Origin of the sequence: Streptomyces sp. NPDC021093 (assembly GCF_044333135.1) — a bacterium.
GTDB lineage: Bacteria > Actinomycetota > Actinomycetes > Streptomycetales > Streptomycetaceae > Streptomyces.
Window position 1 is genome coordinate 1 of record NZ_JBIRQJ010000003.1, and the last position, 111,929, is coordinate 111,929.

General features: G+C 71.9%; 101 protein-coding genes and 2 pseudogenes (1 of these 103 running past the window's edge). 58 read left to right on the forward strand and 45 right to left on the reverse strand.

What is annotated here, in order from left to right:
• Window positions 1-218 precede the first annotated feature (218 nt).
• Window positions 219-632: a hypothetical protein gene (locus tag ACH4SP_RS09030; protein WP_398412075.1), complete on the reverse strand. Its 414-nt coding sequence runs from the start codon at window positions 630-632 to the stop codon at window positions 219-221.
• A 286-nt stretch (window positions 633-918) separates the two neighbouring features.
• Between ACH4SP_RS09030 and ACH4SP_RS09035 the strand changes: the two genes are divergently transcribed.
• Entirely contained in the window at window positions 919-1,749 is an 831-nt protein-coding gene (locus ACH4SP_RS09035) for a hypothetical protein (RefSeq protein ID WP_398412078.1), read from the forward strand.
• Between the two features lie 27 nt (window positions 1,750-1,776).
• Here the strand turns inward: ACH4SP_RS09035 and ACH4SP_RS09040 are convergent, their stop codons facing one another.
• The gene (locus tag ACH4SP_RS09040; protein WP_398412080.1) at window positions 1,777-2,097 is read right to left on the reverse strand and encodes a DUF6401 family natural product biosynthesis protein; all 321 of its coding nucleotides are present in this window, start codon (window positions 2,095-2,097) and stop codon (window positions 1,777-1,779) included.
• Window positions 2,098-2,248: 151 nt separating this feature from the next.
• Between ACH4SP_RS09040 and ACH4SP_RS09045 the strand changes: the two genes are divergently transcribed.
• Entirely contained in the window at window positions 2,249-2,779 is a 531-nt protein-coding gene (locus ACH4SP_RS09045; protein WP_398412082.1) for a DUF1203 domain-containing protein, read from the forward strand.
• Window positions 2,780-2,787: 8 nt separating this feature from the next.
• Here ACH4SP_RS09045 and ACH4SP_RS09050 read toward each other — a convergent pair whose 3' ends face one another.
• From ACH4SP_RS09050 to ACH4SP_RS09065, 4 genes are all read right to left on the reverse strand, one after another.
• Complete coding sequence (locus ACH4SP_RS09050; protein ID WP_398412084.1) at window positions 2,788-3,438, reverse strand: histone deacetylase; 651 nt, start codon at window positions 3,436-3,438, stop codon at window positions 2,788-2,790.
• Between the two features lie 2 nt (window positions 3,439-3,440).
• Window positions 3,441-4,670 (reverse strand): GDSL-type esterase/lipase family protein, encoded by a 1,230-nt coding sequence (locus ACH4SP_RS09055; protein WP_398412086.1) that lies wholly within the window; start codon window positions 4,668-4,670, stop codon window positions 3,441-3,443.
• Window positions 4,667-5,254, reverse strand: coding sequence for a TetR/AcrR family transcriptional regulator (locus ACH4SP_RS09060; protein ID WP_398412089.1), 588 nt, complete (start codon window positions 5,252-5,254; stop codon window positions 4,667-4,669). Before ACH4SP_RS09060 ends, ACH4SP_RS09055 begins: the two co-directional genes overlap by 4 nt.
• 120 nt (window positions 5,255-5,374) lie before the next feature.
• On the reverse strand, window positions 5,375-6,331 hold the full coding sequence (locus ACH4SP_RS09065) for a helix-turn-helix transcriptional regulator (protein WP_398412091.1): 957 nt from the start codon (window positions 6,329-6,331) through the stop codon (window positions 5,375-5,377).
• Window positions 6,332-6,393: 62 nt separating this feature from the next.
• On the opposite strand from ACH4SP_RS09065, the gene ACH4SP_RS09070 reads away from it, so the two are divergent.
• The 5 genes from ACH4SP_RS09070 (at window position 6,394) to ACH4SP_RS09090 (ending at window position 13,788) form a co-directional block, all read left to right on the forward strand.
• The gene (locus ACH4SP_RS09070; RefSeq protein ID WP_398412093.1) at window positions 6,394-7,017 is read left to right on the forward strand and encodes a TIGR03086 family metal-binding protein; all 624 of its coding nucleotides are present in this window, start codon (window positions 6,394-6,396) and stop codon (window positions 7,015-7,017) included.
• A 141-nt stretch (window positions 7,018-7,158) separates the two neighbouring features.
• On the forward strand, window positions 7,159-8,460 hold the full coding sequence (locus tag ACH4SP_RS09075; protein WP_398412095.1) for a serine hydrolase domain-containing protein: 1,302 nt from the start codon (window positions 7,159-7,161) through the stop codon (window positions 8,458-8,460).
• 164 nt (window positions 8,461-8,624) lie between these two features.
• On the forward strand, window positions 8,625-11,480 hold the full coding sequence (locus ACH4SP_RS09080) for a M4 family metallopeptidase (RefSeq protein ID WP_398412096.1): 2,856 nt from the start codon (window positions 8,625-8,627) through the stop codon (window positions 11,478-11,480).
• Between the two features lie 93 nt (window positions 11,481-11,573).
• Window positions 11,574-12,581, forward strand: coding sequence for an SMP-30/gluconolactonase/LRE family protein (locus ACH4SP_RS09085; RefSeq protein ID WP_398412098.1), 1,008 nt, complete (start codon window positions 11,574-11,576; stop codon window positions 12,579-12,581).
• A 217-nt stretch (window positions 12,582-12,798) separates the two neighbouring features.
• Window positions 12,799-13,788, forward strand: a complete 990-nt coding sequence (locus tag ACH4SP_RS09090) for a GNAT family N-acetyltransferase (protein WP_398412101.1) — start codon at window positions 12,799-12,801, stop codon at window positions 13,786-13,788.
• A gap of 95 nt (window positions 13,789-13,883) precedes the next feature.
• On the opposite strand, the gene ACH4SP_RS09095 is transcribed toward ACH4SP_RS09090, so the two are convergent.
• Window positions 13,884-14,582, reverse strand: a complete 699-nt coding sequence (locus tag ACH4SP_RS09095; RefSeq protein WP_398412104.1) for a TNT domain-containing protein — start codon at window positions 14,580-14,582, stop codon at window positions 13,884-13,886.
• Window positions 14,583-14,954: 372 nt separating this feature from the next.
• On the opposite strand from ACH4SP_RS09095, the gene ACH4SP_RS09100 reads away from it, so the two are divergent.
• The 6 genes from ACH4SP_RS09100 to ACH4SP_RS09125 all read left to right on the forward strand — a co-directional run bounded on the left by ACH4SP_RS09100 (window position 14,955) and on the right by ACH4SP_RS09125 (window position 22,007).
• Complete coding sequence (locus tag ACH4SP_RS09100; RefSeq protein WP_398412107.1) at window positions 14,955-16,784, forward strand: GMC oxidoreductase; 1,830 nt, start codon at window positions 14,955-14,957, stop codon at window positions 16,782-16,784.
• Window positions 16,765-17,454, forward strand: coding sequence for a hypothetical protein (locus ACH4SP_RS09105; protein ID WP_398412109.1), 690 nt, complete (start codon window positions 16,765-16,767; stop codon window positions 17,452-17,454). Before ACH4SP_RS09100 ends, ACH4SP_RS09105 begins: the two co-directional genes overlap by 20 nt.
• On the forward strand, window positions 17,451-19,451 hold the full coding sequence (locus ACH4SP_RS09110; protein ID WP_398412111.1) for a GMC oxidoreductase: 2,001 nt from the start codon (window positions 17,451-17,453) through the stop codon (window positions 19,449-19,451). The genes ACH4SP_RS09105 and ACH4SP_RS09110 overlap by 4 nt, the downstream gene beginning before the upstream one ends.
• Window positions 19,448-20,695 (forward strand): ferritin-like protein, encoded by a 1,248-nt coding sequence (locus ACH4SP_RS09115; RefSeq protein ID WP_398412113.1) that lies wholly within the window; start codon window positions 19,448-19,450, stop codon window positions 20,693-20,695. The genes ACH4SP_RS09110 and ACH4SP_RS09115 overlap by 4 nt, the downstream gene beginning before the upstream one ends.
• Window positions 20,692-21,645 carry a hypothetical protein gene (locus ACH4SP_RS09120; protein ID WP_398412115.1) on the forward strand — a complete coding sequence of 318 codons (954 nt, stop codon included), beginning with the start codon at window positions 20,692-20,694 and terminating at the stop codon, window positions 21,643-21,645. Before ACH4SP_RS09115 ends, ACH4SP_RS09120 begins: the two co-directional genes overlap by 4 nt.
• A 98-nt stretch (window positions 21,646-21,743) precedes the next feature.
• A complete protein-coding gene (locus ACH4SP_RS09125) occupies window positions 21,744-22,007 on the forward strand; it encodes a DUF6479 family protein (protein ID WP_398412116.1) in 264 nt (87 codons plus the stop codon).
• Window positions 22,008-22,012: 5 nt separating this feature from the next.
• Here ACH4SP_RS09125 and ACH4SP_RS09130 read toward each other — a convergent pair whose 3' ends face one another.
• The 4 genes from ACH4SP_RS09130 to ACH4SP_RS09145 form a co-directional block, all read right to left on the reverse strand.
• Window positions 22,013-22,219 (reverse strand): cold shock domain-containing protein, encoded by a 207-nt coding sequence (locus ACH4SP_RS09130; RefSeq protein WP_398412118.1) that lies wholly within the window; start codon window positions 22,217-22,219, stop codon window positions 22,013-22,015.
• 178 nt (window positions 22,220-22,397) lie between these two features.
• Window positions 22,398-24,425, reverse strand: coding sequence for a bifunctional metallophosphatase/5'-nucleotidase (locus ACH4SP_RS09135; RefSeq protein WP_398412121.1), 2,028 nt, complete (start codon window positions 24,423-24,425; stop codon window positions 22,398-22,400).
• Between the two features lie 134 nt (window positions 24,426-24,559).
• On the reverse strand, window positions 24,560-25,174 hold the full coding sequence (locus ACH4SP_RS09140) for a dihydrofolate reductase family protein (protein ID WP_398412124.1): 615 nt from the start codon (window positions 25,172-25,174) through the stop codon (window positions 24,560-24,562).
• A gap of 142 nt (window positions 25,175-25,316) precedes the next feature.
• Window positions 25,317-25,661 (reverse strand): hypothetical protein, encoded by a 345-nt coding sequence (locus tag ACH4SP_RS09145; RefSeq protein ID WP_398412126.1) that lies wholly within the window; start codon window positions 25,659-25,661, stop codon window positions 25,317-25,319.
• A gap of 188 nt (window positions 25,662-25,849) precedes the next feature.
• Between ACH4SP_RS09145 and merB the strand changes: the two genes are divergently transcribed.
• The 3 genes from merB to ACH4SP_RS09160 all read left to right on the forward strand — a co-directional run bounded on the left by merB (window position 25,850) and on the right by ACH4SP_RS09160 (window position 27,901).
• Window positions 25,850-26,506, forward strand: a complete 657-nt coding sequence (gene merB, locus ACH4SP_RS09150) for an organomercurial lyase (RefSeq protein ID WP_398412127.1) — start codon at window positions 25,850-25,852, stop codon at window positions 26,504-26,506.
• 178 nt (window positions 26,507-26,684) lie between these two features.
• Complete coding sequence (locus ACH4SP_RS09155; protein WP_398412129.1) at window positions 26,685-27,470, forward strand: SDR family oxidoreductase; 786 nt, start codon at window positions 26,685-26,687, stop codon at window positions 27,468-27,470.
• Window positions 27,467-27,901: a hypothetical protein gene (locus ACH4SP_RS09160; protein WP_398412131.1), complete on the forward strand. Its 435-nt coding sequence runs from the start codon at window positions 27,467-27,469 to the stop codon at window positions 27,899-27,901. Before ACH4SP_RS09155 ends, ACH4SP_RS09160 begins: the two co-directional genes overlap by 4 nt.
• Window positions 27,902-27,919: 18 nt before the next feature.
• On the opposite strand, the gene ACH4SP_RS09165 is transcribed toward ACH4SP_RS09160, so the two are convergent.
• Together ACH4SP_RS09165 and ACH4SP_RS09170 are read right to left on the reverse strand one after the other, a co-directional pair.
• Window positions 27,920-29,101, reverse strand: a complete 1,182-nt coding sequence (locus tag ACH4SP_RS09165) for a serine hydrolase domain-containing protein (RefSeq protein ID WP_398412133.1) — start codon at window positions 29,099-29,101, stop codon at window positions 27,920-27,922.
• Window positions 29,102-29,290: 189 nt separating this feature from the next.
• Window positions 29,291-29,887 carry a cupin domain-containing protein gene (locus ACH4SP_RS09170; protein WP_398412135.1) on the reverse strand — a complete coding sequence of 199 codons (597 nt, stop codon included), beginning with the start codon at window positions 29,885-29,887 and terminating at the stop codon, window positions 29,291-29,293.
• 79 nt (window positions 29,888-29,966) lie between these two features.
• Here ACH4SP_RS09170 and ACH4SP_RS09175 point away from each other — a divergent pair, with 79 nt between their 5' ends.
• On the forward strand, window positions 29,967-30,818 hold the full coding sequence (locus ACH4SP_RS09175; protein ID WP_398412138.1) for a LysR substrate-binding domain-containing protein: 852 nt from the start codon (window positions 29,967-29,969) through the stop codon (window positions 30,816-30,818).
• Window positions 30,819-30,844: 26 nt separating this feature from the next.
• Here the strand turns inward: ACH4SP_RS09175 and ACH4SP_RS09180 are convergent, their stop codons facing one another.
• Window positions 30,845-31,768, reverse strand: a complete 924-nt coding sequence (locus ACH4SP_RS09180) for an alpha/beta fold hydrolase (RefSeq protein ID WP_398412141.1) — start codon at window positions 31,766-31,768, stop codon at window positions 30,845-30,847.
• A gap of 159 nt (window positions 31,769-31,927) precedes the next feature.
• Here ACH4SP_RS09180 and ACH4SP_RS09185 point away from each other — a divergent pair, with 159 nt between their 5' ends.
• The gene (locus ACH4SP_RS09185; protein WP_398413493.1) at window positions 31,928-32,626 is read left to right on the forward strand and encodes a TetR/AcrR family transcriptional regulator; all 699 of its coding nucleotides are present in this window, start codon (window positions 31,928-31,930) and stop codon (window positions 32,624-32,626) included.
• A gap of 86 nt (window positions 32,627-32,712) precedes the next feature.
• Here ACH4SP_RS09185 and ACH4SP_RS09190 read toward each other — a convergent pair whose 3' ends face one another.
• On the reverse strand, window positions 32,713-33,519 hold the full coding sequence (locus ACH4SP_RS09190) for a siderophore-interacting protein (RefSeq protein ID WP_398412143.1): 807 nt from the start codon (window positions 33,517-33,519) through the stop codon (window positions 32,713-32,715).
• A 109-nt stretch (window positions 33,520-33,628) separates the two neighbouring features.
• Here ACH4SP_RS09190 and ACH4SP_RS09195 point away from each other — a divergent pair, with 109 nt between their 5' ends.
• The 14 genes and pseudogenes from ACH4SP_RS09195 (at window position 33,629) to ACH4SP_RS09260 (ending at window position 52,160) form a co-directional block, all read left to right on the forward strand.
• Window positions 33,629-34,216, forward strand: a complete 588-nt coding sequence (locus ACH4SP_RS09195) for a GNAT family N-acetyltransferase (protein ID WP_398412146.1) — start codon at window positions 33,629-33,631, stop codon at window positions 34,214-34,216.
• Between the two features lie 120 nt (window positions 34,217-34,336).
• On the forward strand, window positions 34,337-35,530 hold the full coding sequence (locus ACH4SP_RS09200) for an aminotransferase class V-fold PLP-dependent enzyme (protein WP_398412148.1): 1,194 nt from the start codon (window positions 34,337-34,339) through the stop codon (window positions 35,528-35,530).
• A 256-nt stretch (window positions 35,531-35,786) separates the two neighbouring features.
• Window positions 35,787-37,259: a pyridoxal phosphate-dependent decarboxylase family protein gene (locus tag ACH4SP_RS09205; RefSeq protein ID WP_398412150.1), complete on the forward strand. Its 1,473-nt coding sequence runs from the start codon at window positions 35,787-35,789 to the stop codon at window positions 37,257-37,259.
• Window positions 37,260-37,299: 40 nt separating this feature from the next.
• Window positions 37,300-38,577, forward strand: a complete 1,278-nt coding sequence (locus ACH4SP_RS09210; protein WP_398413495.1) for a lysine N(6)-hydroxylase/L-ornithine N(5)-oxygenase family protein — start codon at window positions 37,300-37,302, stop codon at window positions 38,575-38,577.
• Window positions 38,574-40,076 carry a diaminobutyrate--2-oxoglutarate transaminase family protein gene (locus ACH4SP_RS09215; protein ID WP_398412153.1) on the forward strand — a complete coding sequence of 501 codons (1,503 nt, stop codon included), beginning with the start codon at window positions 38,574-38,576 and terminating at the stop codon, window positions 40,074-40,076. The genes ACH4SP_RS09210 and ACH4SP_RS09215 overlap by 4 nt, the downstream gene beginning before the upstream one ends.
• Window positions 40,073-41,662 (forward strand): annotated as a pseudogene (locus tag ACH4SP_RS09220) (pyridoxal phosphate-dependent decarboxylase family protein); the annotation flags it as partial. The gene ACH4SP_RS09215 and the pseudogene ACH4SP_RS09220, both read left to right, overlap by 4 nt.
• A 452-nt stretch (window positions 41,663-42,114) precedes the next feature.
• Window positions 42,115-43,482: pseudogene (locus tag ACH4SP_RS09225) on the forward strand (lysine N(6)-hydroxylase/L-ornithine N(5)-oxygenase family protein); the annotation flags it as partial.
• A 330-nt stretch (window positions 43,483-43,812) separates the two neighbouring features.
• Window positions 43,813-45,318 (forward strand): IucA/IucC family protein, encoded by a 1,506-nt coding sequence (locus ACH4SP_RS09230; protein ID WP_398413496.1) that lies wholly within the window; start codon window positions 43,813-43,815, stop codon window positions 45,316-45,318.
• On the forward strand, window positions 45,315-45,878 hold the full coding sequence (locus tag ACH4SP_RS09235) for a GNAT family N-acetyltransferase (RefSeq protein ID WP_398412155.1): 564 nt from the start codon (window positions 45,315-45,317) through the stop codon (window positions 45,876-45,878). The genes ACH4SP_RS09230 and ACH4SP_RS09235 overlap by 4 nt, the downstream gene beginning before the upstream one ends.
• A gap of 191 nt (window positions 45,879-46,069) precedes the next feature.
• Entirely contained in the window at window positions 46,070-47,869 is a 1,800-nt protein-coding gene (locus ACH4SP_RS09240) for an IucA/IucC family protein (protein ID WP_398412157.1), read from the forward strand.
• Between the two features lie 103 nt (window positions 47,870-47,972).
• Window positions 47,973-48,611: a LysE family translocator gene (locus ACH4SP_RS09245; protein WP_398412159.1), complete on the forward strand. Its 639-nt coding sequence runs from the start codon at window positions 47,973-47,975 to the stop codon at window positions 48,609-48,611.
• Window positions 48,612-48,744: 133 nt separating this feature from the next.
• Complete coding sequence (locus tag ACH4SP_RS09250) at window positions 48,745-49,500, forward strand: GntR family transcriptional regulator (protein ID WP_398412161.1); 756 nt, start codon at window positions 48,745-48,747, stop codon at window positions 49,498-49,500.
• 132 nt (window positions 49,501-49,632) lie between these two features.
• On the forward strand, window positions 49,633-50,931 hold the full coding sequence (locus ACH4SP_RS09255) for an amidohydrolase (protein ID WP_398412163.1): 1,299 nt from the start codon (window positions 49,633-49,635) through the stop codon (window positions 50,929-50,931).
• A gap of 119 nt (window positions 50,932-51,050) precedes the next feature.
• Window positions 51,051-52,160: an ABC transporter substrate-binding protein gene (locus ACH4SP_RS09260; RefSeq protein WP_398412165.1), complete on the forward strand. Its 1,110-nt coding sequence runs from the start codon at window positions 51,051-51,053 to the stop codon at window positions 52,158-52,160.
• An 88-nt stretch (window positions 52,161-52,248) separates the two neighbouring features.
• On the opposite strand, the gene ACH4SP_RS09265 is transcribed toward ACH4SP_RS09260, so the two are convergent.
• The 4 genes from ACH4SP_RS09265 to ACH4SP_RS09280 form a co-directional block, all read right to left on the reverse strand.
• Window positions 52,249-53,022: a MerR family transcriptional regulator gene (locus ACH4SP_RS09265; RefSeq protein ID WP_398412167.1), complete on the reverse strand. Its 774-nt coding sequence runs from the start codon at window positions 53,020-53,022 to the stop codon at window positions 52,249-52,251.
• Entirely contained in the window at window positions 53,003-53,749 is a 747-nt protein-coding gene (locus ACH4SP_RS09270; protein ID WP_398412169.1) for a DedA family protein, read from the reverse strand. The genes ACH4SP_RS09265 and ACH4SP_RS09270 overlap by 20 nt, the downstream gene beginning before the upstream one ends.
• Before the next feature lie 99 nt (window positions 53,750-53,848).
• The gene (locus ACH4SP_RS09275; RefSeq protein ID WP_398413498.1) at window positions 53,849-54,652 is read right to left on the reverse strand and encodes a class I SAM-dependent methyltransferase; all 804 of its coding nucleotides are present in this window, start codon (window positions 54,650-54,652) and stop codon (window positions 53,849-53,851) included.
• Window positions 54,649-55,461, reverse strand: coding sequence for an APH(3'') family aminoglycoside O-phosphotransferase (locus ACH4SP_RS09280; protein WP_398412171.1), 813 nt, complete (start codon window positions 55,459-55,461; stop codon window positions 54,649-54,651). Before ACH4SP_RS09280 ends, ACH4SP_RS09275 begins: the two co-directional genes overlap by 4 nt.
• Before the next feature lie 82 nt (window positions 55,462-55,543).
• On the opposite strand from ACH4SP_RS09280, the gene ACH4SP_RS09285 reads away from it, so the two are divergent.
• The 11 genes from ACH4SP_RS09285 to nadE all read left to right on the forward strand — a co-directional run bounded on the left by ACH4SP_RS09285 (window position 55,544) and on the right by nadE (window position 66,524).
• On the forward strand, window positions 55,544-55,879 hold the full coding sequence (locus tag ACH4SP_RS09285) for a thioredoxin family protein (RefSeq protein ID WP_398412174.1): 336 nt from the start codon (window positions 55,544-55,546) through the stop codon (window positions 55,877-55,879).
• Between the two features lie 246 nt (window positions 55,880-56,125).
• Window positions 56,126-56,251, forward strand: a complete 126-nt coding sequence (locus ACH4SP_RS09290) for a hypothetical protein (protein WP_398412176.1) — start codon at window positions 56,126-56,128, stop codon at window positions 56,249-56,251.
• Window positions 56,252-56,480: 229 nt separating this feature from the next.
• Entirely contained in the window at window positions 56,481-57,479 is a 999-nt protein-coding gene (locus tag ACH4SP_RS09295; protein WP_398412179.1) for an amino acid ABC transporter permease, read from the forward strand.
• Window positions 57,476-58,306 carry an amino acid ABC transporter ATP-binding protein gene (locus ACH4SP_RS09300; protein WP_398412182.1) on the forward strand — a complete coding sequence of 277 codons (831 nt, stop codon included), beginning with the start codon at window positions 57,476-57,478 and terminating at the stop codon, window positions 58,304-58,306. The genes ACH4SP_RS09295 and ACH4SP_RS09300 overlap by 4 nt, the downstream gene beginning before the upstream one ends.
• Window positions 58,307-58,380: 74 nt before the next feature.
• The gene (locus ACH4SP_RS09305) at window positions 58,381-59,430 is read left to right on the forward strand and encodes an ABC transporter substrate-binding protein (protein ID WP_398412183.1); all 1,050 of its coding nucleotides are present in this window, start codon (window positions 58,381-58,383) and stop codon (window positions 59,428-59,430) included.
• A 299-nt stretch (window positions 59,431-59,729) separates the two neighbouring features.
• Window positions 59,730-60,500 carry a GNAT family N-acetyltransferase gene (locus tag ACH4SP_RS09310; RefSeq protein WP_398412185.1) on the forward strand — a complete coding sequence of 257 codons (771 nt, stop codon included), beginning with the start codon at window positions 59,730-59,732 and terminating at the stop codon, window positions 60,498-60,500.
• A gap of 72 nt (window positions 60,501-60,572) precedes the next feature.
• Window positions 60,573-61,826 (forward strand): LLM class flavin-dependent oxidoreductase, encoded by a 1,254-nt coding sequence (locus ACH4SP_RS09315; protein ID WP_398412187.1) that lies wholly within the window; start codon window positions 60,573-60,575, stop codon window positions 61,824-61,826.
• Between the two features lie 44 nt (window positions 61,827-61,870).
• Window positions 61,871-63,262, forward strand: a complete 1,392-nt coding sequence (locus tag ACH4SP_RS09320) for an NtaA/DmoA family FMN-dependent monooxygenase (protein WP_398412190.1) — start codon at window positions 61,871-61,873, stop codon at window positions 63,260-63,262.
• Window positions 63,259-64,401 carry an LLM class flavin-dependent oxidoreductase gene (locus ACH4SP_RS09325; RefSeq protein WP_398412192.1) on the forward strand — a complete coding sequence of 381 codons (1,143 nt, stop codon included), beginning with the start codon at window positions 63,259-63,261 and terminating at the stop codon, window positions 64,399-64,401. Before ACH4SP_RS09320 ends, ACH4SP_RS09325 begins: the two co-directional genes overlap by 4 nt.
• Before the next feature lie 51 nt (window positions 64,402-64,452).
• Window positions 64,453-65,580, forward strand: coding sequence for an MsnO8 family LLM class oxidoreductase (locus tag ACH4SP_RS09330; RefSeq protein ID WP_398412193.1), 1,128 nt, complete (start codon window positions 64,453-64,455; stop codon window positions 65,578-65,580).
• Between the two features lie 113 nt (window positions 65,581-65,693).
• Entirely contained in the window at window positions 65,694-66,524 is an 831-nt protein-coding gene (gene nadE / locus ACH4SP_RS09335) for an ammonia-dependent NAD(+) synthetase (protein ID WP_398412197.1), read from the forward strand.
• On the opposite strand, the gene ACH4SP_RS09340 is transcribed toward nadE, so the two are convergent.
• Window positions 66,503-67,462 (reverse strand): LysR family transcriptional regulator, encoded by a 960-nt coding sequence (locus ACH4SP_RS09340; protein ID WP_398412200.1) that lies wholly within the window; start codon window positions 67,460-67,462, stop codon window positions 66,503-66,505. The two genes, nadE and ACH4SP_RS09340, sit on opposite strands and share 22 nt — an antisense overlap.
• 88 nt (window positions 67,463-67,550) lie before the next feature.
• Between ACH4SP_RS09340 and ACH4SP_RS09345 the strand changes: the two genes are divergently transcribed.
• Window positions 67,551-68,792: an MFS transporter gene (locus ACH4SP_RS09345; RefSeq protein ID WP_398412203.1), complete on the forward strand. Its 1,242-nt coding sequence runs from the start codon at window positions 67,551-67,553 to the stop codon at window positions 68,790-68,792.
• Between the two features lie 92 nt (window positions 68,793-68,884).
• Window positions 68,885-69,820, forward strand: coding sequence for a LysR family transcriptional regulator (locus ACH4SP_RS09350; RefSeq protein WP_398412205.1), 936 nt, complete (start codon window positions 68,885-68,887; stop codon window positions 69,818-69,820).
• A 48-nt stretch (window positions 69,821-69,868) separates the two neighbouring features.
• Here the strand turns inward: ACH4SP_RS09350 and ACH4SP_RS09355 are convergent, their stop codons facing one another.
• Entirely contained in the window at window positions 69,869-70,657 is a 789-nt protein-coding gene (locus tag ACH4SP_RS09355; protein WP_398412208.1) for an aminotransferase class IV, read from the reverse strand.
• A 72-nt stretch (window positions 70,658-70,729) separates the two neighbouring features.
• Complete coding sequence (locus tag ACH4SP_RS09360; RefSeq protein ID WP_398412210.1) at window positions 70,730-71,524, reverse strand: hypothetical protein; 795 nt, start codon at window positions 71,522-71,524, stop codon at window positions 70,730-70,732.
• Window positions 71,525-71,723: 199 nt separating this feature from the next.
• On the opposite strand from ACH4SP_RS09360, the gene ACH4SP_RS09365 reads away from it, so the two are divergent.
• On the forward strand, window positions 71,724-72,818 hold the full coding sequence (locus ACH4SP_RS09365) for a protein kinase family protein (protein ID WP_398412212.1): 1,095 nt from the start codon (window positions 71,724-71,726) through the stop codon (window positions 72,816-72,818).
• A 17-nt stretch (window positions 72,819-72,835) separates the two neighbouring features.
• On the opposite strand, the gene ACH4SP_RS09370 is transcribed toward ACH4SP_RS09365, so the two are convergent.
• From ACH4SP_RS09370 to ACH4SP_RS09385, 4 genes are read right to left on the reverse strand one after another with little or no spacing between them, the layout of a single operon-like run.
• Window positions 72,836-74,602 (reverse strand): sulfatase-like hydrolase/transferase, encoded by a 1,767-nt coding sequence (locus ACH4SP_RS09370; RefSeq protein ID WP_398412215.1) that lies wholly within the window; start codon window positions 74,600-74,602, stop codon window positions 72,836-72,838.
• Between the two features lie 43 nt (window positions 74,603-74,645).
• The gene (locus ACH4SP_RS09375; protein ID WP_398412218.1) at window positions 74,646-75,848 is read right to left on the reverse strand and encodes a glycoside hydrolase family 1 protein; all 1,203 of its coding nucleotides are present in this window, start codon (window positions 75,846-75,848) and stop codon (window positions 74,646-74,648) included.
• Between the two features lie 45 nt (window positions 75,849-75,893).
• Complete coding sequence (locus ACH4SP_RS09380; RefSeq protein WP_398412221.1) at window positions 75,894-77,255, reverse strand: MFS transporter; 1,362 nt, start codon at window positions 77,253-77,255, stop codon at window positions 75,894-75,896.
• Window positions 77,256-77,294: 39 nt separating this feature from the next.
• Window positions 77,295-77,867, reverse strand: a complete 573-nt coding sequence (locus ACH4SP_RS09385) for a PadR family transcriptional regulator (protein ID WP_398412223.1) — start codon at window positions 77,865-77,867, stop codon at window positions 77,295-77,297.
• Between the two features lie 55 nt (window positions 77,868-77,922).
• On the opposite strand from ACH4SP_RS09385, the gene ACH4SP_RS09390 reads away from it, so the two are divergent.
• From ACH4SP_RS09390 to ACH4SP_RS09400, 3 genes are all read left to right on the forward strand, one after another.
• Window positions 77,923-78,849 (forward strand): formylglycine-generating enzyme family protein, encoded by a 927-nt coding sequence (locus tag ACH4SP_RS09390; protein WP_398412225.1) that lies wholly within the window; start codon window positions 77,923-77,925, stop codon window positions 78,847-78,849.
• 190 nt (window positions 78,850-79,039) lie between these two features.
• Window positions 79,040-80,215 carry an RNA-guided endonuclease InsQ/TnpB family protein gene (locus tag ACH4SP_RS09395; RefSeq protein WP_398412227.1) on the forward strand — a complete coding sequence of 392 codons (1,176 nt, stop codon included), beginning with the start codon at window positions 79,040-79,042 and terminating at the stop codon, window positions 80,213-80,215.
• Between the two features lie 186 nt (window positions 80,216-80,401).
• Entirely contained in the window at window positions 80,402-83,230 is a 2,829-nt protein-coding gene (locus ACH4SP_RS09400; RefSeq protein ID WP_398413500.1) for an MFS transporter, read from the forward strand.
• Between the two features lie 9 nt (window positions 83,231-83,239).
• Here the strand turns inward: ACH4SP_RS09400 and ACH4SP_RS09405 are convergent, their stop codons facing one another.
• From ACH4SP_RS09405 to ACH4SP_RS09440, 8 genes are all read right to left on the reverse strand, one after another.
• On the reverse strand, window positions 83,240-83,509 hold the full coding sequence (locus tag ACH4SP_RS09405; protein WP_398412229.1) for a hypothetical protein: 270 nt from the start codon (window positions 83,507-83,509) through the stop codon (window positions 83,240-83,242).
• Entirely contained in the window at window positions 83,506-85,485 is a 1,980-nt protein-coding gene (locus tag ACH4SP_RS09410) for a peroxidase family protein (protein ID WP_398412231.1), read from the reverse strand. The genes ACH4SP_RS09405 and ACH4SP_RS09410 overlap by 4 nt, the downstream gene beginning before the upstream one ends.
• Before the next feature lie 9 nt (window positions 85,486-85,494).
• Window positions 85,495-86,907, reverse strand: a complete 1,413-nt coding sequence (locus ACH4SP_RS09415) for a hypothetical protein (protein WP_398412234.1) — start codon at window positions 86,905-86,907, stop codon at window positions 85,495-85,497.
• A gap of 46 nt (window positions 86,908-86,953) precedes the next feature.
• On the reverse strand, window positions 86,954-88,315 hold the full coding sequence (locus ACH4SP_RS09420) for a cytochrome P450 (RefSeq protein ID WP_398412237.1): 1,362 nt from the start codon (window positions 88,313-88,315) through the stop codon (window positions 86,954-86,956).
• Window positions 88,312-89,721, reverse strand: coding sequence for an FAD-binding oxidoreductase (locus tag ACH4SP_RS09425; protein ID WP_398412239.1), 1,410 nt, complete (start codon window positions 89,719-89,721; stop codon window positions 88,312-88,314). Before ACH4SP_RS09425 ends, ACH4SP_RS09420 begins: the two co-directional genes overlap by 4 nt.
• Window positions 89,722-89,783: 62 nt before the next feature.
• Window positions 89,784-91,400: a benzoylformate decarboxylase gene (mdlC, locus tag ACH4SP_RS09430; protein ID WP_398412241.1), complete on the reverse strand. Its 1,617-nt coding sequence runs from the start codon at window positions 91,398-91,400 to the stop codon at window positions 89,784-89,786.
• Between the two features lie 145 nt (window positions 91,401-91,545).
• Window positions 91,546-91,935 (reverse strand): hypothetical protein, encoded by a 390-nt coding sequence (locus ACH4SP_RS09435; RefSeq protein ID WP_398412242.1) that lies wholly within the window; start codon window positions 91,933-91,935, stop codon window positions 91,546-91,548.
• Between the two features lie 21 nt (window positions 91,936-91,956).
• Window positions 91,957-93,357: an MFS transporter gene (locus ACH4SP_RS09440; protein ID WP_398412245.1), complete on the reverse strand. Its 1,401-nt coding sequence runs from the start codon at window positions 93,355-93,357 to the stop codon at window positions 91,957-91,959.
• Window positions 93,358-93,453: 96 nt separating this feature from the next.
• Here ACH4SP_RS09440 and ACH4SP_RS09445 point away from each other — a divergent pair, with 96 nt between their 5' ends.
• Window positions 93,454-93,903 (forward strand): winged helix-turn-helix transcriptional regulator, encoded by a 450-nt coding sequence (locus tag ACH4SP_RS09445; RefSeq protein WP_398412247.1) that lies wholly within the window; start codon window positions 93,454-93,456, stop codon window positions 93,901-93,903.
• 99 nt (window positions 93,904-94,002) lie between these two features.
• Here ACH4SP_RS09445 and ACH4SP_RS09450 read toward each other — a convergent pair whose 3' ends face one another.
• From ACH4SP_RS09450 to ACH4SP_RS09460, 3 genes are all read right to left on the reverse strand, one after another.
• Window positions 94,003-94,248, reverse strand: a complete 246-nt coding sequence (locus tag ACH4SP_RS09450; RefSeq protein WP_398412248.1) for a hypothetical protein — start codon at window positions 94,246-94,248, stop codon at window positions 94,003-94,005.
• Between the two features lie 27 nt (window positions 94,249-94,275).
• Window positions 94,276-94,686 carry a VOC family protein gene (locus ACH4SP_RS09455; protein ID WP_398412250.1) on the reverse strand — a complete coding sequence of 137 codons (411 nt, stop codon included), beginning with the start codon at window positions 94,684-94,686 and terminating at the stop codon, window positions 94,276-94,278.
• An 86-nt stretch (window positions 94,687-94,772) separates the two neighbouring features.
• Window positions 94,773-95,633 (reverse strand): helix-turn-helix transcriptional regulator, encoded by an 861-nt coding sequence (locus ACH4SP_RS09460; RefSeq protein WP_398412252.1) that lies wholly within the window; start codon window positions 95,631-95,633, stop codon window positions 94,773-94,775.
• Window positions 95,634-95,791: 158 nt separating this feature from the next.
• Between ACH4SP_RS09460 and ACH4SP_RS09465 the strand changes: the two genes are divergently transcribed.
• On the forward strand, window positions 95,792-96,796 hold the full coding sequence (locus ACH4SP_RS09465) for an alcohol dehydrogenase catalytic domain-containing protein (protein WP_398412254.1): 1,005 nt from the start codon (window positions 95,792-95,794) through the stop codon (window positions 96,794-96,796).
• 117 nt (window positions 96,797-96,913) lie between these two features.
• Here the strand turns inward: ACH4SP_RS09465 and ACH4SP_RS09470 are convergent, their stop codons facing one another.
• Window positions 96,914-97,480: a DinB family protein gene (locus ACH4SP_RS09470; protein ID WP_398412256.1), complete on the reverse strand. Its 567-nt coding sequence runs from the start codon at window positions 97,478-97,480 to the stop codon at window positions 96,914-96,916.
• A 32-nt stretch (window positions 97,481-97,512) separates the two neighbouring features.
• Entirely contained in the window at window positions 97,513-99,129 is a 1,617-nt protein-coding gene (locus ACH4SP_RS09475; protein WP_398412258.1) for an ABC-F family ATP-binding cassette domain-containing protein, read from the reverse strand.
• Between the two features lie 129 nt (window positions 99,130-99,258).
• Between ACH4SP_RS09475 and ACH4SP_RS09480 the strand changes: the two genes are divergently transcribed.
• The 4 genes from ACH4SP_RS09480 (at window position 99,259) to ACH4SP_RS09495 (ending at window position 103,245) form a co-directional block, all read left to right on the forward strand.
• The gene (locus ACH4SP_RS09480) at window positions 99,259-100,005 is read left to right on the forward strand and encodes a TetR/AcrR family transcriptional regulator (RefSeq protein ID WP_398412260.1); all 747 of its coding nucleotides are present in this window, start codon (window positions 99,259-99,261) and stop codon (window positions 100,003-100,005) included.
• On the forward strand, window positions 100,002-102,050 hold the full coding sequence (gene ligA, locus ACH4SP_RS09485; protein ID WP_398412262.1) for an NAD-dependent DNA ligase LigA: 2,049 nt from the start codon (window positions 100,002-100,004) through the stop codon (window positions 102,048-102,050). The genes ACH4SP_RS09480 and ligA overlap by 4 nt, the downstream gene beginning before the upstream one ends.
• Before the next feature lie 61 nt (window positions 102,051-102,111).
• Window positions 102,112-102,564, forward strand: coding sequence for a hypothetical protein (locus ACH4SP_RS09490; RefSeq protein ID WP_398412264.1), 453 nt, complete (start codon window positions 102,112-102,114; stop codon window positions 102,562-102,564).
• A gap of 54 nt (window positions 102,565-102,618) precedes the next feature.
• A complete protein-coding gene (locus ACH4SP_RS09495) occupies window positions 102,619-103,245 on the forward strand; it encodes a hypothetical protein (protein ID WP_398412266.1) in 627 nt (208 codons plus the stop codon).
• A gap of 79 nt (window positions 103,246-103,324) precedes the next feature.
• Here ACH4SP_RS09495 and ACH4SP_RS09500 read toward each other — a convergent pair whose 3' ends face one another.
• Together ACH4SP_RS09500 and ACH4SP_RS09505 are read right to left on the reverse strand one after the other, a co-directional pair.
• Window positions 103,325-104,461 (reverse strand): aminotransferase class V-fold PLP-dependent enzyme, encoded by a 1,137-nt coding sequence (locus tag ACH4SP_RS09500; protein ID WP_398412267.1) that lies wholly within the window; start codon window positions 104,459-104,461, stop codon window positions 103,325-103,327.
• 10 nt (window positions 104,462-104,471) lie between these two features.
• On the reverse strand, window positions 104,472-105,803 hold the full coding sequence (locus tag ACH4SP_RS09505) for an MFS transporter (RefSeq protein WP_398412269.1): 1,332 nt from the start codon (window positions 105,801-105,803) through the stop codon (window positions 104,472-104,474).
• A gap of 134 nt (window positions 105,804-105,937) precedes the next feature.
• On the opposite strand from ACH4SP_RS09505, the gene ACH4SP_RS09510 reads away from it, so the two are divergent.
• The gene (locus ACH4SP_RS09510; RefSeq protein WP_398412271.1) at window positions 105,938-106,531 is read left to right on the forward strand and encodes a CGNR zinc finger domain-containing protein; all 594 of its coding nucleotides are present in this window, start codon (window positions 105,938-105,940) and stop codon (window positions 106,529-106,531) included.
• Window positions 106,532-106,558: 27 nt separating this feature from the next.
• Here ACH4SP_RS09510 and ACH4SP_RS09515 read toward each other — a convergent pair whose 3' ends face one another.
• Window positions 106,559-107,044, reverse strand: a complete 486-nt coding sequence (locus tag ACH4SP_RS09515; protein WP_398412273.1) for a carboxymuconolactone decarboxylase family protein — start codon at window positions 107,042-107,044, stop codon at window positions 106,559-106,561.
• Between the two features lie 193 nt (window positions 107,045-107,237).
• Between ACH4SP_RS09515 and sigJ the strand changes: the two genes are divergently transcribed.
• Complete coding sequence (gene sigJ, locus ACH4SP_RS09520; RefSeq protein WP_398412275.1) at window positions 107,238-108,182, forward strand: RNA polymerase sigma factor SigJ; 945 nt, start codon at window positions 107,238-107,240, stop codon at window positions 108,180-108,182.
• A 106-nt stretch (window positions 108,183-108,288) separates the two neighbouring features.
• A complete protein-coding gene (locus ACH4SP_RS09525) occupies window positions 108,289-109,350 on the forward strand; it encodes an FAD-dependent oxidoreductase (RefSeq protein ID WP_398412277.1) in 1,062 nt (353 codons plus the stop codon).
• Window positions 109,351-109,436: 86 nt separating this feature from the next.
• Here ACH4SP_RS09525 and ACH4SP_RS09530 read toward each other — a convergent pair whose 3' ends face one another.
• The 3 genes from ACH4SP_RS09530 to ACH4SP_RS09540 form a co-directional block, all read right to left on the reverse strand.
• Window positions 109,437-110,486 carry a PhlD gene (locus ACH4SP_RS09530; protein ID WP_398412279.1) on the reverse strand — a complete coding sequence of 350 codons (1,050 nt, stop codon included), beginning with the start codon at window positions 110,484-110,486 and terminating at the stop codon, window positions 109,437-109,439.
• 143 nt (window positions 110,487-110,629) lie between these two features.
• A complete protein-coding gene (locus ACH4SP_RS09535) occupies window positions 110,630-111,454 on the reverse strand; it encodes an XRE family transcriptional regulator (RefSeq protein ID WP_398412281.1) in 825 nt (274 codons plus the stop codon).
• A gap of 353 nt (window positions 111,455-111,807) precedes the next feature.
• Window positions 111,808-111,929: the end of a toxin Doc gene (locus ACH4SP_RS09540; RefSeq protein ID WP_398412283.1), read on the reverse strand. The gene runs 256 nt beyond the window's last position; the window shows 122 of its 378 coding nt (coding positions 257-378); the start codon falls outside the window, past its right edge; its stop codon occupies window positions 111,808-111,810.

A 111,929-nucleotide genomic window follows, 5' to 3' on the forward strand; every position in this document is an offset into this window, starting at 1 on the left:
TTTTATTCGGTCCACGGGCGGGCGGTGGCGGGCCGGGGGGGCGGGTGGGGCGGGTGAACCCGCGACCCGGCGGCGGGCCCCGCGGGGGGGGGGGTTGTGGGGGGGGGGGGGTGGGGGCGGGGGGGAGGGGGGGCGCCGCGCCGTGCACCTGCCCGGCGCACGGCGCGGACCGATCGTCAGCTCCGGACCGTCGGTTCCGGATGGTGAGCGCGGAACCGTCAGTTCCGGCCGGCCGCCGCACGGCGGCGCACCACCAGGACGGCGCCGACCGCACCCGCCGCGAGCAGCGCCGTGCCGCCCACGATCTCGGTGGTTCCGCCGCCGCCCTGGGAACCGCCCATTCCGGCCCGCACCGGCCCGGTGACCGCGGGGTCCGTGGAGTTGCAGAAGCGCTGGGCGGTGGACGCGGTCATGTTGGCCTCGTCCTCGGCGTTCTTCTTGTCCTCGGGCGACGCGTTCGGGTCCTTGCTCACCGTGTCGAAGTTCCGCTGCGCGATCTCCGCGTCGTCCAGCGCCTTCTGGCAGCTCGCCGACACGGCCTGCGCATGCGGCGCGGACAGGGTCAGCACGGCACCGGCGAGAGCGAGACCCGTGAGGGCGCGCAGGGAACGTATGGAACGCGTGGAACGCATGGCAAACCTCCGTCGAGCACGCGGCCTCGTTGCTCCGTTGCCCCGAGTGACTGCTCTGCGGGAACCGCGCCTCTATCACCACTAGTGCGACGTGCGGTGCGTCCCGTACCGCGAACACGCCGGAGTTCCCCCGACCGGCCCAGGAGGCCCGGAGGGGGGTCCGCCCCCTGGTCATCACCCGTTCGGCGGTGTCCTGGCGGTGGCCGCAGGCGCCCGCGGCGGGGCGCTGATAGGCACGGATCAGAGAAGTACGCGGAGAAGTAACGCGTCGAAGGAAGGTCTGATCGTGCTCTCAGCCCAGATTCCAGCCCAGCTCCCGCTCCCTGCGGACACCGCGCTCGCGGTGGAGTTCCAGCAGGGGCTCTCCGACGCCTGGTCCAAGGTCGCCCAGTTCGTGCCGAAGCTCGCCGGCTTCCTGGTGATCCTCGTGATCGGCTGGTTCGTCTCGAAGCTGATCGCCAGGGTGCTCGACCGGGTCCTGCGCAAGGTCGGTTTCGAGCGGCTCAGCGAACGGGCCGGGTCCGCCAAGATTTTCGACAACTCCAAGTACGACGCGACCTCACTGGTGTGCAAGGTCGTGTACTACGCGCTGCTGCTGGTCACCCTGCAGCTGGCGTTCGGCGTGTTCGGGCCCAACCCGGTCAGCGGGATGATCGACGGGATCGTCGCCTGGCTCCCGAGGGCACTGATCGCCCTCGTCCTGGTGGTGGTGGCGATGGCCATCGCCAACGCCGTGCGCGGCATCGTCTCCGGCGTGCTGTCGGCGGCCTCGTACGGGCCGATGGTGGCCAGGCTGGTGTGGGCGGTCATCGTCGCACTCGGCGTGATCGCGGCCCTCGGCCAGGTCGGCATCGCGACCACCGTGACCCAGCCCGTCCTGATCGCTGCGCTGGCCGCCGTCGCGGGCATCCTGATCGTGGGTGTCGGCGGGGCGATGATCCAGCCGATGCGCGGACGCATCGAGCGCTGGATGGACACGGCGGAGGCCGAGACCGGCCGGATGCGGGCCAAGGACCCCGCCGCCGACGCTTCCCACGAGGGCGCCTACCGGGCGGGCCGCGAGGACGCGGTGCGCAACCAGCCCGTCACGAACCCGGAGCGCGTCGACCCCATGTGACGTGCGACGTGCGGTGACGCGGCCGGGTCAGCCGCTGCGCGGACCGACGAAGTGGTGGCGCCGTACGAGCCAGGTCAGTGCGGTCAGCCGGCACACCGCGTAGTCGTACGCGACCGGCTCCCGCCACCCCGTCTCCGCCAGCCCGTCGGTGAACCCGAGGGCGTAGTCGACGAGCGCGGCCCGGTCAGGGGCGGGCGGCTCCAGTCCGGAGCTGCTCGCCCCGAGGCGTGCGCGGATCTCGGCCACGTGCTGGTCGACCGCGGCGGCGAAGCCGGGCTCGAAGGCGAACTCGGCGAAGCGCTGCTCGAAGCCGGAGCACACCTTGGTGAGGACACAGGACATGGACATGGTCCGTACGCTAAGGGGTCCACCGGGCGGCCTTGACCGGATCGCCCGGATTGCGGCACATCTCACGTGCGCCGCCCGCTGTTGCGCACGTGGCGAGCGCGGTGTCCGATTTCCGCCAGCGTGCCGGCTTCCGGCGGCCGACGCTGGGGACATGACCACCACCTACACACCGCTGCCCGTCCCCCCTGCCGCCCTCAAGGAACTGCGCGCCGTCGACGACGCGGGCCGCCCTCCGCAGCCGTTCACCGCGCGCGAGGACGGGGTGCCCCTGGACTGCGTGGGCAGCCCGCTGCGCTGCTGTCTGCGGGCCGTCGAGGCCGGTGAGCGGGTGGCCCTCGTGTCGTACGCTCCGCTGCGCCGCTGGGCGGCGGAGACGGGCGCCGAGCCCGGGGCCTACGAGGAGACGGGGCCCGTGTTCATCCACGCCGAACCGTGCGGGGAGCCGGGGGAGTCGCGGCATCTGCGGGAGTACCCCTTCGCGCGGCCCGGCGCGCTGCGCACGATCCGCCGGTACGACGCGGCGGGGCGCATCGTGGGCGGTCGCCTCTTCGAGATCCCCCAGGACGCGCGGGCCGGCTTCGACGGGGCCTTCGACGAGGCGTTCGCCGACCCGGCCGTGGCGCTGGTGCACGTGCGGGCGGTGGAGTACGGCTGCTTCCAGTACGAGGTCAGGCGGCCGTAGCCGACTCGTCAGGACTCGCGCAGGAGTTCCGCGACCTCCCGCACGCTCCATGCGCCGGCCGCTCCCGGGCACCCCGCCACGTAGGCGGCGAGGGTCTCCGCCGACCAGGCGCCGGTCTCCGTGAGCCCCGCGCAGATGTGCCGGAGGTACGCGGCGGACGGCCTGTTCCACGCCACGTCGTCGACGCCCCACGGCGCGGTGAAGGTGAGGAGCGGGTGGCCGCGCAGGGTCCCCGGGCAGACGAGCGTCTCGTACCTGCCGGGACCCAGCACGGCCCGGCCGTCGCGCACGGCGCCGGACAGATCGAGGTCGGGCCCGCCCGGCCGCCGGTACATCTCCTGCGCGGCGATGTCGCAGAACTGCTGCTCGGTCACGAGGTACGCCCGGGCCAGCACCCGCCCCGCGGCGGCCGGGTCGAAGAAGGCCCGGCCGCCGGTCCACAGCGCGGACTCGGTGGCGAAGTAGAGCACGCCGTCGAGCTCGACCGGCACCGATTCGGCGGGCGGCCGGGGGTCGCGGCAGCCAGGGTTGCTGAGGGCGGCCCCCGGCGGCCGCCCGCCCGCGAGGTAGTACGACAGCCGCCGCGCATGCGTGTTGGAGCCGTACGAGGTGTACCAGACGAGCCGGGGGGACCGGCCGTCACCGGCGGGCGGCCGCACGGCTACCGGACCGGCGTGCCGTCGGCCGCGACGTCGGCCGCCAACGCTCCGTCGGCCGCGCCCGCTCCGAACGCTCCGTCCGCGCCGAACGCCAGCTCGGCGAAGCGCGTGCCGATGCGCCGGTGGGCGGCGGCGTCCGGGTGGAGCTGGTCGGGCAGCGGCAGTTCGGCGAAGTCCTGCTTGCCGTAGAGCTCGCGGCCGTCGAGGTAGTACAGGTGCGGGTCGTCGGCGGCGCGCTGGGCGACGATGCGCGACAGCTCGGCCCGTACGACATTGAGCGTCAGCTTCCCGGCGGCCACCTCGGCAGGGTCACCCGCGGCCTTGAACCGGAGCAGACCCTCGCCGAGGGTACTGGGGTCGAGGGCGCTGGGGCCCGGGGTGTCCTCGTGGATGGGACAGCAGACCGGCGAGACGACCAGCAGCGGTGCGGTGGGGTGGCCCTCGCGGATCGTGTCGAGGAAGCCGTGCACCGCGGGGCCCAGCGCGCGCAGCCGCATCAGGTCGGAGTTGACCAGGTTGATGCCGAGCTTGACGCTGATCACGTCGGCGGGGGCGTCCCGGATGGCGCGCGCGGTGAACGGGTCGAGCAGCGCGCTGCCGCCGAAGCCGAGGTTGACCAGTTCCACGCCACCGGCGGAGGCGGCCAGCGCGGGCCAAGTGGTGCTGGGACTCGCGGAGTTGGAGCCGTGGCTGATCGAGCTGCCGTGGTGCAGCCACACCTTGCGGCTCTCCGGCACGACAGCGGGCTCGACGGCTGCGTCCGTGTGCAGCGCGACCAGTTCGGTGATCTCGTTGTACGGCAGCCAGATCTCGACGTCCTTGATCCGGTCGGGCAGGCCCTCGAAGCGCACGGTGCCGACCGGGCCCGGCAGGGTCTCGCTGGTTCCGGTGGCCATGTCCACCATCAGTACGTTGCCGCCGGTGGTGGCGGCCTGCCCGGCCAGCTCGCCGTCGACGAGCAGGTCGTACATGCCGTCCGGGCGGGGCGGGGCGCCCTGGTACGCGTTCTTGGTACGGAGGGTGTCCAGGGCGACGGCGGTGGCCCGGGTGCGGAAGGCCAGCCGGACGCCGGAGGGCTGGGCCTCGGCCATGGCGAGCTGGCCGTCCGGGATCTGCTTGCGCGCGCGGGCGGGCAGCCGGTGCGGCAGCACGCCGTGCTCGGTCTGCTCCAGGTCCAGTGCGCCGCGCAGGAGTTCGGCGGTTATGGGGGTGGTGAGGGAGGTGGTGATCACTGTTCTTGTTCCTGTTTCTCGGTCGGCCAGTTCCGCAGCAGCGCGTCCAGCGCGTCCAGGCTGCGCGTCCAGGACTCCTGTGAGTCCGGGGCGCTGTGGCTGAACCCGCCGGCCATCTCCAGGCTCACGTAGCCGTGGAAGACGCTGCCGATGAGGCGGACCGCATGGGTCTGGTCCGGTTCCGTCAGGTCGTAGCCGCGCAGGATCGCCCGTGTCATCTGCGAGTGCCGGACACCGGCGCTCGCGGCGGCCGTCTGCGGGTCGAGCCGGAACTGGGTCGCGGCGTAGCGGCCGGGGTGTTCCCGGGCGTAGTCGCGGTACACGTCGGCGAAGGCGGTCAGGGCGTCCTTGCCGGCCCGCCCGGCGAGCGCGGCGGCGCAGCGGTCGGCGAGTTCCTCCAGGGCGAGCAGGGCGATCCTGGTCCTGAGATCCTGGGAGTTCTTGAGGTGCGAGTACAGGCTCGCGACCTTGACCTCGAACCGCCTGGCGATCTCCGAGACGGTCACCTGCTCGAAGCCGACCTCGTCGGCCAGCTCGGCCCCCGCCTGGGTCAGGCGTTCCACGGTCAGTTTTTCGCGAGCCATAACCAACCTCCCTTTCGACTGCACCTATTATGCATTCGCCTAATACATTTAGGCAAATCTGTTCGGTCGGACGGAGTCAATCAGGCAGCCGGTCAGCCGGAGTCGGTCGGACGGTGCTGGTCAGGCGGAGTCCGGCGGTCCGTAGACACCGGCCAGCTCGACCGCCAGACGGGCCAGCCGCTCCCTCGCCTCCGGCGGGTCCAGCACCTCGACGCGCGCCCCCAGCACGGCAAGCTGCGCCGCGACGACCTCCGCCGTCGGCCCGGCGACCCGTACCTCCGTCCAGCCGTCGGGCCGCACGGAACCGAACCGCACCCGCCCGCCGAACAGCAGCTCAAGCCGCCCCACGGCGCCCGGCTCGACCCGGGCCCGTACGGTCGCCGCGTGCATCCGGTCCTCCATCCGCGCGGCCAGGGAACGCCAGACCGTGGGGAGGTCGAAGCCGTCCGGCCGTACGACGGGCTCGCCGGTCGCCACGACCGAGGTGACGCGGTCGAGCCGGAAGGTCCGCAGACCGCGCTCGGTGTCGGCGACGAGGTAGTCGTGACCGGCCTTGGCCGCGAGTCCGAGCGGATGGACCGTCCGTACGCCATCGGGCTTGCCTGGCGCCGCGTACCCGAGCCGCACCTGCGTCCCGTCCAGCACGGCCCGCCGGAGCGCGGCGAGCTGGGGCTCGGCGGCCGTGGCGTCGGCGCGCGACCAGTCCGTGCCGTCGACGAAGCCCGCCTGCGAAGCGGCCTCGGCGCCCGAGCGCAGCGGCGCGGGCAGGGCACGCACCAACTTCCGCAGTGCCGTGCGGAGTTCGGGCGTGGTCGACGAAGGGCCCGCGAACAGGAACAGCGCCCGGATCTCCTCGGCCGTGAGCCCGGTGAGGTCGGTACGGGCGCCGCCCACCAGTGACCAGCCGCCGCCGCGCCCGCGCTGCGAGTACACGGGGATGCCCGCGGCGGACAGGGACTCCAGGTCGCGGCGCGCGGTCCGCTCGGACACTTCGAGCTCGGCCGCGACCTCGGCCACGGTCACGCGGGTGCGGGTCTGGAGGAACAACAGGGTGGCCACCAGGCGATCGGCTCTCATGCGGATCATTCTCTTCGGGAAAGTGGCCAGAAGATGGCCTGTTTGGCTTCCAGGATGAGGTCATGACTCACACCGGGAACAACGCACAGTCCACTTCCGCCCTCGATGCCACCGCCGCCACCGACGACCCTCGCCAGGGTCTGCTGAAGGCGGTCGCCCTGGCCGGACGTACCGTCGCCGCGGTCCGGCCCGAGCAGCTCGACGGGCCCACGCCCTGCACCGAATTCACCGTCAGGCGGCTGGCCGGGCATCTCGTCGCCGTCCTGCGCCGGATCGCACTCGCCGGGCGCGGCGGCGACGTGGCGACCCTCCCCACGGTCGCCGAAGACATCGCGGACAGTGAGTGGCAGGAGGCGTGGGACGCCGCCGTGCGTGAGGTCGAGGCCGCGTGGGCGGATCCCGCGGTCCTGGGCCGGACGCTGAACCTGCCGTTCGGCAGCCTTCCCGGTGCCGCCGCGGCAGCGGTCTGGACCTCGGAATTCACCGTGCACACCTGGGACGTGGCCACCGCCACCGGTCAACTCCCGGACTGGGACCCCGAGATCGTGGCGATCTCGTACGCCGCCATGCGGCGCGGGCTGCCCGCAGGGCCGCGCGAGGGCGCGCCGTTCGGGGCCGCGGTGGACGTCGACGCGGACGCGCCGGCCATCGACCGGCTGGTGGCGTGGTGCGGACGCAAGCCGTAGCCCTCAAGTCGTAGGCCCCGGGCCGTAGTTCCGGCGATCGGTCCAGCGATCCATCCGAGGATCAACCCTCCCGCCCGTCTTCCGCGTCACTCGAAGCACAGGGGCAGGTTCCGCCCCACTCGGTGACCTGGAGGACATCCCATGACGCAGCGGGCCGCCCGTTCCGCCACCATCGGCCTGGCACTCGCCCTGGCCACGGCCCTGGGGGCGGCCACGCTCGCCCCGTCCGCCCACGCGGCACAGTCGGCGCAGTCGGCGCACGACGGACGGGGCGAGGGCCACGCGGCCACCCGGACCGCACTGCGCGATCTCGTCGAGAAGGGCGGGCTGCCCGGCGTCGCGGCAACCACCCTTGACAGGAAGGGGAGTTGGTTCGATTCGTACGGATACGCGGACACTGCCACGGGCCGCGACCGTACGGCCGACGACCGCTTCCGTGGCGCCAGCATCACCAAGACCCTCATCGCGACCGTCCTGCTCCAGCTGGAGGCGGAGGGGAGGCTGGACCTGGACGACACCGTCGAGACCTGGCTGCCAGGACTGGTCCGGGGCAACGGCTACGACGGCTCCACCATCACCCTCCGTCAACTCCTCAACCACACCAGCGGTCTCCCCAATCACACCGAGGACAAGGCCTTCATCCACAACGCCGCGGGGCCCGGCTTCCCGGAGCACAGATACGACACCCACACGCCGGAGGAGCTCGTCGCCGTTGCCCTGAAGCTGCCGCCGCCGCCCGACCCCAAGCAGACGCCGTACTACTCCAACACCAACTTCGTGATCGCCGGGATGGTGATCGAGAAGGCGACGGGCCGCTCGTACGCACAGGAGGTCACCCGGCGCGTCCTCGGGCCGCTGAAGCTGCGCGGCACGTCCTTCCCCGGTACGTCGCCGAAGATGCCGGACCCGCACCCCGTCGGCTACTCCCGGCTCCACCAGGAAGCCCCCGACGCCCCGATCCACGACGCCACCGAACAGAACATGACCTGGCTGGGTGCCTCGGGCGATGTCATTTCCACGACCGGTGACCTCAACCGGTTCCAACGCGCCCTGATGCGCGGCCAGTTGCTGCCCCGCGCGCAGATGAAGGAGCTGCTCGAAGAGGTCCCGGCGCCGGACGGGACCGGGTTCGGGCTCGGGGTCGAATTCGCCACGCTCTCGTGCGGCGTCAAGGTGGTGGGGAAGAGCGGCCGGGCCAACGGTTCCCTGTCGGGGATGGTCGGCACTCCGGACGGCAAGCACCAGCTGACGTTCAACGCCAACGGCGACTGGCTGCGGGACGGAATGCTCTACGTCAATGTGATCGAGGCGGAGTTCTGCGGCAAGATCCCGGCCCCGGCCACCTCCTCGGCCCCCGCCCCGACCCCCGCCACCTCCTCGGTCCCCGCCCAGACCGCGCCTTCGACGGCCGGAAGTCGACTCCTGGCACCCGCGCCCCATTGATGCGGCGGCGCATCACCGTTTCGATGTCCCCTGCCGACTGGTGAGCTGCCAACGGCACACCGAGTGAGGGGAGTTGGGAGACGATGCGTCACCCTGGAAGATCCGGAGACCGCAGCGGCGGTCGAAGAACGCGGAGCAACGGGATATCGGGTGCGGCGGCGCTGATGGGCGTCGCCGCACTCGTTCTGTCGGCGGTGCCCGCCTCCGCCGCTCCGGCGACGGGATTCGGTGGATCCGGTCCCGGTGAGGTGGTCCCGGGCCAGGACACCCGGACGCCCGCCCTGGTGCAGGGCATCCGTGAGGCCGTCCCCGCCACCGGCAGCGCGGCCGGAGCAGCCCGCACCCACCTGGCGGGGAAGCAGGACCGCTACCGGATCGCGAACGCCGAGCGGGACCTCGTACCGGCGGGAACGACCGCCGCGGGCGGTCAGGAGACCGTCCGGCTGCAGCAGCGGCACCGGGGGCTGCCCGTGCTCGGCGGGCAGTACGTCGTCCGCATGGAGCACAAGGGCGGGCAGCGGGTCGTCACCGGCACCTCGGGCAAGTACTTCACCGAACTGCGCACCGGAACGACCCCGCAGGTCGGTGAGGCGCTCGCCGTCGAGCGTGCCGTCGACGCGGTCCTCAGCGGACTCGAAGCACAGCACTTCACCGGCAGGACGGGCAAGGCGCAGCCGCCGCGAGAGACGGACGAGAGCGCGCCGCCGCTCACCGGCACCGCCCGCGGGCTCGTCGTCCTGCCCAACGGGCCGGGCGTCCTCACCCAGCATGTGACCGTGCGCGGCACCGATCCGGCCAGCGGCACACCCGTACTGCGCGAGGTCTACATCGACGCCGGGGCCGGATATCCGGTCTTCCAGTACAGCGGTATCAAGACGTTCGCCGGAGAGCGTACGGGCACTGGAGGACGTACGGGCACCGGAGGACGTACGGGCGCCGGAGAGCGTACGGACACCGGCGCCGAGCCCGCCCGCGCCGCCGCCGTCGCCGAGAAGGGCACCGGCAGCAGGCTCGACGGCAAGCCCGTCGCCCTCGATGTCGAACTCGACGAGGGCCGCGGCCGCCACGTGCTGCGCGACCGCACCCGCATCCCCCAGGACGAAGACGGAAACGTGCACTCCCTGTCCACCTGGGACGCACGCGGCAAGGGGGCGAGCGAGGTGTCCGGCCGCTGGCCCGACGACCTCCTGGAGTTCAGCTCACCGACCGCCGACTTCGGCCAGGAGGCCACCGACGCGGGCGCCGTCGACGCGCACTGGGGAGCCGCCCGGGTCCACGACTACTTCCGCGACAAGCACGGCCGCAACAGCCTCGACGGCCGCGGCATGACCATCAACTCCCTCGTGGGCGTCAACAGTTACGGCATGCCGTACGTCAACGCCTTCTGGGACGGCCAGAAGATGGTGTACGGAATCGGCGACGAGGAGTACCTCCCGCTCTCCGCCGGCCTCGACGTCGTCGGCCACGAGATGACGCACGCCGTGGTCGAGACTTCCGCGAACCTCGTCTACGCGGGCCAGTCCGGCGCCGTGAACGAGGCCGTCGCCGACTACTTCGGCAACGCGATCGAGACCGCAGCGCACGGCGTCCCGGACACCGACCCGGACTCGGGCCTGATCGGCGAGCGGCTCTGCCGCACCAAGACCCCGCGCGAGTGCGCGCTGCGCGACCTGGGCGACGGGCGGACCACGGCGGGCTCGTTCGTCGGCGTCGGCTTCGCGGGCGACAACGGCGGCGTCCACCTCAACTCGACCATCTTCGGCGGCGCCCTCTGGGACGCCCGCGGGGAACTGGGCGGCGCACTCACCGACAAGGTCGTCTACAAGGCGCTCACCCAGTACCTCACCCCGCTCGACGGCTTCACCGAGGGCCGGGCTGCGGTGCTCGCCGCCGCGAAGGACCTCAAGGTCGGGGCCGCCGCACAGCAGGCCCTCGCCCGCGCCTTCACCGCACACGGCATCGTCCCCGGCTGGGAACAGGCGCTCGGCCTGGACTCCGAGAAGCTCTTCGGCCGGATCAACACCACCGACACCAACCTCGGTGCGGGCGGCGGCTGGTGGGCCGCTGCCAAGTCCAACGAGGCGGGCTCGGAACCGTACTCGGTGTGGGCCGGACGCGCCGACGGCAAGGGCCAGACGCAGCTGATGAGCCCCAACGACGGCCGCTACCACGTGAATCCGGCCACCGACGGCAAGACCGTCGTGTGGCAGGCGGTCGGCCCTCTCCGTACGGAGATCCTGGCCAGGCCGCTCGCGGGCGGACCGGTCAGGAAGCTGTGGGAGGGCCGGGCCACGGGCAGCGGGATCGGCATCGACGGTGACGTCGTGACCTTCGCCTACTACAACCACGGCGGGCGCCAGGGCGTCGCCTACCTCAGCCTGAAGGACCCGACGAAGATCGTGCGGTTCGGCGGCGGCACGTACCACCGCGCCTACGCCCCTTCGGTGAGCCACGGCAAGGTCGCCTACCAGTCGAAGGAACGGGTGGCGCTGCGGGCCGGGGAACCGGTGAGCGCCGCCGTGTACGAGTGGACCACCCGGGTCGTCGACGTCGCGAGCGGTGAGAACAAGGCGATCCAGACGGCCCCCGACAGCACCCGCCTCGGCCCGACGGCGATCAACGGCACCCACGTCTTCTGGCTCCTCGACGAAGGCCTCGCGGAGGGGAAGACCGCGCTGCGCCGGGCCGCGCTCGACGGTTCTGGTGTGGTCGACCTCAGCCCGCAGACCGGTCCCGAGGCGCTCAACGCCTACGACCTGACGGTTTCCGAGGACACCGTGACGGTCGGCGGGTACGTCGCCGACACCGTGATCAGCAATGAATCGACCGCCAAACTCCACCAGTTCGCGGCGGGCGGCGACCCGCAGGCCCCGGCCACCCGCAAGGGCCGGGTCTCCTGCAACCGCGGCGAGCAGGCGTCGGCCGCCGCGGTGGCGGGCAGCCGGGTGGTCTGGCTGGACGCCACGACAGGCACCCCCGACGTGGTGACCCGCGCCCGCCCGAGAGGCCGCTGCGCCTGACCGTACGGAAGAACCGGCGGGGGCCGTCACACCGGCGGCCCCCGCCTCACCTCACCTCACCCCGTCACCCCCAACCGACCAGGACGGACACACATGAAGCCCAGGCTGTCCCGTACCTCGAAGCCCGCCCGTCCCTCTCGTCCCTCCCGCTCCTTCCGAGCGCGCAGCGTCCTGCCCGCAGCCGTACTGGCCGTCGCCGCCGGGCTGTTCGCGCCCGCCGCCGCCCACGCGGCACCGGCCTGCGAGGCCACGGATCCGGCACCGCCCCGCCAGGTCGCGCACCTGCCCGACTGGGTCGAGTCGATCGCCGTCGACGAGCGGGGCCGGATGTTCGCCACCGCCTACTTCTCCGGCCGCGTCTACCGCATCGACGCACCGGGCAGTGCGCCCGTCGCCCTCACCGGGAACATCGGGGCCAACGGCGGGGTCGTCGTCCGCCCCGACGGCCAACTCCTCGTCGGCACCGGCAACGACCTCGTGCACTCGACCACCGGGGGGCTGTTCCCGAGGTCGAAACTCCTGCAGGTGGACCCGGATTCCGGTCGGGTCAGCACGTACGCCTCGGGTCTCGGCGGGATCGACGGCGTCGCCCTCGCGCCCGACGGCACCGTCTACACCACGACCCTGGGCGGCCGGAACATAGGCCGCGTCACTCCGGACGGACGGGTCGACCCCGCCTGGGCCAAGGTGTCGCAGCCCAACGGCATAGCCGTGTCCTCGGACGGCAGACAGGTCTACGTCATCCAGACCACCGTCGCCCCCGGTCTGTACCGGATCCGCGCCGACGACCCGGCACACCCGCAGCGCTGGATCTCCACGCCCCTCGCGGACGTCCTCGCCCTGCCCGACGGACTCGTGCTCGACGGCCGGGGCCGCCCGCTGATCACCACGCACGCGGCGGGCCGGATCTGGCGGGTTGAAGGAGAGCGCCTCTGCACCGTGCAGTCGGGCCTGCCCCTCTCCACCCAGGTGACCTACGGCCGCGGGGAGCACGGCTTCTCGGCGGGCAGGCTCTACCGGTCGGGCGTGGACGGACGGATCTACGAGGTCCCCGCGGGTGCCGAAGGAAACCTGTTGCTCCTTGAACGGGTGATGTACTAGCTTCGCTCCCGCCGGCCGCGGGGCCGGTGGTCCCGCACGGACCCGTAGCAACTCCAACGCAGAAGGGAGGCCGCGATGTTCACCGCGAACCCGGCGCTTCAGATCGGCCGAACCACCCCCGTACGTACGCGGGTTGGCTGAACCACCCCCGTACCTACGCGGGTTGGCTGAGCCACTCCCGATCTGCTCGCGCCTCCTTCACCATCCTGGAGACGCCTTGATTCACCGTTCCATCGTCGAGTCCGATCTCGACCGCTTTCTGCCGCTCCTCGTGGCGGACCCGGCCAGCACGCTGACGGCCGACCTCTACCGGGCCAAGCTCGCCGACGGCCAGTACCGCCCCGAGTGGACCTGGATCGCCGAAGACCCGTCGGGTGTTCCCTCGGGCGGTGTGCCGCTCGCGGTCGCCGTCTGGTGGGGCAACCGGGGCGAGCCCACGCCCGGTGCGCTCGACGCCGTGTACGTCCACGAATCCGTCGGTTCCCCCGCTCAACGCACCGCGCTCGCAGCCGAGTTGCTCACCTCCGCACACGCGGCGTACGCACGGGACGGAGCTGCCGTCCCGCCGGCGTTCCACATCTTCCTGCCCGGGGACTGGCGCGAGCGGCCCGATGTGGTCGCGGCGCTGGAGTGGCGGCGGGAGGTCGCACGGCACGCCGGGCTCCCCAGGAGCCTGGAGCGGCTGCGTTACGAATGGACGCCGGCGGCCGGGGTCTCCGCGCCGACGTCGGGCCCGCCGCTGTCGGGGCGGTTGCGGTTCAGTGCCGAGCCCGATGACGAGGTCTTCGTCGACCTGTTCCGGCGGGTGCTGGAGGACACGCTCGACGCGACGACCCGGCGCGCGGCCGAGCAGGTCGGCACCGCCCAACAGGCCCGCGCGGACGTGGAGTTCTACCGGGACCACATGCTGGGCGACCGGTCCTGGTGGCGGGTCGCCAGGACGCCCGAGGGCGAGGCCGTCGGCTTCGGCCTGCCCTCGCGGAACAACGGCGGACCCGTGGTCGGCTACCTCGGCGTGCTCCCCGAGCACAGGGGCCGCGGCTACGTGGACGAGATCCTGGCCGAGATCACCAGGATCCTGGTCGCGGAGACCGACCCGGCACACATCCGCTCCGACACCGACCTGACGAACACCCCGACGGCCGCCGCCATGGAACGCGCCGGGTACCGCAACTTCGCCCGCCGACTGGTGCTGTCCGCCGACTAGGGCCCGTCCGGCGGGTCAGGTCGTACCGCGGAGTGACCTCCTCCTGGGGCTGTCCCACTGGACGGCCCCAGGAGGAGGGGCGTGTGGTGGTGCGGTCACCGGGTCGCGCAGGCCTTGGGATCCGCCTGCAGCGCCAGGTACTTGCTGTCCTTCGCGAGGTCCTCGACCCGGGTCCTGGCCGGGCGGGAGGGATCGGCCGGGTCGTACGCCAGGTGGTACTGGGCCGAACCGCCCGGCTGCTCGAACGCGGCGGCGACGGGCCCGTAGTCGGCGGTGAACCCCGAAGTCACCTTGTAGCAGTAGTAGTTGTGCGGCGGGCCGCCCTGTGGCGTGTTCAGTGCGTCCGGTGGCAGCGAGCGGGAGGCGAAGGAGCCGCCGGCCGGGCTGAGGTAGCGGCCGGAGGGCGGCCCGAAGCGGTCCAGGAACGTCCCGGGCTTCAGCACGCGCGGCTTCTTCAGCGGATAGTCCTCGCCGTTGACCCGGTGTACGAGGAACCCGTCGAAGGGCGGGTACTTCCAGCGGAACTTCGAACCCTGCAGGTACGAGTGGGCCTTGAGGAACGCCTTGTCCTTGAGCTTGGGACCCAGCGGGTCGTACCCCTTCACGAGCGCCGCGACGGGCCGGTCCTTCGGCAGTTCGGCGGGGCCCAGCCGGATGTTGTCGCAGAGGTACGGGGCGCCGGGCGGGGGAGCCGTCTCGCACTTCGCCGCCGGTCCCGCCACCGGAGCGGCGGCCGGCAGCGGAATGCTCATGGCGGTGGCACATGCCCACGACATCAGGACGTTCAGTTGCATTGGTGAACCTCTTCCCTGGGAGCACCGCCGGGCGGAAGAAGGGGGGTTGGCGCCTCGGCGCAGTCATGGCTGCTCGGTGCGTGGCGGGTCCATGCATCACGTACGGGGGAATGAGCGCTGTTCATCCGTCCGAAGATTCACCCTGTGTGGTGAATTTCCGGGCTCCTGGAGCCATTTCGCGCATGAGCGGAAAATCGTTCCATCGCGCTCCCCGGTGGGCAGGATCTGCATGTACACGTCTCAACCAAGCGTTTCCGCTTTGCTGCCCGGTGTTTGTGCATATGCCGATGTGTGGCAGACAGCCTCCACTCGGCATCCGTGGCAACTGCAGCAGCCGGGTACGCCCTTCGCCCACTTCGAGGAGGCATGCGCGTGACTGGAAGAGAGTCCGACGCGGATCCCGACCCGTGCACCGAGCCCGACGATCACGATTCCGGCTCCCAGGCGGACCAGGAGCCCCCGTCAGGACCCGTCGTCGCGGACGGCTCGACGATGCTCGACATCGACGACGCCCCCTTCGCGACGGGTCCGCCGCTCCCCGCCGACCGCGACCCGGTCGCCACGTACTACTGCAAGACGCTGAAGAAGGTCGCCCACAAGCCGTACGACGTCGTGATCGTCGGCGGCGGGGCCGTCGGAGCCGCCGTCCTCGACCGGCTGATGGAGAACAACCGGGGCGGGGCGCTCAAGGTGCTGCTCCTGGAGAAGGGCGGCTTCCTGCTGCCCGAGCACGTGCAGAACCTGCATCCGCGCTACCAGCGGCTGATGATGGACGCCGTGGCCAAGCCGTGGCGCGCGGAGAACACCGGAGGCCGCAGCTTCGACCTCGCCCCGCAGATCCCCTACCTCGGCGGGCGCGCACAGTTCTGGAGCACCTGGATCCCCAGGCCGACGCGGCTCCAGATGCCGGGCTGGCCCGCCGCGGTGGTGGACGGCCTGACGCCGTACTGGGAGCCGGCCAGGAAGTACCTCGGGGCGGTCCTGCCGCACGACATGGGTGTGCAGTTCGGCGGCCTCCAGCCGAAGCTGGTGGGGCGGCTCAGGAAGTGGCTCGACGCCAAGGTCTTCAACGACACGATCCAAGAGCCCGGATACGAGGTCGAGTTGGCGTCCCGGGCGACCACCTCCAGCCTCGGCTTCCGCAAGTTCAGCCCCGTACCGCTGCTGATCGAGGCCACCCAGCGGTATCCGCACCACGTCGACATCGTCACCGGGTGCGAGGTGCAGGAGATCCGGCACGTCAGCGAGACGCCCGGGGCCGGCGGCGGCGCCAAGCTGCACCGGGCCACCGAACTCTCCACCACCCAGGGCCTGTTGGCCCTCGGGAAGAACACCAAGGTCGTGCTGGCCAACGGAGTCGTCGAACCCACAGGACTCCTGCAGAACTCCTTCGCCGGAGTCCTCCCGGACTTCGCGGGCACCAACCTCGGCGGCCACGTCGCTTCCTGGTTCTCGGCACGGGTGCCGCGCGCGGCGTGGGCGGCGGACCTGGGGGGCGTCAGGGGACTCCAGATCGGCTGTCTCTATCTGCGCGGCGAGCTCACGGTGCAGCAGAAGAAGCGGGACTTCCACATCCATCTGATGGCCGCCTCCAACCCCGAGCCCGCCGAGTCCGTCCCCGACCTCTACCGGCTCATCCCGGACTCCTTCGACCAGGAGTTCCTGCAGCAGCTCGCCGACGCGGACCACATCGGCTTCATGGTCCACACCCTCGGCGAATGGCGCAGCGACCCCAAGGACATGAAGGGCAGCAGGGTGTACGTCGACCGTGACACGACCGTGCTCCGCTTCGCGCCCTCCCCGACCGACCTGGAGCTGCGGGCCGGTATGGACGCGGAGGCGCAGAAGGTCGTCACGGACATCCTCGGCAGGGAGTGCGAGGACATCGAGTACTGGCACCCGGCGGGCCCCGGCGGACCCGGCCACTGGGAGAAGAAGGTGCCGCCCGCGCGCATGAAGGACGCGCTGGTCCACGAGTCCGGCACGCTCTGGACCGGTACCGACCCCGCGAATTCGGTGACTGACCTGAACTGCCGGCTGCACACCGTCAGCAACGTGTACATCGGCGGTGCGGCCACCTTCCCCACCTCGGGGTCCTGGAATCCGACCCTGACCGCCGTCGCCCTCGCGCAGCGGCTGGCCGACCACCTGCTCCCGCCGCGACAGCAGAAGGGAGGCGCTGATGTCGACAAGCAAGCCTGAGGCGGCCGCGGTCGAGGCCCCGCTCACGCGCTTCGTACGGCTCTGCGTCCCGCTCACCGGCTTCGGTGCGTACGACCTGCACGGCACCGGCATGGCACAGCTCTACCTGGACACCGCGCGCCGTGAAGTCGGCGCCAAGCACTTCGCCGACTTCCTCGACGTGTGGGAGGAGTTGCTGCGGACCGGCCAAGGGCCTGTGCAACTCCCGGCACTGGAGCGGGAGTTGGGTCGTGCACTGGTGTACCTCTGGTACACCGGCGCCTGGCCCAGGCTCGCGCCCGCCGTCCACGCGGAACTGCGCCGCGAACGCCCCAACGCCGAATCCATGGCCTCGCCCACCAGCTATCCCGAGGGCCTGGTCTGGCGGTCCTTCGGCGGACACCCCGCCGGGGCGAAGCCGCCGGGCTTCGGGACGTGGGCGGACGACCCGCCGGTCCTGCCGGCCGAGGCGGAGATCGCCCGCGAGGTCCTGGCCTCCTCGGCCGCGTACGACCCGGCCGACTACGGGCCGTCCGACGCCGTCGCCCAGGAAGTGCCCGGACACCTGCTGCCGGGTGCCCGCACGTCGCGTTCCGTCCCTCCGTCGGCGGTGCCGTTCGCCGCCCCGCACCCCGAGCCCGTACGAGAAGAGCCCGTACGAGAAGAAGGAGAGCAGGTGAGCGACCGATGACCGTCAAGACCACCGGAGCCGCCGTCGACGGGCGGCGGTACGACGCCATCGTCGTCGGCAGCGGCTGGACGGGGAGTCTGCTCGCCCGGCACCTCGGCAAACAGAACTGGCGGGTGCTGGTCCTGGAGGCGGGCAACGGCGGCACCGACACCTGGGAGGGCTTCCAGGACACCGTCCGCACCTTCTCGGGCGCCGTCGCCAAGGTGCCCAACTCCGCCTACCGCCGCAACGTCGCCGCCCCCTTCCCCGACGTCCTCGACCTGAGCCCCGACCGGGAGACCGGCCGCTACCTGGCCACCGGGCACTTCAAGCAGACCGGCCCCTTCCCGTACGGCACGGACTACATCCGGGCGCTCGGCGGGGCCGCGATGCACTGGCTGGGCGCGGTGCCGCGGATGTTCCCCGAGGACTACGCGACGAAGAGCACGTACCACTACGGCCTCGACTGGCCGGTCACGGCGAAGGAACTGGAGGGCCACCTCCGCGAGGCGGAACGGCTCATCGGCACCGCGGGGAACGCCTGCGCACAGCACGAGCTCGGAGTCGTACCGGACGCCGACTACCAGTACCCGATGGAGGAGATCCCGCCGAGCTACCAGGACGAGCGGTTCCGGGGGCTCCTCGACGGCAAGGAGTACCGGGACAAGGTCGCCAAGGAGCAGGCGTACGAGCTGAAGGTCTACGGGCTGCCGCAGGGCCGCAACAGCACGCCCAACCCGCTGTACGACGACGGCAGCGGCAAGCCGTACCGGCCGCGCGGCGCCGTCGGCATCCCCAACTTCGGGGAGCGCTGCGTCGGCAACGCGAGCTGCACGCCCATCTGCCCCGTACAGGCCAAGTCCTCGCCGCTGCGCCTCCAGCAGGACTTCACCGACTCGGTGCACGTGGCGACGCGGTGCGTGGTCAGCCGGGTGCTGCCGGGGCGCGGCGACAGCGTACGAGGGGTGGAGTTCCGGGAGTACGGGGACCCGGCGACGCCCGCCAGCCAGGCTTACACGGTCGAGGCGGACATCGTCGTGCTGGCCGCGCACGCCGTCGAGAACGCGGTGCTGCTGCTCGCCTCCGGGCTCGCCAACAGCAGCGGCTACGTGGGCTGCCACCTGATGGACCACCCGACCCTGCTGTCCTGGGCGGAAATGCCCGCGAACGACCCGATCGGGGCCTTCCGCGGGCCCGGGCACACCTCGGGCCTGGAGTGCTTCAGGACCGGACCCGGCCGGCTCGCCCGCGCGCCGTTCCGCATCGAGATCAGCAACTGGGGGTGGGGCTGGGCCACCGGAGCCCCGCTCAGCAGCGTCGGCCGGATGCTCGGCCTCGGCGGCGACGCCAACGGCGAGGTCAGGCCCGACGGGTACTTCGGGCCGAAGCTGCGGCACTCCCTCGGCGACCAGATCAACCGGCAGGTGCAGCTCCAGATCGCCGTCGAGCAGCACGCGGTGGCCACCAACCGGGTGACCATCGACCCCCGTACGCACCGGGACGGCATGGGCAATCCGCGCCCCGTCATCCACTACGACCTCGACAAACGGGTCATGGACGGGCTGTACGCCGCCCGCCGGGCCGCCGAGCAGATCTTCAAGTGGCTCGGTGCGAAGGACCACACCGAGCTCGGGCCGCAGCAGGACGGCACGAAGCCCGTGGGCCACTTCAAGCACCGGCCGGACGAGACGTTCGAACCCCTGGACCTCGGCTACCACGGCGCGGGACACGGTGCGGGCACCCACGTCATGGGCGCCCGCAGGACGACCTCAGTGGTCGACGCCGACCAGCGCACCCACGACCACCCGAACCTCTTCGCCGTCGGCTGCGGAAGCATGCCGTCCATCGGCACCAGCAACCCCACCCTCACCATGGCCGCGCTCGCCCTGCGCAGCGCCGAACGCATCCACCGGGACCTGGCGGAGCTGCACCAGCCGGTGACCGTGGCAGGACCGCGCGGGCCTGCCACGGTCACCTCCGCGGCAGGCCTCCACAGCACGGACGAGGTGACGCCGTGAGCACCGTGTACGAGCTGGCGAAGACCGACTTCGCCCCGCCGAAGACCGTCGAAGAACTCCGCACCTATCTCCAAGCGGCCCTGGAGATCGAGCACTTGACGATCCCCGTGTACCTCACGGGCCTGTACTCGATTGTGCCGGGGACGAACGCGTACGGCTGCGAGGTGATCCGGGGCGTCGTCCTGGAGGAGATGCTCCACCTCACCCTGGCGGCCAACCTGCTCAACGCGGTGGGCGGCACCCCCGACCTCTCGCACGTCGTACGGAGCTACCCGGCGCGGCTGCCGTTCGCCGCCCCGAGCCTGCCGCTGATCAAGCTCAGGCACTACTCGCCCGAGGCCCTGAAGACCTTCATGCGCATCGAGCTGCCCCGCTCGCTGGTGCCGCCCGACCCGCACGCGCAGGACCGGACCTGGACCTCCATCGGGCAGTTCTACGCGGCCGTCCGCACCGGCCTGGACACCCTGGAGAAGGCGGCCCGCGAGCAGAACAGGACCATCTTCACCGGCCCGGCCGGCCACCAGCTCGGCCCGGCGGACTTCTACAACTCCGGCGGTGAGGTGTTCCCCGTCACCGGCCTGGGGAGCGCGCTGCTGGCCGTCGACGTCATCAGTGAACAGGGCGAGGGCAGCCAGGACACCATCTGGGACAGCGACGACAAGATCTTCGGCGAGGAGCGGCAGGTCGCCCACTACTTCCGCTTCAAGGAGATCCACGAGGGGCGGCGGTACGGCAAGCACGACCTGCCGCGCTCCGCACCGAGCGGACCGCTGCTCGACATCACCTGGGACGACGCGTACCCGATCGACCCGGAGGCGAAGCTGGCCGACTACGCGGGGAACCCCGAACTCCACCGGCAGGCGGCGAAGTTCAACAAGCGCTACGCCTTCATGATGGCCCTGCTGGAAGTCGCCTTCCACGGCAGCCCCAGGCTGATGCACGAGGCCGTACCGCAGATGCTCGCACTGCGCGACGAGTCGCAGCGGCTCTACCGCAACCCGCACCCCAAGGCCGACCTGGCGGCCAAGGGCCTGCACGCCGCACCGACGTACGAACTGGACGCGAAGCTCTTCGCGGAGGCGCGGGCCGAAGCGGCCCGACGGGTCCGGACGCAGGCGCAGTCGGCCACCGTCCCCGCCCAGTCCGCCCACTCCTCGTCCACTCACTCCTCCTCCGCCAAGGACTCTCCCAAGGATTCCGCCAAGGATTCCGCCAAGGACTCGCCCAAGGAGCAGCGCGCATGAGCAGCACCGTCAACGACGCCTCCCTGCCCGCCGCCGTCGAGGGCAGCAGCCTGCCGTTCTTCTACGGCACGTTCACCAACATCGGCTTCGACTACCTCCTGCCCGCGGACAAGGTCCAGGCCCTGCTCAGGGCGTCCAGCGGCGGCGAACAGCTGTCGGCGGGAATCTTCGAGGACGGCAAGGCACTGGTCTCCCTCAACTACCAGCAGTACTTCGCCCAGTTCGCGAGGGGGTCGGGCATCACGCAGGAGATCGAGCTGAACATCGTCGCCTTCCCGACGAAGGACGCCTCCCTCACCCCGAAGCTGACGTACCGCCAGTACGCGATGGGCGAGGACCAGACGCGCCGTCTCGGCTTCTGGCGCACCCACGTCGACTGCGACAACGACAACGCCATCAAGGCGGGAAAGGACCTGTTCGCCGAGCCCAAGCACAAGGCGGGCTTCGCGATCGTGCTGCCCGTGCCCAACGCGACGACCCCGGCGGCCGCCCCGCCGGACGAGGCGAAGCGGCGCGCGGATGCGGTGGACGTCTGGCACGTCGACTGCGGGGTCTTCGGCAGGGCGAACCCGGACGGCACGTACCCGGAGGCCGAGCGCTACTACACCGTCGACGCCAATCTGCGGGGGCTGACCGCGCAGCCGGTCAGCGCGGCCCCGTTCACCGAGTACGGATCCCGCAAGGTCAAGGTCAAGGAGGTGACGGTGGCGAAGCCGCTGGCCGCCCCGCTGAACGTCTTCTCGCCGTACACCTGGTACGACCTGAGCGGGGCCACCGGCAAGGTGAAGGTCACCCTCGGCAAGGCCCCCCATCAGGACGGCGCGCGCTCGAAGGAGTTCGTCGAGCTCCTCAAGGGCCGGGAACCGGTCGGCGCCTGGGTCCACCAGTCGCCGCCGGTGGCGGTGCAGAACCGCCCGTACTGGATGCACGCGGACCCCGCCCGGAGCTGACACCGGTAGGGTGCCCGATTTCACCCGGGTGCCCGTGAATGACTCCCCACGGACACCCCCGATTGCTGGGTGAGCACATCGGGGGTACCCAGGAACACATGAACTCTTCCGTGGTCCTGTCGGCCGAGCACACGGCTTCCCTGCTGCTCATCGTGCTGGGTGTCCTGCTGGTCCTCGTGCTGCTGGCGGCCTTCGTCTGGGGAAGCCGCCGCGCGTCGAGCAAGCGGCAGTCGCCCGGCGTGGACGAGAGCGAGCCGCACCCGACCGGCGGCAGCCAGCACGGCAAGACCTGGCAGACGCTCGACGACGACCCCGAGCAGGGCCACCCGCACCGCCCGGACCGGGACCACCCGGGCGGCTGAGAGCCCTACGGCCGTACCTCCTTCGCCTCGAACCCGCTGGATCCCAGGGTCAGGGCGAAGGTGACCTGCTGTTCGGGGGAGAGGCTCTTGCAGTCGCCCTCGATGTCGTCGCGCCGGACCGCTATCGGGTCCTGCCAGCCGAGCGGGACGATGTAGCCCCGCCCGGCTGTTCGGTCCCACCACTCGACGAATCCCGTGCACCGGTTGTCCATGCCAGCCCCATCTCCTCCGGGCGCGCCCCGGTCGACCGCGCTGTGTCTCTCCCCTCCCTCGACTCTCCCGGCATTCACGCGTACCGCCCACTCCGGAGGCACCGGAACTCGGCCGAACGGCTGAACGTGGCGGCTGAACCCGACTGCTGAACCCGACTGCCGAACCTGGCGGCGGACCTCAGCAGGGCGGCCGGTGCCCGCCGTGGAGCCGGGCGTGCGGTCCGCCCGCCGTGAGGATCGCGGCGACCGCCGCCGGCAGCGGGCTGCCGTCCTCCCGTACGGGCGTGGGCGGGTCCGTGATCCGCCCGGCAGCGGCGGCGGCACCCCGCAGCCCCGCGTTCTTCGCCGTGACGCGGTCCAGCGCGGACGGCTTCAGCATCCGCCGGTCGCGCACGTGGGCGATGAAGCTCTCGAAGTCGCGCGGGTGCCGGTAGGGCTCCCGGTACGTGCTGAGCGCCGGGAAACCGTCCATGCCGAGGAAGGTGTACGAGGCGGCGGCCACCCGGTAGTCCCGGTCGAGCCGCAGCGGGGCACCGTCGATGCGTACGTCCGACGGGTCGACGCGGTCACCGACGGCGCCGGCCGCGTCGAAGGCGTACCGCACGTTGCCTGACACCGCCAGGGGGGCGAACCGCAGCACGCCGTCGGGCCCGGTGGACCACTGCTGTTCCAGGGCGTCGTGGACCTGCTGCCCCGTCACCGTGGCGCAGACGGTCGGGCAGCCGTATCCGATCGCCCGCCACGCCTGCCCGAAGCTCACCGCGCCGTCGGAACCCGCCGCCGGAATCAGATCGCCGCGCACGAAGGACTGGCCGACCTTGGGCGCGATCGGTGCGAGGGCCAGGTCGGCGGGGGCGTACCGGTGGATGTTGGAGTCGTCGTACGACGGGACGGGCCTGCGCGCCGCCCACAGCAGCCAGTCGGCGGCCAGGTCGCCCATCGTGCTCTGGCCCAGCGCGTTGCGGGTCCGGGTGAGCGGCGCGCTCGTCCCGCCGATCCGGCTGCGCTCGCGCACGGCGGCCTGCCCGGCCCAGTAGTCGGCGACCGCCTTGAGGCCGGGGTGCGGGGTGACGTCGCGGGTGTTGGGGTGGCTGGTGGAGACGGTCAGCTCCCGGACGACCCTTCCGGTGCGGGGGTCGAGGCGGAGGTTGATCTCGTTGATGACCTGGCCGTGGAACCCGGCCTCGACGAAGGGTCTGGGCACGCCGTTCGGGTCGGGCAGCATCATGTTGAACCGGGTGTGCCAGTGCCCGGTGACGATGGCGTCGATGTCGGGGGAGACCTTGAGGGCCAGTTCGTAGGCGGGCCCGGACGGGTTGCTGCCGCTGTTGAAGTCGGCGCCCGCGACCGCGCCGTCGTGCATGCTGAGCACGATCGCGTTCACCCCGCGCCGCTTGAGCTCCTTCGCACACCGGTCGACGGTGCCGATGTCGTCGAGGGTCTTCAGCCCGGGGTGGAAGGAGTTCGGCATCAACTCCGCCCCGACGACGGTGAGATGGATGAACCCGATCGGTATGCGCCGCCCGTGCGGGCCCCGTACCCACTCGACGTGGTAGGGCGGCAGGACGGTCCGCCCGCCGCGGGTGCGGACCACGTTGGCGGAGTAGTACGGGAAGTCCGCACCCCGGAAGCGCCGCCCGGTGGAGTCGGGGAAACCGGTGTCCTGCCCGACGACCGGGAACGGCCGGCCGCGCTCCATGTGCTGGACCAGATGGGCGGGGGACTTGTCGAACTCGTGGTTGCCCGCGGTCGCGAAGTCCATGCCCAGCCTGTTGAGGGCCTCGATCGTCGGCTCGTCGGAGAACGCGGCGGCGTCGAACTCCCACCCGGAGAAGAGATCCCCCGGCGCGAAGAACAGCGAGTTGCGCCGCCCTTCGCGCAGCCGCTCCAGGTGCGTGCCCATGGCGGCGACGCCGCCCACCGTGTACGTCTTGCCGCCGTTGCCGCGGATGACGGAGTCGCTGCCGGTCGGACCCTGCAAGTACCCGTGCAGATCGGAGATGTTGAGCAACTGCACGTCGATGTACTCGGTGGCGGTGGCGGCGTCTCGGGCCGCCTCGGACGCGTAGGCCGGGACGCCGAGGGCGGTGGTGGTGGCCAGGGCTCCCAACGCGGTGAGGAAGGTCCGGCGGCCGGGTCCGGCCGGGGCCGAACTCGGCTGCGGGGCACGGGCGTTGTGCGGCGAGGTGCTACGTGGTGTCGTCACCCGTCGATGGTGGGGACAACAAGGTGAAGAGTCCAGGAATCACGCACATCGTGCGCATGGCTGCATCACGCCATCCCCATGAATCCTGCATGTCCGCAAGGGAGTTCACGGGTCTCCTGATTCTCTTGGGCGTCCTACTCGACGGACCCGTACTCGGGCTTCCCCGCCCGCTCGTAGGAGCAGTACTGCACGCCGGCGCCGGTGGTACGGGACTCGGTCAGCGTCCAGGCGGCAGGGGCGGCGCCCTCGTGGAAGAGCCGCTTTCCGGTGCCGAGGAGCACGGGGCTGATCAGCAGCCGGTACTCGTCGACGAGGTCGTGCTGCTGCAGGGTGCCGATGAGCTCGCTGCTGCCCTGCGTCATGATCACGCCGTCGACCTGCTGCTTGAGCCGCGCGACGGACTCGGCGGCCTCGCCCTTGAGGAGATGGGAGTTCTGCCAGTCCAGAGTGGACAGGGTGCGCGAAGTGACGTACTTCGGCATGGAGTTGAGCTTCCCGGCGATCTCTTCGTCAGGGGCGGCGACCCGCGGCCAGTAGCCGGCGAAGATGTCGTACGTCTTGCGGCCGAGCAGCAGATGGTCGGCGGACCGCTCGAAGATCCTCCCCATCAGCTCGCCGAAGCCCTCGTCGACGTACGGAGCCAGCCAGCCGCCGTGCTCGAAACCCGCGCTGTCGTCCTCACCGGGGCCGCCCGGCGCCTGCACGATCCCGTCCAGGGTGACGAACGCGGTGACGATCAGTGTGCTCATGATGCTCTGCCTGCCTTCCGGGTGCGGGATTCCTCGCGTGGAAACCTCTGCGTGGAATCCTCTGTGCGGAAATCTCCGTGCACCCGGTATGACTCCCCGGCCCGCGAAAACTCATCGCGCGGCCGCGTGAGCAGGGCAGACGTCAGGCCACGGTGAGGTGCAGCACCGCCGACACCCCGACCAGCTGCGTGCTGCGGTGCAGGTGGTAGGAGACGTTGACCTTGGCGGGGGCGGCGGGAAGGGTGTCGGCGGGGACCGAGAAGACGACGCTGCCCGCGGCGCCGACGGTGAGGCCCTCCACGTACTCCTTGCCGGAGCCGGTCAGCCACAGGTTCACCTTGTCGCCCTCCACGGCGGCGGGCCGGGCGTTGACCGTGACGTGCACGGCGTCGGTGGGCATCCGCCCGCGGGTCAGCTTCCCGTCGAGCGCCTCGGCGACGGCGGGGGCGGGCAGCAGGTCCTGGTCGTAGGTGGTGGCGTGGGTCATGCGGGGTCTCCTCGGGTGCGGACGTGCCGCCGCGCGGCACGTGGATCTTGCATTGCCTGCCCACAGCGGCCCGATTCACCCCTGGACCTTCCGGGACGTACGTCACACGGACCCGGCGTACCGCGGTTGCGGGGCCGGTCGCCCCGGCCGAGGCTGGGGTGACGAGGGACGACAGCGGAGGAAGAGCGATGGGCGCAGACCGTACGGACGGCTCCGGACGGGCGACCATGCCCGGGGTCGTCGAGGCACTGTTCGCCAAGTGGAGCACCGTGCAGGGCCAGGAGCTGATCCGGGAGGGTGCGAAGATCGTCCGGCATCTGACCGAACACGGCCCGCTGCCCATCGAGACCGCGGACGCGATGCTGCCGGACGCCGAACGGGCCAGGGGCATCGGGATGGTCCAGTACTTCAGGGACCGCGACTACGACCTGGAGATGGACGGGCGCGGCACCATCGTCGGCGCCGGTCTCTCGCTGGTCGGCAACTCCCGCCACACGGCGGTGATCCACGGGACTCTGTACCACCAGTGGTGCGTGGCGGACGCCCTGATGTTCCCGCTGATCCTCGGCGACCGTTCCCCGGTCACCACCGGCTGCCCGGCCACCGGCGAGCGGATCACGCTGACGGTGACGCCGACCGGCATCGAGGACCTCTCGCACCCGAACGCCTGGTTCACGCTCGCTCCGGGCACCGGCGGGTCGGCCCGGGTGCGGTTCTGCGACCGCGTCAACCTCTACGCGGACCGGGCGTCCGCCGAGGCGGCGGCCGCAGCGGACCCGGAGATCGCAGCCGCTCCGGCCGACCGGGCGTGGACAGTGGCCCGGGACCTCGCGGGGCTCTTCTAGGGCCTGTCCGGCGGGTCAGGTCGTCCGGGGGCCGGAGGGCCGGGGAGCCGGGGGCCGGGAGCGGGGGCCGGGGGCGGATGTCACATTCGGAAGGGCTCGATCCGTCGCAGTGGGTGAACCCGACAGCTGCGCGGGCCCGGTCGTCGCCGGGACCGCATTCCCACGGAGGTTGCCCCACGTGACGAACCCGATCCTGGTGACGGGCGGTACCGGCAGACTCGGCAGCGTGCTGGTGGACCGGCTCCTGGCCGCCGGACACACCGTCCGCGTACTGAGCCGCGGTCCACGGCCCGCAGGGCCCGCACAGCCGCCCGAGCACACGGTCGGCGATCTGCTGACCGCGCAGGGCCTGGACCGGGCCCTCGACGGAATCAGCACCGTCGTCCACTGCGCCACCGGCAACAACCGCACGGACGTGGACGCCACCCGCCACCTCGTGGCGGCGGCGTCGCGGGCCGGCCGGCCCCACCTGATCTACCCGTCCATCGTCGGCGTCGACCGGGTGCCCCTGCCCTACTACGGCGCGAAGCTGGCGTGCGAACGGCTCCTGGCGGATTCGGGGCTGCCCTGGACGGTCCTGCGCGCCACCCAGTTCCACGAGCTGATCGTCTGGATGTGCTCCGCCCAGCGGCTGCTGCCCGCGGTCCTGATGCCCGCCGGAGTCAGCTTCCAGCCCATCGGCACCGACGACGTGGCCGACCGCCTCGTCTCCCTCGCCGGTACGGAGCCGCAGGGCCGGGCGGACGACATGGGCGGGCCCGAGGTGCGCACCGCCACCGATCTGGCGCGGGCCTGGGCGAAGGCGTACGGCCGCCGCCGTCCGGTGCTGGCGGTGCCGGTGCCGGGCGCCGTCCTCCGCGCCTACCGGCGGGGGGACCACCTCACTCCCGGGCACGCTGTCGGCAGGACCACCTTCGCGCAGTACCTGGCGGCCACCCGCCAGGCCCCGGGGCGGCGCGGATGAGCGTGCGCGGTTGGCTCCGTGCGGGCCTGGCCTTCCTGGGGGCGGCGCAGTTCGCCGTCGGCTGCTGGGCGCTGCTGTCCCCGCGGACGTTCTTCGACATCCCCTGGGTGGGCATGCGGATGCCGTACAACGCCCATCTGATGATGGACTACGGCGCGATGAGCCTGGCCACCTCCGTGGCCCTCGGCGTCGGCGCGGTCACCATGCGGCAGGCCCTGATCCGCACGGGCCTCGCGGTGTACCTGGTCTTCGCCCTGCCGCACCTGGTGATCCACATCCGGCTGCTGCACCACCTCACGCCCGGCGAACGCGCGCCGCTGCTGGCCGCGTTGACGGCGGCGGCCGTGATCCCGCTCGTACTCCTGATGCTCACGGGCCGGGCACGGCGGGACCGCCCGGGGCCTGACCACGTGTCACCGGTCAGGTCCTAGGAGATCCCGCCGACTGCCTCAGCCCGTGGAAGGCGGACTGGGGCAGTACTCGGCGTCCAGGATGTCGGTCGGGGCTCCGACGCTCCAGTCCCCGTTGCGGTTGGATGCCAGCTGGTGGCGGCCGTCCTCGGTGCTCACGGCCAGGGAGACCGACCCGACCATGCCGCCGCCGTGGCCCCAGAGCGTGGTGCCGCAGCTCGTCCGGAACTTCGTGATGCCCAACCCGTAACCCATGCCGGGGAGGTCGGGGCTCGACACGGTGGTCTTCATGGCCTTGAGCTGCTTCGGCGGGAGCAGCCTGCCGCGCAGCAGGGCGTGGTAGAAGCGGTTCAGATCGCCGGTGGTGGAGATGATGTCGCCGTCGCCCCAGCCCTGCGACCCGTTCATCTCGGTGACGTCGTCGATGCGGTCGGGGGCCGACTCGAACAGTTTGGAGTAACTGCGGCTGCTGGGCCGGGGGATGTGGATGCTGTTGCCCGGGTTGGAGGTCTCCTTCAGACCCAGCGGTTTGATGATGCGGCTGCGGACCTCGGCCTCGTACGTCCGCCCACCGATCTTCTCGATGAGCAGCCCGGCCAGGATGTAGTTGGTGTTGGAGTAGGAGAACCGGTCGCCCGGCTGGAACAGCGGCGGGTGGGAGAGGGCCACCTTCACGTGCTTCTCGGGCGGCAGGGTGTCGTAGCGGTGCTTGAGGTAGCCCTCGCCCCTCATGTAGGTGTCGAGGTACTCCTCGTCGGCCAGGTAGTCGAACAAGCCGCTTGTGTGGCTGAGGAGTTGACGGACGGTGATCTTGCTGCCGTCGTTGCCGTTGCCCCGTACGAGGCCGGGGAGGTGATCCTCCACGGTGTCGTCGAGATCGAGTTTCCGCTCCGCCTCCATCTGGAGCAGGACGGTCGCCACGAACGACTTGGTGATGCTGCCGATCCGGAACCGGTCGTTCGCGTGGCGCGGTGTGCCGGTCCTCAGATTACCGACGCCCGATGTCGACTTCCAGACGCCTTGGGCGTCGCGTGCCTCGGTCGTGATGCCGGGTATGCCGGCCTTCACCTCCGCGTCCATCACGCGCTGGGTCGCCTCGTGCCGCGCCTTCGCGGGGGAGGCCTCGGGCGATGCCTGGGCGGGGGCAGTGAAGGCGGTTGCCGCCATCGCGGCCCCCGCGAGACCCACCGCGCCGATTCGTGCGGTCCTTCGTAACGTCATGCCGTGCTCCTCACCGTTTCCGTGCCGATTGCGGTCTCCGGCACTGAGTGGCACTTGTGCGGTTCCTGCGGAATCAGTGGCCGCTTTCACCACATGACCGCACATGGTCACCGGACGGTTGAGCGGATCTGGGAATTGGCCGATTCCGGCACGGCGCGGTCGGGGGCACGGTCGGTGGATGCTGCGTGGTCAGTGGCGGCCGGGCGGTGCTTTTGGCCGCTCGGCGAATTCGGTCGCGGGCTCGGTGGCGTAGCGGCTCATCGTCCGGAGGGTCACCTCCGGGGTCATGGGCCGACCGCCGGCGATCATGTCCTGCAGGTCCCGGAAGTACTGCACGTACAGGTCGGGGGTGAACGTGCTGAGCATGACGGCCGGTTGACCGGTGACATTGGCGAAGGTGTGCGGGGCTCCGGTCGGGACCATCACGAGCGTTCCCGCCGTCACGTCGTAGTCCTCCGTGCCGATCGTGAACCGCACCGCGCCGGAGATGACGTAGAAACCCTCGTCGTGCTGGGCGTGCCGGTGCTGCGGCGGTCCCGGCGTGTGCGGCGCGAGGACGGACTCGGCGATGCCGAGGCGGTGCCCGGTGTTGCTGCCGTCTTCGAGGACGCGCAGCCGGGTGGTGCCGAGAACGATCGTCTCGCCGTCCTCAGGGCCGACCACCGACACGGCGGGGTCGGCGGTCCTGGGCCCATGGGCCGTCCCGGTCGGCGGGCCGGTCTGCTGCAGTTCGTGCTTCTTCGGTTCGTGCTTCTTCGGTTCGTGGTTCTTCGGTTCGTCGGTCATGCTTCGATTCCACTGCCGGGCTTCGCGGCTGTCCAAGACCCTTTGCGGAGCGTCGATACCGTACGGGTATCGTCGCAGCATGGAGCTACGTACGCTGCGCTACTTCGTGGCCGTCGCCGAGGAACTCCACTTCGGCCGGGCCGCCACTCGGCTGCACATGAGCCAGCCGCCCCTGAGCCGGGCGATCAGACAGCTGGAGGCCGAGGTCGGTGCCACGCTGCTCGACCGGTCGTCCGCCGGTGTCGCGCTGACTCCGGTGGGGGCGGTACTGCTCGACGAGGCGCGCGCCCTGCTCGAAAGGGCCGACCGGGTGCGGGTACGGGTGGCCGCGGCGGCCGGAGCAGCGACCCTCACCGTCGGCGTCCTGGGCGACAGCACCGATCCGGGCGCCACCCGGCTGGCCGGAGCCTTCCGGCGGCGGCATCCGCGCGTCGAGGTCCGCGTCCGGGAGACCGACCTGACCGATCCCACCTGCGGGCTGCACGCCGGACTCGTCGACATCGCTCTGACCCGCAGGCCGTTCGACGAGACGGGCCTGTCGGTGCACGAGCTGCGCGCCGACCCGGTGGGGGCACTGCTGCGCGCCGACGACCCGCTGGCCGGCCGCGACCGCGTGACCCTCGCCGACCTGGCGGACCGCCGCTGGTTCGTGTTCCCTGAGGGGACCGACCCCGCCTGGCAGTCGTACTGGAACGGCGGAGAGCCCCGCGAGGGCCCGGTGGTGCGCGGCGTTCAGGAATGCCGGCAGGCCGTGCTCTGGAACGGCACCGTCGGCATGACGCTCCTGGCCCACCCACCGGCCCAGGGGCTCACCGTGGTGCCCCTGGGCGACATGCGGCCGAGCCGTGTGGTGGCGGCGTGGAACGCGGGCGACACGAACCCGCTGATCCGCTCGTTCGTCCGGACCGCGGTCGACGCCTACCGCAACTGACCGTCGTACGGCGGTACTTGAGCGCTCTACCGGTGTGCCCCTGACGTGGCGTCGGCCAGGCTGCGGATCGCGGCGGCGACGCTCTCCCAGGAGCGTTCGGGGAACTCGTGGCCGACCCGGGGCAGCAGCATCAGGCGTGCCCCGGGGATCCGGGAGGCGATCGCCCGGCTCGCCGCAGGTTTGATGAGCGGGTCGTCCGCACCGTGCAGGACCAGCGTGGGCCGGGTGACGGCACTGATCGGCGGGCCGTGCCACTGCGCGCCGATCTGGCGGCTCTGCGCCTGCTGGTCGTGCATGCCGCTGTCGACGTTGCGCGCGGCGGCTTCGCGGGCCGCCTCCTCGTCGAAGGGGTGGTTCGGCGAGGCGACCAGACGGGAGACGGCGAGGCCGGCCGCGACGGCTCCCTCGGGGGTGTCGGGGAACTTGAGACGGGCGAACTTCGCCAGGGTGCCCATCCGGATGAAGCGCATGGTCCGCAGCCCGGAGACGTCGCCGGGCACGGCGGCCATGGTGATGAGGGTCCGGACCCGGTCCGGGTGCCGCAGCGCCACCCGCTGGGCGACGGCGCCGCCCAGCGAGACGCCCAGCAGGTGTGCCGAGGACCACCCCAGGGCGTCCATGACCACTGCGGCGTCGTCCGCCATGTCCTCGGCCGTGTACGCCTCCCCGCGCTTGGCGAACAGTGCGGAGATGGGGTTCCGGGTGGCGGTGGGCGGGAGATGCGTGGAATCCCCGCCGTCGCGCTGGTCGTACCTGGCCACCGCGAAGCCGTGCGCGGCCAGCAGGTGGCAGAGCCCGTCCGGAATCCAGTGCCGGTTGGCGCCCAACCCCGTTGCCAGCAGCAGCGGTTCACCGTCCGATCCCTCGGTGAACCGGTCGTACGCCAGGCGCACGGCGCCGTTCTCGGCCCAGCGGACCGGGCCCCACGGGTGTATCGACGACGAGGACATGTGAACCTCCCACGGCTACGATTAACTGCGATCGGTGTTCGCAGTTTTAGAGTAGCGGATGAACCACCGGCAGCGGGAGAGCGGGGCGAGGGGCAAGTGGAGCGAAAAGCCGAGCGAGTGGGGCGGACGGGGCAGGCGGGGCGCGAGCCCGAGAAAGCCGTGACGGTCTGGGACCGGCCGGAACGGGGTACGCGCGGCCCCGCGGCCGTCCACACCCGCGCGGAGCTGGCCGCCGTCGCCGTCGAGCTCGCCGACCGCGGCGGCCTGCCGGCGGTGTCGATGCGCGCGGTGGCCCAGGCGCTGGGCACGGGCCAGGCGTCCCTCTACCGGTACGTCTCCGGCCGCGAGGACCTGCTCGACCTGATGGTGGACGCGGTGGCGGGAGAGATCGCCCTCGACGTCCCGCTCGGCGGCGACCCCGTCGAGGACCTCACCGCGCTCGCGTCCCGGGCGAAGGCCGTCCAGCTGCGGCACCCCTGGCAGGCCGACGTCCCGCCGGAGCCGCTCCGACTGGGCCCCAGGAGCCTGGACTTCGTGGAGTACGCGCTGCGGGCACTGGCCCCCGTCCGGCTGCCGGGCCGCGCCAAGATGGAGGTCGTGGCCCTCATGAGCGCCCTGGTCACGCAGTTCGCCCGGACGGAACTTCAGGGCGGCGGCGCGTACACCGGGGTCGACCGCCGTGCCGCGCAGGCCGGTTACCTGAGCCGGGCGGTGGCGCAGGGGGACCGCCCGCATCTCGCGGCCGCACTGGCCGGGTCCTCCGGGACGGACCCGGCGGCGGACCCGGCGGAGGACCCGCAGGTGATGTTCGAGCGGGCGGTGCGGAGGGTGCTCACCGGGCTCACCGCTTCTGGGTGACCCGGCGCGGCCCCGCCCGGCGCCGGTGATTCAGAGCTGGTGGTTCAGTGCAGGTGGTTCAGAGCCGGCGGTTCAGAGCCGGTGGTTCAGCGCCAGTAACCGGTGAAGGTCACCGCCTCCTTGCCGAACCCCCGGTCCGTGACGAGGTGTCGCCGCACCCCGGCGGCGAGCCGCTGGCCGCCGGCCGCCCACGCGTATCCGGGCCCGTCCGGCAGCGTCGCCGCGCGGACCGCCGCGAGCACCGAATCGCCGGGCGAGGCGCCGCCGTCCCTGGTCACCCAGTGGATGGTGGTGCCCTCGCGCGGTTCGACGGTCTGCGCGTCCTCCGGGTCCCCGACCTCTATGTACACCTCGGTCCTGACGGTGTCGGTGGTCGAGCCGATGATGCCCACGATGGCTGGCAGCGCGGTCTCGTCACCGACCAGCAGCCGCCACTGTGCGGCCTTGGGCGGCAGGAAGGTGATGCCCTCGTCGAAGATGCCGAGTTCGTCCCCCGGTGTGGCATCCCGCGCCCACTTGGCCGCGAGCCCCAGTTCGCCCTTCTCGTCCTCGTGCAGCACGAAGTCGATGTCGATCTCGGGGCCTTCGCCGTACGTTCCCTCCGTGCGGTGGTGGCGCACGGTGTAGTTGCGGCCGACGGGGCGGGTGTCCTTCGGCATCAGGAAGTACTCGGCCATCCACAGCCCACTGGTCCGCTTCGGCAGTCGCAGCCCTTTGTCGGTGGGCAGGAAGAGCCGGAACCACTGGTCGTACCCCATCGGCCGGAAGCCGCTCAGGGCCGGGCCGCCGATGGTGACCCGGACGAAGTTCGGGCTGATCTGCTTGCGCGCCAGCACCTGCGCGACGAGGAACTCCCGCCGCTCCGGCTTGCGGTACTTCCCGTCCTTGGCCATTGCCCCACCCTCCATGGTCCACTTAGGGTAGGCAAACCTAACAGAAGACGGGAGGGGGTGAGCCTCGTTCCACCGCATGTACCGCGCCTCGGCGTGCCACTGTGGTGCCATGACGATCGAAGTTCGCCCGGCCACGGACTTCGAGGGCGTACGCGCCGTCCTCGGTCCGAAGTCGCCTTCCGCCAACGTCTGTTGGTGTCTGAGCTACCGGATCCCGTCCAGGCTCAACAACGAGCTGCGCGGGCCCGCCCGCGGCGAGTACGTCGCCGAGCTGTGCCGCAGTCGGCCGCCGCCCGGCGTGCTCGCCCACGACGGGGACGAGCCGGTCGGCTGGGCCGCCGTGGCGCCGCGCGCGGACACCTCCTTCGCACGCAACCGCAAGATCCCGCACGTGGACGACCTGCCGGTCTGGTCGCTGTGGTGCGTCCGGGTGCGCCCCGGCCACCGGAAGCAGGGCATCTCGCACGCCCTCATCGCCGGTGCCGTCGAGTTCGCCCGCGCCCACGGTGCGCCGGTGGTCGAGGCGTACCCCTTGGACAACGGCGACGCGAAGGTCGACCTGACGATGGCCTACGCCGGGCTCCGGAAGAACTTCGAACGCGCCGGGTTCGTCCACGCCGCCGACACCACCTCGGTGCTGGCCGGCCACCCCCGGGTCCTCATGCGCCTCGACCTGCGCCGGCCCCGGGCCACCTGAATCGGCACAAGGAACGGCGCAAGGAACGGCACCAGGAACGGTGCCAGGAACGGAACAAGGTAACGACACAGGGAACAACGGAACCGCGACAGAAGGGCAGTCCCGCGCATGGACATGGGCATGGACATAGAGACGCTCCGCCGCGACACCCCGGGGTGCGCCCACCGGGCCCACCTCAACAACGCCGGTGCCGCACTGACGTCCCGTCATACCCTGCACGCGGTCACCTCGCACCTGGAACTCGAAGCCATGATCGGCGGCTACGAGGCCGCGGCGACCGCCGCCGAAAGCATCGAGCACACCTACGACGCGCTGGCCCGCCTGGTGGGTGCCGGCCGCGACGAGATCGCCGTGGTCGAGAACGCCACCCACGCCTGGGACATGGCCTTCTACTCCCTGTCCTTCCAGCCGGGCGACCGCATCCTGACCGCCCGCGCCGAGTACGTCAGCAACGCCATCGCCTTTCTGCAGACCGCCCGCCGGTACGGCGTGAGCGTCGAGGTGGTCCCCGACGACGAGAGCGGCCAGCTGGACGTCGACGCGCTGCGCGCCATGATGGACGAGCGGGTGAAGCTCATCTCGGTCACCCATGTGCCGACCGGGGGAGGCCTGGTCAACCCGGCCGCCGAGATCGGCAAGGTCGCGGCGGAGTTCGGCGTCACCTATCTGCTGGACGCCTGCCAGTCGGTCGGCCAGCTGCCGATCGACGTGGCCGAGATCGGCTGCGACCTGCTCAGCTCCACCGGCCGGAAGTATCTGCGCGGGCCGCGCGGCACCGGCTTCCTCTACTGCTCCCGGAACATGCTGGAACGGATGGACCGGGAGCGCATGGAGCCGCCGTTCCTGGACCTGCACTCCGCGACCTGGACGGGCCCCGACACCTACCGGGTGCGCGAGGACGCCCGCCGGTTCGAGAACTGGGAGACGTACTACGCGGGGAAGATCGGCCTCGGCGTCGCGGCGGACGCCGCCCTCGACCTCGGTCTCGACGCCATCGAGCAGCGCGTCACCCGGCTCGCGGGCACCCTCCGCCGGAGGCTGCGCGACCTGCCGGGCGTCGAGGTGCACGACCGGGGCCGGCGGCAGTGCGGGATCGTCACCTTCACCGTCGAAGGCCACGACCCCCGCCGGGTCGCCGACCTGCTGCGGTCCCGGGCGGTCAACGTCTCGGTCGCCGTCGCCGGTCACGCGCGCTGGGACTTCGTACCGCGCGGGCTGGAAACCGCCGTCCGGGCGTCGGTGCACTACTACAACACCGACGAGGAGCTGGACCGGCTGCTCGACGCACTGCCCGGGCCCGTGACCGGTCACTGAGCGGGGGTTTCCGGTCCGGCGGGGGAGAGGGCGAGGGTCTCCGTGAGGGGGCGGGGCCGGTTGCTGGCGCCAACTCGGCAGTGGCACGGGTGGTCTTGGAATGAGCCACGAGGGCCGTGTTGCCTTTTCGAGTGATGGTTAGGTTAGGCTTACCTCAGTTACTCGTTGTGCCGCTCCCTGCCCGCTGTGCTCACGTATTCACGTGCGCACCGTGCAGACGTGCGTGCCCACGTCCCCTATCTCCGGAGGACCGTTGATGAGTCCCCTCGCGCCCAGGTCCCACCTGCTCAACGACCTGAACGCGGAGGCCTACCGCCGCTCCGTCACCGCAGGCGTCGAGCGGGTGGCCGCCACACTCGCAGGCACCGTCCGCCCCCACACCGGGATCACCCCCGCCCAACTCGCACCCGTCGTCGACGCCGTCGACCTCGATCTGCCGCTCGGCGACCCCACCGCCGCCCTCGACGAACTGGAGGACGTCTACCTCCGCGACGCCGTCTACTTCCACCACCCGCGCTACCTCGGGCACCTCAACTGCCCCGTCGTCATACCCGCCGTGCTCGGCGAAGCCGTCCTCTCCGCGATCAACTCGTCCCTCGACACCTGGGACCAGTCCGCGGGCGGCACCCTCATCGAGCGCCGCCTCGTCGACTGGACCGCCCGCCGGGCGGGCCTGGGTCCGGCCGCCGACGGCATCTTCACCAGCGGGGGTACGCAGTCCAACCTGCAGGCCCTGCTGCTCGCCCGCGAGGAGACCAAGGGGGCCGACCCCGCGAAACTCCGCATACTGGCCTCCGCCTGCAGTCACTTCAGCGTGCAGAAGTCGGCCGGACTGCTCGGCCTCGGCCCCGAAGCGGTGATCGCCGTCCCGGTCGACCGGGACAAAAGACTGCAAACCGTCGCGCTCGCCCGCGAGCTGGAACGCTGCGTGGCCGAAGGGCTGGTCCCGATGGCGGTGGTCGCCACCGCGGGCACCACCGACTTCGGCTCCATCGACCCCCTCCCCGAGATCGCCGAGCTGTGCGCACGGCACGGGGTGTGGATGCACGTGGACGCCGCCTACGGCTGCGGGCTGCTGGCCTCACCCACCCGCAGACACCTCATCGAAGGCATCGAACGCGCCGACTCGGTCACCGTCGACTACCACAAGTCCTTCTTCCAGCCGGTGAGTTCATCGGCGCTGCTGGTACGGGACGGGGCGACGCTCCGGCACGCCACCTACCACGCGGACTACCTCAACCCGCGCCGCCCCGCGGCCGACCACCTCCCCCCGCAGGAACAGCTCCCCAACCAGGTCGACAAGTCGCTCCAGACGACCCGGCGGTTCGACGCGCTCAAGCTCTGGATGACGCTGCGGGTGATGGGCGCCGACGCGGTCGGCGGGCTCTTCGACGACGTCTGCGCGCTCGCCGCCGAAGGCTGGCGGCTCCTGGACCGCGACCCCCGCTTCGAGGTGGTGGTGCGGCCCCAGCTGTCCACCCTCGTCTTCCGGTACGTGGCGGACGGCGTCGCCCCGGAACTCGCCGACGGCGCCAACCTCCATGCCCGCAAAGCCCTGTTCGCCTCGGGGGAGGCGGTGGTCGCCGGAACCAAGAACGACGGGCGGCACTACCTCAAGTTCACCCTGCTGAACCCCGAGACCACCCCGGACGACATCGCCGCCGTACTCGACCTGATCGCCGGGCACGCCGAGCAGTACCTGGAGGATTCCCTTGTCCGCGCCTCGTGACCGGCCCGCGCCCGCTGAGAGCTTTGAGGGCCGCAGCCGGGTGTACGACCTCATCGGCATCGGGCTCGGCCCCTTCAACCTCGGCCTCGCCTGCCTGAGCGAGCCGGTCGATGAGCTCGACACCCTCTTCCTGGAGTCCAAACCGGACTTCGACTGGCACTCCGGGATGTTCCTCGACGGGGCCCACCTGCAGACGCCCTTCCTGGCCGACCTGGTCACCCTCGCCGACCCGACCTCGCCCTACTCCTTCGTCAACTACCTCAAGGAATCAGGGCGGTTGTACTCGTTCTACATCCGCGAGAACTTCTACCCGCTGCGCACGGAGTACAACGAGTACTGCCGCTGGGCGGCCGCCCGGCTGAGCAGCGTCCGGTTCGGCACGACCGTCGAGGACGTCACGTACGACCACGGCGACGGGCTGTACGTCGTCCGCGACACCACCGGCACCCGCTACCTGGCCCGCCACCTCGTACTCGGCACCGGCACCCCGCCGCACCTGCCCGAGGCGTGCGAGGGCCTCGGCGGGGACCTCATCCACAACTCCCGTTACCTGGAGCACAAGGCGGCCCTCCAGGAGAAGGAGTCGATCACCCTCGTCGGCTCAGGGCAGAGCGCCGCCGAGATCTACTACGACCTGCTGGGCGAGATCGACACCCGCGGCTACCGGCTCAACTGGATCACCCGCTCGCCGCGCTTCTTCCCGCTCGAATACACCAAGCTCACCCTGGAGATGACCTCCCCGGAGTACATCGACTACTTCCACGCCCTGCCGGAGCCGACCCGCTACCACCTCGAAAAGCAGCAGAAGAGCCTCTTCAAGGGCATCGACGGCGACCTCGTCGACGCGATCTTCGACCTGCTGTACGAGAAGAACGTCAAGGGCCCCGTGCCGACCCGGCTGTTCACCAACACCGCACTCAACAGCGCGAGTTACGACGCGCAGAGCGAGAGGTACACGCTCGGGCTGCGGCAGGAGGAGCAGGGCGAGGAGTTCGCGCTGCGCACCCACGGGCTGATCCTCGCCACCGGGTACCGTTACCGGATCCCCGGCTTCCTGAAGTCCGTCCGGGACCGGATACGCCTGGACGGCGCCGGGCGCTTCGACGTCGCCCGCAACTACAGCATCGACACCGGCGACCGCGGGATCTTCCTGCAGAACGCCGGTGTGCACACCCACTCACTCACCAGCCCCGACCTGGGCATGGGCGCCTACCGCAACGCGTACATCCTCGCCGAGGTGCTGGGGCGCGAGGTCTACCCGGTCGAGAAGTCCATCGCGTTCCAGGAGTTCGCGGCACCGAAAGGCACCGTCGTATGACGACCGTCGATCTGACCGACATCACCACCGCCGAAAGCGGAGCCGACAGCGGGGGCGCAGTGGGTGAACCCGCCCCGCTCTCACCCGAGTTCCGCCACGCGCTCGTCTCCCGTCAGGAGCGCCGCGAGTCGTCCGCCCGTACGTACGCCAGGACGCTCCCCGTCGCCCCCGTGCACGCCGCCGGCGCACGCGTCACCGGCGCCGACGGGCGCACCTACCTCGACTGCCTCTCCGGCGCGGGCACCCTCGCCCTCGGGCACAACCACCCCGCGGTCGTCGCCGCACTCCAGGCCGACCTCGCGTCCGGGGTCCCGCTGCACGCACTCGACATGATCACCCCTCAGAAGGACGCGTTCAGCGAGGAGTTGATGTCCCGGCTGCCCGGCGGACTGCGTTCCGACGCACGGCTGCACTTCTGCGGGCCCGCGGGCACCGACGCGGTGGAGGCGGCGCTCAAACTGGCGCAGCACGCCACCGGGCGGCGCGGAATCGTCGCGTTCACCGGCGCCTACCACGGGATGACGCTCGGTGCGTCGGCCGTGTCCGGGCCCGCGCGGATGCGGTCCATGGTGGGCGCGGACGCGGTGCCGGTGACGCGGGTGCCGTACCCGTACGCGTACCGCTGCCCGTTCGGCGTCGGCGCGCCGCAGTCGGGGGAGCTGTCCGCCCGGCTCCTTGAGAACCTGATCACCGACGGCAGCAGCGGGGTCGGCCTGCCCGCCGCCGTCATCCTCGAAGTCGTCCAGGGCGAGGGCGGCGTCGTCGAGGGCCCGGACGAGTGGCTGCGCGAGGTCCGCCGGATCACCGCGGCCCACGACATCGTGCTGATCGTCGACGAGGTGCAGACCGGCGTCGGCAGGACGGGCCACTTCTGGGCCTGCGAACGGGCCGGCGTCACCCCGGACGTCCTGGTGATGTCCAAGGCCGTCGGCGGCGGACTGCCGCTCGCCGTCCTCGCGTACCGGCCCGAACTGGACACCTGGCGGCCCGGCGACCACACCGGAACGTTCCGGGGCAACACCCTCGCCATGACGGCGGGCCGGATCACCCTGCGCACCGTCGCCGAGGAAGAACTGCCGGAACGGTCCGCACGGGTGGGGGAGCGGCTCCGCCGCGGGCTGCTCGAACTGGCCCTGGACCACGCCGAGTTCGGCGAAGTGCGCGGACGCGGACTGATGAACGGCGTCGAGCTCGTCGACCCCGACGGCACTCCCGACCGCATCGACTCCCTCCCCGCCCACCCCGCCTTCGCCCGCGCCCTGCGCGCCGCGTGCCTGGAGAAGGGCCTGATGCTCGAACTCGGCGGACGCGAGGACAGCGTGCTGCGCCTCCTGCCGCCGCTGGTCCTCACCGACTCGGAGGCGGACTCGGTCGTGGAACGCATCGGCGACGCGCTGCGTACGGTCGCGCGGACCCGGAGCACGGCCGCACTGAGCCTGGTGCCGGGCGGCAGGGCCGCACACGCCACGACGGCGCGTCCCGCCGGGGGTGCCTCATGACCGGGCCGAAGGGGTACGAGAACGGGGCCCCGGGCGGTCGGCCGGGCGCCGGTGTCCGCCACGGCGCGGCCGCCCGTGCCGCCGCCGTCGCAGGAGGCACCCAAGGGCCCGTGATCCTGCGGCAGTTGACGGGTGTCGTCCTCGACGCACTCGCCGAGGGCGCCGTCCTGCGCGGCGGTCCGCTCCCCGCCGGCGGGCCCGCCGCCGTCGCGGACGAGGCGCGGGCCGCCTGCTCGCCCGTACTGCCGGAGCGCGGTACGGGCGCGGAGGAGGCGCTCCGTACCGTCGTACGGGCCGTGGCGCGCGGCGCCGCCGACCCCGCGGACCCGCACTGCGTCGCCCATCTGCACTGCCCGCCGCTCGCCGTCGCGGCGGCCGCCGACCTGGCGGCGTCCGCCCTCAACCCCTCCATGGACTCCTGGGACCAGGCCCCGGTGGCCGGGGTCGTCGAGGACCGGGTCACCGACACCCTCGCCCGCCTCGTCTACCCGGAGCTCCTCGCGCCCGACGCCCTGATCACCAGCGGCGGCACCGAGTCCAACCTGGTCGCACTGCTGCTCGCCAGGGAACGGGCCCGCGCCGCCGGCGGATACACCGTGCAGGTCGTGTGCGGGGCCAACGCCCACCACAGCGTGGGCCGGGCCGCCTGGATGCTGGGGCTGCCCGCCCCGGCGGTGGTGGAGTGCAGGGGCGGCCGGATCCTGCCCGCCGCCCTCGACCGGGTGCTCGCCGAGTACACGGGGACGCCGCTGCTGGTGGTCGCCACCGCGGGGACCACCGACGAGGGGCTGATCGACCCGCTGCCCGAGATCGCCGAGGTGGCGCAGTGGCACGGCGCGGAACTGCACGTCGACGCCGCGTACGGCGGGCCACTGCTGTTCAGTGAGCGGCTCGCGCCCCGGCTGGCGGGGATCGAGCAGGCGGTGTCCGTCACCTTCGACCTGCACAAACTGGGCTGGCAGCCCGTCGCGGCCGGAGTGCTCGCCGTCGCCGACACCCGTGACCTGGCCCCCCTCGCCCATCAGGCCGACTACCTCAACGCGGACGACGACACCGAGGCCGGACTGCCCGATCTCCTAGGCAGGTCCATCCGTACGTCGCGGCGGCCCGACGCGCTCAAGATCGCGGTCACCCTGCGGGCGCTCGGACGCGAAGGGCTCGGCGCGCTCGTCGAACACTGCGTCGAGACGGCCGAGGGCTTCGCCGCCGCCGTACGGGCGCATCCGGAGCTGCGGCTGCGGGCCGGTGACCCGGGCATCAGCACCGTGCTCTTCCGCCCGCTCGCCGCCGACGCGCTGCCCGGCGAAGCCGGGGACGCGGTGGTCGCCGGGGTACGGAGACGGCTCCTGGAGGAGGGCCGGGCGGTGCTCGGCCGCGCGGTGGCCACGGACGAGGGCAACGGCGACGCGGCAGCCGGCGGCGGGCAACCACGCCTCTGGCTCAAGGCCACGCTGCTGCACCCGCAGACGCGGTCCGCCGACCTCGAAGGCCTGCTGAAACTGGTCGCCGAAGCGGCGGCGGTGGAAGCGGCCGGGACGGAGGACCGGGGTGGCCCGGGTGGTCCCGGTGACCCGGGTGACCCGGCCGCGACGGTGAAGCCGACTGATCCGGCGGAGCCTGTGGACTCGGCGGTCGACCACCTGAACCGGGACCGCACGGACCTGAACCGTACCGCTCCGGGCCGTACCGCTCCGGGGCTTGTGGCTTCGGGCTCTGCGGCTCCGGGGCTTGTGGCTTCGGGCTCTGTGACCGCGGACCGTACCGCCCCGGGCCTTGTGGCTCCGGGCTCTGTGACCGCGGACCGTACCGCCCCGGGCCTTGTGGCTCCGGGCTCTGCGGCCCCGGACCGTACCGCCCCGGACCGTGCGGCACCGGGCTCTGCGGCCCCGGACCGTACCGCCCCGGACCGTGCGGCACCGGGCTCTGCTGCTCCGGACCGTACCGCCCCCCACGACCCGACGGCTGACCATGCGGTCCCCGACCGGACCGCCCCCGACCGGACCGTCCAGAACCGAACCGGAGTGTCCCTGTGAGCCCCGTGCCCCCCACACATGAGCCCCTCGCCCCCCACGATCCCCTCGCCGGTGACGAGGAGGTCCTCGATCTGCTCGGCGTCGGCATCGGGCCGTTCAACCTGTCCCTTGCCGCACTCGCCGACGGCGTACCCGGACTGCGGACCGCCTTCCTGGAGCAGCGCGCCGGATTCCACTGGCACCCCGGCCTGCTCATCGAGGGCGCCACCCTCCAAGTCCCCTTCCTGGCCGACCTGGTGAGCCTCGTCGACCCGACGAGCCCCTGGACGTTCCTCAACTACGTCAGGTCCCGAGAGCGGCTCTTCCCGTTCTACTTCGCCGAGCGCTTCCACATCGAGCGGGCCGAGTACGACGCGTACTGCCGCTGGGTCAGCGAGAACCTGCCGTCCTGCCGGTTCGGCCACCAGGTCGACACGGTGCGCTGGGACCCGGCGCGCCGGGCCTTCGAGGTCGGGTTCACCCGGCTCGACGCGGCGGGCGCCGTGCAGGGCGGCGGCCGCTGCTACGCACGCCACCTCGCCCTCGGCGTCGGTACGGTGCCCACCGTGCCGGAGCCGCTGCGCGCGCTCGTGGCCGACGGGACCGTGCCCGTCTGGCACTCCGCCGACTACCTCGACCGCCGCGAAGAGCTGCTCGCCGCCGAACACCTCACGGTCGTCGGCTCGGGACAGTCCGGTGCGGAGGTCTTCCTCGACCTGCTGCGCCGCCGCCCCGAAGGGCGCGAGGCGCTCACCTGGCTGGCGCGCACGGACGCGTTCGCGCCGATGGAGTACAGCAAGCTCGGCCTGGAGCAGTTCACCCCCGACTACACGCGGTACTTCCACGGGCTCTCCGAACCCGCCCGCGACCGGCTGCTGCCCCAACAGTGGCAGCTGCACAAGGGGGTGAGCGCCGAGACGCTCGGCGAGATCCACGACGAGCTCTACCGGCGCACCCTCGCCGGCGGCTGGCCCGACGTCCTGCTCACCCCCGGCGTCGCCGTCCACTCGGCCCAACAGGTCGGCGAACGCATCGAGTTGGAGCTCACCCACGCCCAGCAGGAAGCCGGTACGCGACTGGTCACCGATGCCGTCGTCGCGGCCACCGGATACGCCGAACGCGCCGTCGACGGGCTGCTCGCGCCGCTGCTTCCGCACCTGGTGCGCGACGGGGCCGGCCGCCCCGAGGTCGACGCCAGTCAGCGGCTCGTGCTCGACCGGGAAGGAGAGATCGGCGGGTCGGTGTTCGTACAGAACGCGGAACGGCACACGCACGGAGTCGGCGCCCCGGACCTCGGTCTTGCCGCCTGGCGCTCCGCCGTCATCCTCAACTCCCTCACCGAGAACGGTGCTTACCCGCTGCCTGCCCGTACGGCCTTCACCTCGTTCGGACTTGACGGTCTGGCAGGTGCGGGCACGGGTACGGGTGCGGGGGGCACGGTCTCCGTGGCGCGGCGCCCGAGGAGTGCGCGGACGACTGCTTCCACGGCGGCCTCCACCGTCGCTCCCGCGCCCAGTACCGTCAGTGCGGCAGCCGCCTCCGTAGCCGATGCCGCAGCCACCGAGAACCTGCTCCGCTGCTGGGTGCGGGAGACGGGCGTGGTCCAACCCGCCGACGGCGTACTGAAGTTGGTGCTGGCGGGTGTCCCCGTCGAGGCCCCCGTCGTCCACTGGTCGGCGGTCGGCTGGCACCGCTTCGGACCGGCCCTCCTGGCCGGCAGGCCCATGGCCGCCCCCGCCCTCGCGGCGCTCCTCGCCGTCGAGACCGCCGCCGACGACCCGGCAGCGGTCGCCGACCTCACCGGCCGGGTCAGCGACTCGGTCCGGCGCGTCACCGATTTCGTCCACGAACGCCGGCTCGCCCCGCACGACCCGGCGGACACCACCCCCTTCCTGGCCGCCGAACAGGCCCTGATCTGCGGACACCCCCTGCATCCGACGCCCAAGAGCCGGGAGGGTCTCACCGAGGCCGAACTGCGCGCCTACTCACCCGAGTTGCGCGGGTCCTTCGCGCTGCACTGGTTCGCCGCCGACCCCTCCGTGCTCAGCGCCGACTCCGCGCTCGACGGACGCAGCGCACAGGAAGCGGTCGCGGAACTCGCCGAGGGGATCGAGGCCCCGCCCGGCACCGTCCTCGTCCCCGCCCACCCCTGGCAGGCCAAGGACGTCCTGACCCGCCCCGCCGTACGGGCCCTCCTCGACGCCGGACTCCTGCACGACCTGGGGCCGGGCGGTCCGGCCGGAACGGGCGGCCCCGCCTGGTCGCCGACCTCTTCCGTACGCACCGTCTACCGGGCCGACGCACCCGTCATGCTCAAGTTCTCGCTCGGCCTGCGCATCACCAACTCCCGCCGTGAGAACCAGCGGATCGAGCTGGAGCGAGGCGCTGCCATCGACCGGCTGCTCACCGCCGGGCTCGGCGACGCCCTGCGTGCCGCGCACCCCGGATTCGACATCGTCCGCGACCCGGCCTGGCTCGCCGTCGAAGGCCCCGACGGCGAACCGACGGGACTCGACGTCATCCTGCGCGACAACCCCTTCCGTACCGGCGGCCCAACCGCCGTGTGCGCGGCGGGACTTGTCTCCGTACGGCCGGACCTCGACGGCTCATCGCAGCTCGCCGTGCTGGTCCGTACGCTCGCCGAACGCACCGGCAGGAGCGTCTCCGCGACCGCGGAGGAATGGTTCGCCCGCTACCTCGACGCCGTCGTCGTACCGGTGCTGTGGCTGTACGCGACGTACGGACTCGGCCTCGAAGCGCACCAGCAGAACACCCTCGTCGTCCTCGACGAGGACGGCTGGCCCGTCGGCGGCCGGTACCGCGACAACCAGGGCTACTACTTCTCGCCCACCCGCAGCGACGCGCTCTACACCTGGGCGCCCGGTGTCGGCCGTGACCTGGGAACGTACGTCGACGACGAGGTCGTCGACGAGCGGCTCGCCTACTACGTCGGCGTCAACAACCTGCTCGGCATGGTCGGCGCACTCGGCTCCGAGGGCCTCGCCGGCGAACGCGACCTGCTGCGCACGGCAGCCGGGGTGCTCGACAAACTCGCCGCCGAACACGGCGACCGGCTTCGCCTGGCCACCACCCTCCGCACCGCCCCCACCCTCCGCTGCAAGGCCAACCTGCTGACCCGGGTACGCGGCATGGACGAGCTGTCCGGCCCCCTCGAAGCGCAGTCGGTCTACATCGACCTCATCAACCCCCTGAAGGGAGACCACAAGTGACGATCCATCACTTCGAGCACCTGCCGCTCGCCGCGCTCGCCGCACTCGACGAAGGGGTCTTCTCCCTCCGGGCCGTCGACCCCGCCGCCGACGTGGCACAGATCCACGCCTGGATGTGCGACCCCGAAGTGGCCCGCTACTGGGCGCTGGACCGGCCCGAGCCGCAGATCGAGGCGTATCTGCGCGAGCAGTGCGTCAGCGTGCACTCCACCCCGTACCTGGGCTGTCTGGACGGCGTGCCGATGAGCTACTGGGAGCTGTACCGCGCCGACCTCGACCCGCTCGCCGCCCACTACACGGCCAGGGCCCGAGACGCGGGCGTCCACCTGCTGCTCGGTCCGTCCGAGTTCCGCGGGCGCGGCCTCGGGGCCCGGCTGCTGCGGGCCGTCACCGACTGGCAGCTGGAGACCCAGCTCTACGCGGAACGCGTGGTCGCCGAGCCCGACATACGCAACGAACGGTCGGTACGGGCCTTCGAGCGCGCCGGGTTCCGCAAGGTCCGCGAGGTGGACCTGCCGGGCAAGCGGGCCGCACTGATGATCCGCGAGCGAACCGCGTGAGCGACGGCACGCCGACTCCCGCCCCACGCACACCCTCCGCCCCGCAGACCACCGCCGCCCCACGCGCGAACCCCCGCACACCCTCCGCCCCGCGCGCACGCTCCGTTCCGCCACGCACTCCCTCCGACCCCACTGTCCCCTCCGACCCCACTGCCCCCTCCGGCCCCCTCCGACGAAAGGCCCCTGCCCCCATGAGGCGCGACCACCCCGTTCCCCCGCTCGCCGACGTCTCTCCGGAGTCCTGGCGCGAGGCCAACCGCCGGCTGCTCGCCAAAACCCTCTCCGAGTTCGCCTTCGAGGACCTGATCAAGCCGGTGGAACTGGGTGAGGACCGTTACCGCGTCGACCTCGACAGCGGCGTCAGCTACGTCTTCGCCGCCACCCAGGGCGCCCTCGGCTCCTGGCGCGCCGACAAGGACTCCGTCACCCGGGGCGCGGCGGGGCTGCTCGGCAACGAGATAGAGACGCCCGCCTGGGACGTCCAGCAGTTCCTCGTCGACTGCGCCGACACCATCGGCACCGACGCCCCCACCCTCGGCCTCTACCTCACCGAGCTGTCGTCCACGCTCGCCGTCGACGCCGCCCGCATCGAGCACGGAGGTGCCACCGCCGCCGAACTGTCCGAGCTGGGCCACGCCGAGCTGGAGTGCCACATGACCGGGCACCCCACCCTGGCCGCCAACAAGGGCCGCATAGGCTTCTCCGCCGCCGACGTACGCGCGTACGCCCCGGAGTCCCAGCAGATCGTGCCGCTCCAGTGGATAGCCGTGCACCGCGGCCTCGCCGAGTTCCGCGGCACCTCCGAACTCAGTGAACAGGGCGTCATCGCCCACGAGTTGGACGACGACACCGTCGCCGCGTTCCGGGCCAGGGTCGAAGCCGTCGGCGGCGACCCGGACGCGTACGTCTGGATGCCCGTCCACCCCTGGCAGTGGGACCACGCCGTGCAGGTCCTGTACGCGGGCGAGGTCGCGCAGAACCGCATCGTCCCGCTCGGCGAGTCCGACGACGGCTATCTGCCGCAGCAGTCCGTACGCACCATGACCAATCTGGTGCGGCGCGACCGCTACGACGTCAAACTCCCCCTGAAGATCGTCAACACCCTGATCTGGCGCGGCATCCCGCCGCACTGCACCCAGGGCGCCCCCGTCGCCACCCAGTGGCTGACCGGGCTCCTCGACCGGGACCCGGTGCTCCGCGACGAGCTGCGCACCGTCTTCCTCGGCGAGATCGCCTCCGTCACCGTCCGCCACCCCTACCTCGACCGCGTGCCCGACATGCCGTACCAGCACCTGGAGGCCCTCGGCTGCATCTGGCGCCAGTCGGTGTCCTCGCGGCAGGACGAGGGCGAGCGGGTCCGTACGTTCGCCTCGCTCCTGCACGTCGACGAGAACGGCACCGCCTTCGCCGCCGAACTCGCCCGGAAATCGGGCCTTTCGCCGCAGGAGTGGCTGTCCCGGCTCTTCGCGACGGTCCTGGATCCGGTGCTCCACGTGATGTACACGTACGGCATCACCTTCAACCCGCACGGGCAGAACACCCTCATCGGATTCGACGCCGACGACGTCCCGCGCCGGCTGTTCCTCAAGGACTTCGTGGACGACGTCTCCGTCACCCACACCCCGGTCCCCGAGCGCGGCCCCGAGCCCGACGGCTACGACCACGTACTGCCCCGCAAGAAGCCCGAGGTGATCCGCCAGCACGTCATCGACCAGCTGCTGTTCGGCCACTTCCGCTATCTGGCGCCGCTGATGGAGGATCAGCTCGGCGTGAAGGAAGGGGAGTTCTGGGGTCTCGTACGGGAGGCGGTGCTCGCGTACCACGCGCGCTTCCCGGAGAAGGCCGAGCGCTTCGCCGAGTTCGACATGCTGGCCGACGAGTTCCCCCGCTACCCCTTCAACACCGACCGGCTCGTCATCACCCGCTACGTCGACCGGGCCCTGCGCCACGCACTGCGCCCCAACGGCACCGTGGCCAACCCGCTGGCGTGACGGCCGTGTTGCCAGGGACCGTGCCGCCCGGGGCGGTCCACATGCCGGGACAACCGGAATAAAGGGCTGCGGAGGCGACCGGTCGGTGTGTTCCATGGAGCGCATGGTGTCCACCGACCGGTTGCTGGCCTTCGCGGCCATGTCCTTCCTGCTGATCGTGATCCCCGGCCCCAGCGTGCTGTTCGTGGTCGGCCGGGCCCTGGCCCAGGGCCGCCGTGCGGCGCTGACGACCGTCGCGGGCAACACGCTCGGGGCGTACGTCCTCGTCGTGGCCGTCGCGCTGGGCGTCGGGGCCGTGGTGGAACGCTCGGTGCTCGTCTTCACGACGCTGAAGCTCGTCGGCGCCGCCTACCTGGTGTACCTCGGGGTGAAGGCGTGGCGCGGGCGTGGCGCGCTGCACGCCTCGTTCACCGGTGACGCGCCCCCGCAGGGGAGCCTGCGCACCCTGTGGGAGGGGTTCGCGGTGGGCGTGGCCAACCCCAAGACCATCGTGTTCTTCGCCGCGGTGCTGCCCCAGTTCGTCGACCGCGCCCAGGGGTACGTACCGGTGCAGATGCTTCTGCTCGGTCTGGTCTTCAACGCGGTCGCGGTGGTGTGCGACAGCGTGTGGGGCCTGGTCGCGGCCACGGCCCGCGACTGGTTCGCGAGCTCGCCGCGGCGGCTGTCGATGGTGGGCGGGGCGGGCGGCCTCGCGATGATCGGCCTCGGCGTGACGGTGGCGGCCACCGGCCGCAAGGACTGACCCCCAAGGACTGACCCCAAGGTCCGACCCGCAAGGACCGACCCGCAAGGACCGACCCGCAAGGACCGACCCCCGCAGGGTCCGGGGGGCCCGCGTATCCTCGCCGGAGTACGGCGAGCGGAGGACGGTCCAGGTGGCAGGCGCCAAATCGGGTGGGGCAGAGCGGTCGGCAGCAGACGGATCCGCCGCACCCCGGCCCTCGCTGAGCGCGCAGGCCCGTGACGCGGTGCGGCAGCGGATCGTCGACCGGCGCTACCCGATGGGTTCTCGTCTGGTGGAGCGCGAGGTCGCCGAAGAACTGCGGATGTCCCGCGTCCCCGTGCGCGAGGCGCTGCGTGCCCTGGTCGCCGAAGGGCTCCTCGAACTGCTGCCGCACAGCGGCGTGCGGGTGCGCAGCCTGCAGCGGGACGACGTACGGCACCTGTACGAGGTGTGGGAGCCGCTCGCGGTCCAGGCGTCGCGGCTGGCGGCCCGCCGGGTGGCCGCCGTCGCGGGGGAGCCGCACGGCGCGGCCGAATCTCAGGGCGCGGCCGAACCGCAGGGCGTGGCGGAGCTGCGCGGGCTGCTGGAGCGCGCGGAGCGTGCGGCCGCGGTCGGCGAGGGCGAGCGCGAGGTGGCCGCGCACACGGCGTTCCACGACGAGATCGTGGCGCTGGCCGGGAACCCGCTGCTGGTCCGCACGATGGAACAGCTGAGCTGGCAGCTCCAGCTGCTGTTCGGGATGCGCGAGGAACCCGCGCACATGCGGGCCCAGCACGCGGAGATGCTCCGGCACATCGCGGCGGGCGACGAGGAGTCGGCGGCGGCCGCGACGTTCCTGCATGTGCGGGACAGCCGCGCGGTGGCACTGCGCTCGCTCTTCGGCGATGAGTTGTATACCAAGGCATAAGTCGAGGAGCTACCTCCTCCTTGTGAACCCCCAATTCTCCCCCTTGGGGGCGGGACGGACCTTGTCCGCTCCCCGGTCTTGGTATACAAAAGTGCGACTGGCCCCACGACAGCGCACTCAAGGAGATCTCGCATGGTTCCCCCTCCCCTCTCCCGGCGCGGCGTCCTCGCCGGAGCCGCGTCCCTCGCGGGCACCGCCGCCCTCACCCCCACCGCCTCCGCGGCCGAGGCGGGCGGCCACGACGGTCGCCCCCGCGAGACCGTGGTCTTCCGCGACGTACGGCCCTTCGGTGCGAAGAAGGCCGTCGACCTGACGGTGTTCGACGGCCGCATCAGCGACCGCCCCGCGCCCAAGCACGCGCGGATCATCGACGGCGGCGGGCGGCTCGCGCTGCCGACCCTCGTGGACGCGCACATCCACCCGGACAAGACCACCTGGGGCGGCGACTGGCTGTCCCGCAGGCCCGCCGGTGGGATCGCGGACTACTGCGCCCAGGACGTCGAGGTCTTCCGCACCGAACGCCGCTCGGTGGGAGAGCGGGTGTACGGGCTGATGGCGCACGCCGTGACGCGCGGCACCCGCGCCATGCGGGCGCACGCCGACGTCGCTCCCGCCTACGGGCTGAAGGGCATCGAAGGCGTCGCCGAGGCGCGCGAGAAGCTCGCGCACGCCCTGGACGTACAGATCGTGGGCTTCCCGCAGCACGGAGTGATCCGTACGCCGGGCACCGCCAAGCTCCTGGAGGACGCCGCGCGCAGCGGCCTCGTCGACATGATCGGCGGCATCGACCCGATCAGCTTCGACCACGCCCTCGACGAGCAGCTGGACCTCGTGTTCCGGCTCGCCGACCGGTACGACGTCGGCGTGGACATCCACCTGCACGACCGGGACGAGAAGGGCGTCAAGGTGCTGCGCGGCATCATCGAGCGCACCCGGTCCCTGTCCCTGCGCGGCAAGGTGACGGTCAGTCATGTCTTCTGCCTGACGAAGATGTCGGCGGGCGACCTCGACACCATGGCCGCCGACCTCGGCGAACTGGACATCGCCCTGACGACGGTGGCGCCCAACGAGTCCCTGGTCCTCCCCATCGCGAAGCTGCGGGAGCACGGGGTGCGTGTCGGCCTCGGCTCGGACGGCGTACGCGACTCGTGGAGCCCGTTCGGCAATGCCGACATGCTGCACCGCACGCACATCCTGGGCTGGGTCACCGACGTCCGCCTCGACCAGGAGCTGACCGACTGCTTCACCGTGGGCTCCCACGGCGGCGCCGATGTGATGGGCCTGGCCAGGGCGGGCTTCGAGCCCGGCGACCCGGCCGACTTCATGCTGCTGCGCGCCGAGTGCACCCCGCAGGTCGTGGTGGACATGCCGCAGCGGGACATGGTCGTGCACGCGGGACGGGTCGTGGCCCGCGCGGGCGAACTGGTCTGAGCGGACCGGTGACTGGCTGAGCGGCCCGGGTACGCAACTGAGCGGCCCGGGTACGTAACTGAGCGGCCCGGCGAATAATCGGTTGCCCGTCGGCGAGAGTGGCGGATGCAATGGCCGGCATGATCACCCAGGTGCACCCGCCACGGCCGGACGAGAGGGACGAGCCCGTCCTGATCGGCGCTCTCGTACCGCTGACCACGCCCGGCTGGATCGGGGCGGGTCAACACCTGCTCGCCGGCCTTGAGTTGGCCGTCCGCGAAGTCAATGACGCGGGCGGGATCGCCGGGAGGCCGCTTGAGCTGGTGGTCCGGGACACCGCGGCCGATCCGCAGCGGGCCGTGGCGGCGGTGGACGAACTGGCAGGCCTGGGTGTGGCCGCCCTGGCGGGGGAGTACCACAGCGTCGTCGCGCGCGCCGCTGCCGCCAGGGCCGACGCCCTCGGCCTGCCGTTCCTGTGCTCGTCGGCGGTTCTCGACGAACTCACCGAGCAGCCGACGGACTGGGTCGCGCGGCTGGCTCCGCCGCAGTCCCGAGGCTGGCGGATCTACGCGGACTTCCTGCTCGGCGCGGGCCACCGCCGGATCGCCGTGGCCGCCCAGCCGAGCGTCTACTGGGCGTCCGGGGCCCGCATCCTGCGGGACCACCTCGCTCCGCGGGGCGGCACCCTCGTTGAACTCGACGCGCAGGCGCTGACCCCCACGGCACTGTGCGACGAACTCGTCGACAGCCGTGCGAGCGCCCTCCTCCTGCTGGCCGGCCACCCGGAACCGGCGGTCCCGATCGTCCGGGCCGTCCGCCGCGACCGGCGCCTCGCCGAGATCATGATCGGTGCTCCGGCCGGGCAGCCGGAGTTCACCGAATGGGCCCAGACGCTGGGCGAGGACGGCGCCGCGATCCCGTTCCTGCGCTACCGGCCCGAGCACTTCGGCCCCCTCGGGGCGCGAGCCGAGGAGGCCCTCCGCGCCCGGCTGGCCGAAGCGCCCTCCTTCGTCGCCTTCGAGGGCTACGACACGGTCACCGTCCTCGCCGAGGTGCTGCGCTCCCACGGCACGGACCGGGCGCACATCGCCGCGTCCTGGCCGCGCGTGGCAGTCGAGGGCACGCGCGGGAGGATCCGGTTCTCCCGTACGCAGGGCATCGGCGTGTGGCAGTGGGCCGGGCCGCCGATCCAGGTCGTCGACCGGGACCCGGCGGACCCGGGCCGCTTCCGGGTCCTTCACACGGGTTGAGGTCACACGGGCTGAGGGGTGGCCCTCGCCGACCCCTGTACGGCGAGGGCCACCCCGGCTCGGTGACGGCCAGGCAGCGCGTTCGGCGCTAGCGGCCGTCTCGCTCCTCCCCGGGGTCGTACGCCTCGATGGCGTCCCGCTGGTACGCGGCGAGGCCCGGGGCGATGGCCTCGTACGCGGCCCGCCACTGCTCGTTCTTCACGCAGGCACGCCCGATCGCCCGGTACTCGTCGGCGGACACCGCGCCGCGGATCCTGGTCAGCCCCCGGAACTGGGCGTCCACCTCCGCCTGTACGGCCGCGGAGTCGGCGGGTTCTCCGGCGGCCAGCAGCTCGGCCAGCCTGATCATCTGTGCCGTACGGTCCCGGTGCCCGGCCTCGATCTCCTCCTCGCTCATCGTCGCCGTGTGCCGCTGGACCTGTCCGGCCAGCTCGGGGAAGTCCCGCAGGTTCTCCCCGTACTGGGCGGGCCGGATCCCCTCGAAGAGGTTCTCCGGCCGGTTGATGGCGGTCATGGAGCCACCGTCCTTCCTGGAATGTTCCAGTTCGGTGATCGTGCGGGAGACGGTGGCGGCGAGGGCGTCGAGCCGGTCGCGCTCGTCGAGCAGCCGACGGTGGTGGCCGCGCAGGGCCTCCACCTCGTCGACCCGCGCGGCCAGGACCCTGCCGATCTCGGGCAGTCCGAGACCCAGCGCCCGCAGTACGAGGATCTGCTGCAGCCGCAGCAGGTCGCTCTCCTCGTAGTAGCGGTGGCCGTTGCCGCCGATCCACGCGGGCGGCAGCAGACCGATCCCGTCGTAGTGCCGCAGCGTCCGAGCGGTCACCCCGGACATCCGGGCGACCTCAGCGATCGGCCAGGCCATCGCCGCCACCTCTCTCCCGCACGGGTACTTCACCAAGGCCGGTCTCTCCGGCCCCGGTCAGGACAGTAGGAGCTGCCGTTGCGGCAACTTCAAGCCCGGAGTCCGGTTCGGGCGTCTGCGGTGCGCGACCCCGGCGGACGTACCTGACCGCCTCGTGCAGCAGGGTGATCGAGAACGCCAGGCCGAGCCCCAGCGCGACCCCGAGCAGCGGTTCGTCCTCGAAGGCGGCGCCGCCCAGGAAGCCGAGGCAGGCGGAGTAGACCGCCCAGGTGGACGCGGCGATCGCGTCGTAACGGGTGAAGGAACGGCGCGGGAAGCCGGTGGCACCGGTGGTGAGCGTGGCGGCGGTGCGCCCGCCCGGGATGTAGCGGGCCACCACCAGGACGAGCCCGCCGCGCTCCGCCAGGACCTTGCCCACCCGCTCGTACGCCTTGCGGGTACGGCTGCCAGGACGCAGCCGCGCGAAGATCCGGTCGCCCGACCTGCGGCCTATCGCGTACGAGATGTGGTCACCGGTGAACGCCCCGAGCGCGGCGACGAGGATCACGAGGAAGAGCTGGGGCTCGCCCGACGAGGAGGAGGCGGCGAAGACCCCCAGGGTGATGACCAGGGTCTCGCTGGGGACCACGGGGAAGAAGCCGTCGAGGGCGGCGATGCCGAAGAGCACGACGTACACCCAAGGGGTGGCGACGAAGCCTTCGACGGCCTGGATGATCGCATCGTTCATGGCCGTCACGATAGGAATCGGAGCAGGCGGGGGTCTGCACACTTTCGGCGACGGCCGTTGCCTACTTTCGTAGGGTGCGCGCCCCCGGAGCTGCCTGCCCTACACCCTGCCCCACGCCATGAGCGCCGCATGGGGCAGTACGAGCGCACCGTCGGGAGCGGTGAACTCCTCGCACAGGGCGGTGAATTGGCCCTTGATCTCGTCGACGACCCCGGGTGGCTGGCTCGTCACGATCTGCCCGATCGTCGCCACCCCGGCGGCCGGGCCGCTCCACCATTCCTCGGGTGTCGTCCGGTGCTCCCAGTGGAGCGTGGCGCAGCGCGCATCCGCCAGGCCGGCCTCGGCCAGAAGGGCGGCCAACCCCTCTTCCGTACGCGGAAAGTCGTCTGCCGGGGCGAGCGAGGGCAGGTGCGCGGGCCGGGAGACCCCCGCCGCGCCAAGGGCCCGCCCGAGCAGCGCCTGCCCGGCTGCGGGGGCCGCCCAGACGGTCACCGCCGTCCACCCGCCGGGCCGCGTCACCCGGCGCAGTTCCGCCAGGGCTGCCCGTGGCCGTCCGACGTGATTGAGTACGAAATTGCCCACCGTGGCATCGAACTCGGTGTCTGCAAAGGGGAGTTCGGGCAGGGCGGCGAGTCGTACGTCGGCCTCCGGTGCTGCCCGCGCGGCGAGCGCGACCATGCCCGGTTCGGCATCGACCGCGGTCACCTTCGCCCCCCGCCCGCATGCGGCCACCGCGACGGTGCCGGTCCCCGTCCCCACGTCGAGGACCCGCGTCCCCTCCCCGACCGCCGCGGCGTCGAGCAGCCCGGGGACGGTATGGGCGCAGAGCTTGGCGAAACCGCCTGCGTACGCCTCGGCCCGCCCCGCCCAGATACGGCGCTCCGACTCGTCGAACTCCGTCACCGGCATGCCTCCTCTTCTCCCGGGACGTCGTCCAACCCCCAGGTGAGCGGGTCGAGATGGAGATAGAAGCGCAGTCGGTCGGAGTCGACCGCGACCCCGTACCTCTCGGCGAACGCCGCGTCCGCCTGTCGCGCCCGCTCCTCGTCCGGCCAGGTCTCCCGCGCGTTGGCGAGCAGCAGCGCCAGGTCGGCGTGGCGGTCGGCGGTACCGAGGCGGCCCAGGTCGATGAAGCCCGACACGTCCAGGGTGCGGGGGTCCAGGACGATGTTGGGCAGGCACAGGTCTCCGTGGCACACGACGGTGTCGGCGGCCGCCTCCGCCCGTCGCTGTGCGACCTGCGGGAGGAGGCGGGCCATCAACTCCGGTGCAGGGGTGCCCTGTTGCTCGACGGGGAGGAACTCAGGGTGCACGGCTCCCCGGGCGACGACGTCGCGGGCCAGGGCGACCGCCGAGTCCAGGTCCCGGCGGAACGGGCACTGCCGTACGGGCACTTCGTGCAGTGCGCGGACCGCGTCCGCGATGCGGTCCCAGGCGGTGCGCAGGTCAGCGGCGGACACCTGGTCGGCCGGTACGCCGGGGACCGCACTGGTCACCAGGCGAGCCCCCGCATCGCCGGAGTGCCAGTCCAGTACCCGTGGCCCCGGGATGCCGTGCTCGCTCAGCCATGCGGTCCGGTCGCGCTCGGCCGCCAGGCCGGCCGCCTCCGCCGCCACACGCTTGGCGTACCGGGTGCCGTCCGCGCTGCGGAAGACGGCTGCCCCCGACTCTCCCGCGGTGACGGGCAGCCAGTCGCCAGAGGATCTGCTCATGGCGCCCACCCTAGGCCAGCGGCTGCGAACCCCCGTCGGTACATTCAGTGCACTAGGAACATTCAGTACATGAGGAGTGCCGGTGGCGAGCAGGGTTCATCAACCGTTGGAGAGCGACGAGTTCGACTTCATTCTTGCGAGGGCGGACGGGCCTGTGCTCGCGTACTTCTGCGGGACCTGGCCCAAGGCGGTCCAGGCGTGCAAGGAGATGGACGTGCTGGTGGGGGAGGCGGCCGGTGACTACGAGGGCCGGCTGACGGTCGTCAGGGCGGACATGACCCGGTGCCCCGGGCCGACGAAGAGGTTCGGTGTCACCGGTGCCCCCGCTTTCGTGCTGATCAGGAACGGGGAGGCGGTGGCGGAGGCCGGGGCGATGGACCGCGCCGGTCTCAAGGACTTCCTGGACTCGCACCTCTGAACGTGTCAGGTTCGTGAACTCGTGCGTGCTTCCCCGCGCACCGCAATCGCACGGCGGACCCAAGCGCGGACGCCTCAGGACGCCGTCGGGGGCGCATCGCGGGGCATCTCCCGCGGTGCGCAACGGCGTTGACAATACCTCCGGTGCCTGCCTAACTTCGGCGCAGATCGGGCGTGGGTCCACGTCCGGCAGGCATGGTTCGGCAGACGTGAGGCCCCACGGGGCGGAATGGTGACGGTGAACGCGATGGACGCAGCCGAGGGGACGACCGCCTGGCGGTCCCGCGGTCGCGTCCTGCTGTGCGCGGACCGAACCGTCGACCTGCTGCGCGTCAACAGCGCACTGTGTACGGGCACTTGCTGCCTGGCCTGACGGCTCTTCCGTCACGGCCGCCGGTGCTCTGACTCTCTGACGTCCACCGCCGTCGCGGTGCGTCCTCTCCCTCCCCGTCCGGCCCTCGTTCCGCGCGTGCCCGTGCGTCGCCGCATGCCACCGACTCGTACCTGATCCGACTCGTACTTGATCGGCGTGGTGCGGTGCGGCACGGGTGCGGAGCCCTTGTGCGGTCCGGCCGGGGGAACCGAATCCGCTGGAGCTCTCCATGAGTGAATCTCCCGGCACCGCTGTGGCCCCCGGCTCAGCGCCGCCCGCCGAGGCGATACCCCGCCCCGCCGCCCCGCCGAAGCCTCCGGCGGCGCAACGCGTCCTTCCGCTCCGGCGGCCCGGCCGCTGGATCATCACGGCCGCAGTGCTCGTACTCGTCGCCCAGGTCGTCCACGGCCTGGTGACCAACCCCTTCTACCAGTGGGACCGGTTCGAGTACTGGTTCCTGCGCCCGACGATCCTCGACGGTCTGCTCGTCACCCTCCAAGTCACCGCGTACAGCGCCGTGTTGGGGCTGCTGGGCGGTGTGCTGCTCGCGCTGGCCAGACTCTCGCCCAACCCGGTGCTGCGCACGGTCAGCTGGGTCTACACCTGGCTGTTCCGGTCCGTGCCACTGATCGTCGTCCTGCTGTTCCTCTACAACTTCAGCGCGCTGTACCAGACGTTGAGCCTGGGCGTGCCGTTCGGTCCCGCCTTCTTCACCTTCGACGAGTCCCGCCTCGCCACCGACATGGCCGTCGCCGTCGTCGGCCTGAGCCTCAACGAGGCGGCGTACGCCTCCGAGGTCGTACGCGGCGGACTCCTCTCCGTCGACCAGGGGCAGCACGAAGCGGCGGCGGCGCTCGGCCTCCCGAAGCGCTACCAGTTCGCGAGGATCGTCTTCCCGCAGGCCCTGCGCTCCATCGTGCCGAACTACGTCAACCAACTGATCGGCCTGGTCAAGGCCACCTCGCTGGTCTTCTACGTCTCGCTGCTCGACCTGTTCGGTGCGGTGCAGAGCATGGGCAGCACCTACCCCGGCGACATCGTGCCGCTGCTGCTGGTCGCCACGGCCTGGTACCTGATCCTCACCAGCGTCGTGTCCGTCATCCAGTTCTACGTCGAGCGGCACTACTCGCGGGGCGCCCTGCGCACCCTGCCGCCGACCCCGCTGCAGAAGGTCCGCGACGGCCTCGGTGAGCTGCGGGCCCGCGCCAAGAGGGAGACCGCGACATGAGCGCCGAGAGCATCGAAAGCACTGAGCGCACTGAGCGCACCGAAAGCGCCGAGACGCTTGCCGTGCGCCCTGCCGCGCTCCAGGTGCACGGTGTGCACAAGTGGTACGGAGCCCAACAGGTTCTGGAAGGTGTGGAGTTGACCGTACGACCCGGCGAGGTCACGGTCGTTCTCGGCCCCTCGGGCTCCGGCAAGTCCACTCTCCTGCGGGTGATCAACCACCTGGAGAAGCCGGAGGCCGGTCACGTCAGCCTGAACGGCGAACCGATCGGCGTGCGCCGGCACGGCACACGGCTCAAGGAGCTGAGCGAACGGGCCATCCTGGCGCAGCGCAGCAGGATCGGCTTCGTCTTCCAGAACTTCAACCTCTTCCCGCACCTGACCGTGCTCGACAACGTGGCCGCCGCCCCGGTGGCGACCGGCAAACGGACCAAGCAGGCGGCCCGGGAGCTGGCCCGCGACCTGCTGGCCCGGGTCGGCCTCGCCGACAAGGCCGACGCCTACCCGCGCCAGCTCTCCGGCGGCCAGCAGCAGCGGGTGGCCATCGCCCGCGCGCTCGCCCTGCGCCCCGGGGTCATCCTCTTCGACGAGCCGACCTCGGCGCTCGACCCCGAACTGGTCGGCGAGGTCCTGGAGGTCATCAAGGACCTCGCGGGCAGCGGCACCACCCTCGTCATCGTCACCCACGAGATCGGCTTCGCCCGGGAGATCGCCGACCGGGTGGTCTTCATGGACGGGGGCCGCATCGTCGAACAGGGCCCGCCGGAGCAGGTGTTGGACCACCCGGAGCACCCACGGACCCGGGACTTCCTGAGCCGGGTGCTCTGAACTCCGTTCCCCGTAACGAACCGCCCGCCGCGACCCGACCCGCCGCGACCCGCCCTCACCCCACAAGGACAGCCATGAGCGCCCTCGCCCTTCCGCACCGCCTCCACCTCCGACTCCGCCGCAAACTGTTCCGGGGCGTGGCAGCCTCCGCCGCCGTCGCATCGCTCGCCGTCTCCCTGGCCGCGTGCGGCGGCGACAGCGGCGCCGCCACCAGGAACGGAGGTGCCCCGGACGGCACGGTCACCGTCGGCGCCCTCTCCAACGGCGCGGGCAAGGAGACCTCGCTCAAGGTGCCCGAGGTGAAGTCGATCAGCGCAGGACTGCCCGAGAAGGTCGCCAGGAGCGGCAGGCTGGTGGTCGGGGTGGGGGCGCTCCCCGCCGGATTCCCGCCGCTGTCGTTCGTGGGCGACGACCAGAAGACCCTCACCGGCGCCGAACCGGACCTCGCCCGGCTGGTCGGCGCGGTGCTCGGGCTTGAGGTCGAGGTGAAGAACTCGACCTGGGAGAACATGTTCGTCGGGGTCGACAGCGGCAAGGTCGACGTGGCCTTCTCCAACGTCACCGACACCGAGGAGCGCAAGAGGAAGTACGAGTTCGCCTCCTACCGGCACGACGACCTCGCCTTCGAGGTGCCGAAGAAGAGCACCTGGAACTTCGGCGGCGACTACCGGAAGCTGGCGGGCCGGACCGTCTCCGTCGGCAACGGCACCAACCAGGAGAAGATCCTGCTGGACTGGAAGGCGAAGCTGGCCAAGGAGGGCAAGCCGCTCACCGTCAAGTACTACCAGGACCTGAACGCCACGTTCCTGGCGCTGGCCAGCGGAAAGATCGACGCCTACTTCGGCCCGAACCCCTCGATCTCGTACCACGTCTCGCAGACCGCGAAGTCCCCCAACCCCACCCGTAACGCGGGCAGGGTCTCCGGCGCGGGCGAGAAGCTCCAGGGGCTGATCGCGGCCACCGCGAAGAAGGGCAGCGGCCTCGCCGAGCCGGTCGCTGCCGCGATCAACCATCTGATCAAGAACGGGCAGTATGCGGAGTGGCTCGCCGCCTGGAACCTCTCCAACGAGGCGGTCCCGGCCTCGCGGGTCAACCCGCCGGGGTTGCCGCTTTCCCAGTCGTGAGCGGTGGGTCGTGCCGGTGGGCTTCGTGCGGGTGCGTCGTGGCTGGCCGCCGAGCGGGTGGTCATGGTGCGGGTGCGTCGTGGCTGGTCGCGCAGTTCCCCGCGCCCCTAAAAGCCTGCCCCCTTAGCCCCCTAGCCCTCTTGGGCAGCGGGGCCGCCCCCCGGGGGCGGGACGGGTGGGCAAGGGGGCGGCCCCCACTGCGGCACGCCCCTCCCCGACCGCACGCCCCCCGACCGCACCCCCGCGACCGCCCCGCACCCACCCACCCACCCACCCCGAGACGGAGATCCCGTACCGCCATGGCCACCAGCGTCGACCACGCCCCGACGTCCCCGACGTCCCCGCCCCAGCCACACCTCCTCGACAACGCCGCCTGGGCCGCCCTGACCGGCCCGCACGCCCACCTCGCCGAGCGGGTCGGGCGGGCCGCCCGCTACCCCGTGGACGTGGCCGCGTTCACCGCCCTCGAAGACCCCGCCGATCCCCGTGCCTGGGACGACCTCGCCCGGCTCGTCGGGCCCGGTGCCGACACCGCCGTCACCGGGGTCCCGGACGGGAGCGTGCCCGACGGATGGCGGACCGAACAGAGCGTCGAAGGCGTCCAGTTGGTCGACACCTCGCTGCACGCGGAACCCGCGCCCGAAGCGGTCAGGCTCGGCCCCGCCGACGTGCCCGAGGTCCTCGAACTGATCGCCCTCACCAAGCCGGGCCCCTTCCTGCCGCGCACCGTCGAACTCGGCACCTACCTCGGCATCCGGGACCACGGTCGGCTGATCGCCATGGCGGGCGAACGGCTGCACCCGCCGGGCTGGACCGAGATCAGCGCCGTCTGCACCCACCCCGATTGGCGCGGCCGGGGGCTGGCCACCCGACTGGTCCGGGCGGTGGCGGCGGGCATCAGGGAACGCGGGGAGACCCCCTTCCTCCACACCGCCGCGAGCAACACCGCCGCGATCCGGCTCTACGAGTCGATCGGCTTCACCCTGCGCCGCCACAACCGTTTCCTGCTCGTACGAGCCCCGGGCGCGGCACCGCAAGCAGACACCGGCCACCCGGCGGAAGCGGCGTAGCCCCGCCGGGCCACCTCCGTCGTCCGTACACCGACCCGATCCGACCCGATCCGTTCAGGAAGGGACCCCTCCGTGTCACTCACGCCCACGCCTTCACCCTCACCCTCACCCTCACCCACGCCCCTGCACCTCGCCGTCGCCCTGGACGGCGCCGGCTGGCACCCCGCCGCCTGGCGCGAGCCCGTCGCCCGGCCCCGTGAACTCCTCACCGCCGCCTACTGGCTGGACCTCGTCACCGAGGCCGAACGCGGGCTGCTCGACTTCGTGACCATCGAGGACGGCCTCGGTCTCCAGTCCTCGCACCCCACCGCGCCCGACGACCGCACCGACCAGGTCCGCGGCCGTCTCGACGCCGTGCTCGTCGCCGCGCGGATCGCCCCGCTGACCCGGCACATCGGCCTCGTGCCGACGGTGGTGGCCACCCACACCGAGCCGTTCCACCTCTCCAAGGCCATCGCCACCCTCGACTACGTGAGTTCGGGCCGCGCGGGCCTGCGCGTCCAGGTCACCGGCCGCCCGAACGAGGCCGCCCACTTCGGGCGCCGTACGGTCCCGCCGGTCCCCGCCGGGGGATACGCCACCCCCGCCGGACAGCACGCGGCGGGCGAACTCCTCGACGAGGCCGCCGACTACGTCGAGGCCGTACGCAGGCTGTGGGACAGCTGGGAGGACGACGCGGAGATCCGGGATGTGGCGACCGGCCGCTTCATCGACCGCGCGAAGCTCCACTACGTCGACTTCGAGGGCAAGCACTTCCGGGTGAAGGGCCCCTCGATCACCCCCCGGCCGCCCCAGGGCCAGCCGGTCGTCAGTGCCCTGGCCCACGGGACCGCCCCGTACCGCCTCGTCGCCAGGTCCGCCGACATCGGGTACGTCACCCCGCACGACGCCGCCCAGGCCCGCGCAGCCGTCGCCGAGATCCGCGCCGAGCAGGAGGCGGCGGGGCGTGCCGACGACACCCTGCACGTCTTCGGCGACCTGGTGGTCTTCCTCGACGAAGACCCCGGCGCCGCCGCGGCCCGCCGGGACCGGCTGGACGCCCTTGCGGGCAGTGGCCCGTACACCAGTGACGCCCCGGTCTTCACCGGCACACCCGCCCAACTCGCCGATCTGCTCCAGGAGTCGCAGGAGGCCGGGCTGTCCGGGTTCCGGCTGCGGCCCGCCGTCGCGGGCCACGACCTCCCGGCCGTCACCCGTGGACTGGTGCCCGAACTCCAGCGCCGCGGCGCGTTCCGGCAGTCGTACGAGGCGGACACCCTGCGCGGACTGCTCGGCCTCGCCCGCCCCGTCAACCGCTACGCGGCCGCTGTGCCCACCCCTGCCTGAATCCTCCTGAGTCCGCCCGAGTCCGAGCAGGAAGGCCCCCGGCCATGAGCAGTAAGAAGCACGACAAACCCCTCAAGCAGGTCCACCTCGCCGCACACTTCCCCGGCGTCAACAACACCACCGTGTGGAGCGACCCCGAGGCGGGCAGCCACATCGAGTTCAGCTCCTTCGCGCACCTCGCACGGACCGCCGAGCGCGCCAAGTTCGACTTCCTCTTCCTCGCCGAAGGGCTGCGGCTGCGAGAACAGGGCGGCGAGATATACGACTTGGACGTCGTGGGCCGCCCCGACACCTTCACGGTCCTCACCGCGCTCGCCGCCGTCACCGAACGCCTCGGCCTGACCGGCACCATCAACTCCACCTTCAACGAGCCGTACGAGGTGGCCCGCCAGTTCGCCAGCCTCGACCACCTCTCCGACGGGCGCGCCGCCTGGAACGTGGTCACCTCCTGGGACGCCTTCACCGGCGAGAACTTCCGCCGCGGCGGCTTCCTGCCGCAGGAGGAGCGCTACTCCCGCGCCAAGGAGTTCCTGGCCACCGCGCACGAACTCTTCGACTCCTGGCTCGGCGACGAGATCGCCGCCGATCAGCGGACCGGCACCTTCCTGCGGGACGCACAGGCCGGAGCCTTCGCGCACCAGGGTCAACACTTCGACATCCAGGGGCAGTTCAACGTCCCGCGCAGCCCGCAGGGCCGTCCGGTGATCTTCCAGGCGGGCGACTCCGATGAGGGCCGCGAGTTCGCCGCGGCGAGCGCCGACGCGATCTTCAGCCGGCACGCCACCCTCAAGGAGGGCCAGACGTTCTACGCGGACGTCAAGGGCCGCCTCGCCCGGTACGGCCGCGGCCACGACCAGCTGCTCATCCTGCCCGCCGCCACCTTCGTCCTCGGCGACACGGACGCCGAGGCACAGGAACTGGCCCGCGAGGTACGCCGACAGCAGGTCAGCGGCGCCACCGCGATCAAGCACCTCGAATTCGTCTGGAACCGGGACCTGTCCGCCTACGACCCGGAAGGACCGCTCCCCGACATCGACCCGGACCCCGGCGAGCACACCGTGGCCCGGGGGCGCGCCCAGGTCCGGATGTACCGAGACCCACTGGCCACCGCGCGCGAATGGCGCGAGCGCGCCACCGCCAACAACTGGTCCATCCGGGACCTCGTCATCGAGACCGGCAACCGCCAGACCTTCGTCGGGGCCCCGGCCACGGTCGCCGAGACCATCAACGACCTCGTCCAGGCCGACGCGTCCGACGGTTTCATCCTGGTCCCGCACGTCACCCCCGGCGGCCTCGACGCCTTCGCCGACACCGTCGTCCCCCTGCTCCAGGAGCGCGGCGTCCACCGCACGGAGTACGAGGGCACCACCCTGCGCGACCACCTCGGCCTGACGCACCCGGACGCCGATCCGCGGGCCGTGCGAGCCGCGTCATGAGGTTCCTGGCCATCACCCTGATCGCGCACACGCCGCACCCGGTGACCGGCGTGCGGAAGCCGACCGGTGAACGCTTCCGCGAAGTGATCGAGAACGCCCTGCTCGCCGAGGAGCTGGGCTTCGACGGGTTCGGGGTGGGGGAGCGGCACGAACGGCCGTTCATCTCCTCGTCGCCGCCCGTCGTGCTGAGCCACCTCGCCGCACTCACCTCGCGGATCCGGCTGTTCACGGCGGTCACCACCCTCAGCCTCCTCGACCCGGTGCGCGCGTACGAGGACTACGCCACGCTGGACCACCTCTCCGGCGGACGCCTTGAGCTGATCGTCGGGAAGGGCAACGGCACCGCGCAGCGCGACCTGTTCCGGGTCACCGTCGACGACCAGTGGGACCGCAACGCCGAGAGCTACGAGCTGTTCCGCAGGATCTGGCGCGAGGACAAGGTGAGCGCCAAGACCCGCTTCCGGCCGGAACTCGACCGGGCGGAGGTGTGGCCCAGGCCGCTCCAGCAGCCCGTCCGGGTCTGGCACGGCAGCGCGACCAGCAGGGAATCGGTCGATCTGGCAGCCCGCTACGGCGATCCGCTCTTCTCAGCCAACGTCACCAACCCCATAGAGCCGTATGCCGAGTTGATCCGCCACTACCGCGAGCGCTGGGAACACTACGGGCACGACCCGGCCCGCATCGCGGTGGGCGCGGGCACGGCCGGCTTCTATGCGGCCCGCACCTCCCAGGAGGCGGTCGCCGCCTACCGGCCCACCTTCGAAGCGAGCCTGGCACAGCAGCGGCGGCAGGGCCTGAACCCGGTGTTCACGACCCTGGAGGACTTCGTGGAGCGCAGCTCGGCGCTGATCGGCAGCCCGCAGCAGATCATCGAGAAGGTGCACCGCTACCACGAGCAGTTCGGCCACACGGTGCTCCATCTGCACGCGGACGCAGGAGGGTTGACGGGCCGTCAGCACAGGGACTCGCTGACCCTCTTCCAGTCGGACGTCGCTCCGGTACTGCGCCGCGAGATCCCCGACCCGCCGTTCCCGTGGGCGCCGGTCCTCGCGGCGCCCGCCCCGGCCGCCGCTCCGGCCGCCGCCTCCGTGCCGGTCCCCGGCCCCGGTCCCGGCCCCGTATCTGTGACCGCTCGGTGACCGCTCGGTGACCGCATCCGCAACCCCCGACCACTGAGGAGAACTCCCACCATGTCCGACATCCCCCTCGGCGTCCTCGACCTCGTTCCGGTCCCGTCCGGTTCCACCGCCACCGACGCGCTCCGCAACTCCATCGACCTGGCCAAGCAGGCCGAGCGCCTCGGGTACGCCCGCTACTGGTTCGCCGAGCACCACCTCAACCCGGGCGTGGCCGGCACCTCGCCCGCCGTCGTCCTCGCCCTGACCGCCGCCGCGACCTCGGACATCCGGCTCGGCGCCGGTGCCGTACAACTCGGCCACCGCACCGCCCTCTCCACGGTCGAGGAGTTCGGCCTGCTCGACGCGCTCCACCCGGGCCGCATCGACCTGGGCCTCGGCCGCTCCGGCGGCCGCCCGCCCGGGTCGCCCGCCGCCCCGCTGCCGGACGCGACCCCGGTGGTCGAAGGACACGCCCCGAACGGCCTGCGCATCCCGCCCCGGTTCTCCTTCGCGCACCTGCTCGGCTCGCCGCGCGTCGCCCTCCAGCGTGCGCTGCTCCGGCAGCCGCATGCCGAGTCGCAGGAGTACGGCGAGCAGATCGACGACATCCAGGCGCTGCTGGCGGGCACGTACCGCTCGGCGGACGGCATCGAAGCACATGCCGTCCCTGGCGAGGGTGCGGAGCTGGAACTCTGGATCCTGGGCAGCAGCGGCGGCGAGAGCGCCGAGGTCGCAGGCCGGCGCGGGCTCCGCTTCGCGGCGAACTACCACGTCAGCCCCGGCACGGTGCTGGAGGCGGCGGAGGGCTACCGCGCCGCGTTCCAGCCGTCCGACATCCTCGACAAGCCGTACGTCAGCGTGTCCGCGGACGTCGTCGTCGCCGAGGACGGCGAGACCGCCCGCGAACTGGCCACCGGGTACGCCCCCTGGGTCCGCAGCATCCGCACCGCCGAGGGCGCGATCCCGTTCCCCACCCCGGACGAGGCCCGCGCCCACGTGTGGACCGACGCGGACCGTGCGCTGGTCCAGGACCGGGTCGAGACCCAGTTCGTCGGCTCTCCGGCGCGCGTCGCCGACCAGCTGGAACAGCTGCGGGAGGCCACCGGCGCGGACGAGCTGCTGATCACCACGATCACCCACGGTCACGCGGACCGGGTGCGCTCGTACGAGCTGCTGGCCGAGGAGTGGCACAAGCGGTAGGCCATGACGTACGGGCAGGTCGGAGGCCGGGAGAGCACGCAGCATAGAGTCGGGGAGAGCGGCGGCTCCCGGCCTCCGCCCCAGCCCACCACGAGCGAGTACGAGGAGCAGCCGTGACCGACCCGGCGTCCAGCACCCTGCAGCAGGAGATCGCACGGGATCTCCAGGTGTCGATGAGTTTCGATCCGGAGCGGGAGATCGAGCGGCGGGTGGCCTTCCTCGCCGAGCGGCTCACCTCCACGGGGCTGCGGTCGCTGGTGCTCGGCATCAGCGGCGGGGTGGACTCCACGACCGCGGGCCGGCTCTGCCAGCTCGCCGTGGAGCGGGCCCGCGCCGCCGGACACGAGGCGACCTTCTACGCCATGCGCCTGCCGTACGGCGTCCAGGCCGACGAGAAGGACGCCCAGCTCGCCCTCGGCTTCATCAACGCCGACCAGGTCCTGACCGTGGACGTGAAGTCCGCGAGCGACGCCTCGCTGGAGGCCGCGCTGGCCGGCGGGGTGACCTTCCGGGACGCGCGCCACCAGGACTTCGTCCAGGGCAACATCAAGGCCAGGCAGCGGATGATCGCCCAGTACACGGTCGCGGGCGCACAGAACGGCCTGGTCGTGGGCACCGACCACGCGGCCGAGGCGGTCTCGGGGTTCTTCACGAAGTACGGGGACGGCGCCGCCGACGTCGTACCGCTGACCGGACTGACCAAGCGCCGGGTACGGGGCGTCGCCGACGCGCTGGGAGCCCCGGCCGAGCTGGTGTGGAAGGTCCCGACGGCGGACCTGGAGACCCTCGACCCGGGCAAGCCCGACGAGGACGCCCTCGGGGTGACGTACGACGAGATCGACGACTTCCTGGAGGGCAAGCCGGTGGGCGAGGCCGCCTTCGAGACGATCGTCCGCCGCTACCGCCTCACCGACCACAAGCGTCAGCTGCCATACGCGCCCTGAGTCCCTGCGGTCCGCGCGGTCTGTGCGGCCCCCGCGGCCTCGGCGCGGGCGAACTCCTCGCCCAACAGCCCGGCCAGCGCTGCCAGTTGAGGGGTCGCGCGGTCGGTGCGCCAGATCAGCCCCAGCTGTGAGGGCTCGTCGAGGCCTTCGACCACGAGGTACCGCACATCGCTGCGGACGACCCGCTCGGCGATCGGCCGGCACACCAGCATGGCGTGGTCGCCGCCGGCCACGAGCGCCAGGCCCTCCTGGACCGTGGTGATCCCCGCCGTGGAACGGATGGGCGTGCCCGCGGGCGTGGTGCGCGGCACGCGGGCGGCCTTCCAGTACTCGGGGGCGTCCCCGGCCGGACGCAGTACGTCCAGGCCCGCCAGCTCCTCCGCCTGTACGCGGCCGGCGTCGGCCAGCGGGTGGGAGGAGGAGACGACCAGCAGCTGGTCCTGCGGCGGGAAGCGGAACCCGACGGTCAACTCGGGCTCCCTGGCGGGGAGTTCGACCGCGACGGCGTCGAGCCTGCCGTCGAGCACGGCCGAGAAGGGCGAGCCCCACGGGATCTCGCTCAGCACCATCGTCACCTCGTGCCGGGCGCGGAGCCGGCGGAAGGCCTCGGTGACCTCCTCGTAGACGCTGCCGTGGAAACCGATCCGGATCTCGTGCAGGGCGCCGCGCCGGGCACGGGCCTGGGCCCGGGTGATGACGGTGTTCAACGCCTCGTAGGCGGGCCGCACCTCGTCGACGAACTGCGCCCCGAACCGGGTCAGTGCCACGCGGCGGCTGGTCCGGTCGACGAGCCGTACGCCGACGCGCCGTTCGAGGCTCGCGACGAGCTGGCTGACCCGGCTCTGGGAACAGCCGAGGCGGACCGCGGTCCGGCCGAAGTGCAACTCGTCGGCGAGTGCGAGCAGGCACTCGATCTCCTGGACGTGGGCCTGGTTCATGCCGACGAGCCTAATCGATGAGCGTGGTTGATCGATCGATGAGGAAATCGCCGTTGTTCCTGGTCGGGGGCGCTGTTTGGCTGGCGTCATGAGTTCCCACACCTCCACTTCCCTCCCCGCCCCCACCCACGACTCCCGACCAGGGCCGAGCCCGGAGCAGCGCACCACGCCGTGGCAGTGGATCGGGGTCGCCGTCCTGGCCCTGAGCACGTTCGTGGTCGTCACGTCGGAGATGCTGCCGATCGGCGTGCTGACCCCGATGGCCGACGGTCTGCACATCAGCCCGGGCACGGCGGGCTTCAGCCTCTCGGTCACCGGCGTGGTGACCGCGGTCACCGCCCCGGTCGTGCCCCGCGTGCTCGGCGCGCTCGACCGGCGGGTGGTGCTGGCCGCGGCGATGGTGGTGCTGGCCGTCGGCAACGCGCTGACCGCCGCCGCGGGCGGCTTCGGACTGCTGGTCGTCTCCCGGATCGTCGTCGGGGTCGGGATGGGCGCGGTGTGGGGCCTGTCGTCCGCCGTCGCGACCCGGCTCGTGGCACCCCGCAACGCCATGCTGGCCGTCTCCTGCACCGTCGGCGGGGTCGCGGCGGCCTCGGTCGTCGGCGTTCCCCTGGGCACGCTCGTCGGCAACTCCTTCGGCTGGCGCACCGCGTTCGCCGCGCTGACCGCCGCCGCGCTGCTCCTCACCGCCGGGCTGCTCCTGGTCCTGCCCCGGCTGCCCCGCCCGGCCGCGCCCGCGGGCCGGGGAGAGTCCGGGACCGCCCGCCAACCCCTGCTGCGCAACGCCCCGGTGGCCGTCGGCCTGCTGCTGACCGTGTTCCTCGTCACCGCGCACTTCGCCGCTTACACCTACGTACGACCCGTACTCGAAGAGCGCACCGGGGTGACGCCCGGGACCGTCGCCCTGTTCCTGCTGCTCTACGGACTCTTCGGGCTGATCGGCAACTTCGCCGCCGGCGCCCTCGCCGCGCGCCGTGCGCGGCACACCGTGCTGGGCCTCGCGGCCGGCATCGGCGCGTCGATCCTGCTGCTCGCGCTCTTCGGCACCGTCGCGTCGGTCACCGGCTTCGGGATGGCCCTGTGGGGTCTGGCGTACGGCGGGCTCTCGGTGGCCGGTCTCGCCTGGATGACGCAGTCCGCACCGGACCGCGTCGAGCACATCACCGGGCTGTACGTCGGCGTCTTCACGGCAGCGATCGCCCTGGGCGCGTTCCTCGGCGGCACCGTCGTGGAAGCGGCCGGCAGCACACCCCTGCTGTGGTCCGCCGCGGCGCTCGCGGCAGTGGCGCTGACCGTCGGGGTGTGCGGTGGGCGCAAAACCAGGAGTTGACCGGAGACATCAAAGTGAGCAGGCAGCAAGGGATCAACCAATGATTTCGCCGACCACGCTCAACAGTTGGTTGTCTGCCTAGGATGGTCGGCGTGGACCTCACTGCTGTGCGCACCTTCGTCACCGCCGTCGACGCGGGACAGTTCCAAGAAGCGGCCGTCGACCTGTCGATCACCCCGCAGGCCGTCTCCAAGCGCATCGCCGTGCTGGCGAAGGACCTCGGCGTGCAGCTGTTCAGCCGCACCGCGCGCGGGGTCCGGCTCACCATCGACGGGCAGGCGTTCCTGCCGTACGCCCGCGCCCTCCTCCAGGCCGAGGACCGGGCCGCCGCTTCCGTACGGCCGGGGCGCCGGGCGCTGCGCGTCGACGTGATCGGCCGCCGGCTCTCGGTGGCGGGGCTGCTGCGCGGTTTCCACGGGGCGTACCCCGAGACGGATCTCGACGTCGTGACCCTCTTCGACTTCGACACGGCCGTCGCCGCCGTACGGTCCGGGACGATCGACGCGACCTTCCGCGCCGTCGACCTGCCGGGCCGGCAGCTTCCCGAAGGCGTCGAGGCCGTACCTGTCTTCGACGAGCCGCTGCAGCTGTTCACCGGACCGGCCCACGAGTTCGCCACCGCCCGCTCGATCGCACCCGCCCAGCTCGCCGGGCGCCGGATCTGGATGCCCGGCAACATCCCCGGCACCGAGTGGGCCGCCTACTACGACGAACTCGCCGCCGAGTTCGGGCTCACCATCGACGCGATCGGCCCCAACTTCGGCATCGAGCACCTCCTCGACACGATCGCGGACTCCTCGACGCTGGCGACCTTCGTCAGCGAGCAGACCCCGCTGGTCTGGCCCGCGGGCCACGACCTGCGACGCATCCCCCTGCACGACCCGACCCCGGTCTATCCGCACTCCCTGATCTGGCGCACCGACAACCCGCACCCCGCCCTCACGGCACTGCGCGACCACCTCACGGCGGCGTATCCGGGCCGCCCGGAGGGCGGGATCTGGACGCCGGAGCGGGTCCGGGACGCCTGACGAAGCACTACGGGGCAGTACTGATCACTGCTGAAGCACTACGGGGCTTCAGAGCGCCTCCCACTCGACGGTGGCCCACGCCGTGTCGAGCGCCTTCACCAGCGCCCCCGCGTCGCGCGCGAGGTCGGTGTCGTCCACGCGGGCGACCGGCCGGCTCGGGCAGTGCGAGTTGCTGGCGGCGGCGGACAGGAACGACGGCAGGTCCGCTGCTCGTACGGGGCGCGAGGTCCAGGGCACTCCGGCCCGGGTCAGGCCGGGCCGGAGGAGCTGCATCGTGATGCCGGACAGCATCGGGGCCTCCGGCCAGACGACCTGCTCGCCGTCCCAGAACACCACGTTCCACGCCGAGCCCTCCAGCACCAGGGAGTCCCGCCCGACGAACAGGACGTCGTCGTAACCGTCCTTCCGGGCCTGCAGCGCCCGGTGGGTGGCGCCCATGGTCGCGAGGTGCTTCAGGTGGGGCAGGTCCCGTTCGAAGGGGGTGGTCCGGACCCGCAACGGTGGGAGGGGAGACGCGGGCGCCGGCTCGTCGACCGCGACGATGACGTCCGTACGGTCCGGGTCGCTCTCGTGCGGAATCACCGTGATCCGTACCGAAGCGTCCTGATCCGTGCCGACCGCGTGCCGCAGCAGGGCACGTATCCGGTCGGAATCCGTGTCGACGGCGGTGTCGAACAACTCGTGCGAGGCCGCCCGCATCCGGCCGAGGTGCAACTCCAGTCCCTGTACGGCCCCTTGGTGCACTTGCATCGAGGTGTAGTGCCCGTAGTTCCAGGCGGCGGCCCGGTGCAGGTCCTCGGCGCGGGGAGGCCTGCCGTTGATCTCGATGCTCAGCATTCGGCCATGCTGTCACGGTGCCCGAACGTGGACTGCCGTGACTGCCGTGACCGCCGTGACCGCCCTCGACCCTCAGGTGCAGGCCGGTGTCGTGCACAGGGTCCACTGGTTGTTCCACCAGCCGGACGGGCGGCCGAAGTCGGGAGCCGCTTCGATCTGGGTCCAGTAGCGGTCCCGGTTCCACTCGCGTGCCTTGACCCTGATCCGGCGGTCGGGGAGTTCGGCGACCACTTCGGGCTGCCCGAGGCCGACGTTGGCCTCGGGCACCACGCCCGCGAAGGCGACCGGCCGCCATGCGCCGGCCGCGGCGTCCTCCGCGTACAGGGTGCGCGATGCGGCCGAGCGGCCGGTGAGGTTCGACGAGGCGATCGCGAGGATCGTCCCGTTGAACCGCCGGTGCAGTGTCACCGCGCCGTGGTAGGGCGCCGGTTGCAGGCCGAAGGCGTCGGCCGCGGGCCACTCCGTGCTGCCGGAGCGCAGGGCGGAGTGACAGAAGGAGCCGTAGGCGGACCAGAGCAGCTCGATGCCGCCCGCCGCGTTCTCGATCCCGGTGACGGTGTACGACTTGGGGCCCACCGTCGTCGCGCTCACCCGGGCCCACTCCCCGTACGCCGCGCCGGGCGCGGGCTGCGAGCGGTGCCAGAGGAACGGCAGACCGCCCGTCGAGGTCGGGTCGTAGAACGTCTGGAACTGCTCGATCCTGCCGTCGACACGCGGTACGGAGACCGGGTCCCCGGTCGCGTTGCCCCGCTGTCCCTGCGCCTGGGCATCCACCGCACAGCCTGCGACCGTCGCCCCTGGAGCGGCTGCGGCGCCCGCCGTGGGAGTCAGGGCCAGCGCCCCGGAACAGGCCAGTGCCAGTGCCACGGCCCCGCGAAGTGCCCCTCGCCACGCATTACGTCCGTTCAACGCCCGCCCCTTGTCCGTCGCTCGACGGCCGGAGCTGGTGTGGTCCGTCCCGGCCAACGAGAATCTTCACCCTTTCCCCACACGGCGCAAGGGAGGGATCAGGCCACCGGTACGTTCACCGGACAGACCACCGGAACGAACGGATGAGGTGCGGGAATTGCGCGAGACGACCGAGGAAACCGGTACGACGGCCGAAGCGCGGTCCGCCGCGTACAGCGCTGTGTCCACCTCCCTCGCCCTGCGCAGCGACCGGAAGTTGACCGAACTCCTCGATGCCGCCGCACCGCTCGGCTCCGGCATCGGCGGGCGGTCGGCGCTGCTGGAGATCGACGGCACGCCGGTCTTCGTGAAGCGGGTGCCCCTCACCGAGCAGGAGCTGCGGCCGGAGCACGCCCGCTCCACGGCCGACGTGTTCGGACTGCCCGTCTTCTGCCAGTACGGGGTCGGCGCCATCGGCGGCCCCGGCTTCGGGGTGTGGCGGGAGGCCGCCGTGCACACCATGACCACGAACTGGGTGCTCGCCGGGCAGCACCACGGCTTCCCGCTGACGTACCACTGGCGGGTACTCCCCGACGCGGAGCCGGCCCCCCTCCCGGAAGAGCTCGCCGACGTGGACCGGGTCGTGGAGTACTGGGGCGGCGAGCCGGGGATGCGCCGTCGCCTTGAGGCGCTGCAGAAGTCCCCGGCGAGCCTCGTGCTCTTCCTGGAGTACCTCCCGCAGACCCTGCACACCTGGCTCACCGAGCAGCTGCGTGCCGGTGACGAGGTAGCCGCCGACCGGGCCTGTGCCATGGTGGAGCGGGAGCTGGAGGCCGGGGTCTCCTTCATGAACGACCGTGGCCTCCTGCACTTCGACGCCCACTTCCAGAACATCCTGACCGACGGCCACCGCCTCTACTTCACCGACTACGGCCTGGCCCTCTCCTCCCGCTTCGACCTGTCGCCCGGCGAGGCCGACTTCTTCGACAGGCACCGCACGTACGACCGTGCCTACGCGCTCAGTTACCTGGTGAACTGGCTGATCAGCGGCCTGTACGGGTACAAGCGTGCCGAGCGCGAGGCCCTGATACGCGCGCTCGCCGACGGTGAGCGTCCCCCGGCGGGGCCTCCGGGCGCCACGGCGCTCCTCGTGCGGCACGCACCGCTCGCGGCGGTCGTGACGGACTTCATCGGCAGGGTGGAGAAGGAGGACCGGGGGACTCCGTACCCGGCGGAGGAGATCCGCCGGATCCTTGAGGAGACGGCGGACTGAGGCCGTACCCCTGCATGTCAGAGTTCTGCCAACTCCTCGGCGACCAGGCGCAGTTGGGCGGGCGGGAAGAACGCGCCCGCCATGGCGGCGACGTCGATGAGCGGTGTGGACCCGATCAGCTGGAGCAGCTCGGAATCGGCGACGCCCGGCAGGTGTCTGCGCAGCACCTCGACGGCGAACGGGTCGGAGAGCAGTGCCTGGAGCGGGGTGCGCAGCGAGAGACGGCCCGCCGGGTACTCCTCGGCGCGGGGCAGCGGCTCCGCGGCCCGTTCCGCCTGCTCGCGCTGGGCGCGGACCAGGAGATGGGCGTCGGTCACGGGTCCCTGTTCGGGCAGGCCGAGACGTTCGTACTGGCTGGGCGGTGCGTCGTTGGCCCGCATCAGCTCGACCATCAGGGTCGCCATGCGCAGTTCGGCGGCGTCGTCGATCAGCGGGGCGAGCTGCTCGGGGTCGGTCTCCAGGTCGAAGAGGAGCGTGCCGTGGTGGTACGGGTTGAGGACTGAGCGGCCCGGCACGCGCAGGGTGCGGACGCCCTTGGTGAAGGTGAAGGGTTCGGCCAGTTCCAGGTCCGCGAGTTCGGCGGGGGTGAAGCGGCCCTTCATATGGGTGGGCATCAACGTGTGCTCGTGCAGAGGGGAGTTGGCGGGCGAGACGGGGGCGCGCAGGTAGACGTGACGGCCGTCGGTGACGTTGACGTGCCCACCATGAATGCCGAACAGGCCCGCCTCCCGCACGGGTGTGTCCGCCGCGACGGGCAGCGGACTGCCCTGCATGTCGGCGGGGCGGTCGACCCCGAAGAACTCCAGGAAGGTGGGGGCCAGGTCGACGGTCTGCACCAGGGCCTCCCGTCGTGCCCCCGCCACCGCCGTACGCGGGTCCCAGGCGAACAGCGGCAGGTGCACCAGCTCGTTGAACCACGGCTGGACGCTCTTGCCCCACCACCCCTTCTCGCCGAGCAGCAGCCCGTGGTCGGTGTTGACGACGAGCAGGGTGTCGTCCCACAGCTCCAGCTCGTCCATGGTGTCCAGTACGCGCCCCAGCGACCGGTCGCACATGGAGAGCAGCGCCGCGTACTCCATCCGCCCGTGCTCGACCTGCTCGTCGGTCTCCACCACCCGCTTGTAGTCGGGCCAGTCGAAGTGCGGCCCTGCGTAGTCGTGCGGGTAGAGGTCCTTGTACCGCTGGTGGCTGAAGAAGGGTTCGTGCGGGTCGAAGGTCTCGATCTGGACGAACCACCGGTCGGAGTCCTTGTTGGTACGGACGAACTCCAGGCCCGCGTCGAAGGTGAGGGTCTGCGGGTGCCGGTCCTCGGTCGCCATGTGCTGCCGGTTCACCCAGTCCTGGCGGTAGCCGGCACCGAACCGCACCCGCTTGAGGTTCTCGGGCATCGGAGGGTCGGCGACCTGCCCCTTCCACGGGTCGCCCTCCTGCCCGCGGAAGAACTCCCAGGTGTGGTACCGGCCGTGGTAGGTCGCGCCGCCGTCCTCCCAGTAGTGCGGGTGGTCGCTGACGAGGTGGGTGTAGACGCCGTGCTGTTTCAGCAGCTCGGGCATGGAGTCGTCGAACGGCTCCAGCGGACCCCAGCTTCGGTGCAGGAAGTTGTGCCGCCCGGTGTGGATCTCGCGGCGGGCCGGCATGCAGGGCAGCGAGCCCGCGTACGCGTTGTCGAACGTGACGGCGCGCTCGGCGAGCCGGGCGAAGTTCGGCGCGTGCGTCCAGTCGCCTCCGTACGGCGGCAGCATGTGCCGGTTGAGGCTGTCGAACATCACCATGATCGCCTTCATGACGGGATGCTCCTTTCGGCAGAGGGGGATCGGCGGAGGGGGCTCAGGCGTGCGTGGGCAGGACGCGGCTGCGTCCGGCGGCGCCGAGCCAGGCGGCGGAGGGCTTGGGCGTACGGACGAAGGTCTCGCGGTCGACGGCGATCAGGCCGAAGGTGGGTGCGTAGCGGCCCCACTCGTAGTTGTCGAGGGCGCTCCAGTGGAAGTAGCCGCGGACGTCGATGCCGTCGTCCATGGCCTCGGCGAGGGACTCCAGAGCGCCGGCGGTGTAGTGGACGCGGCGGGTGTCGTCGGCGGTGGCGATGCCGTTCTCGGTGACGATCAGGGGGGTGCCGGGGGCGACGGAAGCGCTGTGCCGCAGGGCGTGGCCCAGCGCCTGCGGGTAGTACTCCCAGCCCATGAGGGTGCGTTCGGCGTCCTCGGGCACGGGCAGCCGGCCCTCGGGGCCGATGAGCGTGCGGGTGTAAGCCTGCACACCGAGCCAGTCGTCGCCGCGGGCGGCTTCGAGGAAGACGTCCAGCCGCGGGTGCCGGTATGCGGCGGCGACGTCCTCGGCCCCGGGCAGCGGCTGGCACACCATGTTGGCGAGGGACCAGCCGGTACTCACGTGCGGGGCGAGGGACTTGACCGTCTCGACGGCGCGGGCGTGCGCCCGTATCAGAGCTTCGGTGGTGGCCCCGTCCGGTGCGGGCGGGTTCTCGGCGAAGGACACGGCCTTGCCGGAGAGGATTTCGGCCTGGGCGGTGGCCATGACGGCGACGATGTTGGGTTCGTTGATGGTGCACGCGTGTGCCACGTCGGTGGCGTAGACGGGTGCGGCCGCCGTGAGGAAGCGGGCGAACAGCTCGTCCGATCCGGCTGCCGCCCAGCCGCCGCGCTCGGTGAACCACCGGGGATTGGTGAAGTGGTGCAGGGTCACCATGGGCCGCAGCCCGCGCTCCCGGGCGCCCTCGACCATGCGCCGGTAGTGGGCGATCGCGGCGTGGGAGAACTCGCCGGGGGCGGGCTCGATACGGGCCCACTCGATGCTGAACCGGTAGTCGGTGAAGCCGAGTCCGGCCAGCAGGTCCATGTCCTCGCGCCAGCGGTGGTAGCTGTCGCAGGCGTCACCACTGGGCTCCTTGATGAGGGGGATCGAGCTGTGCTCGAACTCCCACCAGTCGCTGTTGGTGTTGCCGCCCTCGATCTGGTGGGCTGCGGTGGAGGCGCCCCAGAGGAAACCGTCGGGGAGGTGTCGGGCATGCGTCATGGGCTGTTTCTCTCTTCTGATGTCAGGAATGGGGAATGGGGGATGTCAGGTTTGGGGGGAGGCCAGGGCGTCCCTGCGGCGGGCGTCCAGTTCCCGCTGTACGCGGGCCGTGTCGGCGGCGTACGGGCGGTAGAGCAGCGTGAGGAAGAGGCCGTTCACCAGCATCAGGACGACCAGGACCCAGAGGAAGACGACCTGGAGTCCGAGGGCGTCGGCGAGGAAACCTGCCCCGAGGCTGAAGCCCGCCCAGGCGATCGCCTCGGCGATGGAGCCGTACAGCACGAAGGCCGCACCGCGCAGTTCGGGTGGAGTGATGGCCATGACCATCGGCCGGTTGATGCTCGGATTGACGCCCTGCGTCGTACCGAGCACGGCGAAGAGGACGCCGTACACGAGGATGCTGTCGTAACTGAACTGGGAGCTGAAGAACGCGACGAGGGCGAAGGCGAACTGGGCCGCCTGGAGAAGCGCGACCGGCCCGACGCTCGGACTGTGCCGGGAGATCCGGTCGAGGGCACCGCCGCCCAGGAGGGTGCCGAGGAAGTATCCGACGCCGAAGGGGAAGAGGACGAGCGACGCCTTCTGGGTGCTGAAGCCCTGCACGTCCACCAGGAAAACCACGCCGTACGTGATCACCAGGAGGTGCCCGGACAGTAGCCGTGAGACGAGGAGGATGTTCAGACTGCGGATCTTGAGCAGTGAGAACACCTTGTCCCGGGTGAGTTTCGAGTGGGCCTCGCGGGTGGTCCGGTCGAGGTCGGCGAGCTGCTGTTCGGCCGCTCCCCGGCCCGGGTCGTGGAACCAGATCAGCAGGGCGAAGCCGAGCAGGACATTGAACGTGCCGATGCCCCACAGGCCCCAGCGCCAGCCCTCGTCCACGCCCGCGAGTTGCCCTTTGAGCGGTCCGATCACCGCGCTGACCAGCGAAACCGTCCCGTACAGGACGCCGACAGCGCGGCCACGGGAAGAGCTGGAGAAGAGATCGCCGACGATCTCGGTGATGATCGGGGCCGCGGCGGCATAGCCCGCCGCCAAGATCGTGTAGAGCACCAGGAGTTGGGTGAAGTTCTGTGCGAAGCCCGCGGCGATGCCCCAGGCGCCCCACAGCCCGGTGGCCACGACGAGCACGCTCTTGCGCGACCAGCGCTGCGCCGCCCACACCCAGAACGGCCCGGTGAAGACACCCACGATCTTGCTGGCCGCGGTGAGGATTCCCAGCGCGCCGAGCGAGACGCCGAGGGACTGCCGGATGAGCGGGAACAGGCTGCTGACCAGACTGGCCTCGGTGCTGTCGACCAGCATGGTGCCGCCGAGCAGGGTGAGTTGGCGGTAGCGGCCCTTGACTTGTACGCCGTTCACGGGGGCGCCCGTCGCCGGGTGCCCGGAGCTCTTGCTGAGCTCGGTCATGGTGCCGTCTCGATTCTGTGCGTCAGTCGCTCGGGTGCGTCAGTCGCTGCGGTCTGTTCCGTGCGTCAGCCGGAGCAGGGTCCTCTCCAGCCAGGCGACCCAGTGGTCCATCGCGCCCGCCCCGAGCAGGTGCAGCGAGTCGTGGACGTACCGGTCGATCTCCTGGTCGAAGCCCGGCACCGGGTCCTCGTAGTGCAGGGAGCGGTCCCGGTGGCGGTTCTTGGCGATCTGGGCGCGCCGGTAGGCGAGTTCGGTGCGGACCAGCTCGATCGCCACGTCCCTGTCGAGCGGTGCCGCCATGCTGAGCCGGGCCGTGAAGTCGGTCTCCTGGAGGCGGCTCGTCGGCTCGTACGGCGAACGCACCCACTCAAGGAGCACGTCGTGCCCGCGCTCGGTGAGCCGGTACACCTTGGCGTCGGGGCGGCCCTCGCGGGAGTCGACCTCGTGCCGCACCCAGCCGTCGGACTCCATCTGGGCGAGCTTCCGGTAGATCTGGCTGTGGTGGGCCTTGGCCCACACGAACTGTCCCTCGGTCTCCAGCCACTTGCGCAGGTCGTAGCCGCTGTACGGGCGGCGTGCCAGCAGACCCAGCAGGACGTTCTCGAACTTCACGCAGTCGACTCCCTATGTGCGTTCTCACCTATGTGCGAATTCATATACTCGCCGCATGGAGACGTCAATGGATTGCTGCGCATCCGTTCCTCGGACGGGCGCCCCCTGCCCGCTTCCCGCGACGGCCGCGACACCGCCCGTACATGCTCAAGTGCCGCTGGAGGGAGGGGAGTTCGAGATGGGGGACGCGTTCGGCGAGGGATATCCGGCGGACGGTGAACAACCTGTGCACACGGTGCGGCTCGCCCCGTTCGCCATCGACGTCACGACCGTCACCGTCGCGATGTTCCGGACCTTCGCCGAGGACAGCGGGCACCTGACGGTGGCCGAGCGGGAGGGGAGTTCGGCGGTCTTCCACCTCGCGGTCGCCGCCGAACGGGCCGACATCGCGGCCGTCGATCCGGCTGTCCCGTGGTGGCTGGAGGTACGGGGAGCCGACTGGCGCCACCCGCACGGCCCGCTGTCCGACGCCGAGCCCGACCACCCCGTGGTGCACGTGGCCTGGGACGACGCCATGGCCTACTGCGCGTGGGCGGGCCGGCGCCTGCCGACGGAGGCCGAGTGGGAGTACGCGGCCCGCGGCGGCCTCGAAGGGCGCCGCTTCGCCTGGGGCGACGAACTGACCCCGGACGACCGGTGGTTGTGCAACATCTGGCAGGGCCGCTTCCCGCACGAGAACACCGGCGCCGACGGCTGGCTCGCCACCGCACCGGTGCGTACGTACCCGCCCAACGGCTTCGGCCTGTACGAAGTCGCGGGGAACGTCTGGGAGTGGTGCGCGGACTGGTTCGCCCCGGACTACTACACACACGCGCCCACGGCCGACCCGCAGGGGCCCCGGAGGGGCGAGCGCCGGGTGATGCGCGGCGGGTCCTACCTGTGCCACCACTCCTACTGCCACCGCTACCGGGTGGCCGCCCGCTCGGCCAACACGCCTGCCTCCAGCAGCGGGAACTGCGGATTCAGGACGGTTGCGGGCTAGCGATCACGCCGTGAGCATCCGCCACACGCGGCGTACGTGGTCCGCCATGTCGATGGTCGGGTCGCTCAGCCACTGGAACGCAGCCAGGCGAGACGAGGAACGGCCGGGAAGGTTACGTGAGTTCACCACATCGGATGGCGGGGCGGGGTCTCCGCGTTGGGCGGGGTGCGGGTGTCTAAGCTCCCCTGTTATGCAGTTGCGGTACTCCTTCCGGCTCGAACCCACCCCCGCCCAGCAGGTGTTGCTGGCGCGGACGTTCGGCTGTGCGCGTGTGGTGTTCAACGACGCGCTCGCGCTGCGGAGGGCGGCGTATGCGGCGAAGGAGCCGTGGATCGCTGCCGGGGACCTGGCCAAGACCGTCCTGACCCAGGGCAAGAAGCGGGAAGGGCGTTCTTGGCTGGGGGAGGTGTCCTCGGTGGTGCTGCAGCAGTCGTTGCGGGACCTGGAGTCCGCCTACCGTGCGTTCTTCGACTCACGCGGCGGCAAGCGGAAGGGCCCGCCGGTCGGGGCGCCCGCTTTCAAGTCCCGCAAGGACCGGCGGCAGTCGGTCCGCTTCACCGCCAACGCCCGTTGGAAGATCACCGAAACGGGGCGGCTGCTCCTGCCGAAGATCGGTGATCTGAAGGTCCGCTGGTCTCGCCCGCTGCCCGCTGTCCCGTCCACGGTCACTGTGGTCAAGGACTCGGCCGGAAGGTTCTTCGTGTCTTTCGTCGTCGAGACCGACCCGGATACCGACGCCGCCCGCTGGCCCGTCGAGGACGTCACGGGCCACGAGACCGGCCTCGACATGGGCCTCACCCACTTCGCGGTCCTGTCCAGCGGCGAGAAGATCGCTTCCCCGAGGTTCCTGCGCCGAGCGGAGAAGAAGCTCAAGAAACTCCAACGGCGGCATTCCCGCAAGCAGAAGGGCTCGAAGAACAAGGAGAAGTCCCGGCGGGCGCTGGCCCGCCAGCACGCCAGGGTCGCCGATGCCCGCCACCACTTTCACCATGAGCTGTCCTCCCGGCTGGTCCGCGAACACCAAGCGGTCTATGTCGAGACGCTCAACGTGAGGGGCATGGCGCGCGGCCGTCTCGCCAAGTCCATTCACGACGCGGGCTGGTCAAGCTTCCTGAGCATGCTCGAATACAAAGCAGCCCGGTACGGCAGGATCTTCCAGCGGGTCGGGCGGACGTTCCCGTCCTCGCAGCGCTGCTCGGTCTGTCACCGTATCGACGGGCCCAAATCCCTCAGGGTCCGCACCTGGACCTGCCCGGGGTGCGGGACCGTGCATGACAGAGACACCAACGCCGCCGACAACACCCTCCAAGAGGGCGAACGACTTCACGCACTTAAGGTCGCCGAGGGACAGCACAGGAGACCCTAAACGCCTGCGGAGCGACGGTAAGACCAGGGACCCTAGGTCTCGGCACGACGCGATGAACCAGGAAGCCACGGAATCCCCCACCCACCACCGTGTTGCGAAACGGCACAGTAGCAGGCGGGGGAAGGCCAGAATCCTCGGGCTCCAGCCCGAGGAGCATGTCAAAAGCTCTACATCCTGCAGGACTACATCGGTCTCGGGGACGCGGCCATCGGCAAGGTGCCCGCCCTCGCCGCGGCCGGGGTCGCCGGGATACTGCCGGCCACGCTCGTCTGCGGCCCGCTGTCGGACCGGCTCGGCAGACGAAAGCCCTTCGTCGTCGCCTCGGCAGCCCTCATCGGCTGCGCCATGCTCATCCCGGTGGCTGTGCCCACGATGACCGGGATGCTCGTGATGGCCTTCCTGGTGGGCGTCGGCTTAGGCTGCTTCCAGGGCGTGGACACCGCCCTCATCTCCCAAGTACTGCCCTCCCAGGAGTCCTTCGCCCGCGACCTCGGCGTCGTCAATATCGCCGCCGCCCTGCCGCAGGCCCTCGCGCCGGCCGTCGCGGCGGCCCTGGTCCTCGGACTGGGCGGCTACCAGGCCCTGTTCTCCGCTGCGACGGCCTTCGGGGTGCTGGGCGCGGTTCGCGGTCCTGCGGGTCCGAAGCGTCCGCTGACCACAACCCTCGATTACCGCACACGCAAGGAGCACACCGTGACCGACCCGAAGGCGACCAGTGAAACCCCCGAGGAGACCGTGGCCCGGTTGAGCCTCGAAGAGAAGGCCGCACTGGCCACCGGTGCGACCTGGTGGACCACCGAAGCCCTCCCGCACGTCGGCGTCCCCGGCATCCGGCTCTCCGACGGACCCCACGGGCTGCGCCTCCAGAACGAGGACCGCGCCGACCACCTCGGCATCAACGACAGCACCCCGGCGACCTGCTTCCCGCCTGCCGTCACCCTCGCGAGCAGCTGGGACACCGAACTCGCCGAACGCGTCGGCCGGGCGCTGGGCCGCGAGTCGCTCGCCCACGGCGTGCACGTACTCCTCGGCCCCGGCGTCAACATCAAGCGCAGCCCCCTGTGCGGCCGCAACTTCGAGTACTTCTCCGAGGACCCGCTGCTCAGCGGCATCCTGGGCACCGCCTGGGTGAACGGCGTCCAGTCCCAGGGCGTCGGCGCCTCACTCAAGCATTTCGCCGCGAACAACCAGGAAGCCGGACGCATGTCGGTCAGCGCCGACATCGACGCCCGCACCCTGCGCGAGATCTACCTCCCCGCCTTCCGCCGGGTGGTGACGGAGGCCCGGCCGTGGACCGTCATGTGCGCGTACAACCGCGTCAACGGGGTCCACTCCTCCGAGAACCACTGGCTGCTCACCGATCTGCTGCGCGGCGAGTGGGGGTACGAGGGCGTGGTCGTCTCCGACTGGGGCGCCGTCATCGACCGGGCCCGCGCGCTCTCCGCCGGGCTCGATCTGGAGATGCCGTCCTCCTCGGGGCAGGGACCCGCCCGGGTCGTCGCGGCGATCGGCTCCGGCGAACTCGATGAGAAGGTGCTGGACCGCAGCGCCGCGCGCATCGTGGAACTCGCGCGCAGAGCCACCGCGCAGGGGACTGAAGACGCCTCCTTCGACGTTGCCTTCGATGCCTCCTTCGACGTCGACGAGCACCACGCGCTGGCCCGCGAGGCCGCCGTGCGCGGTGCCGTACTCCTCAAGAACGAGGGCGGGCTGCTCCCGCTGAACCCCACCCCGGGCAGCCGTATCGCGGTGCTCGGCGAGTTCGCCCGTACGCCCCGCTACCAGGGCGCGGGCAGCTCCCGCGTCACCCCGACCCGGCTCGACGACGCGCTCACCGCCCTCACGACCGCCCTCACCGCCGCCGCGCCCGACGCGACGGTCGACTTCGCGCCCGGCTTCCCCGTCGACGACCCGGACGGTGATGTGGACGGTCTGCGCGAGGAGGCCGTACGCGCCGCCCGCGCAGCCGACGTGGCCGTCCTCTTCCTCGGCCTCCCGCCGAGCCACGAGTCCGAGGGATACGACCGCGACCACATCGAACTCCCGCTGGAGCAGACCGAGTTGCTCGCCGCTGTGACGGCCGTCAACCCGAACACGGTCGTGGTCCTCGCCAACGGCGGCGTCGTCCGTCTGTCCGGCTGGATCGACGACGTCCCGGCCGTCCTGGAGGGCTGGCTGTCCGGCCAGGCGGGCGGCTCCGCCACCGCCGACCTGCTGCTCGGCCGCGCCAACCCGTCGGGGCGGCTGACCGAGACCGTACCGCTGCGCCTCGCCGACACCCCCGCCCACGCCGACTGGCCCGGGGAGCGGGGCCACGCGCGCTACGGCGAGGGGCTCTTCGTCGGCTACCGCCACTACGACGCCCGCGACCTGGCGGTCTCCTACCCCTTCGGGCACGGGCTGTCCTACACCACCTTCACGTACGCGGACCTGCGGGTGACCCGGGACGACACCGGGTTCGACGTCTCCGTGGCGGTGACGAACACGGGCCCGCGCGCCGGGCACGAGGTGGTGCAGGTGTACGTGGGTGCTCCAGGGTCCCAAGTGCGGCGTGCTGTAAGGGAGTTGCGGGCGTTCGCCGCGATATCCCTGGCCCCGGCCGAGACCCGCGACCTCACCCTGCGGATCGACCGTGCCGACCTCGCGCACTTCGACATCGGCGTCGGCGCCTGGCTCGTCGAAGGGCTGGAATACCGCGTCGACGTCGGCGCCTCCAGCCGGGACATCCGGCTGACCACGACGGTCACGATCGAGGGCGACCCGTACGTCGAGGCCCCGGACGCTGACTCGACCGTCGGCGAGTGGCGGGCGCACCCGGTCGGCGGCCCGGCCGTCGAACGTCTCCTGGTGCGGGTACGGGAGACCATGCGCGACGCGTACCCGAAGGAGGGCAGTCCCCGCCACCGGATGATCGCCGACATGAGGCTCAGTCAGCTCGCCAAACTCCCCATCGTCCCCCTGGACTTCGACGATGTGGAGGAACTCCTCGCGGCCGTCCGGAAGGCGACGGCCTGACGGGTGCCTTCAGCTGCTTCCCGCACCGTCGTCCAGCCGGGCCGCCGACCCGGCCAGTCCGTCGGCGGCCGTGGCGCAGCGGGCGGCGAGGTGGTGCAGGCGGGCGCGGAAGGCGTCCGCCTGCGGGCCCTCCCAGTCGAGGCCCGCGGCGGCCGCCCGCAGCCGGTCGGCGTGGTCGCGCAGGCTGCCCGCGTGGATGCGCAGACCCAGGGCGGGGCCGGGGCGGGCGGGGGCGGTGGTGGGGTACTGGTTCGCGGAGTGGGTCATGGAACGGTTCACGGCCGTCCCTCCCAGGGGGCGAACGCATTGGTCGTCCCGGCGAGCGCAGGGCCCAACTCGGGGTGGTGGCGCAGCAGTACGGTGACCATGGAGTTGCGGTCGACCCACTCCAGGCCCTCCGCCGTGTAGATCTCCGGCCGGTAGTCGGTGGTGAAGAAGCGGTCGCTCTTCAGCCGGCGGCTGGCCATCAGGATGAAGATCCGGAAGAGGCTGTCGCTGAAGCCGAAGCCCGGCGGGCGCGGCTCGGCGAGGTTGCCGACCAGCGTGTCCACCCGGTCGAGCCTGTTCTCGTACAACTCCCGCAGCAGCGCGGTGTCTTCGGCGTGCCCGCCGGTGAGCTCGTCGAACGAGGAGACCGGGCGCTTGCGGAGCATCTGCCGGTAGGCGTTGTAGCGGGGGATGCCGCGTTCTCGGTCGCGCAGGATGTCCACCGTACCGAGGTCGATGCGCTCGCCGGAGAGACGGCTGAGGTTGCGCAGCGCGTCGGGGTGGTTGTGCAGGACCAGGGCGCCGGGGTGTGCGGTGCCGAAGGAGTAGAGCAGGTCGCTCGTGCCGTACGCGTCGATGGCGGAGCGCGTGGTGGCGCCCTGCATGTCGTCGAATCCGATCAACTCCCGGGTCTTTCCCCGCCGGTGGTCGCGGATCGTCAGCTCGTCGGGGATCAGCGGGTGCAGCCGGTACGCCGAGACGAACTCCTCCGTCATGGAGAACGGCGCGGCGTGGTGCGCGGTGCGCGAGCCGAGACAGCCGCTGAGGGCCTCGCCGCCGAAGGGGCCGAAGCGGCGGGTCACCCAACGCGGCAGCAGCCCGTACCAGTTGGCGTTCATGGCCCGCCGGACGACCGGGGTGTCCAGGATGCCGGGCGTCCACTCGACGGTGTGGATCTTCGCCATGAGGGCGGTGTTGACCAGCCGCGCGGTGTGGAAGAGGCGCTCGTCGTCCCAGGTGGGGTGCTGGGCGGCGATCAGGTCGCAGATGGAGTTGTGCTCCTTGGCGAAGAGGGTGTGCAAGAGCGAGAGCCCCGTCCAGTAGTCGCTGTTGAAGCCGGTCGCGTCCAGGCAGTCCAGGCCGGGGCGCGAGTCGGCGGGCAACCGTCCTTCCTCGACCCGTAGTCGACCGCGCTCGCCGGTGCGCAGCGAGCGGCAGCGCTCCTCGGTCGAACCGTAGATCTGCGAACCGTCCCACCAGTGCGTGACGGTGTTCTCGTACGTCGGCGGAGACTCGGGGGACGTGTGGGCGACGGGGTCGGGGCGGGTGCGGTTGACCCGCATCGGGCAGTGCGCCCAGTCGTCGTCGGCGGCCAGCGGCACGGTGAACGGCTCGGCCTGCTCGTTGTCGCCGTGGTTCGCCCAGCCGTGGTTCTGGAACTGGATCCAGGCGGCGGCCAGCAGATTGAGCGACGTCGCGGGCAGGAACTCCCGGCGGGCGAGCAGCTGCCTGCTCACCTCGCGCGGGCTCGGCCGCATCAGCTCCTCGTCCGGGTCGGGAAAGACCAGGTCGAGCGGGGCGTTCCGGTCGAGCCGGGTGCCGACCCGGCCCATGTCCTCGTCGTACGGGTCGTACCCGGAACCGTCGTAGCTCCGGTACGGGGCCAGCTCCGCGGTGGGCCGCCGGGGACGCTCGCCGCCCGCGCCGTACGTGTCGTGGAGGTTGTGGCGGCGCAGGTCGGAGCGGAGCACCTTGAGGTTGGCGACGCCGAGCAGCGTGGGCAGCTCCCACCAGTCGCGGGTCCGGTTGATCCGGGCGAAGACGGCGGACTCGACGCGCTCGACCGCACCGGGCGGGCCGAAGGGCTCGGGCGGTTCGGTGCGGGCGGGAGCCGGGGCGGCGTCGGGGTGTGCGGCGGACGCGGGGCGGGAACCGGCGTCGGGGTGCGACGCGGGGCCTGATGCGTCGGGGTGCGACGCGGGGCCTGACGCGGCGTCGGCGGGCTGGTCGGCGCGTCGGTCGGTGCGCTGCCTTGCGGTGTCGGACATCGGGAATCCTCAGCGGTCGTGGAGGGTGAAGAAGCGGGTTCCGGTCACCCGGCCGCGGTAGGCGGCGAGTTCGGCGTCGACGTGCGCGCTCGCCTCGGGGACGTCGTGCGCGAGGTTGTGCGCGTACCGCTCGGCGGCGTGGCACAGCGGGAAGGCGTGGGTGTCGTCGGTCCAGGTGTACTCGGTGAACTCCGGGCCCAGCGGGTACGGCGAGACCGCCGAGCGCCCCTCCAGGCTCGGCACGATGTCGTGCTCGTTGACCAGCGAGAACACCTTCGTCCGCGGATCGGCGGGCCGCTTCTGGTCGATCGGGGAGCCGATCGCGACGACGTGCGTGACCGTGTACAGGGCGTTGACATCGGGGTGCCCGGCCAGGTTCATCGCGGTGACCCCGCCCTGGCTGTGCCCGACCAGCGCGACCTCGGCCCCCGAGGGGATCACCTGGCGCAGCGCCTTGCGGACGGCCCTGCTGTACGCGGTGTCGGCGCCCGCCACCGAGTCGATGGCGCCGAGCAGGTCCTGCGGGCTCTCCGCACCCAGCGTGCGGGCCATGCCGGCGAACTGGACGACGTACCGCTGCACCCCGTCCGGGCCGATGACCCGCTGGACGAGGAGGAGCCCGGCGGTGCCGATGAGCCCGATGTTGGTGATGTAGCCGACGAGGGTGCCCGACGTGTCGAGCGACTCGACGAGCTCCGGGTCCGGGGTGTGCGGTTCGGCGCGGCCCTTCCCCCGGTCCAGGAAGTCCCAGATGCGGCCGTTCGCACCCACCAGGTAGTCCGAGGTCAGGGCACGGCCTGTGGCGACCTGCCAGCCCGCGTTGTCGTTGTACGGGTTCTCGTCGGTGAGCGCGTTCCAGGCGATGATGTCCGCGAACGACGGCGCGAGCAGCGCGAGCGCGTACTCGGCGCCCTCCGTGTGCAGCAGCGCCTTGAACGTACGGAACGCCTCGACCTGCCGGTCCTCCTCGATGGCCTTGAGCACCTTCGAGGTGGCCGGGTGGTCGAGCAGCTCAGGGTGGCGCACGGCGGCGGCCCTGATGCGGGCCTTGAGGCCCGCGACAGCGAGGCTGACGGCCAGGTTCTCCCGGCTGGTCAGCACTCCGGCCAGCCACAGCGTCCCGGCGAGCGGGGTGCGCCCCTGCGGGCCCCAGCCGAGACCCTTCGGGTCCAGGAGGGTGCGCAGCAGGGAGCGCTGGGCGGCCCGGGTGCGGCGGGAGCCGAGCGCGGTCAGCGGCAGCCGGGGGCCGAGGGCGACGTGCGAGGCGTACCGGCTCGCCTCCCGGACCGCGTCGGCGGCTTCGGCGAGCTCGCGGCACACGTGGTGCAGCGAGTCGATGTCGGGCTCGGAGTCGGGGGCGACGGCGGTGCCGTGCGGACCGGCGAGGGGATCGGAGAGTGGATCGTGCATGAAGTCGGACATGGCGGGGGCTCTTCCCGGTGGGGTCGGGGTGCGCGGGGCGAACGGTTCAGCGCGGGGTGAGCCGCAGCCGGATCCTGCCGGTGTCCAGGACTCCGGGCAGCGGCCGCCCGGTGTCGAGGACGGGGTGTCCGCCGGTGAGGCGGTGACCGCGCAGCACTTCGGCGCAGAGCGCGGAGCCGAGCAGCAGCCCCAGCTGGTCGCCGGGACAGCGTCCCGGCCCCTGGCCGAACGGCGCCATCGTGGTGTCCCGGTCCGCGTCCGGCTTCAACCACCGTGCCGGTACGAAGAGTTGGGCACCGGGCACCGCTTCGGGGTCGCGCTGGTGGAAACCGATCGGCACCAGGACGGCGGTTCCGGCGGGCTGCCGCACCCCGCGCCACTCGGTCTCCTCACGGGTGACCCGGACGAGGTCGGGGACCACCGGGTACAGCCGTACGGTCTCCTGCACACAGGCCCGCAGCCGGGGGAACACCGGCCCGCCCGTCAGTGCGTCGTCGTACGCCGCCTCCTGCTCGGCCGGGTGCGCGGCGAGCAGCAGCAGGGTGCGGGCGATGATGCCCCCGACGCCGGCATCGACGGCGAGCAGCCAGTGGTGGGTCTGTCCGAGCGGGTCGGTGCCCTCGGGGGAGGGTGCGGCCAGTGCGCGGGCGACCAAGGTGTGGGCGGGCGCGGTCGCCGCGTACTCGGCGACGCGGGCCTCCACCTTGGCGTACAACGCCTTGCTCTCGCGGGGTCTGGCCTTCCCCATCCAGTTGCTGCGGCGGCGCAGCAGCCCCAGCCAGCCGGCGAGTTCCCCGTCGTCGGCGGCCCGGTCGCCGAGCACGATCCGCCGGGAGAGCCGGCTCGCGGCCGCCACTACGGCGGCGGAGCCGAGCGTGCCGGACGCGGTGAGCGCCCGGCTCTCCTCCGCGACGATGCGCAGGTAGTCCGTACAGTCCGGGTGGACCGGCTCGTGCCATGCGAGGACCTCGTCGTTGAGGTCCCGGCGCTCCTCGCGGCGGGCGCCGCGCGAGCAGATGACCCCGTTCGGCTCGAACACGCTCAGGGCGTCGTACTTGTCGGGCGGGTCCATGGCGAGGGTCATCACCGGCTCCTCGAAGAACCGCCGGATGTCGCTCTGCTCGAAGAGCACGAGCATGTCGCCGGAGAGTCCGCGCACCAGGACGGGCGCCCCGCCGTGTTTGCGCTTCATCGCCCGCAGCGTGGCGTTCGACCAGGAGCTCTGGTTGACCTTCGCGTACAGGGAGACCACCGGGTGGCGCACGCTCGCCAGCCCCCGTACGAAAGCGGGCAGGGTGTGGGTCGCGACGAAGCGGGCCGTCTCGGCGCGCCCCGCACGGACCGGCGGCGCCGGTGCGGCCCCGCCCTGCCCTGTGGTGTGCGGTGCGGCGGTGGGGAGTGTGGTCATGCGGTGACGACCTTTCCGGGGTTGAGCAGGTTCTTCGGGTCGAAGAGGCGCTTGAGTCCGCGCTGCAACTCCAGGGAGACCGGGCCGAGTTCACGCTCCAGCCAGTCCCGCTTGAGCGTGCCGATGCCGTGTTCGCCGGTGCTCGTGCCGCCCAGGGCGAGACCGGCGGCCATGATGTCGTCGTACGCGGTCCTGGCCCGCCGGTGCTCGTCCGGGTCGGACTCGTCGAAGACGACCGTGGGGTGCAGATTGCCGTCCCCGGCGTGCCCCAGCGTGAAGATCGTCAGCCGGTGGTGCTCCGCGATGCCCTCGATCAGGCCGACGAACCGGGCGAGTTGGGAGCGGGGCACCGCCACGTCCTCGATGAACGCGGTGATCGCGCCACCCCGCTTCGCGGCCGCCGCACCGAGCGCGGGGCTGACCAGCCGCCGGGCCTCGATGATCTGCCGGGCCTCCTCGGGGGTGGCGGCGGCGTCGACGTTGTCGGCGCCCGACTCCTTGCAGAGGCCGGCGATCGCGGCCAGGTCGGCGACCGGGTCGGCCGTGTCGCACTCGACGATCAGCGTGGCGGCGCTGCCCGCCCGCAGCAGCGGGTGCCCGTACGCCACGACCGCGTCCGAGGTCGCCCGGTCGAGCAGTTCGAGCGCGGACGGGGCGTGACCAGCCGCGGTGATCGCGGCCACCGCGTCCCCTGCGGCCGTCAGGCTCGGGAACTGGGCCAGCAGCGACAGCGCGGGCGGCCTGGCCGGCCGCAGGGCCAGGGTCGCGCCGACGACGACGGCGAGCGTGCCCTCGGAGCCCACGATCAGACGGGTGAGGTCGTATCCGGCGACGCCCTTGACGGTGTCCCGGCCGGTCCGCATGCGCCGCCCGTCGGGCAGGACGAGATCGAGGCCCAGGACGTAGTCGGCGGTCACCCCGTACTTCACACAGCAGATGCCGCCCGCGCCGGTGGCTATGTTGCCGCCGATGGTGCAGCGCTCCCAGGACGCGGGGTCGGGCGGATAGCACAGCCCGTGCTCGGCGACGGCGTCGGCGAGCCCCCGGGTGGTGACGCCCGGCTCGCAGCGTACGAGGCGGTTGGCCGGGTCGATCTCCAGGATCTGGTCCATCGCTGCGGTGGACAGCACGATGCACCCGTCGATCGCGTTCGCCGCACCCGCAAGACCGGTCCTGGCCCCCTGCGGAACGACCGGCACCCCCATCTCGTACGCCACCGTCATCAGCTCCGCCACCTGCTCGGCGGTCCGGGGGACGGCGACCACCGCGGGCGTCCCGCACTCCGAGAAGGGGGCGGAATCCCTTGAGTGGGAGGCGAGTTCGGCGGGATCGGTGAGCAGCGCATCGGCGGGGAGCACGGCGGCGAGCCGGGTGAGCAGCGGGGCGGAGCCGGTGGTGAGGGTCATGACGGCCTTCCGGGACGGGACGGCTTTTCGGTGGGTGATGTTCGTGGCGGTGTCAACTCGCCCTACAGTGCGGGCAGTTCGGTGCCGACCGGTACGTCGATGAGCACCGGACCCTCCTGCTGGAGCGCCGCGTCCCGTACGAGCTTGGTGAGTTCGTCGGCGCCGGACGCCTGGTGGGAGCGGACGCCGTACCCGGCGGCGATCGACACGATGTCCAGACCGGGGATGTCCAGACCCGGCGCCCCCTGCGCCTGCTCCAGCCGGGCGAACCACTGGAGGATCGCGTACCGCTGGTTGCTCAGGACGACGAAGGTGACCGGCACCTTGTAGGTGGCGGCCGTCCACAGCGCCTGCACGGCGTAGTGGGTCGACCCGTCGCCGATCACGCAGACCACGGGCCGCTCCGGCGCGCCCAGCTGCGCCCCGACCGCGGCGGCGAGCCCGAAGCCGAGACCGCCGCCCGCGGTGAACAGGAAGGAGCCGGGGGTGCTGATCCGGGTCGCCTCGTGGAACTGCCCCAGGTTGGAAGGGGATTCGTTGACCCACAGGGTGTTCGCGGGGGCGCCCGCGGCGATGGCGGTCATCGCCGCGAGCGGGCTGAGGTCCCCGTCCACGGCCACGGCGGGGGCGGCCTTCTGCCGCGGCTCGGGCTGCGCGGCTCCCCGGGTGTCACGTCCCGGGAGATGGGCGAGCAGGGCCCGTGCCGTCAGCGCGAGGTCGGCGACCACGGCGTCCCCGACGGGGGCGCGGGCCGCTTCCTCCGCGTCCCGGGTGAGCTGGACGAGCTCGGCGCCCTCGGGCAGGTAACTGCCGGGAATGTAGGGGTAGTAGCAGAACACCGGGGCGCCGATCACGAACACCAGGTCGTGGCCCGCCAGACAGTCGGCGAGCGGTGCGATCGCGGGCGGCAGCACGCCCCGGTACTGCGGGTGCGACTTCGGGAACGACACCCGGCCCTCGGTGGGCGCCGACCACACCGGCAGCCCGGTCCGCTCGGCCAGTGCGACGACGTCGTCCCAGGCGCCGGACGCGTCGACGTCGTTGCCGACGATCAGGACGGCACCGCGCGCGGACGCCAGCCGGTCTGCGAGGCGTCGTACCGCCTCCTCGCCGGGAGCGGCGGCGTGCAGGACCGTACGGGCCGCGGTCCTGGCCGCCGCCCGGTCCGTCTCCTCGTCGACCTCGGCGTCGAAGTCGTCCATCGGCAGCGACAGGAACACCGGCCCCTGCGCCGGGGTCTCGGCGATCTGGACGCCCCGGGCCAGCGCGGGCGCCACATCGGCGGGGCGCGGCGGCTCGTAGGCCCACTTCACGGCGGGCAGCGGGAGGTGGGTGGGCTGGGGGTTGGTGAGGAGGGCCTCCATGGTGAGCATCGCGCGGACCTGCTGGCCCGCGGTGACGACCATGGGGGTGCGGTTGGCACGGGCGTTGAGGATGGCGCCCATCGCGTTGCCGGTGCCGGGGCCTGTGTGCAGGTTCACCAGGGCGGTGGTGCCGGAGGCGAGGGCGAACCCGTCGGCCATGCCGACGACCACGGCCTCCTGGAGCCCGAGCACGTACCGGAAGTCCTCCGGGAACTCCTTGAGCATCGGCAGCTCGGTGGACCCGGGATTGCCGAACAGGGTGGTCATCCCGCGGGCCCGGAGGACGTCCAGCACAGACTCTCGAACGGTGCGCATGGGGGAGGCCCTCCGCGGGACGAACTGATGGCAGGCAGTGCTCCATTCATCACACGGGGTGGTGCGCGGCGACACTGTGCGTACGCCAAGCGGGTGACGGTCCCGGGGGTGATCGCAGAGGGTGGCCGCCGGGGCAGGTCCCGCGCTAGGAGCGCCGGCCGGCCGCCCTGCCCACCAGCGCGATCGGCACCGTCGCACACTGCGTCGCGGAGGCGACCGTCATCGTCCTGACTCCGGTACGGGCCGCGATGTCGAGCAGCCGGGCCGCGTCGCACAGGAACGGCCGGCCGTGCACGATGTCGCGGGCGCAGGTGGCCTCGTCGGCGAAGGCGGGCAGCCAGGGCTTTCCGTCCTGGCCGTGGATGAAGACGACGGACCCGGCCTCGTCCACCGCGATGATCACGCCGTCGGCGACGACGGCGGCGAGCAGGGCCGCGTGGTCGGGGCCGTCGGTGTGGTCGGAGCCGTCGCCGGGGCCGTCGCCGGGACCGGCGCCCTCAAGGATCTCGGACAGGGTCGGATGTGCGGAAGTCATCCCTTGATCCTAAGTGCCCGGTCAGGAGTGGTGCGCCGGGTCCGGGACGCTGTGCCGCGTGAGCGCCCACAGCGCGAACGCGAGGCAGCTGATGACGGCGCCCAGCACGCATACGGCGCCCCAGCCTGCCGCCGCGTAGAGGGAGGTCGCGGCGAGAGCGCCGGTGGCGCTGCCGATCGAGTAGAAGACCATGTAGCCGCCGATCAGCCGGCTGCCCGCCTCCGGGTGCCGCGCGTGGATCAGGGTCTGGTTCGTGACGTGCACCGCCTGCACGGCGAGGTCGAGCAGGAGCACGCCGACGACCAGCGCCCAGAGCGAGACGCGGGTGAGGGCCAGGGGCAGCCACGAGGCGGCGAGCAGCGCCAGGGCGGTGCCGGTGGTACGTCCGGAGAGCCCGCGGTCGTTCAGCCGGCCCGCCGCGGCGGCGGCCAGGGCGCCCATGGCCCCGACCAGCCCCAGCGCCCCGATCTCGGTGTGGGACAGGAAGTACGGTGCCTCGCTGAGCGGCAGCGCGACGCTGCTCCACAGGGTGCTGAACGCGGCGAAGATCAGCAGGCCGAGCAGGGCCCGGATCCGCAGCAGGCGGTCCCGCGCGAACAGGGTGACCGTGGAGCGCAGCAGCTGTCCGTAGGTCAGCGTCGCCCCACAGGGGCGCGGGGAACTGCGCGACCGGCCACGACGACGCCCCGGATGAGCAACGCCACCGCGCGGCACATCCAGCGGAGCGCTCAGGTGCAGGACCAGGGCGAGCAGGGCGGTGAGCACCGCCGACGCGAGGTAGACGGAGCGCCAGCCCGCGAGGTCGGCCATGAGGCCGGACACGGTGCGCGCGAGCAGGATCCCGATGACCACGCCGCTGGTCACCAGTCCGACGACGCGGCCGCGCCGGGCGGCAGGGGCCAGCGAAGCGGCGAAGGCCACCAGCGTCTGCGTGACCACCGCGAGGAGCCCCGTCGCGGCCATGCTCGCGAGCAGGACCGCCGCGGTGGGGGCGACGGCGACCGCCACCAAAGCCCCTACCAGGAACAGCAGTTGGGCCACGACGAGCCGCCTGCGGTCGACCATGTCGCCCAGCGGTACGAGGAAGAGGAGCCCCAGTCCGTATCCGACGTGCGTGAGCGTGACGACGCCGCCGACGAGCGCCGGGCTCATGGCGAGGTCGTGGCCCATGGTCGCGAGGAGCGGCTGGGCGAAGTAGACGTTGGCCACAGCGGTTCCGCAGGCGACGGCGAACAGCAGGACGACGCCGCGCGACAGGACGAATGCCGCGCCACCCTCGGCCGGGACGTCCCTGGCGGGGATGTCCTCGGCCGGGACGTCCCCGGTCGGCGCGTCCCCCGTCCGGGCGTCTCCTGTCTGCGCGTCCCCTGTCCGGGCCGCGCCGACCCGTGGCGCCGCCGCCTCACAGTTGCTGCCGGTCATTCAGCACCCCTCCGCACTTGGTTTCATCTTGCTACCAGTGAGGGACGGTAGCCGTCTTGGTAGCATGTTGCAACCAACATGGGAGTGGAGGTCGACATGGTGACAAGGACGCGGTTCGACGACAGCGACTGTCCGGTCGCGCGGTCGGTGGACGCGATCGGCGACTGGTGGTCCCTGCTGATCGTGCGGGACGCCTTCGACGGGAGCCGCCGCTTCGGGGAGTTCCAGCGCAGTCTCGGAGTGGCGAAGAACATCCTCACCGCACGGCTGCGGGCCCTGGTCGCGGGCGGTGTCCTCGAATCCGTGCCCGCATCGGACGGCAGCGCCTACCGCGAGTACGTACTGACCCCGAAGGGCAAGGCGCTCTTCCCCGTCATCGTGGCGCTGCGGCAGTGGGGCGAGCAGAACTTCTTCGCCCCCGGCGAACCCCACTCGGAGCTGGTCGACCGCCGGCAGGGACAGCACCTCAGGGCGCTGGAAGTGCTGTCAGCGGACGGGCGACGGCTGGGCCCCGACGACACCGCCGTCCACAAGCTCACCGGGTGATTCCCCCGACGGTGCCGTCGACGAGCACGACGTCACGGGTCGGCCCGGGGCAGAGCCGTACCCGCAGCCTCTCCACGGGCCCGCGCGGCGGCGCGCCCGTCATGCCTCCTCCAGCGCGAATCGGTCAAGAGGCAACCGGTCGAGAAGCAGGGGAGGCCGGGCATCCTCCCGGTCGATCCCCCAGCTGATCCCCCGGTCGATCCCCCAGCTGATCCCCCGGCTGATCCCCCGGTCGATCTCGCGGTCGGCCTCCCGGCCCGCCCGGTCGTCCGCACGGACCGGCCGGGGGAGGTCGTCCAGCCGCTGTGCCTCGATGCGCGCGCGTCCCCACCCGGGGTGACACATGAGAGAACCCCCTTCGGCCCGCTCGGCTCAGCCGAGCTCTTGGATGCGGACCAGGTTGCCCGCCGGGTCGCGGAAGGCGCAGTCGCGGATGCCGTACGGCTGCTCGGTCGGCTCCTGGACGACCTCGGCGTCCCCGGCCCGCACCTTCGCGAACGTACCGTCGAGGTCGTGGGTGGCCAGCAGGATCCAGCCGTACGTGCCCTTGGCCATCATCTCGGTGATGGTGCGGCGCTCGTCCTCGGTGATCCCGGGGTCGGCGGCCGGCGGCGCCAGCAGGATGGAGGTGCCGGGCTGGCCGACCGGGCCGACCGTGATCCAGCGCATCTTTCCCTGGCCGACGTCGCTGCGGACCTCGAAGCCGAGGGTGTCGCGGTAGAAGGCCACGGACGCGTCCGGGTCGTCGTGCGGGAGGAAGCTCGTGTGAATCGTGATGTCCATGCCGAGCATGCTAGGTCCGGCTCCGCGACCCGCGCTTCTCGAATCCTGACCGGTCCGGCAGCGGGTACGTGTCCTTGTACGAGTTCCTATACGAGCCGTTCTCCGGTGGGGAGTTCCTGGGTCCCGATGACGGCCAGCAGCGCCAGCCGGTCGGCGGCGGGGCTGCCGGGCGGGGCGGACAGCCAGAGCAGGCGCTGACGGCCGTCCTCGCTGAACAGGTTGTGGCAGTCCAGCTCGATCGCGCCGATCACCGGGTGGACGAGCCGTTTGGTCGCGTGCCGGCGCAGGGCGACGTCGCGCTCCTCCCACAGGGCGGCGAACTCCGCGCTGCGGGTGCGCAGTTCGGAGACCATGCGGTGGACGTCAGGGTCGTCGCGGCGGGCCGCGACCGCACGCAGGTCGGAGACGAAGTCGCGGGAGTGGCGGGCGTGGTCCTCGGCCGGGTAGAGGTCCCGGGTGTCGGGTCGGGTGAACCACAGGTACACATGGCTGTCGGTGCCCGGCCGCCGGTTCTGGACGGTGGGCAGCGGGCCGAGGAGCGCGGTGGCGAGCCGGTTCTGCGTCAGGGGCTCGTGCAGGTCCGTCATGATCCGCGCAGGGGTGTCCGCCAATCGGTCGAACAGCGCGAGCATCGCCGGGTGGACATGGCCCAGCGGACCGTGCGCGGGCGGGGACGGGTGGCCCGCGAGGTGGAACAGGTGGTCGCGTTCGTCGCTGGTCAGCCGCAGTGCCCTGGCCAGCGCGGTGAGCATCTGCTCCGAGGGACGGGCGCTGCCGCCGCGCTCCAGCTCGGTGTAGTAGTCGACCGAGGCCCCGGCCAGGTGGGCGACCTCCTCCCGGCGCAGCCCCGGCACCCGGCGGCGCGGGCCCGCGGTCAGGCCGACGTCGCCGGGGCGGATGCGGTCGCGCCGCGACTTGAGGAAGGCACCGAGTTCTGCGAGGTCCATGGCTCCATGGTCGCCGCTCGCGCCGGTGCGAACCAGGGGATGCCGTCCCCCCGGTAAGGAGCCCCATGGTCAGTTCCCGGATCCGGGGTGAAGGTGGAGGCGAGCCACAGAGGCCGCACCCGCTCCCCGCGGTGCGGCCGTACCGGAAGGAACCCCTCATGAGCACCATGCGCGCTGTTCAGGCCGTCACCGCCGGCGCCCCCTTCGAGCTTGCCGAGATCCCCGTACCCACGGCGGGCCCCGGCCAGGTCCTGGTGCGCGTACGGGCCTGTGGCGTGTGCGGCGGCGAGAACATCGCCCGCCACGGCGCCCTGGGCACCGCACTGCCGCGCGTGCCGGGACACGAGATCGCCGGTGAGGTCCACGCGGTCGGCGAAGGCGTCACCGCCTGGCGCACCGGCGACCGCGTCGGCATCGGCTGGCACGGCGGATCCTGCTCCACCTGCGACCACTGCCGGCAGGGCGACTTCGTCAACTGCGTGGACCGCGAGATCGTCGGCGCCTCGTACGACGGCGGCTACGCCGAGTACGTACGGGTCCCGCAGGACGCCCTCGCCCGCATCCCCGACGCGCTCTCCTTCGAGGCGGCGGCCCCGCTGATGTGCGCGGGACTGACCACGTTCAACGCGCTGCGCCACAGCGGCGCCCGCCCGGGCGACACCGTCGCCGTCCACGGCATCGGCGGCCTGGGCCACCTCGGCGTCCAGTTCGCCGACAAGATGGGCTTCCGTACGATCGCGGTCAGCCGCGGCCGGGACAAGGAGGAACTGTCCCGCGAGCTCGGCGCCGACGAGTACATCGACTCCACCGGGGGCAGCGCGGGCCGGGCCCTCACGGCTCTGGGCGGCGCCGTTGTCATCCTGAGCACCGTCGGCGTCAGCCCCGCCCAGAGCGACCTCGTCCAGGGGCTGCGCCCCAACGGCCGCCTCGTCGTCGTCGCCAACGACCACCAGCCCCTCGACATCGACCCCGAGCTGCTGATCTTCGGCCGTCGCGAGGTCACCGGCTGGTACAGCGGGCACGCGAAGGACGCCGAGGAGGCCCTCGCCTTCGCCGCCCTCAAGGGCATCCGCCCGATGACCCGGGCCTACCCGCTGGAGCAGGCCGAGGAAGCCTTCCAGAGCATGAGCAAGGCCCAGTACCGCAACGTGATCCTGCCCTGACCCGAGGGGCGACGTGATCCTGCCCCGACCCCGAGGGGTCGGGGGGACGACCTCCGAGGGGCCGGAGGACGACCTCCGAGGGGCCGGGGGACGACGCACACGCCCCCGGCCCTCCCGCTACTGGCCCACCCGGCCGTCGACGCACTCGCGCAGCAGGTCGGCGTGCCCGCAGTGCCGGGCGTACTCCTCGATCCGGTGCACCATCAGTTCGCGGACCGTGGTCCCGTCCTTCGGCAGGCGCTCGCCCAGGTCCTGGTGCTGGGCCAACGCGGCGTCGGTGGCGGCCTGTTCGCGCTCCAGGTCGGCGAACGCGGCGTCGACCACGGCCTGTTCGCCCACCGCGCCGTCGAAGTCCGCGTCGCGCTTTCCGTACAGCTTCGGCAGCGGGTCGCTGTCGTCGATCCAGTTGTGCCAGTCCCGCTCCACCTCGACGAGGTGGCGCACCAGGCCGAGCAGCGACATCGTCGACGGCGGCACCGAACGGCGGGCCAGCTGCTCGGCGTCCAGGCCCTCGCACTTCATCCGCAGGGTCATGCGGTAGCCCGACAGGAAGTCGAGGAGGGTCGCGAGTTCGCCCTCGGGGCTGCTGCCGTTGTCGCGGGGGTCGTCGTCCGGGTCCGCCCACATGTCGGGGTGGACGGTCGCCTGGCTCCAACGCTCGGATTGATCACTCATGTGTTCCATCCTGGTCCGTGCGGGCCGGGCCCGCCAGCGCATTATTTGGCGTTGACAGGGGCGCCCAGTGTCAAGTGGCCGCCGTTCCAGCGCTGTCGGAGCCTGCGGTCGTGGCTGATGACCACGAGGGCGCCCTCGTAACCGGCCAGCGCGGTCTCCAGGTCCTCGACGAGGGCGGGGGACAGGTGGTTGGTGGGTTCGTCGAGGAGGAGCGCGTCCGACGGGGTGCTGACCAGACGGGCCAGAGCGAGCCGTTGACGCTGCCCGGTGGAGAGCCCGCCGACCGGCAGCGAGAACTGCTCGGAGGTGAACAGGCCGAGGGAGAGCAGGAGTTCGGCGTGCTCGGCGGGGTGCCCTGACCGGCCGCGGGCGAACGCCGCGAGCAGCGGTTCGTCGGGCCGGGGGAAGCGGGGATCCTGGGGGAGGTACCCGATCCGGCCGGTGCGGGTGAGGTCGCCGCCGTCGGGGGCCAGCTCCCCTGCCAGGACGCGGAGCAGGGTGCTCTTGCCCGCTCCGTTGGGCCCGGTGACCAGGAGCCGTTCGCCCGCGGCGACCTTGATGTCGGTGGGGTCCAGACGGCCGGTGACGCGGATGCCGGAGGCGTCGACGACGGCGCCCTCCAGACGGGCGGAGCGCAGTACGGGCGTGAAGCGGAGGGGTTCCGGCGGCGTCGGGACCGGTTCGGCGAGGAGACGGCGCAGGCGTTCCTCCGCCTGGCGGATCCGGCCGGCCACCGACTGCTGCACGCGGCCGCCGGCCCTGTCGTACGCCATCTTGTTGCCGTCCTTCATCGCCCGGCCCGGCGCCACCCGTCGTGCCGTGGTCGCGGCGGCCGTGCGGAGTCCTTCGACGTCGGTCAGCCACTGGGCGTGCGCCTGGACCCAGCGCTGCCGGGCCGCCGCCTTCTCGGCGAGGTGGCCGGCGTAGCCGTTGCCGTAGCGGACGACGCGGTGCAGGTCGCCGTCCACCTCCAGCAGGGTGGTCGAGACCCGCTCCAGGAAGACCCGGTCGTGGGAGACCGCGACGGTGGTGCCGCGCCGGGTGCGGAGGTGTTCCTCCAGCCAGTGCAGGGCGTCCTCGTCGAGGTGGTTGGTCGGCTCGTCGAGGAACAGCACCTCGGGACCCGCGGCCAGGAGTGCGGCGAGGCGCAGCCGGACCTGCTCGCCGCCGGAGAGACTGCCCGCGGTGCGGTCGCGGGCGAGCAGGCCGAGGCCGAGGCCGTGCAGGGCGCGTTCGACGCGGGCGTCCGCGTCGTAGCCGCCGCGCAGCTCGAAGAGCGTGAGCAGGTCCCCGTACGCGGCCATGGTGGCGCTGTCGCCGGAGCCGTCGGCCATCACCGCCTCCAGCTGGCGCAACTGCCCCTCGATCCCGCGGAGTTCGCCCAGGGAGCGGTCGATGACGTCCTGGACGGTGGCCAGGGGCGGCAGCTGCTCGTCCTGTGCCAGGTAGCCGATGCCGCCCTCCGCCCGGACGACGACCTCGCCCTGGTCGGGCCGCTCGACGCCCGCGAACAGGCGCAGCAGGGTGGACTTTCCGGAACCGTTCTCACCGACGATCCCGGTGCGCTCGCCCGGTGCGAGCGAGCACGTCACCGCGTCAAGGACGGTGCGGCCGTTGAAGGACTTCGTGACGGACAGGGCGGCGATCTGCGTGGGCATGCGGGGACTCCAAAGCATTCGATGACGGAGCGGCCGGTACGGGCAGTACGGACCGCGAGGTCGGGGGAACGCTTCGGAAGAGCATTGACGACTCCGTTAGTGCGACAGCAGTTGCGTTAAGATCATGCCATGGTGCCTTCCCGATCCGCAAGAGAGATCCCGGCGACCGCAGAAGACGTCCCGGTGACCGCAGGGGCCCCGGCGGCCGCAGGAGACGTCCCGGCGGCCGCAGAAGATGTCCCGGCGGTCGCCCCGCCCGCCCGCCGCCCGGGCGGCCGCAGCGCCCGCATCCGTACGCAAGTGCTCGACGCGGTCCGCGCGGAGCTGGTCGAGCACGGCTACGACGCCCTCACCGTCGACACGGTCGCGGACCGGGCGGGTGTGCACCGCACCACCGTCTACCGGCGCTGGCAGGACGTCGGCGGACTGCTCGCCGACGTCCTGGACGTCGGCGTCGACGACGGCTGGCAACCCGCGGACACCGGCAGCCTGTTCGGCGATCTGGCCGCGCTCAACCACGAGATCCAGTCCGCCCTCACCGAGCAGCGGTCCGTCACCGCGGCCCTGATCGCCGCCTCCTTCCGCTCCGGACAGGCCGCCGACGCCCTGCGGGACTTCTGGGAGAACCGGTACGCGCAGTGCGAGATCACCGTCCACCGGGCCGTCGGGCGCGGCGAACTCCCGCCGCACACCGAAGCCCGCCCGCTCCTCGTCACCGCCACCGCCCCGCTCTACCACCACCTCGTACTGCTGCGCGCCGTCCCCGACCCTGACCTGCCGGACCGCGCGGCGCGAACCGCCGTCCTCGCCGCGACGGCCGGCGCTTTCGCACGGGAGGGCGATTGTCAGACCCATGCGCAAGGATTCACCGCATGACGATCCTTCGCGCCGGAGAGGCGCTGTTCAGCCATGCCCAGTACGAGGACGCGGTGCGCCGCGTCCGGGAATCGGCCGCGGCCTATTACGGCGACGGGGACAGCAGCCTCGACGACACCACCTACGACCGGCTGCTGGTGGCCGTCGCCGCCTGGGAGCAGGAGCATCCCGAGCGGATCTCGCCCGACTCGCCGACCGGCAAGGTCGGTGCGGGGGCGGCTCCGGCGGGCGACGTCGCCCACACCCAGCGGCTGTTGTCCCTGGACAACGTCTTCACCCCGGACGAGCTGGTGGCCTGGGGCGCGTCGCTGGAGCGACGGCTCGGGCGGCCGGCCGTCGGCGGGTTCGCCGTCGAGCCCAAGCTGGACGGGGCGGCCGTCGCGGCCCGCTACCGCGAGGGCGTGCTCGTGCAGATCATCACGCGCGGCGACGGCAGCCACGGCGAGGACGTCAGCCATGTGATCGGCACCATCGAAGGCCTGCCCGAGCAGCTGCCCTCCCCCGTCACGGTCGAGGTGCGGGGCGAAGTGCTGTTCACCCAGGCCCAGTTCGAGGCCGCCAACGAGATGCGCACCGCACACGGGGCGCGCGTGTTCAGCAACCCGCGCAACGGCACCTCCGGCACGCTCCGAGCCCAGAACCGCCCGTACCGACTGCCCATGACCTTCTGGGCGTACGGCGCCGTGGACCTCGACGGCGTCGGGTTCGTCAGCCCGGCGGCCACGCACGCGGAGGTCCTGGAGGGCGTCGCCGCCGCAGGGGTGCAGACCACCCTGCACACCCCGGCCGGGCTGCGCGTCGTCGCGACGCTCGCCGAGGCGCAGGCGCGGGTCGACGAGATCGCCGCCCTGCGCGCCGGTCTGCCGCACGGCATCGACGGGGTGGTGGTCAAGGCCAACGACCCGAAGGAGCAGCAGATCGCCGGGTTCGGCACCCGCTTCCCTTACTGGGCCGTCGCGGTCAAGCTGCCCGCGGCCGAGATGATGACGACTCTCCTCGAAGTCGAGTGGAACGTGGGACGCACCGGCGTCGTCGCCCCGCGCGCCCGGGTGCGGCCGGTCGAAGTGGACGGCAGCACCGTGGAGTTCGCGACCCTGCACAACCCGGCCGACATCCGCCGCCGCGACCTCCACGTGGGCGACACCGTGACCGTCTACAAGGCGGGCGACATCATTCCGCGCATCCAGGCGGCGGTCGTGGAGCTCCGCCCGGCCGACGCGCTGCCCGTCGCGTTCCCCGAGCAGTGCCCCAACTGCGGGGACGGCATCGACAAGTCGCAGGAACGGTGGCGGTGCGTGCGGGGCGCGGCGTGCCGTCTGCCCGCCCTGATCGGGTACGCGGCGGGGCGCGACATGCTCGACATCGACGGTCTCGGCGCGACGTACGTCAACGCGCTCGTCGCCTCCGGTGAAGTGACCGACATCGCCGACCTGTTCACCCTCACGCACGAGCAGCTCGCCGTGGCGTCCGGCAGCGAGAAGCGGGCCGCCAAGCTCGTCGAGCAGCTCGCGGCGGCGAAGGAGCGCCCGCTGAACCGGGTCTTCTGCGCGCTCGGAATCCTCGGCACCGGCCGCTCCATGTCCCGCCGCATCGCCAGGCACTTCGGCACGATGGAGGCCGTACGGGCGGCAGACGCCGAGGCGATGCAGGAGGTCGAGGGCATCGGCCCGGAGAAGGCCCCGGTCATCGTGCAGCAACTCGCCGACCTCGCCCCGGTCGTCGAGAAGCTGATCGCCGCGGGCGTCAACATGACCGAGCCCGCCGAGGAGAAGGTGTCCGACGGCCCGCTCGCCGACCAGGTGGTCGTGGTCACGGGCAGGATGACCGGCCGCCTCGACGGCTTCGGCCGCAGCGAGATGAACGCCCTGATCGAACGGGCCGGCGGAAAGGCGGGCAGCAGCGTCAACTCCAGGACGACGCACCTGGTCGCCGCCCCTTCCGCGAGCGGCAGGCCCAGCTCGAAGGCGGTCAAGGCGGCGGAGAACGGCGTCGAGGTGCTAACGCCGGAGGCCTTCGCGGACCTGGTTGCGGACTACCTCGACTGAATCCGGGGAGAGACCGAGGGGCCGAGAGGCCGAGAGACCGAGAGACCGAGGAAGGGGTCAGGTGGAGGAACACGAGATGATCGCGCACCTCGACGGCCGTGGCCGCATCGAGATGCACCTCGGCGACGTCGACCGAGGGCGGGTCGAGGAGATGGTCCGCGCCCTCGGCTACCGGCTGGACGTCATGGAGTTCGTCCCCCGCATCGGCTACCGGGCCGTCTGCGAGCGCGACGACGCCCCGAACGCCCGCCGCCGTGCCGAGCTGTCCATCGAGCGGCTGCGGGCGGGCCGGCCGCTGCTGCCGGCGGAGGAGCCGTACGTACCGCCGCCCCAGCCGCCGCCTCCGTGCACTCCGCCGCCCCCGGGCACCCCGCCACCTCGGCGGAGCCGCGAGTGGGGGCCTCCGCCACCTCCTGACACGGCCCCGCCGCCGCCCCCGCGGGGGCGGCGGGCCCCGCTCCGACCGGCCTTCCCGCCACCGCCACCGCCGCCACCTGGTGTCCCGCCCCCGTGACAGTCGTGACAGTTTTTCTTGTCAAGAAGTGTCGGTGACAGGTACGCTTGTCGCATGGATGACATGACGGCGATCCCCACCCCCGACAAGAACGACGAGAACTTCTGGGCCACCGTGACGACCCAGGTGGAGCCCGCCTGGAGCGAGCCCACCGAGGCCGACTCGTTCGCCATGGACGACAAGGTGCTCGACGCGGTCCGTGCCCTCGCCGAAGGGATCTCGACGCGTGCGCTGGCCTACCGCACCGCGGGAAAGCCCTTCGACGCCGCACTCATGGCCGCCCCGGATGTGCAACTGGCGATGCTGCGGGCGCTGTACGAAGCCAAGCTGTCCGTCGACCGGCTGGCGGAGAGCGCCGCCACCGTGGCGGGCCGCAGCGGCGCCAGCTACGGCCAACTGGGCGCGGCCTGGGGCGGATTGAAGCGCCAGTCGGCCCGGCTCAAGTGGCCGCACGCGGTGGTCAAGAAGTCCGCCGGCGAGTCCGTCCCCCTCAGCTACGCGGGCGGCACCGCCGTCATTCACCACGACCCGGACGCCGACGCCTGGTGGTACGCCGCCACCGGGGCGGACCTGCGCGAGGAGGAGTCCGACGCGGTGGGCAGCACCGCTGCCGAGGCCATCGCGCGGGCGACCGAGTTCCTCCTGGCGCACGCCAAGCCCACGCGAGGGGCGTCCGCCTGACCGAACGGCGGCCTTCCAGCCGGGCCAGGTCAGCGCCCGTCCAGCAGAGCCAGGTCAGCGCCCGTCCAGCAGAGCCAGGTCAGCGCCCGTCCAGCAGGGGCCCCAGTGCCGCCGCCAGGCGCTCGTACTCCTCGGGCGCGTTGTAGATCTGCCCGCTGATCCGGATGCCGCCCCCGCCGGGCCAGGGCCAGATCAGCACCCGGAAGCCCAGCCGGGCCGCGATCTCCTCGCGCAGGGCGGCGGCCTCCGCCGGAGTCCGGGCGAAGGCCGGTGGCAGGCGCAGTGAGCGCATCGGGAGCCGCTGGTCGGCGGCGAGCGGGGTCACGCCGGGGAGGCACGCGAGGAGTCCGGCCCCGTGGTCGGCCAGGGCGCTGTTGTGGTCGCGTACGCGCGCGGGGCCGAGGTGCGCGAGCAGATCGAGGCCGTCGGGGGCGGCGAGCCAGCCCGTGTAGTCGACGGTCGCCCGGTACTCGACCGAGCGCGGGAAGCCGCGGTCGTCCTCCCAGGAGGGGACAGGTGCGGGCACCCGGTCCCGGTGGGCGGGTGCCACCGCGAGAAGGGCGCTGCCCGGCGGCGCGTACGCCCACTTGTGCAGGTTCCCGAACCAGAAGTCGGGCTCCCCCGCCAGGGGTTCGGCCAGTGTGCCGGGAGCGTGCGCACCGTCGACGACGGTGACCACGCCCCGCTCCCTCAGGTCGGCGAGGAGGGCCGGGGTCGCGATGAACCGGGCGGTGGGGGAGCTGATCTGGTCGAGCAGGGCGACCCGGGTGCGCGGCGTGAGACCGGCGAGCACCGCCTTGCGCACCGCCTCCTCGTCAGGCAGCCCCGGGCCGAGGGCGACGGTGACGACGCGGGCCCGGCGGGCGGCGGCCGCGACGACAGTGCCGTAGCCGTGGTCGGTCACCAGGACCTCGTCGTCGGGCGTCAGCCGCAGCGCGTCGAGGGCGAGGTGTGCGGCCTCGGTGGCGTTGGCGACGAGCGCCGCGCCCTCGGGGTCGGTGCCCAGACCGGTCGCGATACGGGACCTGGCGCGGGCGACCCGGTCGGCCACGCCGATGAAGAAGGAGTCCGGGTCGGCGGCGGCCTCGGCCGCCAGCCGCCGCTGGGCGTCGGCGACGGGCACCGGGACGGCCCCGAAGGAACCGTGGTTGAGGTGCGTCACCCGGCTGCCGAGCCGGAACAGCTCGGCGCCACCGGGGAACATGCGGTTGACCATGGGGCCGACCCTAACCCCGGGGCGTGCCCCGCGGAACGGGAGGTGCGTCACGCGATGTGCCGTCGGTCGCGCGGTCCCGACCGGCGGGCCGGTGGTCGGCGCACCGTCGATCGGCCGCCGCCGACTGCTTCGCCAACAGGGGCCCCACCACGAGGAGTTGGGACACCACGAGGGCGAGGCAGAGGGCGGCGGTGGTCGCCCACAGCAAGGTGGCGCCCGCATGGGCGAGCAGCTGGGTCGCGGTGACGGGGGCGGTCACGGTCGCGATGCCCCAGATGATTCCGTACGCCGCGAGATAGCGGTCGGTCCCGTTCGAGGGGGCCAGATCCGCGACCACACCGAGGGCCCTGGCCATGACGAAAGCGTCGCCCAGGCTCCAGACGACGGTGGCCAGTGCGAAGGACGGCAGGCTCTGCGCCACGGCGTACCAGGTGAGGCCGACGGCCATCAGGGCGTAACCGAGGGCGAGGGCCCGCGACGGCGAGAGGGCCGCCGGGCGGCGCAGCCGCAGGGCCGGCTGGGCGGCGACGACGGTCAGTGCCGAGGTGGTGAAGAGGAGCCCGGCGTCGGCGGGTGCGAAGCCGCGGCTTTCGAGGGTCAGCGGCAGGGCCATCATGACCTGCATGGCGACCAGGGCGAAGACCGTGCCGGGGACGAACATCGCCCACAGGGCGCGGTCCCGCCAGGGGTGGACGGGATCACCGTGCTCGGGACGGCGGCCGGTCGTGGAGTGGGCGGGCCCGGCCGTGGAGTGGGCGGGCCCGGCCGTGGAGCGGGAGGGTCCGGCCGTGGGTCGGGGGCGGTCGGCCGGGAGTACGAGGCGCATGACCACCGCGCAGATCAGACAGGTGAGCGCGTCGACGACGAACAGCCAGCGCAGGTCCCAGCGGCCCACGCTCGCCGCGATCAGCCCGGCGCCGGTTCCGCCGACGGCGAGCGCGGCGTTGAGCAGGCCGTACGCACGCACCCGCTCGGCGGGGCCGACGGCGTCGGCGATCATGGCCTGGCTCGGCGGTTCGTACAGCTCGAAGAGCAGGCCGAGCAGGACCGCGAACACCGCGACCGCGCCCAGGGATTCGGCCCCGGCGATGCCCAGCTGGGCGAGGCCGCAGCCGGTCAGGCCGAGCACGATCGTACGGCGGCGTCCGATCCGGGCCGCCAGTCGGCCGCCGGCCAGCCGGGACGGGATCGTCGCGAGGCCGAAGGCGGCCGAGAGCACCCCCGCGGTGGTGGCGCTCGCGCCGTACTCGGTGCTGATCAGGACGGTCAGGAACGGCAGTGAGAAGGCGCCCAGCCGGTTGATCGCCCGTGCCACCACCAAGAGCCATACGGTCCGCGGCATGCCGCCCCCTCGTGTGCGGCGGTGCACGGTGCACGGGTGTGCGGCCGTGCACGCGCGCAGCTGTTTACGCGTGACTGTCGAATGCAGTAACGTCAGTCATGGAAACTAGTACCGAAGGGGTGACTGGTCAAGTGATGTTCGACAGTCACGTGGCGATCCGGCTGGACCATGCCGTATCGCTCGTGAACGCACTCACCGACGGCGCGGCACGCGGCCGCGACTACACCGCGCCCCGAGGCGCCGAGCTGCCCGCGGCGGTCGACGCCGCGATGCCGCACACCGGGTCGGCGTCATTGCCGCGCGCCGTCGACGAGGCCCAGGCGGAGCGTCTGGCGGGAACCGCCCGGCGGATGCGCGAGGTCTTCCGGGCCGTCCAGGAAGGGGAGTTGGACGCCGCAGCCGAGGCCGTCAATCACCTCCTGCGCGACACCGCGGCCCGGCCCCGCCTGGACCGGGTCGAGGGTGCGGGCGAGGACGGGGGCGGGGTGTGGCACCTGCACTTCCACGGTGCCAACGACTCGTTCGCTTCCGGTGTCGGGGCGAGCTGTGCCACGGCCCTGGCACTCGTGGTCGGCGGCGGCCTCGCCGGACGGCTCGGCGTCTGCCAGGCCGAACGCTGCGACCGGGTGTACGCGGACACCTCGCGCAACGCCGCCCGCCAGTTCTGCTCCACCGCCTGCCAGAACCGTACGAAGGCCGCCGCCTTCCGCGCCCGCAAGAACCGCTGACGGCGCCACCGACGGGAACGGGCTCCGTCAGCCGTGCTGGCCGGGCTGGTAGTCGCCCGCGGGCCGCTGGACGATGACGTTCATCCGGTTGAGGGCGTTGATGAGGGAGATGAGCGTGATCAGGGCTGCGAGCTGGTCCTCGTCGTAGTGCTTGGCCGCGTTCGCCCACACCTCGTCGCTGACGCCACCGGCCGCATCGGCGATCCTGGTGCCCTCCTCCGCCAGCTCCAGGGCGGCCCGCTCGGCCTCGGTGTACACCGAGGCCTCCCGCCAGGCCGCGACCAGGTGGAGGCGGATCGGGGTCTCCCCGGCCGCGGTGGCGTCCTTGGTGTGCATGTCGACGCAGTAGCCGCAGCCGTTGATCTGGCTGACCCGGAGCAGTACCAGCTCCCGGGTCGTGGGCGACAGCGCCGAGTCCACTATCGGCTTGGCCGCCGCGACGATGTGCTTGAGGGACTTGAGTGCGATCTCGTTGGAGAGGAGGTCGAGACGGGCCTGCGTGGTGTGCTGCATGGTGGTGGATCTCCTTCGTGTACTGGGCGGTTGCCCGAGCGGAGGGGACGGTTCTCGTCCCGCGGTGTCCGTTCCAGCACTACGACGACGCAGCCCCGCGGAATGTGAGGCGGCCGCCGCACCTCACATTCCGGGGGCCTGTTCCGTCGTACTGGTGATGACAGTCGGACACGGCCGAAGGAGCAGCGACACCATGCGGAGCCAGGACATCCAGTACGTGGCCGGGGACGGCGTGCCCGCCCCGGGCCTGGACGCGGTCATGAGCGAGCGCCGTCAGCTGACCAATCTCGCGTACCGGCTCCTCGGCTCCCTGGCCGATGCCGAGGACGTCGTCCAGGAGACGTACGCCCGCTGGTACGCCATGTCCCGCAGCCGGCAGGAGGCCGTCGAATCACCGGGTGGCTGGCTGACCACGGTGGCCGGCCGCATCTGCCTCGACCTGCTCGGCTCGGCCAGGGCCAGGCGCGAGCGCTATGTGGGCGAGTGGATCCCGGAGCCGCTGCCCGACCGTACGGAGTGGCTCGGCGGGCGGTCGGGCGACGACCCGGCCGACCCGGCCGACCGGGTCACCCTCGACGAGTCGGTCAGCATGGCGTTCCTCGTGGTGCTCGAAGCGATGACCCCGGCCGAGCGTGTCGCGTTCGTGCTGCACGACGTGTTCCGCTACTCCTTCGCCGAAGTGGCCGACATCGTCGGCCGGACCCCGGCGGCGTGCCGCCAGCTGGCCTCTTCGGCCCGCCGCCGGATCCGGGACGCGCGTACGCCGCAGGAGGCCCCGGCAGCCCAACATGCCGACGTCGTCAAGGACTTCAAGCGGGCCTGGGAGGCCAAGGACATCGACGCCCTCATCGGCCTGCTCGACCCCGACGCCACGGGAATCGCGGACGGCGGAGGCCTGGTCGGCGCCGCGCCCCCGCTCTTCGGCGGCGAGCGGATCGCGCGCTACCTGGTCGCGTTCATGGACGCGGTGTCCGGTCTGACGCTTCTGGAGCGCTCGGTCAACGGGCGGCCCGGACTGGTGGTTCAGCACGAGGGGGCCGTTACGGGGGTGGTGGCGTTCGAGGTCGTGGGCGACCGGATCGCCCACTGCTGGGCGGTGCGGAACCCCGAGAAGCTCCGGCCCTGGACGACGGGCTGAGCTGCGCTCGGGGTCTCTTGGTCTCTTGATGACACCGTCACAGCCGTGATACTACAGGTGTAGTGTCCCTGTGGTGGCGCTGGACCGATCCGGGAGGACGGACGACATGGCGGGAACAGCGGTAGTCGTGGGGGCGGGGATCGGGGGACTCGCGACGGCGATCGGCCTGCGCCGCGCCGGTTGGACGGTGTCCGTGCTGGAGCGCCGTGACGCACTGGAGCGGTACGGCACGGCCTTCGGCATCCACCCCACCGCGCAGTCGGCACTCGAACGGCTCGGCGTGGGCGAGGTGTTGCGCACCCGCGCGGTCCCCTACCGGGGCGCCCGGATCCGCACGCCCGAGGGGCAGGTGCTGGCGAGCCTCCCCCTGGAACGCATCGAGCGGAAGGCCGGACGCCCCGAACTCCTCGTCTCCCGCCCCTACTTGATCGACGCGCTCGCCGCCGAACTGGAGACCTTCGGCGACGTGCCCCTCAAGTTCGGCGAGAACGTCAGCGACCTGGCGGCCCTGGCCGCCGGGAACGACCTGGTGGTCGGCGCCGACGGAATCCGCAGCGCCGTACGCACCGCCGCGTTCGGCACGCGCAGCGCCCCGAAGGACATCGGGACGTCTGCCTGGATCGGCATCGCCGACTTCGAGAGCGGCATCCACGGCGAAACCTGGGGCAGGGGCCGCTTCTTCGGCATGACCCCCGTCGAGCCGGGCCGCACCAACTGGTACGCCACCGTGCCGGGCGCCACCACCGCCGACGAACTGCGCGCGTACTTCGAGGGCTGGCACGACCCGATCCCGCGCATCCTCGCCGAGACCGACCCGGCCACCTGGATCCGCTACGAGATGCGCCACCTCCACCCGGCGCTCCCGTCCTTCGTCGCCCCGGCCGCAGCGCCCTCCCGTACGCACACCGCCCTCGTCGGCGACGCGGCGCACGCCATGACCCCCAACCTGGGCCAGGGCGCCTGCACGGCGATCCTCGACGCGGACTCCCTGACCAGGGCCGTCACCGCACACGGCCGGACGGGCCTGCGCGCCGCCCTGCGCACGTACGACTCGGAACGCCGCCGCAGCGCCCAACGCACCGCCTTCGGCTCCCGCAACCTGCACCGCTTCATGTCCACCGAACACACCGGCCTGCGCAACTCCCTGGTCAAGCGACTGCCGTCCTGACCCCTGCCGTCCTGACCCCGGCCGTCCTGACTCCGGCCGTCCCGTTGCTGGCCAGGGGTGAACCGGGGCGGTCCGCCGGACGGGCCCTAACCGTGCCAGGTGCCCCGGACCGCCGCGGCGCTGAAGCCGGGGCCGAAGGCCGCCAGTACTCCGGTGGCGCCGGCCGATGGGGGCTCGGCGTGGGTGCGGCGCAGTACGTCCAGGACCGCGATCCCGCCCAGGTTGCCGTTCTCGGCCAGGGACGTGTGGGAGTGGCGGGTGTCCTGAGGGTCCAGGCCGAGGCCGTCGGCGACGTCGGTGATGATGCGCGGACTGCCGGGGTGGACGACGGCCCAGGCGGGTACGTCCTGGGGGCCGAGCCACTCCAGGAGGTGGGGGAGCACGTCTCCTGCGGCGCGCACCGCGGCCTTCGTGGAGTCGAAGTGCAGGCCGGTTCCGTCGAGGCGGCCGAAGTAGCGGTCGGTGCTCTCGGGGAGGGTGTACTCCCAGCTGTCCTCGATGTGCAGGCCGGCCCCCAGGGGGCTGCTGGTGACGAGGACGGCGCCTGCGCTGTCGCCGAACAGGGCCCGGTAGATGACCGCTTCGATGCTGACGTCGTGGGGATTGCTGCAGACGCTGGATATCGCCTCGGTGACGACGACCAGGACGGTGCTGCCCGGGCGGGCGGCCACCATGTCGGCGGCCCTGATCAGGGCCTGTGCACCGCCGGCGCAGGCCAGGGTGGTCATGGCGAGGTGGCGGGCGTCGGGGCGCAGACCGAGGGCGTTGGTGAGGCGGACGTCCATGTTGGGGATGGACCAACTCGTGGTGTGGCTGGTGATGACAGCGTCCACGTCCGTGGGTGTCAGGCCGTAGGAGTCCAGGACCCGGCGGGCGGCCTGCTCCGCCATGGCGAGCGCATCGCCGAACGCGGTGGTCGTCCGCTCCTGGACACAGGCTCCGCGGCTGAGGCTGGAGTGGTCCAGGGGGCGGGTCAGATAGCGGGTGGTGACCCCGCAGTTCGCCACCACTCTCAGGAACGCCCCGAGTCGGGGGTGATCGGCGTACCGGTGGCGGATGTCCTCCAGGAGCTGCTCGGTGGTGACCCGATGGTCGGCCATCACCACGGCGGGACGGCTGACGAAGGCGCCGGTCATGGCTTCTCCCACTGGTGAAGGGGCGCGTGTGCGCTGGGGTTGCCACAACCTACGCGACGGTCACTCGGTTTTCCCTCGGGGGTGGAGCAGCTCCCGGAGGCCGCGACGGGCCCCGGGAGGGGAAAAGGACCGGACGGTGCGGATCAGACGGCGCGGAGCGCCGGGAGGCGGCCGGCCTGCTCCGCGCCTGGCCGGTAGACCAGCACGATGATGCGGGCCCCGGGTGCGGACATCGGCTGGGCGGCGCACATCGTGACCCAGCCGCGCCCCAACTCGGGGTGTTGCAGCGGGCGTTCGTCACCGTCGGGATGGATGTAGGCGACGCACTGTTCGTACAGCGGGCCGGTGTCCGGGTCGACGAGGACGTCGGCCTCAATGGCCCGCAGGACCTCGTCCTGGGGGCGGGCGGCGAGCGCGGTGCGGAGCTGGGGGAGCACGAAGGGTGCCCAGGCGGTGTCCCAGTCGGCGAGTACGTCACGGGCGCTGTGGTCCAGCAGCATCCAGCGCAGCGTGTTCGTGGGCGCCTCTCCGTGCGGGAACAGGTTGGCGAACGGAGCGTTGTGGGCGAGGAGTTCCCACGAGCAGTCCGTGACGTACGCCATGTGGGACATCCCGTCGACGGCGTCCTGCCACGCACCGGGGACCTCCTTCCCGGAACGGGGGTAGAGCGGCCCCGGCGGATCGGAGGCGCGCGCGTAACGGCACAGCGACACCCACTCCTGCTCGTCGAGGCGGAAGAGCTTGGCGACGTCGGCGAGGAGGTCGTGCGGGGGATTGGTGTACGTGCCGGTCTCCAGGCGGTGGTAGACGCCGGAAGCCCGGTTCAGTATCCGGTCGACCTGGGACTGCGACAGGCCGCGGGCGCGCCTGCCCTGCCGGTTGGGTGTTCGGACGAATCCGTGGGATTCGGGGTCGATGCGTTCCCGGCGGCCCTTGAGCAGCGCCTGGAGGGCCATCTTGTGGGTCATGCGGTTTTCTCCCCGCGCGTGAGCATGTGAACTCCCGTCAGTCTACAAATTCATACGGAAATTATGCCGAGAAACTGTACGAAGAAATACCGACAGGGGTACGGCATCATCGTTCCTGGCGGTCCGCTCCGGCCAGCGCGTACACGGTGTGGAAGCGTTCCGCCTCGGGTTGGGATATCCCGGAATCTGCACTCCAAATGGGGCGTATCGATTCCGGAGCGGGAATACCTGACCACCGGTTCATCCGGTGGGGAGGGGTAGGAGCGATCCGTCGTTTTCCGCCATCGTTGGCGGAAATTGCAGCACGGCGAATATTCGCGGCAGCCCTTCCCCGCCGGAACCGAAAAGGGTTCCTACGCCGACCCGAGCGAGCGCAGCCGGTCGGCGACGTCGAAGACGCTCACCCGCAGCGCCTGGATGTCCCGGACGAGGTCGCGCCACGGCTCGTACGCCGTGCTCAGCTCCTCGCCGGAGG

Excerpts from the sequence above, each read along its gene's own strand:
- ACH4SP_RS09240 (WP_398412157.1), top strand. The coding sequence starts at position 46,070 with ATGAGGCGCGACCACCCCGTTCCCCCGCTCGCCGACGTCTCTCCGGAG.
- ACH4SP_RS09390 (WP_398412225.1), top strand. The coding sequence starts at position 77,923 with ATGGAGACGTCAATGGATTGCTGCGCATCCGTTCCTCGGACGGGCGCC.
- ACH4SP_RS09180 (WP_398412141.1), bottom strand. The coding sequence starts at position 31,768 with ATGTCCTCGTCGTCGATACACCCGTGGGGCCCGGTCCGCTGGGCCGAG.
- ACH4SP_RS09230 (WP_398413496.1), top strand. The coding sequence starts at position 43,813 with ATGGCCGCCCCCGCCCTCGCGGCGCTCCTCGCCGTCGAGACCGCCGCC.
- ACH4SP_RS09120 (WP_398412115.1), top strand. The coding sequence starts at position 20,692 with ATGAGCAGCACCGTCAACGACGCCTCCCTGCCCGCCGCCGTCGAGGGC.
- ACH4SP_RS09160 (WP_398412131.1), top strand. The coding sequence starts at position 27,467 with ATGAGCGTGCGCGGTTGGCTCCGTGCGGGCCTGGCCTTCCTGGGGGCG.
- ACH4SP_RS09205 (WP_398412150.1), top strand. The coding sequence starts at position 35,787 with ATGAGTCCCCTCGCGCCCAGGTCCCACCTGCTCAACGACCTGAACGCG.
- ligA (WP_398412262.1), top strand. The coding sequence starts at position 100,002 with ATGACGATCCTTCGCGCCGGAGAGGCGCTGTTCAGCCATGCCCAGTAC.
- ACH4SP_RS09095 (WP_398412104.1), bottom strand. The coding sequence starts at position 14,582 with ATGCAACTGAACGTCCTGATGTCGTGGGCATGTGCCACCGCCATGAGC.
- ACH4SP_RS09395 (WP_398412227.1), top strand. The coding sequence starts at position 79,040 with ATGCAGTTGCGGTACTCCTTCCGGCTCGAACCCACCCCCGCCCAGCAG.
- ACH4SP_RS09355 (WP_398412208.1), bottom strand. The coding sequence starts at position 70,657 with ATGCTGAGCATCGAGATCAACGGCAGGCCTCCCCGCGCCGAGGACCTG.
- ACH4SP_RS09415 (WP_398412234.1), bottom strand. The coding sequence starts at position 86,907 with ATGTCCGACTTCATGCACGATCCACTCTCCGATCCCCTCGCCGGTCCG.
- ACH4SP_RS09265 (WP_398412167.1), bottom strand. The coding sequence starts at position 53,022 with ATGGCCTGGCCGATCGCTGAGGTCGCCCGGATGTCCGGGGTGACCGCT.
- ACH4SP_RS09465 (WP_398412254.1), top strand. The coding sequence starts at position 95,792 with ATGAGCACCATGCGCGCTGTTCAGGCCGTCACCGCCGGCGCCCCCTTC.
- ACH4SP_RS09105 (WP_398412109.1), top strand. The coding sequence starts at position 16,765 with ATGTCGACAAGCAAGCCTGAGGCGGCCGCGGTCGAGGCCCCGCTCACG.
- merB (WP_398412127.1), top strand. The coding sequence starts at position 25,850 with ATGGGCGCAGACCGTACGGACGGCTCCGGACGGGCGACCATGCCCGGG.
- ACH4SP_RS09510 (WP_398412271.1), top strand. The coding sequence starts at position 105,938 with ATGTTCGACAGTCACGTGGCGATCCGGCTGGACCATGCCGTATCGCTC.
- ACH4SP_RS09410 (WP_398412231.1), bottom strand. The coding sequence starts at position 85,485 with ATGTCCGACACCGCAAGGCAGCGCACCGACCGACGCGCCGACCAGCCC.
- ACH4SP_RS09130 (WP_398412118.1), bottom strand. The coding sequence starts at position 22,219 with ATGGACAACCGGTGCACGGGATTCGTCGAGTGGTGGGACCGAACAGCC.
- ACH4SP_RS09070 (WP_398412093.1), top strand. The coding sequence starts at position 6,394 with ATGACTCACACCGGGAACAACGCACAGTCCACTTCCGCCCTCGATGCC.
- ACH4SP_RS09495 (WP_398412266.1), top strand. The coding sequence starts at position 102,619 with ATGGATGACATGACGGCGATCCCCACCCCCGACAAGAACGACGAGAAC.
- ACH4SP_RS09525 (WP_398412277.1), top strand. The coding sequence starts at position 108,289 with ATGGCGGGAACAGCGGTAGTCGTGGGGGCGGGGATCGGGGGACTCGCG.
- ACH4SP_RS09480 (WP_398412260.1), top strand. The coding sequence starts at position 99,259 with ATGGTGCCTTCCCGATCCGCAAGAGAGATCCCGGCGACCGCAGAAGAC.
- ACH4SP_RS09280 (WP_398412171.1), bottom strand. The coding sequence starts at position 55,461 with ATGAGCAGATCCTCTGGCGACTGGCTGCCCGTCACCGCGGGAGAGTCG.
- ACH4SP_RS09075 (WP_398412095.1), top strand. The coding sequence starts at position 7,159 with ATGACGCAGCGGGCCGCCCGTTCCGCCACCATCGGCCTGGCACTCGCC.
- ACH4SP_RS09455 (WP_398412250.1), bottom strand. The coding sequence starts at position 94,686 with ATGGACATCACGATTCACACGAGCTTCCTCCCGCACGACGACCCGGAC.
- ACH4SP_RS09085 (WP_398412098.1), top strand. The coding sequence starts at position 11,574 with ATGAAGCCCAGGCTGTCCCGTACCTCGAAGCCCGCCCGTCCCTCTCGT.
- ACH4SP_RS09460 (WP_398412252.1), bottom strand. The coding sequence starts at position 95,633 with ATGGACCTCGCAGAACTCGGTGCCTTCCTCAAGTCGCGGCGCGACCGC.
- ACH4SP_RS09320 (WP_398412190.1), top strand. The coding sequence starts at position 61,871 with ATGAGCAGTAAGAAGCACGACAAACCCCTCAAGCAGGTCCACCTCGCC.
- ACH4SP_RS09255 (WP_398412163.1), top strand. The coding sequence starts at position 49,633 with ATGGTTCCCCCTCCCCTCTCCCGGCGCGGCGTCCTCGCCGGAGCCGCG.
- ACH4SP_RS09215 (WP_398412153.1), top strand. The coding sequence starts at position 38,574 with ATGACGACCGTCGATCTGACCGACATCACCACCGCCGAAAGCGGAGCC.
- ACH4SP_RS09030 (WP_398412075.1), bottom strand. The coding sequence starts at position 632 with ATGCGTTCCACGCGTTCCATACGTTCCCTGCGCGCCCTCACGGGTCTC.
- ACH4SP_RS09040 (WP_398412080.1), bottom strand. The coding sequence starts at position 2,097 with ATGTCCATGTCCTGTGTCCTCACCAAGGTGTGCTCCGGCTTCGAGCAG.
- ACH4SP_RS09500 (WP_398412267.1), bottom strand. The coding sequence starts at position 104,461 with ATGGTCAACCGCATGTTCCCCGGTGGCGCCGAGCTGTTCCGGCTCGGC.
- ACH4SP_RS09200 (WP_398412148.1), top strand. The coding sequence starts at position 34,337 with ATGGACATAGAGACGCTCCGCCGCGACACCCCGGGGTGCGCCCACCGG.
- ACH4SP_RS09110 (WP_398412111.1), top strand. The coding sequence starts at position 17,451 with ATGACCGTCAAGACCACCGGAGCCGCCGTCGACGGGCGGCGGTACGAC.
- ACH4SP_RS09270 (WP_398412169.1), bottom strand. The coding sequence starts at position 53,749 with ATGAACGATGCGATCATCCAGGCCGTCGAAGGCTTCGTCGCCACCCCT.
- ACH4SP_RS09060 (WP_398412089.1), bottom strand. The coding sequence starts at position 5,254 with ATGGCTCGCGAAAAACTGACCGTGGAACGCCTGACCCAGGCGGGGGCC.
- ACH4SP_RS09420 (WP_398412237.1), bottom strand. The coding sequence starts at position 88,315 with ATGACCACACTCCCCACCGCCGCACCGCACACCACAGGGCAGGGCGGG.
- ACH4SP_RS09535 (WP_398412281.1), bottom strand. The coding sequence starts at position 111,454 with ATGACCCACAAGATGGCCCTCCAGGCGCTGCTCAAGGGCCGCCGGGAA.
- ACH4SP_RS09440 (WP_398412245.1), bottom strand. The coding sequence starts at position 93,357 with ATGACCGGCAGCAACTGTGAGGCGGCGGCGCCACGGGTCGGCGCGGCC.
- ACH4SP_RS09425 (WP_398412239.1), bottom strand. The coding sequence starts at position 89,721 with ATGACCCTCACCACCGGCTCCGCCCCGCTGCTCACCCGGCTCGCCGCC.
- ACH4SP_RS09325 (WP_398412192.1), top strand. The coding sequence starts at position 63,259 with ATGAGGTTCCTGGCCATCACCCTGATCGCGCACACGCCGCACCCGGTG.
- ACH4SP_RS09310 (WP_398412185.1), top strand. The coding sequence starts at position 59,730 with ATGGCCACCAGCGTCGACCACGCCCCGACGTCCCCGACGTCCCCGCCC.
- sigJ (WP_398412275.1), top strand. The coding sequence starts at position 107,238 with ATGCGGAGCCAGGACATCCAGTACGTGGCCGGGGACGGCGTGCCCGCC.
- ACH4SP_RS09515 (WP_398412273.1), bottom strand. The coding sequence starts at position 107,044 with ATGCAGCACACCACGCAGGCCCGTCTCGACCTCCTCTCCAACGAGATC.
- ACH4SP_RS09380 (WP_398412221.1), bottom strand. The coding sequence starts at position 77,255 with ATGACCGAGCTCAGCAAGAGCTCCGGGCACCCGGCGACGGGCGCCCCC.
- ACH4SP_RS09505 (WP_398412269.1), bottom strand. The coding sequence starts at position 105,803 with ATGCCGCGGACCGTATGGCTCTTGGTGGTGGCACGGGCGATCAACCGG.
- ACH4SP_RS09195 (WP_398412146.1), top strand. The coding sequence starts at position 33,629 with ATGACGATCGAAGTTCGCCCGGCCACGGACTTCGAGGGCGTACGCGCC.
- ACH4SP_RS09435 (WP_398412242.1), bottom strand. The coding sequence starts at position 91,935 with ATGACTTCCGCACATCCGACCCTGTCCGAGATCCTTGAGGGCGCCGGT.
- ACH4SP_RS09145 (WP_398412126.1), bottom strand. The coding sequence starts at position 25,661 with ATGACCCACGCCACCACCTACGACCAGGACCTGCTGCCCGCCCCCGCC.
- ACH4SP_RS09045 (WP_398412082.1), top strand. The coding sequence starts at position 2,249 with ATGACCACCACCTACACACCGCTGCCCGTCCCCCCTGCCGCCCTCAAG.
- ACH4SP_RS09290 (WP_398412176.1), top strand. The coding sequence starts at position 56,126 with ATGGACGCAGCCGAGGGGACGACCGCCTGGCGGTCCCGCGGTCGCGTC.
- ACH4SP_RS09450 (WP_398412248.1), bottom strand. The coding sequence starts at position 94,248 with ATGTGTCACCCCGGGTGGGGACGCGCGCGCATCGAGGCACAGCGGCTG.
- ACH4SP_RS09260 (WP_398412165.1), top strand. The coding sequence starts at position 51,051 with ATGATCACCCAGGTGCACCCGCCACGGCCGGACGAGAGGGACGAGCCC.
- ACH4SP_RS09175 (WP_398412138.1), top strand. The coding sequence starts at position 29,967 with ATGGAGCTACGTACGCTGCGCTACTTCGTGGCCGTCGCCGAGGAACTC.
- ACH4SP_RS09295 (WP_398412179.1), top strand. The coding sequence starts at position 56,481 with ATGAGTGAATCTCCCGGCACCGCTGTGGCCCCCGGCTCAGCGCCGCCC.
- ACH4SP_RS09340 (WP_398412200.1), bottom strand. The coding sequence starts at position 67,462 with ATGAACCAGGCCCACGTCCAGGAGATCGAGTGCCTGCTCGCACTCGCC.
- ACH4SP_RS09190 (WP_398412143.1), bottom strand. The coding sequence starts at position 33,519 with ATGGCCAAGGACGGGAAGTACCGCAAGCCGGAGCGGCGGGAGTTCCTC.
- ACH4SP_RS09470 (WP_398412256.1), bottom strand. The coding sequence starts at position 97,480 with ATGGAACACATGAGTGATCAATCCGAGCGTTGGAGCCAGGCGACCGTC.
- ACH4SP_RS09330 (WP_398412193.1), top strand. The coding sequence starts at position 64,453 with ATGTCCGACATCCCCCTCGGCGTCCTCGACCTCGTTCCGGTCCCGTCC.
- ACH4SP_RS09370 (WP_398412215.1), bottom strand. The coding sequence starts at position 74,602 with ATGAAGGCGATCATGGTGATGTTCGACAGCCTCAACCGGCACATGCTG.
- ACH4SP_RS09125 (WP_398412116.1), top strand. The coding sequence starts at position 21,744 with ATGAACTCTTCCGTGGTCCTGTCGGCCGAGCACACGGCTTCCCTGCTG.
- ACH4SP_RS09530 (WP_398412279.1), bottom strand. The coding sequence starts at position 110,486 with ATGACCGGCGCCTTCGTCAGCCGTCCCGCCGTGGTGATGGCCGACCAT.
- ACH4SP_RS09140 (WP_398412124.1), bottom strand. The coding sequence starts at position 25,174 with ATGAGCACACTGATCGTCACCGCGTTCGTCACCCTGGACGGGATCGTG.
- ACH4SP_RS09165 (WP_398412133.1), bottom strand. The coding sequence starts at position 29,101 with ATGACGTTACGAAGGACCGCACGAATCGGCGCGGTGGGTCTCGCGGGG.
- ACH4SP_RS09300 (WP_398412182.1), top strand. The coding sequence starts at position 57,476 with ATGAGCGCCGAGAGCATCGAAAGCACTGAGCGCACTGAGCGCACCGAA.
- ACH4SP_RS09375 (WP_398412218.1), bottom strand. The coding sequence starts at position 75,848 with ATGACGCATGCCCGACACCTCCCCGACGGTTTCCTCTGGGGCGCCTCC.
- mdlC (WP_398412241.1), bottom strand. The coding sequence starts at position 91,400 with ATGCGCACCGTTCGAGAGTCTGTGCTGGACGTCCTCCGGGCCCGCGGG.
- ACH4SP_RS09065 (WP_398412091.1), bottom strand. The coding sequence starts at position 6,331 with ATGAGAGCCGATCGCCTGGTGGCCACCCTGTTGTTCCTCCAGACCCGC.
- ACH4SP_RS09170 (WP_398412135.1), bottom strand. The coding sequence starts at position 29,887 with ATGACCGACGAACCGAAGAACCACGAACCGAAGAAGCACGAACCGAAG.
- ACH4SP_RS09345 (WP_398412203.1), top strand. The coding sequence starts at position 67,551 with ATGAGTTCCCACACCTCCACTTCCCTCCCCGCCCCCACCCACGACTCC.
- ACH4SP_RS09445 (WP_398412247.1), top strand. The coding sequence starts at position 93,454 with ATGGTGACAAGGACGCGGTTCGACGACAGCGACTGTCCGGTCGCGCGG.
- ACH4SP_RS09475 (WP_398412258.1), bottom strand. The coding sequence starts at position 99,129 with ATGCCCACGCAGATCGCCGCCCTGTCCGTCACGAAGTCCTTCAACGGC.
- ACH4SP_RS09305 (WP_398412183.1), top strand. The coding sequence starts at position 58,381 with ATGAGCGCCCTCGCCCTTCCGCACCGCCTCCACCTCCGACTCCGCCGC.
- ACH4SP_RS09245 (WP_398412159.1), top strand. The coding sequence starts at position 47,973 with ATGGTGTCCACCGACCGGTTGCTGGCCTTCGCGGCCATGTCCTTCCTG.
- ACH4SP_RS09080 (WP_398412096.1), top strand. The coding sequence starts at position 8,625 with ATGGGCGTCGCCGCACTCGTTCTGTCGGCGGTGCCCGCCTCCGCCGCT.